Source organism: Enterobacter asburiae, from assembly GCA_011754535.1.
GTDB classification, from domain to species: domain Bacteria; phylum Pseudomonadota; class Gammaproteobacteria; order Enterobacterales; family Enterobacteriaceae; genus Enterobacter; species Enterobacter cloacae_N.
Window position 1 is genome coordinate 345,279 of record JAAQVN010000001.1, and the last position, 113,805, is coordinate 459,083.

Consider the following 113,805-nt stretch of genomic DNA (forward strand, 5'->3'; position numbering starts at 1 on the left):
TCGCGGGCTGACGATTTTCAGCCATACCATGCTGATTTTAGGGATTATCGTCATCCTCTTCCCGCTGTACGTGGCCTTTGTCGCCGCCACGCTGGACACCAAAGCGGTGTTCGACACGCCGATGACGCTGATCCCAGGTACACATCTTTTCGAGAACATGAAGACCATCTGGACCCAGGGCGTGGGCGCCAACAGCGCGCCGTTCTGGCTGATGATGCTCAATAGCTTCATCATGGCGTTTGGCATTACGGTCGGCAAAATTACGGTGTCGATGCTTTCGGCCTTCGCCATCGTCTGGTTTCGCTTTCCGCTGCGTAACCTCTTCTTCTGGATGATTTTCATCACCCTGATGCTGCCGGTGGAGGTGCGTATCTTCCCCACCGTGGAAGTGATCGCCAACCTGAAGATGCTCGACAGCTACGCGGGCTTAACCCTGCCGCTGATGGCCTCGGCGACCGCCACCTTCCTGTTCCGTCAGTTCTTTATGACCCTGCCGGACGAGCTGATTGAAGCAGCGCGGATCGACGGCGCGTCGCCGATGCGTTTCTTCCGCGACATCGTGCTGCCGCTGTCGAAAACCAACCTCGCGGCGCTGTTTGTGATCACCTTTATCTACGGCTGGAACCAGTACCTGTGGCCGCTGCTGATTATTCAGGACGTCAACCTTGGCACCGCCGTGGCGGGCATTAAGGGCATGATCGCCACCGGCGAAGGCACCACCCTTTGGAACCAGGTGATGGCGGCGATGCTGCTCACCCTTATCCCACCCGTAGTCATTGTTTTAGCCATGCAGCGTGCGTTTGTCCGTGGCCTGGTCGATAGCGAGAAATAAGATGGCAGGTTTAAAACTTCAGGCAGTAACCAAAAGCTGGGACGGCAAAACCCAGGTTATTCAGCCGTTAACGCTCGACGTGGCGGACGGGGAATTCATCGTCATGGTCGGCCCGTCCGGCTGTGGCAAATCCACGCTGCTACGCATGGTGGCGGGGCTGGAGCGCGTGACCTCCGGGGATATCTGGATTGACCGCCAGCGCGTCACCGAAATGGAGCCGAAAGACAGAGGCATTGCGATGGTGTTCCAGAACTACGCCCTCTATCCGCACATGAGCGTGGAAGAGAACATGGCCTGGGGGCTGAAAATCCGCGGCATGGGCAAAGGCCATATCGACGAGTGCGTGAAAGAGGCGGCGCGCATTCTGGAACTCGACGGCCTGCTCAAGCGTCGCCCGCGCGAGCTCTCCGGCGGCCAGCGCCAGCGCGTGGCGATGGGGCGCGCCATCGTGCGCGATCCGGCGGTATTCCTCTTTGACGAGCCGCTCTCCAACCTTGACGCCAAGCTGCGCGTGCAGATGCGTCTTGAGCTACAGCAGCTGCACCGTCGTCTGAAAACCACCTCCCTGTACGTGACCCACGATCAGGTCGAAGCCATGACGCTCGCCCAGCGCGTAATGGTGATGAACAAAGGCATCGCCGAGCAGATTGGCACCCCGGTGGAAGTGTACGAGAAACCGGCCACCCGCTTTGTGGCGAGCTTTATCGGCAGCCCGGCGATGAACCTGCTGGAAGGGCGTATCAGTAGCGCGGGCACGCATTTTGAGCTGGAAAGCGGGATGGCATTGCCGATCAACTGGTACTATCGTGGTTACGCCGGGCGTAAGATGACGCTCGGTATCCGCCCGGAGCATATTGCTTTAACCTCTCAGGCGGACGGCGGCGTGCCGCTGGTGATGGACACGCTGGAGATGTTGGGTGCAGATAACCTGGCGCACGGGCGCTGGGGGGATCAAAAAATGGTGGTGCGCCTGGCGCATCAGGAGCGCCCTAAAGCAGGCAGCACGCTGTGGCTGCACCTGCCGGAAAACCATCTGCACCTTTTTGACGGTGAAACAGGACAACGAGTATGAGCAACTGGCCTTATCCCCACGTCGTCGCCCACCGGGGCGGCGGTAAGCTGGCGCCGGAGAACACCCTGGCGGCGATTGATGTTGGCGCGCGTTACGGCCACACCATGATCGAGTTCGACGCCAAGCTGTCGAAAGACGGCGAAATTTTCTTGCTGCATGACGATAACCTCGAACGCACCAGCAACGGCTGGGGCGTGGCGGGCGAGCTGCCGTGGCGCGATCTGCTGAAGGTGGACGCCGGAAGCTGGTACAGCGGCGAATTCAAAGGCGAACCGCTGCCGCTGCTGGCGGAAGTGGCGGACCGCTGTCGCCAGCACGGTATGATGGCCAATATCGAAATCAAACCGACCACCGGCACCGGGCCGCTGACGGGCAAAGTGATTGCCCTTGCCGCGCGCGAGCTGTGGGAAGGAATGACCGCACCGCTGCTCTCCTCGTTTGAAATTGACGCGCTGGAAGCGGCACAGGCAGCCGTGCCGGAGCTGCCGCGCGGGCTGCTGCTTGACGAGTGGCGCGAGGACTGGCGCGAGCTGACGACGCGCTTAGCGTGTGTCTCTATTCATCTTAATCATAAGCTGCTGGATGAGGCGCGGGTGAAGATGCTGAAAGACGCGGGTCTGCATATTCTGGTCTACACCGTTAACAAACCCCAGCGTGCAGCCGAGCTGCTGCGCTGGGGCGTGGACAGCATCTGTACCGATGCAATCGACCTGATCGGCCCGGACTTTAGTTCTGCGGATTAAGCATACTGCCGTTCGACTGCGGCGGCAGCATATGCTGCTGTCCGCTGCCTGACGACGTCATCCCCCCTAACATCCCGCCGTTTTTATTCGGCAGCGGCTGCTCGCGCACTTGTCCCTGCTGCACGCGCTGGGTGTTGGCGTTCATCTGGTTTTGCAGGCTCTGCTGCTGCATCTGGGTCTGCGTTCTCAGCTGCTGATTCAGCATCCCTTTCTGCTGCTGTTGCTGGCTCATCATCTCGGTCTGCATACGCTGCTGGCTCGGGATAACATACCCCTGCTGGTTCGGGTTATTCATGGTGTTGAGCGGCTGTGCGAACGCGGCAAACGGGATCAGCGCCGTAAGAATCATCAAGCGTTTCATTGTCATTTCCTCCTCTTGAGGCCTCTCTTAAGTTTACCCTGATTTCACCATGACGATGATTTTTTAGGAGTTGTGAACCAGGCTTAAGCGGGGAATATGGATCCCTTCACCTGGAGAACAATAATGATGAAACCAACCTTCTTGCGCTGGGTCGCCATCGCCGCGCTGATGGCAGGCGGTACATTTAGCGTGGCGGCCAACCCGCCGGCGGCGCCTCCGGTCTCTTACGGCGTGGAGGAAGATGTTTTCCATCCCGTGCGGGCAACCCATGGCATGGTGGCATCGGTGGATGCGCTGGCAACCCGCGTGGGTGTCGATATTCTCAAACAGGGCGGTAACGCGGTGGATGCAGCGGTCGCCGTCGGCTATGCGCTGGCGGTGACGCACCCGCAGGCGGGGAACCTGGGCGGCGGCGGCTTTATGATGCTGCGCACCAAAGACGGGAAAACCACCGCCATCGACTTCCGCGAAATGGCGCCTTCTCAGGCGTCCCGCGATATGTTCCTCGACGACCAGGGTAACCCGGACAGCAAGAAATCTCTGACCTCGCACCTTGCCTCCGGCACGCCGGGCACCGTCGCGGGCTTTTCGCTGGCGCTGGAAAAATACGGTACGATGCCGCTGAACAAGGTGGTGCAGCCTGCCATCAAGCTGGCGCGGGAGGGCTTTGTGGTGAATGACGCCCTGGCGGACGATCTCAAGACCTACGGCAGCGAAGTTATTCCCAATCATGAAAACAGCAAGGCCATCTTCTGGAAAGACGGCGAGCCGTTGAAGAAGGGCGATAAGCTGATGCAGAAGAACCTCGCCAAAAGCCTGGAGCTGATTGCGGAGCACGGTCCGGACGCGTTCTATAAAGGGGCGATTGCCGATCAGATTGCACAAGAGATGCAGAAGAACGGCGGGCTCATCACCAAAGCGGATCTGGCGGAATACAGGGCGGTGGAGCGCGAGCCGATTAGCGGCACCTATCGCGGCTACGAGGTCTTCTCCATGCCGCCGCCGTCTTCCGGCGGGATCCACATCGTGCAGATCCTCAATATTCTTGAAAACTTCGATATGCACAAGTTCGGCTTCGGCAGCGCGGATGCCATGCAGGTGATGGCGGAAGCGGAAAAACGCGCCTACGCTGACCGCTCGGAATATCTCGGCGATCCGGACTTCGTGAAGGTGCCGTGGCAGGCACTGACCAACAAGGCGTATGCCAAATCCATTGCGGAACAGATCGACATCAACAAGGCCAAACCGTCGAGCGAGATCCGCCCCGGCAAGCTGGCGCCGTACGAAAGCAACCAGACGACGCACTTCTCGGTGGTGGATAAAGACGGTAATGCGGTGGCGGTGACGTACACGCTCAACACCACCTTCGGCACCGGGATTGTGGCGGGCAACAGCGGCATTCTGCTGAACAACGAGATGGATGACTTCTCCGCCAAGCCGGGCGTGCCGAACGTCTACGGGCTGGTCGGCGGCGATGCGAATGCGGTCGGGCCGAAGAAGCGTCCGCTGTCGTCCATGTCGCCCACAATCGTTGTGAAAGACGGGAAAACCTGGCTGGTAACCGGCAGTCCTGGCGGCAGCCGGATTATCACTACCGTGCTGCAGATGGTGGTGAACAGCATCGACTTTGGGATGAACGTTGCCGAAGCGACCAACGCCCCGCGTTTCCATCATCAGTGGCTGCCGGACGAGCTGCGCGTCGAGAAGGGCTTTAGCCCGGACACCATCAAGCTGCTGGAGCAGCGCGGACAGAAGGTGGCGGTGAAAGAGGCGATGGGCAGCACTCAGAGCATTATGGTCGGGCCGGATGGGGCGCTGTTCGGGGCGTCGGATCCGCGGTCGGTGGATGATTTGACGGCGGGGTATTGATATGTTGCCGGGTGGAGGCTTCGCCTTACCCGGCCTACGTGTTTCATTCCCTCTCCCTGTGGGAGAGGGTTAGGGTGAGGGCAACAAACTACTTCATCCGCGCCATATAATACGCATCCACATATTCACCGTTGCGCAGGGCATAGCGTTTGCCGGTGCCTTCAATTTCGAACCCGTGTTTTTTGTACACCGCAATCGCTGGTTCGTTATCGACAAACACCGTTAGCTCAATGCGGTCAACGCGCAGCCAGTTATCGCACATATCAATCATGGTGCGCATCAGCGCGCTGGCAACGCCCCGGTTTTGCCACTGTGCGCCCACACAAATCCCAAAATCAGCCACATGGCTGCGGCGCGGGCGTTGCGCGACGACGATGCACAGATGGCCGGCGACGTGACCGTCTATGCAGGCGACGAGCTGCTTAATGCCAGGCTGGTCGGATAGCCGCTCCTGCCACATTTGCTCAGAGGGATGAGGAACCTGTAGCGTGTTGTGGTACACCTCCGGCTGGGCGTGGATCTGACGAATGGCGTCATAATCTTTCGGTTCCGCGTGGCGTATCACTATCTCACTCATTCCTTGTTCCTCAGTCGGTTAAAAGTCCCCTCCAACATCAATGACTTTAAAATTTGAGTCAACCGCTATTTTTTGCAAAAAGTATTGGACAAGTGCGAATGAGAATGATTATTATTGCTTTGCATTCAGGAAGACCCCTACGGGAACCTGAAAGCACGACATTGCTCACATTGCTTCCAGTATTACTTTAGCCAGCTTCTCGCTGGCTTTTTTTTGCCCTTTTTCTCCCTCTCCCCGTGGGAGAGGGCTGGGGTGAGGGCAAAACATGCGCTATGGTAAAACCCAGTAACCTTCCAAAAGGACTGAGCTATGACACTACATTGCGCATTTATTGGATTTGGTAAAAGTACGACCCGCTACCACCTTCCGTATGTCCTCCACCGTAAAGATACCTGGCATGTGGCCCATATCTACCGTCGCAGCGCGAAGCCGGAAGAGCAATCTCCGCAGTATTCCCATATTCATTTCACCAGCGATCTGAACGAGGTATTGAATGACCCGCAGGTAAAGCTGGTGGTCGTCTGCACCTACGCCGACAGTCATTTTGAGTATGCGAAACGCGCGCTGGAAGCGGGCAAAAACGTGCTGGTGGAAAAGCCGTTCACCCCGACCATTGCCGAAGCGAAGGAACTGTTCGCGCTGGCGAAAAGCAAAGGGCTGACCGTGACGCCGTATCAGAACCGCCGCTTTGACAGCTGCTTCCTGACGGCGAAAAAAGCGATCGAAAGCGGCAGGCTGGGCGACATTGTGGAAATTGAAAGCCACTTCGATTACTACCGTCCGGTGGCGGAAACCCAGCCCGGCCTGCCGCAGGACGGCTCGTTCTATGGTCTGGGCGTGCACACCATGGACCAGATCATCTCCCTGTTTGGCCGCCCGGATCACGTCGCTTACGACATCCGCAGCCTGCGTAATAAAGCCAACCCGGACGACACCTTTGAAGCGCAGCTGTTCTACGGCGACCTGAAAGCCATCGTCAAAACCAGCCATCTGGTGAAAATCGACTACCCGAAATTTATCGTTCACGGTACCAAAGGTTCGTTTATCAAATACGGTATCGACCAGCAGGAGACCAGCCTGAAGGCCAATATCATGCCCGGTGAGCCTGGCTTTGCGGCGGACGATTCCGTGGGCGTGCTGGAGTATGTGAACGACGAGGGCGTGACGGTCAAAGAAACGCTGAAACCGGAAACCGGCGACTATGGCCGCGTCTACGATGCGCTGTTTGAGACCCTCAAAAACGGCACGGCGAATTACGTCAAGGAATCTGACGTTCTGACCAACCTGGAAATCCTTGAGCGGGCCTTCGAGCAGGCTTCTCCTGCCACGATAACCCTCGCAAAATAAGCAAAAACGGCTCCTCTGCACTTGTTCATAATTTTTGAACAGAGGAGTCAATTTTCACCCTCTATGATCCCCGGCCGTTTGCGTCCACACTTACTCCATCGAAACGAACTGAGGGTGAAAACAATGATCTACTTACGCAAAGCAAACGAACGTGGTCACGCAAATCATGGCTGGCTGGACTCATGGCATTCATTCTCGTTTGCCGACTACTACGACCCGAACTTCATGGGCTTCTCCGCACTGCGCGTGATTAACGACGACGTGATTGATGCAGGCCAGGGCTTCGGTACCCACCCGCACAAAGACATGGAAATTCTGACCTATGTGCTGGAAGGGGCCGTTGAGCACCAGGACAGCATGGGCAACAAAGAGCAGGTTCCGGCGGGCGAGTTCCAGATTATGAGCGCGGGTACCGGGGTGCGCCACTCCGAGTACAACCCGAACAAAACGGAAAAACTGCACCTGTATCAAATCTGGATCATTCCAGAAGAGACCGGCATCACGCCGCGCTACGAGCAGCGCCGCTTTGACGCGAAACAGGGCAAACAGCTGGTGCTGTCCCCGGACGCGCGTGAAGGTTCCCTGAAGGTGCATCAGGATATGGAGCTTTACCGCTGGGCGCTGGCAAAAGACGAACAGTCTGTGCACCAGATTGCCGCCAACCGCCGCGTCTGGATCCAGGTGGTGAAAGGTGAAGTGTCCATTAACGGCACCAAAGCCACCACCGCCGATGGTCTGGCCGTCTGGGATGAGCAGGCGCTCTCCGTACATGCCGACAGCGAAAGTGAAATCCTGCTGTTTGACCTGCCTCCGGTCTAAATAATTTCTCAACCTTCCCTTTAAACGGGGAAGGTTGAGCTTTGTCCGTGATAAACTGAGCAAATCTCTCACTTCAAGATTTCTCAGGACGATGAAAAAGAAACGCCCCGTACTTCAGGATGTCGCCGATCGCGTCGGTGTGACCAAAATGACGGTCAGCCGTTTTTTACGTAACCCGGAACAGGTTTCCGTGGCGTTGCGTGGCAAGATTGCCGCCGCCCTTGATGAACTGGGTTATATCCCCAACCGCGCACCCGATATTCTCTCCAATGCGACCAGCCGTGCGGTGGGCGTCCTGCTTCCTTCCTTAACCAACCAGGTTTTCGCTGAAGTTTTGCGCGGTATCGAAAGCGTCACCGATGCTTTTGGCTATCAGACCATGCTCGCCCACTACGGGTATAAGCCGGAACTGGAAGAGGAACGTCTTGAATCGATGCTTTCCTGGAACATTGACGGCCTGATTTTAACCGAACGTACCCATACTGCCCGCACGCTCAAAATGATTGAAGTGGCCGGTATCCCGGTGGTAGAGCTGATGGACAGCCAGTCTCCGTGCCTCGACATCGCCGTTGGGTTCGATAACTTCGAAGCGGCGCGCCAGATGACGGCGGCCATCATCGCCCGTGGGCATCGTCATATCGCCTATCTGGGTGCGCGTCTTGATGAACGTACTATCATCAAACAGAAGGGATACGAGCAGGCGATGCTCGACGCAAACTTAACCCCGTACAGCGTGATGGTGGAGCAGTCCTCATCTTACACCTCGGGTATTGAGCTGATGCGTCAGGCGCGACGCGAGTATCCGCAACTGGACGGTATTTTCTGTACCAACGATGACCTGGCGGTCGGCGCGGCGTTTGAGTGTCAGCGTCTGGGGCTGAAGATCCCTGATGATATGGCGATCGCCGGTTTCCACGGCCACGACATCGGCCAGGTGATGGAGCCGCGTCTGGCGAGCGTCCTGACCCCGCGTGAACGTATGGGCCGCATTGGCGCAGAACGCCTGCTGGCGCGCATTCGTGGCGAGACGGTTACCCCGAAAATGTTAGATTTAGGTTTCACCTTGTCACCGGGTGGATCTATTTGAACTGACAAATTTGAAGTAGCTCACACTTATTCACTTCGCGCACGTTTGGATATTGCTTCTCTTTTGCCCCGGCAGGACAATGTTACCGATAACTGTTACCCGTAACAATTGACTGAGGGACACCCTTTGAGCACGACTAATCACGATCACCACGTTTACGTCCTGATGGGCGTGTCCGGTAGCGGTAAATCTGCCGTGGCGAGCGAAGTGGCGCATCAACTTCAGGCTGCGTTTCTTGATGGTGACTTCCTCCATCCGCGCAGCAACATTATGAAAATGGCCTCCGGCGAGCCGCTGAACGATGACGACCGCAAACCGTGGTTGCAGGCCCTGAATGACGCCGCGTTCGCGATGCAGCGCACCAATAAAGTTTCCCTGATCGTCTGCTCCGCGCTGAAAAAAACCTACCGCGACCTGCTGCGCGACGGCAACCCGAACCTCTCTTTCATCTACCTGAAAGGGGATTTTGAGGTGATTGAAAGCCGTCTGAAGGCGCGTAAAGGCCACTTCTTTAAAACCCAGATGCTGGTGACGCAGTTCGAAGCGCTTCAGGAGCCGGGTGAAGATGAAAAAGACGTCTTAGTGGTTGATATCGATCAGTCACTGGAGGGTGTTGTAGCCAGCACCATCGAGGTCATTAACAAAAGGCAGTAAGTTTTGAGTACATTAACGCTAGTTTTGACAGCAGTGGGTTCGGTATTGCTGCTGCTGTTTTTAGTGATGAAGGCGCGTATGCACGCCTTCGTTGCTTTGATGGTGGTTTCTATTGGTGCAGGTCTCTTTTCCGGCATGCCGCTCGACAAGATCGCCGCGACGATGGAAAAAGGGATGGGCGGTACGCTGGGCTTCCTGGCGATTGTGGTCGCGCTGGGCGCGATGTTTGGCAAGATTCTGCACGAGACGGGCGCGGTCGACCAGATTGCCGTCAAGATGCTGAAATCGTTTGGTCACAGCCGCGCGCACTACGCGATTGGCCTGGCCGGTCTGATTTGCGCGCTGCCCCTGTTCTTTGAAGTGGCCGTTGTGCTGCTCATCAGCGTCGCGTTTTCTATGGCGCGCCATACCGGCACTAACCTCGTCAAGCTGGTCATTCCGCTGTTTGCGGGCGTGGCGGCAGCCGCAGCGTTTCTGCTGCCTGGGCCTGCGCCGATGCTGTTGGCGTCCCAGATGCACGCTGACTTTGGCTGGATGATCCTGATTGGCCTGTGCGCGGCAATCCCGGGGATGATTATTGCCGGCCCGCTGTGGGGTAACTTCATCAGCCGCTACGTTGAGCTACACATTCCTGATGACATCACCGAGCCGCACCTGGGCGAGGGCAAAATGCCGTCCTTCGGCTTCAGCCTGTCGCTGATCCTGCTCCCGCTGGTGCTGGTGGGCCTGAAAACCATCGCCGCGCGCTTTGTGCCGGTGGGCTCCAGCGCCTACGAATGGTTTGAGTTCATCGGTCATCCGTTTACGGCGATCCTGGTGGCCTGTCTGGTGGCGATTTACGGCCTGGCGATGCGCCAGGGGATGCCAAAAGACCGCGTGATGGAGATCTGCGGTGCCGCGCTGCAGCCTGCGGGGATTATCCTGCTGGTGATCGGTGCCGGTGGCGTGTTCAAGCAGGTGCTGGTCGATTCCGGCGTGGGCCCGGCTCTGGGTGAAGCGCTGACCGGGATGGGTCTGCCGATTGCGGTAACCTGCTTCGTGCTGGCTGCGGCGGTGCGTATCATCCAGGGTTCTGCAACCGTGGCCTGCTTAACCGCCGTAGGTCTGGTGATGCCGGTAATTGAACAGCTCAACTACTCGGGTGCGCAGATGGCCGCGCTGTCTATCTGTATCGCGGGTGGTTCGATTGTGGTCTCGCACGTTAACGACGCGGGCTTCTGGCTGTTCGGTAAGTTTACCGGCGCGACCGAAGCGCAAACCCTGAAAACCTGGACGCTGATGGAAACCATTCTCGGCACGACGGGTGCGATTGTCGGGATGATTGCCTTTACGCTGCTAAGCTGAATGCGGTGATTTAACCAGCAAAAAATAAGGCCCGGTAGCGTTAACGCTTACCGGGCCTTTTATTATGCAGAACGCCAGGCCGGGTCAGGTGAAACCACTACCCGGCTTTTTAACATCACTCGCCCTGCGTGGCGCTCTCAATCGTCAGGCGCACGTCCGAGGTAATCAGCTCAGCCAGCATCTGGTAAACCTTCAGCGTCTCTTCCGGCTCGGCATCGCCCGTATCGCTGATGAAGCCTTCGTCACGCAGCGTCAGCACCAGGGAGCTAAAGACCGCTTTGTCGAAGAATTCAGGGGCGTTAATGCCGTGCAGAACGGACAGACGCTGTGCCAGTGTCCGGCTCTCTTTCTCCAGCGTGCCGCGGTTGATCGACGGGTTCGCGCTCAGCAGCCAGAACGTAATGGCGTAGCGCTGGAGCGTTTCACGCGCACCGGCCGCCAGCAGTTGCAGGGTACGGGAGCGTGACGGATTGATGTGCAGTTCGTCGTTTGCAACGGTAATCAGCCCCTGACGGCGCAGCTCTTCCGTCAGTTTATCCAGCTCAACGGCCAGCTCTTCCTTACTCCAGCGCAGGAACAGCTCCGCTTTCAGCATCGGGTAGAGCGTCTCAACGTGGCGCAACAGCTCCTGGCGTGAGATGCGGCGATGCTGGGTGATAATGGCCGCCATGAGCGACGGCAGCATCAGCATATGAGCGATGTTGTTGCGGTAGTACGTCATCAGTACCGCCTGCTCGCGCGGCAGAATGATGATATCGCCGATCGTGTCTTTCTCGACTTCGAACTTGTTCATCTGCAGCGCGTGATCGATAAGCTCGCTGGCGGTAGCAGAAGGGGCCGTCGAATCAACCGAGTACGGCACGTTGCGCATCATGTCCAGGTAGCAGTCCAGCTGCTCCGTGAGCTGTTCACGAGTCAGGGAGCGCTGACGGGAAGCCAGCAGCGCCGTACAGCACAGGTTCATGGCATTGGCCGCACCGGCGTTGTTAATGCGCACCATCAGCTCGGACGCGATACCGTTCACCGTTGGCGTCAGCCAGGCCGGACGAACTGCTTCGATAGGATCGATAGACTCGCGCCACTCCGGAACATGATGGTTCAGATACGTCATCAGCGGCATCGGCTCGCCAAAGTTCACGTAGCCCTGACCCAGGTTGCGTAACTTGCTCAGGCCGCGCAGCATCTGCGGCAGGCTCTCTTTCTCTTTGGTCGCACCACGCAGCTCTTTGGCGTACGTGCCCACTTCCATCACGTGCTCATAGCCAATGTAAATTGGCACCAGCGTGATCGGACGGGTTCCTCCGCGCAGCATCGCCTGAATGGTCATCGAGAGCGTGCCGGTCTTCGGATCGAGCAGGCGACCGGTACGGGAACGACCGCCCTCCACGAAGTACTCCACTGAATAGCCGCGGCTGAACAGCTCGCCGAGATACTCGCGGAACACGGTGGAGTAGAGCTTGTTGCCCTTGAAGGTACGACGAATAAAGAACGCACCCAGACGGCGGAAAATCGGGCCTGCTGGCCAGAAGTTCAGGTTAATACCAGCGGCAATGTGCGGCGGTACCAGCCCCTGGTGATAGAGCACGTAGGAGAGAAGCAGATAGTCCATGTGGCTGCGGTGGCAGGGGACATAGACAATCTCATGGCCATCGTGCGCCAGCTGCCGCACACGTTCGGCGTTATGAACGTTGATGCCCTGATACAGGCGGTTCCAGGTAAAGCCGAGAATACGATCGGACAGGCGAATCATCTCGTAAGAGAAGTTCGCTGCGATCTCCTCCATCAGCGCAATGGCGTTCTGCTGGGCTTTCTCATGCGAAATTTTCTTGCTGCGCGCTTCGTCTTCAACGGCGCGGGCAATCGCTTTAGAGGCCAGCAGCTTGTTGAACAGGTCCTGACGCGCCGGGAGGCGTGGCCCTACAGCCGCCAGGCGCTGACGGGCGAAGTGCATACGCGCCACGCGCGCCAGTTTTTGCGCGATGATCTTGTCAGTGCCGTGCTCGTCCGCCATCCGGCGAAGGGAGACGGAAGGGGAGAATCGCACAAAGCTGTCGCGTCCCAGCCAGGAGACCGCGAAGAACTTCTGAATGCCGTTAAGCATGCGCAGCGGTGGGTTCTCTTCACCTTTTTCACGGCCCGGGCGGCGACCAAACATTACCGATACCGGCACCATCTGCACATCCAGGTCAGGATTGCTGCGGTGCAGGTCGAGATAGTCGTGGAACAGCTTGATGGACTCTTCTTTCGGCGTGTAATAGGTAAACACGCGCGGCCCGCCGTGGATGAACACGTAGCGCGGCAGCAAAGTGCCGTCAACTTCCAGCGGTTCAAGCGGGTCGGGTAAATCATGCGCCAGACACTGGGCGCGAAGCGTCAGCAGATCTGCCTTCGAGTTATAAGGCAAAACGTACATAATAGGGCGCGACGTATCGAGCCCCAGTTCCAGCGCGGGTTCTGCTGGGATAGACTTGCTTTTTACCAGGATGCTTAATGGTAAATTAAGTAATTTGTAGTAAATTCGTGGCCAGCCGGACATAAACGATGTAAAGCCTCTGGTTAATAATGCAATTGCGGCGCAAGGATAACAGAAAGCGCGCAAAATTTCTGTTGTTACCCGTCATACTTCAGGCGGCAGCGAAACGCGCTGCTGCTCCTGTTACTGACGCTCTTTTTTAAAAAAGGTTCTTTTAATGGCCAATAATACCACTGGGTTAACGCGTATCATCAAAGCCGCTGGCTATTCATGGAAAGGTTTCCGTGCCGCGTGGGTTAATGAAGCTGCTTTTCGCCAGGAAGGTGTCGCCGCTATCGTCGCGGTTATCATCGCCTGTTTCCTTGATGTAGATGCCATTACCCGCGTGCTTCTCATCGGTTCCGTACTTCTGGTGATGATAGTGGAAATTCTCAATAGCGCTATTGAGGCCGTTGTTGACCGGATCGGCTCAGATTTCCACGAGCTTTCTGGCCGCGCGAAAGATATGGGTTCTGCCGCTGTGCTGCTGGCAATTATCACTGCAGCTATTACCTGGGTCACGCTGCTTTGGTCACATTTCCGATGAGCCTCGAGGAATAATTAAGTCCCTGGTTTTTTGTGCAGTTTTTGGTTCCAAAATCGCCTTTGACTGTATATACTCACAGCATAACTGTATATACACCCAGGGGGCGGAATGAAAGCATTAACGACCAGGCAGCAAGAGGTGTTTGATCTCATTCGGGATCATATCGGCCAGACGGGTATGCCACCCACGCGTGCGGAAATCGCGCAGCGTCTGGGCTTCCGTTCTCCGAATGCTGCCGAGGAACACCTGAAAGCGCTGGCGCGTAAGGGTGTAATTGAGATTGTGTCAGGCGCGTCGCGTGGTATCCGCCTGCTGGTGGAAGAAGAGACGGGCATTCCTCTGATAGGCCGCGTTGCCGCAGGTGAACCGCTGCTGGCACAACAGCATATAGAAGGCCACTACCAGGTCGATCCTGGTATGTTCAAGCCGAGCGCTGATTTCCTGCTGCGCGTTAGCGGGATGTCGATGAAAGACATCGGCATTCTTGATGGCGACCTGCTGGCCGTTCACAAAACGCAGGATGTGCGGAACGGCCAGGTGGTGGTGGCGCGCATTGATGACGAAGTGACCGTTAAGCGCCTGAAAAAACAGGGTAACACCGTCCAGCTGTTGCCTGAAAACAACGAGTTCACCCCGATTGTGGTCGACCTCCGCGAACAGAGCTTCTCTATTGAAGGTCTGGCAGTAGGCGTGATTCGCAACGGCGAATGGCTGTAATCTCTTCCTGACAGGCTACGCTTTCGCTGTAGCCTGCTTCGTCTTCCATTCCCGGTATTTCCCATGTCACTGCTGACGGCTTCAGATAAGGCATTGTGGCGTCTTGCCCTGCCGATGATTTTCTCCAATATCACCGTGCCCTTGCTGGGTCTGGTCGACACGGCCGTTATTGGTCATCTCGATTCCCCTGTTTATCTTGGCGGCGTGGCTATTGGGGCGACGGCAACCAGCTTCCTGTTTATGCTGCTGCTCTTTTTACGTATGAGTACTACCGGGCTCACGGCACAGGCGTACGGTGCGAAAGACCCGTTACGTCTGGCGCGTGCGCTGGTGCAGCCGCTGATCCTGGCGCTGGGCGCGGGAATGTTGATTGTTTTACTGCGCACGCCCTTGATCGACCTTGCACTCCAGGTCGTTGGCGGCAGCGAGGCGGTACTGGAGCAGGCGCGTCGCTTCCTGGAAATTCGCTGGCTTAGCGCGCCCGCTTCGCTGGCAAACCTGGTTCTGCTGGGTTGGTTACTGGGCGTGCAATATGCCCGTGCGCCAGTGATTTTGCTGGTCGTGGGAAACCTTCTCAACATTGTGCTCGATCTCTGGCTGGTGATGGGCCTGCATATGGACGTACGCGGGGCGGCACTGGCGACGGCGATTGCAGAATACGGGACCTTTTTCATTGGATTGTGGATGGTCTGGCGCGTGCTGGCGATGCGCGGGATCTCCCTTGCGCTGCTCAAAACAGCATGGCGCGGCAATATCCGCAGGCTGCTGGCGCTCAACCGTGACATCATGCTGCGTTCGCTGCTGCTTCAGATCTGTTTCGGCGCTCTGACGGTCTTTGGGGCTCGACTGGGGCCAGAAATCGTTGCGGTGAATGCAGTCCTGATGACATTGCTGACGTTCACCGCCTACGCGCTGGACGGCTTCGCCTATGCCGTTGAGGCGCATTCCGGGCAGGCGTACGGCGCGCGGGAAAGTGGGCAGCTTCGGGATGTCTGGCGTGCGGCCTGCCGCCAGTCGGGCCTGGTCGCGCTGGCATTCGCACTGATTTACGCCTGTTTTGGCCGTGACATTATTGCATTACTCACTTCGTTACCGGCTTTACGCGAACTGGCGGACCGCTACATCGTCTGGCAGGTTATTTTGCCGGTAGTAGGCGTCTGGTGCTATCTGCTGGACGGCATGTTTATCGGCGCGACGCGCGGGGCGGAAATGCGCAACAGTATGGCGGTCGCGGCGGCGGGGTTTGGTCTGACGCTGCTGACGCTACCCTGGCTGGGTAATCACGGTTTGTGGCTGGCGCTTGCGGTCTTCCTCTCCCTGCGCGGCCTGTCGCTTGCCTTTATCTGGCACCGTCACTGGCAAAATAATACCTGGCTTCCCTCCCGCCATGATATATCGTGACGGTTAAAGATTCCGAATATGAAACCAACCGCCGAATCCTTAACTACAATAATTATCACGTCCAGCAGAAAAGAACGTAACGGACGTTACGACCCGACGCTTAACTAAGAGGACACGATGATGAATAAAGACGAAATCGGCGGCAACTGGAAGCAGTTCAAAGGTAAAGCGAAAGAACAGTGGGGTAAGCTGACCGATGACGATATGACCGTCATTGAAGGTAAACGCGATCAGCTTGTCGGTAAAATTCAGGAACGTTACGGCTACGCGAAAGATCAGGCGGAAAACGAAGTCAAAGACTGGGAAACCCGTAACGACTATCGTTGGTAACGCTGAATAACCCACACAGGCGGCTTCAGGCCGCCTTTTCTTTTGCCGTTAACGCGGCTTTTTCTTCACCAGAATTGAGTGGTCGTGCTGACACGCATCCTGATGCCGACAGGCTTCCACCTCTACGCATGCTGAACACAACCCGTGTGCTTCAATCACGTTATGACGCAGGGCAAAACCCATCCTTGCCGCCAGCGTGTGCATAATGTCCTCTACGCCCTCTGCGCCTTCTTCTTTTACCACGCCGCAGCGGTCGCAAATAAACATCGCCGATGTGTGGGTTGGCTGATCGAAAAGATGGCACAGCACATAGCTGTTTGTGGATTCGACCTTATGCACAAACCCTTGTTCCAGCAGGAAATCCAGCGCGCGATACACCGTAGGCGGTTTAGCCTGCGGCTCGCTTTCACGCAGCAGGTCGAGCAGATCGTAGGCGCTGATTGCCCCCTGTTGCAGGCTCATCAGGCGCAAGACTTCAAGGCGCTGCGGGGTCAGGCGCACATTGCGTTGCGCGCACAGCTTTTCGGCCTGCGCTAACAGCTCTTTTGTGGACTTATCCATTTAGCACCTCGGATGTTCTGGGATGTAAAACCCTCACTTTACCATGTTCTGGCAAAAACACCGATATCCGCCAGGCTGTGCTATACCTGACGCATCGCAAACCGGGAATGTAACCATGAAAAAACCAGACTGTATTACGCACTGGCGCGACGTAGAAGGGCCAGATGACGCCACCTACCCCGACAGTAACGAGCTTTTTTCCATCGGTGCACCGCTGGCTCGCAGCCTGGGCCTTAGGCGTATAGGCATCCATCATGAGCGTTTACCGCCAGGACGTCGGACGTCCTATCCCCATGCGGAAAGTGACGAAGAAGAGTTTATCTACGTGCTTGAGGGCTATCCCGAAGCCTGGATTAATGGCTATTTGTGGAAGCTTGAACCCGGTGACAGCGTGGGCTTTCCCGCCGGAACGGGCGTGTGCCACACCTTTATCAACAATACGGACGAAGAGGTTCGGTTACTGGTGGTGGGTGAGGCCAACAAGAAGCAAAACCGCATCTACTATCCGCTCAACCCGGTCTATGCCGCCACGCGAGAGGACCGCTGGGTAGATCATCCCCCTCAATTTTTTGGCCCACATGATGGAAAACCTGTGAAAAAATAATTTCCTCTTCTATAAATATTGAGGGCCGTCACAAATTACAACAGGCCGTAAGGGAATTTTACTTAGGGAGTGAATTAGCGGGTCTTTTTATCTTTATTCACAGCAATAGTTCGCGCCTGTTTGGGGGATAACAGACAGGGGTTATTTCATAACAGACTATAAGACGGGCATACTGTGAAAAAACATTTTAAATTTTCGGTGGTTAGCATCGCTGTCTCCTTGTTTATGGCAAATCAGGCGGGAGCAGCCAATACCTGGACAGAATCACGTAGCGACGCGATGGGGGGGACCGGCGTAGCTTCGGGCAGTTATGGCAGCGGGGCATTAATTAACCCCGCGCTGCTTGCAAAGGCAAAGCCGGACGATGATGTGACGGTCATTTTGCCGTCCGTTGGGGTGCAGGTGACGGATGAAGACAATCTTCAGGACGAAATTGATACCATCAACGACAAAATCAATCATTATAAAGATGTGGTTGATAACCTTACGCCAATTCAGGTCATCACCAATCCGCTAGGCTCGATTAATCAGTTCCAGGGCGCGGCCAAAGATCTGGCCGATGAGCTGGACTATCTCAAGGGTAAAACCGCACGCGCGACGGCAGGGGCAGGGCTTGCCGTGAGTATCCCTAACGATGTGCTTTCCGTGGCCTTTATGGCGAAAGGCTATGCCCATGGTCGGGTCAGTTCGTCTATCGATCAGCAGGATATTGATTATCTGCGCAGTATTCAAAGAAGCAATGTAGTGGCTGCCGGTGTTGCCCTGGACGCTGCGCTGAACGGCACGGATCAGATCACTAAAAACCTCAACTCAACGGCGTCCGGTCGGGCGGCGATTGTGTCTGACTATGGCGTTGCCGTTGCCCGCCAGTTTGACCTTGGCGGTGTTCCGGTTTCCGTGGGCGTGACGCCAAAACTGCAAAAAACCTGGATCTATAACTACACCACCTCAATCTACGATTACGACAGTAATAAGTGGAACGACAGCCGCTACCGTACAGACGATACCGGCTTTAACGTCGATGCCGGTATTGCCGCTGATTTTGGCGAACACTGGACGGTCGGCGTGAGCGGGCAAAACCTGATGTCGCGCGATATCGACACCAAAGATATCCGCATCCGCAACGGGCGTACGGGGGAAGTGGTGAGCTATAAAGACACCTACCAGATCCGTCCGCTGGTGACCGCGGGCGCCGCCTGGCACAACGATCTGGTGACCCTGACCGCCGATGGCGATCTGACCGAAACCAAAGGCTTCAAGAGCGAAGATACGTCGCAGTATGTTGGGGTCGGTGCTGAAGTGACTCCGCTGAGCTGGCTGGCAGTGCGCGCCGGTTATCGCGCGGACATGAAAGGTAACGACAGCAACGTCTTTACCGGCGGTGTTGGCTTCGCGCCGTTCAGTACCGTTCATGTTGACCTGATGGGCCTGTACGGTGAAGACGAAACCTGGGGCGCAGGGGCCCAGCTGAGTATGACGTTCTAAAGTCTACCGGAGGCGATGCGCCTCCGGCTTTTCTTTGTGCTATAGTAGCGCCCCTTTTCCACCAGATGCTTAAAACTTCGTCATGTTGTCAGAATACCAGACCGATTTCCCTGCACACCGTTTCTCTATTGCGCCGATGCTCGACTGGACGGACAGACACTGCCGCTATTTCCTGCGCCAGCTCTCCCACCATACGCTGCTGTACACGGAAATGGTGACCACGGGCGCAATCATTCACGGGAAGGGCGACTACCTGGCATACAGCGAAGAAGAGCATCCGGTAGCCCTGCAGCTGGGGGGCAGCGATCCGGCCGCGCTGGCGCAGTGCGCGAGGCTGGCGGAAGAACGCGGCTACGACGAGATCAACCTCAACGTTGGCTGTCCTTCCGACCGCGTGCAAAACGGCATGTTCGGCGCCTGTCTGATGGGCAATGCACAGCTGGTGGCGGACTGTATCAAGGCGATGCGTGATGTGGTCTCCATACCGGTAACGGTCAAAACCCGTATCGGAATTGATGACCAGGACAGCTACGAATTCCTGTGCGATTTCATCAACACGGTATCCGGGAAAGGCGAGTGCGGGATGTTTATCATTCACGCCCGTAAAGCCTGGCTCTCCGGCCTCAGCCCGAAAGAGAACCGTGAGATCCCGCCGCTGGATTATCCGCGCGTGTATCAACTGAAACGTGATTTCCCGCACCTCACGATGTCAATTAACGGCGGTATCAAGTCGCTGGAAGAGGCCAAAGCGCACCTTGAACATATGGATGGCGTGATGGTCGGGCGCGAGGCGTATCAGAATCCGGGCATTCTGGCGACGGTCGACCGCGAAATCTTTGGCATCGAAGGCGCGGACACCGATCCGGTTGCCGTCGTGCGTGCGATGTACCCTTACATTGAGCGCGAGTTGAGCAATGGCACTTATCTTGGCCATATCACTCGCCATATGCTTGGCCTGTTCCAGGGTATTCCGGGCGCGCGTCAGTGGCGTCGCTACCTGAGCGAGAATGCGCATAAAGCCGGTGCAGATATCGAGGTGCTGGAACATGCGCTGCGACTGGTGGCAGACAAGCGATAACTTTCGCTAAAAGTTCGTCAAATTCACCACGCCCTGCGAATTCTCGCGGGGCGTTTTGCTTTAAGAACAATGCATTAGCTTTGGCATGATTCTTGTAATGATTGCAGCAACATTCGGGAACTCGTGGGAGAGCACCATGCTGGAACTACTTTTTATCATTGGCTTTTTTGTCATGCTGTTAGCCACAGGCGTGTCGCTGCTCGGCATTCTGGCCGCGCTCGTTGTGGCGACAGTGGTAATGTTTATCGGCGGGTTATTTGCCCTGACGATCAAACTGCTGCCGTGGCTGCTGCTGGCTATCGCCGTGGTGTGGGTAATACGGGCGATTAAAGCGCCAAAATTGCCGACTTATCAGCGCAATAACCGCTTCCGTTACTAAGGTATTGAGGGGTTCGTCACATACTTGTAACTTTTCCGGCAGCATGGCTTAGAACAGAATAGGATTTACTTATCGAATCTGTCACTATGACTGCCGCTACAGAATTCATCGAGCTGTACCCTACATACAGCCGAACTAAAAAAAGAAAGGGCTTCCCACGGGAAGCCCAATTTCTTTTTAGGGGTCAGGGAATTAACAAACTTGAACCCTGCGTCGCCCGGCTTTCCAGCACCTCATGAGCACGCCGTGCATCGGTTAGCGGGTATTTCTGCGCATCTGCCACATCCACCTTAATCACGCCGCTGGCGATCAGCGAGAACAGCTCGTTGCTGGCTTCCTCCAGCTCTTCCCGGTTGGTGATGTAACCCTGCAAAGAAGGGCGCGTCACGTACAGAGACCCTTTCTGGTTCAGAATGCCCAGATTAACACCGGTTACAGCGCCTGAGGCGTTACCGAAGCTCACCATCAGCCCACGACGCTGAAGGCAGTCCAGCGACGCCTCCCAGGTATCTTTCCCCACCGAGTCATACACCACGCGTACTTTTTTGCCGCCAGTGATCTCTTTTAGCCGCTCGACGACGCTCTCTTCCCGGTAGTTGATCACCTGCCACGCGCCCGCGTCCAGCGCACGCTGCGCTTTTTGCGCACTGCCTGTGGTGCCGATGAGCTTCGCGCCTAAGGCTTTCGCCCACTGGCAGGCAATCAGCCCCACGCCACCGGCGGCAGCGTGGAACAGGAACTGCTCATCGGGCTTAATTTCGTAGGTTTTGCGCAGCAGGTAATAAACTGTCAGCCCTTTCAGGAATGAGGCGGCCGCCTGCTCAAAGGAGATGGCGTTCGGCAGCAGAGCGGCTTTGTCCGCCGGGACGTTGTGGACGGAGCTGTAAGCGCCCAGGGCAGACTGCGCATACACCACACGATCGCCTTCTTTGATATGCTTAACCGCACTGCCCACTTTGCTGACGATGCCGGCCGCTTCAGTGCCCAGGCCGCTCGGCATTGACGGAGGCGGGTAGAGGCCGCCGCGAATATAGGTATCGATGTAGTTAATGCCGATAGCTTTGTTTTCAACCTGGATTTCGTTCTCCCCAGGTGCCGCGGGGGTAAACTCCACCGCTTTCAGCACTTCAGGACCGCCGTGTTTCTGGAACTCAATGCGCGTTGCCATGCTCCCTCCGTAAGAAAAATATGGTAATCTTTCGACCCACTCTTTATCTCGGTAACTCCATTCACTATGGCAGGAAACAAACCCTTCAACAAACAGGCTGAACCTCGCGAGCGTGATTTCCAGGTCGCAGGGTTAAAAGTCCCGCCGCACTCGATTGAAGCGGAACAGTCGGTGTTGGGCGGTTTAATGCTGGATAACGAACGCTGGGACGACGTTGCCGAGCGCGTGGTGTCTGAAGATTTCTACACCCGTCCGCACCGCCACATCTTTACCGAAATGGCGCGCCTGCAGGAGTCCGGCAGCCCGATTGACCTGATCACGCTCGCGGAATCGCTTGAGCGTCAGGGGCAGCTGGACAGCGTCGGTGGGTTTGCCTACCTGGCAGAACTGTCAAAAAACACGCCAAGCGCGGCGAACATCAGCGCTTACGCCGATATCGTGCGCGAACGTGCCGTCGTTCGCGAGATGATCTCGGTGGCGAATGAGATTGCCGAGGCCGGGTTTGATCCGCAGGGCCGCACCAGCGAAGACCTGCTCGACCTTGCCGAGTCCCGCGTCTTCAAAATCGCCGAAAGCCGTGCGAACAAAGACGAAGGCCCAAAAAACATCGCCGATGTGCTCGACGCTACCGTGGCGCGTATTGAGCAGTTGTTCCAGCAGCCGCACGACGGTGTAACCGGGGTGAACACCGGTTATGACGATTTGAACAAGAAAACTGCCGGTTTGCAGCCGTCGGATTTGATCATCGTCGCGGCGCGTCCGTCGATGGGTAAAACAACTTTTGCGATGAACCTCGTCGAAAATGCGGCGATGTTGCAGGATAAGCCCGTACTGATTTTCAGCCTTGAGATGCCCTCCGAACAGATCATGATGCGTTCTCTGGCGTCGCTGTCGCGCGTGGATCAGACCCGCATTCGTACCGGCCAGCTCGACGATGAGGACTGGGCGCGTATCTCCGGCACCATGGGCATTCTGCTGGAAAAACGGAACATCTATATTGATGACTCCTCCGGCCTGACGCCGACTGAGGTCCGTTCCCGCGCGCGCCGTATCGCCCGTGAACACGGCGGCATCGGCCTTATCATGATCGACTACCTTCAGCTGATGCGCGTCCCGTCGCTCTCGGACAACCGTACGCTGGAGATTGCAGAGATCTCCCGCTCGCTCAAGGCGTTAGCCAAAGAGCTGCACGTGCCGGTAGTGGCGCTGTCGCAGCTGAACCGCTCTCTGGAACAACGTGCCGACAAGCGCCCGGTCAACTCCGACCTGCGTGAGTCCGGCTCCATCGAGCAGGATGCCGACTTAATCATGTTTATCTACCGTGATGAGGTTTATCACGAGAACAGCGACCTGAAGGGGATCGCCGAAATTATCATTGGTAAGCAACGTAACGGCCCGATCGGGACGGTGCGTCTGACCTTTAACGGACAGTGGTCGCGTTTCGACAACTATGCCGGTCCTCAATATGATGATGAGTAATTTCTAAGGAATTCAAATGCAAGCGGCAACTGTTGTGATTAACCGCCGCGCTCTGCGACACAACCTGCAACGTCTGCGTGAACTGGCGCCCGCCAGCAGGCTCGTTGCAGTCGTGAAAGCGAACGCTTACGGACACGGTCTTCTTGAGACCGCGCGAACGCTCCCCGATGCCGACGCCTTTGGCGTCGCCCGTCTTGAAGAAGCTCTCCGTCTGCGCGCAGGCGGTATTACTCAACCTATTCTGCTCCTTGAAGGCTTTTTTGAAGCCTCGGATCTGCCAACCATTGCCGACCAGCGTCTGCACACGGCGGTACACAACGAAGAGCAGCTGGCCGCGCTGGAAACTGCCACACTGAGCGAGCCGGTGACCGTCTGGATGAAGCTCGACACGGGCATGCACAGGCTGGGTGTGCGTCCGGAAAACGCAGAAGCGTTTTATCAGCGTCTGAGCCAGTGCAAAAACGTGCGCCAGCCGGTGAATATCGTCAGCCATTTTGCCCGTGCCGATGAGCCCGAGTGCGGGGCAACCGAGCAGCAGCTCGATATCTTTAACACCTTCTGCGAAGGCAAGCCGGGGATGCGCTCGATTGCGGCCTCCGGCGGGATCCTGCTATGGCCGCAGTCGCACTTCGACTGGGCGCGTCCGGGCATCATCCTTTATGGCGTTTCACCGCTGGAGAACAAACCCTGGGGGCCGGACTTAGGCTTTAAGCCGGTGATGTCGCTGGTTTCAAAGCTGATTGCCGTGCGTGAGCACAAAGCGGGAGAGCCGGTGGGTTACGGCGGCACCTGGACCAGCGAGCGCGACACGCGTCTCGGCGTGGTGGCGATGGGCTACGGCGACGGCTATCCGCGCGCTGCGCCAACGGGTACGCCGGTGCTGGTCAACGGTCGTGAAGTGAAGATTGTCGGCCGCGTGGCGATGGATATGATTTGCGTAGATCTGGGACCTGAAGCCCAGGATAAAGCGGGCGACGATGTGGTGATGTGGGGCGATGGTCTGCCCGTTGAACGCATTGCTGAAATTACGAAAGTGAGTGCTTACGAACTTATCACGCGCCTGACGTCGCGGGTGGCAATGAAATACATTGATTGAACCGCCAGTGGAGTGAGGGATTTAACCTCACTCCAACTTTATTAACATCCTCTCGACCTTCTCCCACTTCCGGTTTATTGTTGAAATTCCTGCCTCATCGAATTCCGGAGAACCATCGCGTGTTTCAGAAAGTTGACGCCTATGCCGGCGACCCTATCCTCTCCTTAATGGAGCGTTTCAAAGAAGATCCTCGCAGCGACAAAGTGAACCTCAGCATTGGCTTGTATTACAACGAGGATGGCATCATCCCGCAATTAAAAGCCGTTGCTGAAGCCGAAGCGCGCCTTAACGCTGTTACGCACGGTGCGTCTCTTTATCTGCCGATGGAAGGGCTTAACTCCTACCGCAACACCATCGCGCCTCTGCTGTTTGGGGCCGATCACGCGGTACTCGCGCAGAAACGCGTGGCGACCATCCAGACGCTGGGCGGCTCAGGGGCGCTGAAAGTGGGTGCAGATTTCCTTAAAAAGTACTTCCCGGATTCCGGCGTGTGGGTCAGCGACCCGACGTGGGAAAACCACGTTGCGATCTTCGAGGGGGCAGGCTTTAAGGTCGAGACCTATCCGTGGTTCGACAGCGAAACCAACGGCGTGCGCGTCGAAGCGTTGCTGGAAAAACTGAACACACTGCCGGAGCGCAGTATCGTATTGCTGCATCCATGCTGCCATAACCCGACCGGTGCGGACCTCACCAATGCTCAGTGGGATGCGGTGATAGAGGTGCTGAAGGCCCGCAATTTGATCCCGTTCCTCGATATCGCCTACCAGGGCTTTGGCGCGGGCATGGAAGAAGATGCTTACGCCATCCGCGCCGTTGCCAGCGCCGGGCTGCCAGCGCTGGTCAGCAACTCCTTCTCAAAAATCTTCTCACTTTACGGCGAGCGCGTTGGCGGTCTGTCCGTGGTGTGTGAAGACGCCGAAGCGGCGGGCCGCGTGCTGGGTCAACTGAAGGCGACGGTGCGCCGCATTTACTCCAGCCCGCCAAACTTTGGTGCGCAGGTGGTGGCGACGGTACTCGGTGACGAACAGCTGAAAGCGTCCTGGCTTGCCGAAGTGGAAGCGATGCGTAAGCGCATCCTGTCAATGCGTCAGGAGCTGGTTAACGTCCTGAAAGAGGCTGTACCGGGGCATAACTTTGATTATCTGCTCAAGCAGCGCGGGATGTTCAGCTACACCGGACTGAGCGCGGCGCAGGTCGATCGCCTGCGCGAAGAGTTCGGCGTCTACCTGATCGCCAGCGGCCGTATGTGCGTGGCGGGTTTGAATGCCAGCAACGTTCATCGCGTGGCGCAGGCGTTTGCTGCTGTAATGTAAGTACTTACCAACCCTCTCCCCGAGGGAGAGGGTTGGGGTGAGGGCATCAGGCCGCTCAAAAAGGTTGTCCGGCCTTTTGTGATCCTCTTCTTTTTATTCCGCTTCATAAGCAAAAACTCCTTTCCTTCACCTCCCGCTGGGGTTATGGTCGGATAGTTTTTTGACCATCCACTCAAAATAAAACGATAACAAACTGAATATTCAGGGGAAAACATGCGCAAGATCACACTGGCGCTCAGCGCCGCCTGCTTATTGTTCTCGCTTAATAGTGCTGTTGTGGCGCGAGCTTCTGCACCGACGCCGCTCTACACCGGCACCACCGCCGCCATGCTGGCCGAACAGGCACCCATTCACTGGGTTTCCGTGGCACAAATCGAAAACAGCCTGGTGGGCCGTCCGCCAATGGCCGTGGGCTTCGACATTGACGATACCGTTCTCTTCTCCAGCCCGGGGTTCTGGCGTGGCAAGAAAATGTATTCGCCCGACAGCGAAGCGTATCTGAAGAACCCGGAGTTCTGGGAAAAAATGAATAACGGTTGGGACGAGTACAGCATCCCGAAAGAGGTCGCCCGGGCGGTAATTGCTATGCACGTTAAGCGCGGCGACAGCATTTACTTCGTTACCGGTCGTAGCCAGACCAAAACCGAGACCGTCTCCAAAACCCTGCAGGACGATTTTCAGATCCCGGCAGCCAGTATGAACCCGGTCATTTTTGCGGGTGATAAAGAGGGACAAAACACCAAAACCCAGTGGCTGGAGCAGAAAAACATCAAAGTGTTCTACGGTGATTCGGATAACGACATTACCGCGGCGCAGGATGTGGGGGCCAGAGCGATCCGGGTGCTGCGTGCCTCTAACTCGACCTATCGACCGCTGCCAATGGCAGGCAAGTTTGGCGAAGAGGTGATTGTGAACTCCGAGTATTAGCACGCGCGCGGCGAGTTTGATTCTTTTTTGAACAAATCCGCCGCTGCGGGTTTTACCTTTCGCCTTCTTGCTGCACACTTAGAAAGATTCATCTTTCTTAACGGAGCAGCACATGTGGTATCAACAGACCCTGACCTTAAGCGCTAAACCCCGCGGGTTTCACCTTGTGACGGAGGAAGTCATCGGGCAAATCCGCGATCTGTCGCGCGTCAAAACGGGTTTACTGCATCTGCTGCTTCAGCACACATCGGCTTCTCTCACGCTTAATGAAAATTGCGATCCTACCGTCCGGTCAGATATGGAACACCATTTCCTGAAGACAGTTCCGGACAACGCCCCCTACGAGCACGATTATGAAGGCCAGGATGACATGCCTTCGCATATCAAATCTTCTCTGCTGGGCGTATCGCTGATGTTGCCGGTACACAACGGGCGGCTACTGCTGGGAACGTGGCAGGGGATCTGGCTGGGAGAACATCGCATTCACGGTGGTTCGCGTAAAATTATCGCAACGCTACAAGGGGAATAAAGATGACAATTTCGGAGCTACTTCAGTACTGCATGAGTAAACCTGGCGCAGAGCAGAGCGTTCATAGCGACTGGAAAGCCACGCAGATTAAAGTGGGAGACGTGCTATTTGCGATGGTGAAAGAGGTAGAGGGGCGCCCGGCGGCGTCGCTGAAAACCAGCCCGGAACTGGCAGATCTGTTACGTCAGCAGCATGATGATGTGCGGCCGAGCCAGCACCTCAATAAAGCGCACTGGAGCACCGTCTATCTGGACGGTTCGCTGCCTGGCTCGCAAATTTACTATCTGGTGGATGCGTCTTATAAGCAGGCGGTTGAGCTGCTGCCGGAAACGACCCGGCAGCAGCTCTCCGTCTGAGATTACAGCAACGGTTTAAGGAAGCGCGCGGTGTGCGAGGCTTCGCACTCTGCAACGGTCTCTGGCGTACCGGAGACGAGGATTTCACCGCCGCCGCTGCCGCCTTCCGGGCCAAGATCGACAATCCAGTCCGCGGTTTTAATCACGTCCAGGTTATGTTCGATAACCACAATCGTGTTGCCCTGATCGCGCAGCTGATGCAGAACCTCCAGCAGCTGCTGGATATCGGCAAAGTGCAGGCCAGTGGTCGGCTCGTCCAGAATGTACAACGTCTGGCCTGTACCGCGTTTGGAGAGCTCGCGCGCCAGCTTCACGCGCTGGGCTTCACCGCCTGACAGCGTGGTGGCGGACTGCCCCAGACGAATATAGGTCAACCCTACGTCCATCAGCGTCTGCAGCTTACGCGCCAGCGCAGGGACGGCGTCAAAGAACTCGCGCGCCTCCTCGATGGTCATGTCCAGCACTTCGTGGATGGTCTTGCCTTTGTACTTAATCTCCAGCGTTTCGCGGTTATAGCGCTTGCCTTTGCACTGGTCGCACGGCACGTAGATATCCGGCAGGAAGTGCATCTCAACCTTGATCACGCCGTCGCCCTGACACGCTTCACAGCGGCCGCCGCGCACGTTAAAGCTGAAACGTCCAGGGGTATAACCGCGCGAACGCGCTTCCGGTACGCCGGCGAAGAGTTCACGTACAGGCGTGAAGACGCCGGTATAGGTTGCCGGGTTGGAACGCGGCGTACGGCCAATCGGGCTCTGGTCGATGTCGATAACCTTGTCGAAATGTTCCAGTCCCTGAATGTCGCGATACGGCGCAGGTTCGGCGAGCGTCGCGCCGTTCAGCGCCGTCTGCGCAATCGGGAACAGCGTATCGTTGATCAGCGTCGATTTACCGGAACCGGACACGCCGGTAATGCAGGTAAACAGGCCAACTGGCAGCGTCAGGGTGACGTCCTTCAGGTTGTTGCCGCGCGCCCCGGTGAGCTTAAGCACTTTTTCCGGGTTCGCCGCGACGCGCTGTTTCGGCACTTCAATCTTGCGCTTGCCGCTCATGTACTGGCCGGTCAGCGACTCGGGCACCGCCATGATATCTTTCAGCGTCCCTTCTGCGACCACCTGGCCGCCGTGTACGCCCGCGCCAGGACCGATATCGATCACGTGGTCAGCCGCGCGGATCGCATCTTCGTCGTGCTCGACCACGATTACCGTGTTGCCGAGATTGCGCAGGTGGACCAGCGTCCCGAGCAGGCGTTCGTTGTCGCGCTGGTGCAGGCCGATAGATGGTTCATCCAGTACGTACATCACGCCCACTAAGCCCGCGCCAATCTGGCTCGCCAGACGGATACGCTGGGCTTCACCGCCGGAGAGCGTTTCTGCCGAGCGGGAAAGCGTCAGGTAGTTCAGGCCAACGTTCACCAGAAACTTCAGGCGATCGCCGATCTCTTTCAGCACTTTTTCGGCGATTTTTGCGCGCTGGCCGGAGAGCTTCAGGTTGTTGAAGAAGTCCATCGCGTGGCCGATGCTCATGTCTGAGATGGTCGGCAGCGCCGTATTTTCAACAAATACGTGGCGCGCTTCGCGACGCAGACGCGTGCCCTCGCAGGTGGCGCAGGAGCGGTTGCTGATGAACTTCGCCAGCTCTTCGCGCACCGCGCTGGATTCGGTCTCTTTGTAGCGGCGCTCCATATTGTGCAGCACCCCTTCGAACGGGTGACGACGCACGGAGGTGTCGCCACGGTCGTTCATATATTTGAACTCGATGTTCTCTTTGCCGGAACCGAACAGGATCACTTTGTGTACGTTCGGGCTCAGGCTTGCCCACGGGGCTTCAACGTCGAACTTGTAGTGCTCCGCCAGCGACTTCAGCATCTGGAAGTAGTAAAAGTTACGCTTGTCCCAGCCACGAATAGCGCCGCCCGCCAGGGATAGCTCCGGGTTCTGGATCACGCGGTCCGGATCAAAATACTGCTGTACGCCCAGGCCGTCACAGGTCGGGCACGCGCCCGCCGGGTTGTTGAACGAGAACAGGCGCGGTTCCAGCTCGCGCATGCTGTAGCCGCAAATCGGGCAGGCGAAGTTGGCGGAGAAGAGCAGCTCTTCCGCTTTCGGGTCGTCCATGTCGGAGACCACGGCCGTGCCGCCAGAGAGTTCCAGCGCCGTTTCGAAAGATTCCGCCAGACGCGTGGCGAGATCGTCACGCACCTTAAAGCGGTCAATCACCACCTCAATGGTGTGCTTCTTCTGCAACTCCAGCTTTGGCGGATCCGACAGGTCACACACCTCGCCGTCGATGCGGGCGCGGATATAGCCCTGGCTTGCCAGGTTTTCCAGCGTTTTAGTGTGTTCACCTTTTCGCTCTTTAATGATAGGCGCCAGCAGCATCAGGCGTTTGCCTTCCGGCTGCGACAGCACGTTGTCGACCATCTGGCTCACGGTCTGTGCCGCCAGCGGGACGTCGTGGTCCGGGCAGCGCGGCTCACCCACGCGGGCATACAGCAGACGCAGGTAGTCGTGAATTTCAGTGATGGTACCGACCGTTGAACGCGGGTTATGCGAGGTCGACTTCTGCTCAATGGAGATAGCAGGCGATAACCCTTCAATATGATCGACATCCGGTTTTTCCATCAGCGACAGGAACTGACGCGCGTACGCAGAGAGTGATTCAACGTAACGACGCTGTCCTTCGGCATACAAAGTGTCGAAGGCCAGTGAGGATTTGCCAGACCCCGAAAGCCCGGTCACGACGATGAGTTTGTCGCGAGGGATTATGAGGTTGATATTCTTGAGATTGTGGGTGCGGGCGCCCCGAACTTCGATCTTATCCATTCACCTTTCCCGGTTGGAACACGGATTGCCTGGTTTGTTTGAAGGACAAACGGCTGTCAGAAACGGCTAATTATGACACAATTTAACCTGTTTGAATATACAGTATTGGAATGCATTTTCTGATTCGCTGTGTAACAATGTCGAGTGGCGAGAGAACTCTGGAACGTGCTACGCAACTATCAAAGTGCAGCATGGAAATGGTACACTCGCGCGTTTACACTATTAAGAAACGTATTCAGGAGACACGAACATGGCCAGCAGAGGCGTAAACAAGGTGATTCTCGTCGGTAATCTGGGCCAGGACCCGGAAGTACGCTACATGCCGAGTGGTGGCGCAGTTGCCAACATTACGCTGGCTACTTCCGAATCCTGGCGTGATAAAGCGACCGGTGAAATGAAAGAGCAGACCGAATGGCACCGCGTTGTGCTGTTTGGCAAACTGGCAGAAGTAGCCGGTGAGTATCTGCGTAAAGGTTCTCAGGTCTATATAGAAGGCCAGTTGCGTACCCGCAAATGGACCGATCAGTCCGGCGCTGAGAAGTACACCACGGAAGTGGTGGTGAACGTTGGTGGCACCATGCAGATGCTGGGTGGCCGTCAGGGCGGCGGCGCACCAGCCGGTGGCGGCCAGCAGCAGGGCGGTTGGGGTCAGCCTCAGCAGCCACAGGGCGGCAACCAGTTCAGCGGCGGCGCGCAGTCTCGTCCGCAGCAGCAGTCTGCTCCTGCCCCGTCTAACGAACCGCCAATGGACTTCGACGACGACATCCCGTTCTGAACAACGGATGCTAAAACAAAAAACCCAGACATCGTCTGGGTTTTTTATTGCTGAAGGGATCAGGTAATGACCATCGGCCAGTCTGGTGGCGTGTGGCTCATCGCCTCAACCATCACTACTTTAATATTTTCCCAGACGGCGGCCATATCCAGCAGGGTGATGCCCAGCAGGCCCGTTGCGAACCAGCAAGCCGCGCCAAGCCCTAGTAGGGTACTGATGACGGCAAGACCCGCGTAGTCGGATTTACGAAACTGAATGTTCAGCGTGCTGGCTAAAAACATCAAAAACGCACTCAACAAGGGCCAGCGCAGGAGAACCATGCTGGTAGTAATGGTTGCCATAAAACCCATCCTCTACAAAACAGACGAACTGAATGAAACAGTGTTTCTCGTTACACAATATGTGTGAACTATATCACATTTGTTGATTTATTCGCCAGTGTCTGCGTAGCCAAAAAGGGGATTTTATTAGCCGGAAAAAGAGTGTGCGGTACGGGTCTGCCTTCGTACAAAGGGATGCGGACCCACAACGTGCGGGGTAATGCCCGCCGGGCAAGCGGGGAAGAGCATCTGGAGGCAAAGAGACGTCCAGCCGTGCCGTTTTTAGGAGAAGCATTATTTTCTGATAATATTGTGATGATGTCTGATTATTTATAAATCAACGAACAAAATACACCCGCATAAATAGGATAAAACGTCACGTTGGCGTTGTGCTTTTTTCATGCCGCCAGAAGTTTGGCTTAATCAGCGATCCTCTGTGGTGTTCTCTCAAAACCACCCATGCGTGGTGGATAATTATTTTCCTTAATTGAAACGGAACGAATACTTACAGTTTAGCTTACGGGAAAATATTATCGTCATAACGAAATTTAAGATTTTTAATACTAAAAGTCAGTTGCTAACTTCGCATGATTCATGCAACGTAATCACCTGTTTAACAAAGCATCCGGCCTTCATTACTACAGGCGTACAACATGCAGGGATATAGGGCGGGAAATGAATCGTAGCGCGCGGCGCAAAATACTCAGGGTGGTAGGAATCATCATGGTAGTTATGCTGCCGGTGATGCTTGCTCTATGGTTTGCCCAGCTGAGAGCCGAGTCGGAAACGAGCGCTCAGCTACGTACATTTGCTGAACTGGCTTTAGACAAAACTGAACTGGTAATTCAACAAGTTGACCTGGCCAGGGACGAGGCAGAAAAATATCAGGGTGAACATTGTACGCCGGAACATCGTCAATATATGTTGAACGTTGTTCGTGGCCGCCTGTTTGTCGCCGATTTAATTTATGCTGAAGGTCAGAATTTTCTTTGTTCGACCGTTTTTACACCGGATCAACCCTATGTCATTCCGGTTGCTAATTACACGCGTAAACCTGACGTTGCGATCTATTATTTTCGCGATACGCCATTTTATACTGGCTATAAAATGACATATATGCAGCGCGGAAATTATGTCGTGGTGGTCAATCCGCTTTCTTACAGTGAAGTGATGTCTACCGATCATTCCCTCGCATGGGGGGTATACGATACGGTAACCAATGCCTTCTTTTCCGTCAGTCAGAAAGCCAATGCGACTTTATTAAATTCGATGATTCAGGATAAGGAATCGGTATTTCAAAAAGATAACCGTTTCTATACCGTCGTGAAATCGCCAAAACGGCCTATTGCCGCTATCGTGTCGACGTCAGATAAACGTTTTTATGAAACGCTCTATCACCAGGCGACGTTGACGCTGCCGCTGGGAATGATCTGCAGCATTATTATTTTGCTGGTGTGGTCCCGCACCCATCGTGAGCTTAATTCGCCGGGGCGGCTACTGCACCGGGCGCTGAACAAACGTCAGCTTTGTCTGCACTATCAGCCGATTATTGATATCAAGAATAACCAGTGCGTGGGGGCAGAGGCGCTGTTGCGCTGGCCTGGTTTCAACGGGCAGGTGATGAGCCCGGCTGAATTTATTCCGCTGGCTGAAAAAGAGGGAATGAGCGAGCGAATTACGGATTATGTTGTTGAGGAGGTGTTCAGCGATCTGGGCAATTTCCTGGCGGCGCATCCGCATCTCTATATTTCGATTAACCTGTCGGCCACGGACTTCCACTCCTCGCGGCTGATCGCCATGATTTCTGACAAGGCCCGGCACTACGCCGTACGCGCCCAGCAAATTAAAATTGAAGTGACGGAACGCGGTTTTATCGATGTCCCAAAAACCACGCCGGTGATTCAGGCCTTCCGTCAGGCGGGCTATGAAGTGGCGATCGATGATTTCGGAACCGGTTACTCCAACCTGCACAACCTCTACTCGCTGAACGTCGATATTTTGAAAATCGACAAATCGTTTATCGACACCTTAACCACCAACAGTACCAGCCACCTGATCGCCGAGCATATTATCGAGATGGCGCAAAGCCTGCGGCTTAAAACCATTGCCGAAGGGGTTGAGACGGCTGAGCAGGTGAGCTGGTTGTTGAAGCGCGGCGTTCAGTTCTGTCAGGGATGGCACTTCGCGAAAGCGATGCCGCCCCAGGAATTTATGACCTGGCAGCAGCAACCTTTGCAATGACGGGATTAATTCAACTGGTGGCGGTAATCGCTTGGCGTACGGTCAAACTCGCGGCGAAACACGCGGGAAAAGGTTTGTTGCGACACATAGCCAAGATCCATCGCGATATCAAAAATCGGCCGCTGCGTTGAGCGTAACGCCTGCGCCGCCAGCAGCAGCCTGCGCTGACGAATGTACTCACCCAGCGTCTGGTGCATGACCGTGCGGAACATCCTCTGTAAATACCATTTCGAATAGCCCGACTTTTTAGCGACCACATCAATGTTCAACGGTTGGTCGATATGATCGTCAATCCATTCAATAAGTGTCTGAATAATCTGCTGATGCGACATAAGGTTGCCCCTCTGTAGATACAACTTTCTCGGTTGATTCGTCGTTTTCTCTGCGGGGGAGTATAATTCCTCAAGTTAACTTGAGGTAAAGAGGTTTTATGGAAAAGAGATTGCCGCGTATTAAAGCGCTTTTAACCCCCGGCGAAGTGGCAAAGCGAAGCGGCGTTGCGGTATCGGCGCTCCACTTCTATGAAAGCAAAGGGTTAATTAAAAGCATCCGTAACGGCGGAAACCAGCGCCGCTATACCCGCGACGTGCTCCGTTACGTGGCGATTATCAAAATTGCGCAACGCATCGGCATACCCCTGGCGACGATCGGTGAGGCATTTGGCGTGTTGCCGGAAGGGCATACGCTTAGCCCGAAAGAGTGGAAAGAACTTTCGTCCCAGTGGCGTGAAGAGCTGGACAGACGTATCCACACGCTGGTCGCGCTGCGTGACGAGCTGGACGGCTGCATCGGCTGCGGCTGCCTGTCCCGTAGCGACTGCCCGCTGCGTAACCCCGGCGACAGGCTGGGCGAGCAGGGGACGGGGGCACGGTTGCTGGAGGAGGATTGAGTCCGTGCGGCCTGTTTGCCGGGTGGCGGCTGCGCCTTACCCGGCCTACAAAACCGAGAACGTAGGCCGGGTAAGCGAAGCGCCACCCGGCAAAAAGCATCATAAAGAACTAAAGCGCCACAAAGGGCGCTTTAGTTTTTCCCGGTCTTTGTCTTTCTCTCTATCCCGCTGGTTCACGGGAGGGTTTCCCCCGACATCAGCACCCCTCGTGTCGAGCTGGTTGGGGAGGTTCCGGATTGTGCTGACACTTTAATTCTATGCAAGACCCGTTTTTTCGCCAGCCTCGCGAGTAGTTTTTAAGACGAAATTTTTTCGCGGTGTTGTTCGATTTTCTATAGTTAAAAAGTATGAATAACAGGAGAAAATCATGCTCACGGTACATCACCTGAACCAGTCGCGCTCGCACCGCGTGATCTGGGCGCTGGAAGAACTCGCCCTGCCTTATGAAATAGTTCACTACCAGCGCGAAAAGAACATGCTGGCACCCGAGTCCCTCAAAAAGGTGCATCCGTTGGGCAAATCCCCGGTCATTGAAGATAACGGGCTGATCCTTGCGGAGTCAGGCGCCATTCTGGAGTATCTGCAGGAAACCTATGATGCCGAATCGCGGCTGAAGCCTTTGGACCCCGCGCATAAGGTGCAATATCGCTTCTGGCTGCATTACGCGGAAGGGTCGCTGATGCCGCTGCTGTTAATGAAGCTGGTCTTCAGCAGCCTCGGCAAGCCGCCCGTGCCGTTTGGCATCCGAACTCTGGGCAAGGCGCTGGGGCAGGGGGTGCAGAAAGCATATCTCAACCCCCAGCTGGAAACCCATGCGCGCTTTATAGATTCACATCTTGCTAAAAACAGCTGGTTTGCCGGAGAAGCGTTCAGTATGGCCGACATTCAGATGAGCTTTCCACTCTTTGCCCTGCTGGCGCGCGGCGGCATTGATAATCTGCCGCATATTCAGGCATGGAAGCAAAAGGTGGAAAGCAGCCCTAGCTGGCAAAGAACTCTGCAACAAGGTGGCCCGTTATCTATCCCGGGCGAGGATTGAGATGTAAATAAATTGCGCATAGACGATAACGTTTGCGCATCCTCTGTCTATTTCTTCATCGTCATAAGTGAATTTTAGCGAAAATCGACAAAGTTCAGTTGAAAAGGGCGTGGATTAGGCTGGATAATCGTTTGCCTTAATTTGACCACCCGTTTTATAAGCGCGGAGCTAAACGTTTGCTTTTTTTGTGACGCCCTTTCGTCGCAAACGCAACACACGGATTTGACGTTTTAGCTGGCAGCGGTGTCTCCACCACGCTTATGGACGTTCTATAAAAACTCTCAGGGGATGTTTCTATGTCTACGCCATCTGCGCGTACCGGCGGTTCACTTGACGCCATGTTTAAAATTTCGGCTCGCGGCAGCACCGTGCGCCAGGAAGTTGTTGCCGGTCTGACAACGTTTCTGGCGATGGTTTACTCCGTTATCGTGGTACCGGGCATGCTGGGCAAAGCGGGCTTCCCGCCAGCGGCTGTCTTCGTCGCCACCTGCCTAGTGGCTGGCGTGGGTTCCATCGTCATGGGGCTGTGGGCGAACCTGCCACTGGCGATTGGTTGCGCCATCTCTCTGACCGCCTTTACCGCATTCAGCCTGGTGCTGGGCCAGCAGATCAGCGTACCGGTTGCCCTCGGCGCCGTATTCCTGATGGGCGTACTGTTTACCGTCATTTCCGCCACCGGCATCCGTAGCTGGATTTTGCGCAACCTGCCGCAGGGCGTGGCGCACGGCACCGGAATCGGTATCGGCCTGTTCCTGCTGCTGATCGCCGCCAACGGTGTTGGCCTGGTGATCAAGAACCCACTGGACGGCCTGCCGGTGGCGCTGGGTCATTTTGCGAGCTTCCCGGTCATTATGTCGCTGATCGGTCTGGCGGTGATTATCGGCCTGGAGAAACTGAAGGTACCGGGCGGCATCCTGCTGACCATTATCGGCATTTCCATCGTCGGCCTGATTTTCGATCCGACCGTCCACTTCTCCGGTATTTTCGCAATGCCGTCGCTGAGCGATGACAAAGGCAACTCCCTGATCGGCAGCCTGGATATCGTGGGCGCGCTGAACCCGGTGATCCTGCCAAGCGTGCTGGCGCTGGTGATGACCGCGGTATTTGACGCGACCGGTACCATTCGCGCGGTGGCCGGTCAGGCCAACCTGCTGGATAAAGACGGCCAGATTATCGATGGCGGCAAAGCGCTAACCACCGACTCCCTGAGCAGCGTCTTCTCTGGTCTGGTCGGCGCGGCGCCTGCGGCGGTGTACATCGAATCTGCGGCGGGTACGGCAGCAGGCGGTAAAACCGGCCTGACGGCGATCACCGTCGGCGTGCTGTTCCTGCTGATCCTGTTCCTCTCTCCGCTCTCTTACCTGGTCCCGGCCTACGCGACCGCGCCAGCGCTGATGTACGTCGGCCTGCTGATGCTGAGCAACGTGGCGAAAATCGACTTTGCGGACTTCGTGGATGCGATGTCCGGCCTGATTACCGCAGTGTTTATCGTCCTGACCTGTAACATCGTGACCGGCATCATGATCGGTTTCGCCTCACTGGTGATTGGCCGTCTGGTTTCCGGTGAATGGCGCAAGCTGAACATCGGCACCGTGGTGATCGCCGTTGCGCTGGTGGCGTTCTACGCGTGCGGCTGGGCAATCTGAGTTATCCATTGATGCGAAAACGGGTGGCTCAGGCCGCCCGTTTTTATTTTCAGGACTCATCCCGTTGCCTTTTGCGTTACTCTGGGGAAGATAGAATAAAAGGCACGACGCCTTCCGTAGTACATAAGTAACACAGCAAACAGGGAACGCATGGAAATCTTCTTCACAATACTCATCATGACCCTTGTGGTCTCGTTATCCGGGGTGGTTACACGCGTACTGCCCTTCCAGGTCCCCCTGCCTTTAATGCAAATAGCTATCGGTGCGCTGCTGGCGTGGCCGACGTTCGGTCTGCACGTGGAGTTCGATCCGGAACTGTTCCTCGTGCTGTTTATCCCGCCGCTGCTGTTTGCCGATGGCTGGAAAACCCCCACGCGCGAATTTCTTGAGCATGGACGAGAGATCCTCGGCCTGGCGCTGGCGCTGGTGGTGGTCACCGTCGTCGGGATTGGTTTCCTGATCTACTGGACCGTACCGGGTATCCCGTTAATTCCCGCCTTTGCGCTGGCCGCCGTGCTGTCGCCAACCGATGCCGTAGCGCTTTCCGGCATTGTGGGCGAAGGCCGCATTCCGAAGAAAATCATGGGCATTTTACAGGGGGAGGCGCTGATGAACGACGCCTCCGGCCTGGTCGCCCTGAAGTTTGCCGTGGCAGTTGCCATGGGAACGATGGTCTTTACCGTGGGTGGTGCGACCCTGGAATTCTTCAAGGTGGCGATTGGCGGTATCCTCGCAGGCTTTGTGGTGAGCTGGCTGTATGGCCGCTCGCTACGCTTCCTCAGCCGCTGGGGCGGCGATGAACCGGCTACGCAGATCGTGCTGCTGTTCCTGCTGCCGTTTGCCTCTTATCTAATTGCCGAACATATCGGCGTATCGGGCATTCTGGCGGCAGTGGCGGCGGGGATGACCATCACCCGCTCCGGCGTAATGCGCCGCGCGCCGCTGGCGATGCGCCTGCGCGCCAACAGCACCTGGGCAATGCTGGAATTTGTGTTCAACGGCATGGTATTCCTGCTGTTGGGCCTGCAGCTGCCGGGCATTATGGAGTCCTCGCTCATCGCAGCAGAGGCCGATCCGAACGTTGAAGTCTGGATGCTGTTTACCGATATCGTGCTGATCTACATGGCGCTGATGCTGGTGCGTTTCGGCTGGCTCTGGACGATGAAAAGATTCAGCGTGCGTTTCCTGACGAAAAAGCCGATGGAGTTCGGCTCCTGGACCACGCGCGAGCTGCTGATTGCCTCCTTCGCGGGCGTCCGCGGGGCGATTACCCTCGCTGGTGTGCTCTCTATTCCGCTGCTGCTGCCAACGGGGGACGTCTTCCCGGCGCGCTACGAGCTGGTGTTCCTGGCGGCGGGCGTGATCCTCTTCTCGCTGTTTGTCGGCGTGATTATGCTGCCGATTTTACTCCAGCACATTGATGCCGGTGACTCGACCCAACAGCACAAAGAGGAGCGGATTGCCCGCGCGGCCACGGCGGAAGTGGCGATTGTAGCCATTGAGAAGATGGAGGAGCGTCTGGCCGCCGACGCCGAAGAGAACATTGATAACCAGCTGCTGAAGGAAGTCAGCTCGCGGGTGATAGGTAACCTGCGCCGCCGCGCCGACGGGCGTAACGACGTGGAAAGCTCGCTGCAGGAGGAGAACCTGGAGCGTCGGTTCCGCCTGGCGGCGCTGCGCTCCGAGCGCGCCGAGCTGTATCACCTGCGCGCCACGCGCCAGATCAGCAACGAAACGCTGCAAAAATTGCTGCACGATCTGGACCTGCTGGAAGCGCTGTTGATAGAGAATCAGTAGCGCGCTTTGCCCCTCACCCCAACCCTCTCCCCATAGGGGAGAGGGAACCGATCGAGCCCCTCGCCCCTATGGGGAGAGGGGTTGGGGTGAGGGGACCCAAAACCCCTCACAGCACTGCAACCACGCCTGCGCGCTGTGCGACAAATACACCCCTTCACGCCAAATCATCCCTAACTGCCAGTGGAGATCGCTCTCCAGCGGGATCCAGCGCAGCGTGTTTTTATCCAGCCGCTCGCAGATCGGCTGCGGCAGAATGGCAATCCCCACGCCCGCCTGCACCATCGCCGCCAGGAAATCCCACTGGCCGCTGCGCACCGCAATGCGCGGTTTCACGTTATGGTGGTTAAACAGGGTCATCAGCTGGCGGCTTAAGGCGAAGTCTTCGTTGTAGATCAGCAGGGGATGCTCGCCAAGTAGCTCGGGCTTCACCGAGTCTATCGTCAGCCAGTCGCCGGAGCGGGGCACCAGCACGCACAGCGGGTGGCTAAAGAGCGGGAGCGTCGCCAGACCACTCTCCTCCTCCACGGGAAGTGCCGTCATCGCCACGTCCAGCTCGCCGTTGATCACCGCCTGCTGCACGGTCAGGCCGCCAAATTCAGAAATTTTAAGCTCAACGCCGGGGTAGCGCTGGCGGAACAGGCTAATCGGCCCGGCCATCATCATGCCGACCATTGGCGGAATGCCGAGACGTAACAGACCTTTAGTCAGGTGGTTGATGTCCGCAAGCTCGGCCTCAAGCTGGCGGAACTCCCCCAGGATCGCCAGCCCGCGCTCGAACACCACGCGTCCGGTATCGGTCAGCAGTAGCTTGCGCCCATCGCGGATCAGCAGGGTACAGTTCAGCTCATCTTCGAGGTTTTTCAGCATCTTGCTGATGGTCGGCTGGGTAACGAACAACTTCTCCGCTGCGCGGGTAAAACTTTGCTGGCGAACCACCTCGACAAAATAGCGCAGCGTTCTTATGTCCATGATTATTCCTCGAAACTATACCTTCGATGATTTTAATTCATTTCAGTCGATGACGTACGCTCACTATACTGGCGCCTCGTCTCATTTCTGAGGAAAACCCCCATGGCCGTGGCGTTAAGCCGTGTTACGCCTGCCGTTGTGCAACGACTCCAGGTACCGGTTCAGGTACTGCTCTACGCGGGACTGTTTGTTTTTGCGGAATATCTTGTTGACTGGCTGCACCTGCCTTTACCCGCCAACCTGGTGGGGATGGTGCTGATGCTGACGCTGATTCTTTCACGTGCGTTACCCCTTAGCTGGGTGCGGGCCGGCGCGCGCTGGCTGCTGGCGGAGATGCTGCTGTTCTTCGTTCCGGCCGTGGTAGCCGTGGTGAACTATGCGCAGCTGCTGATGGTCGACGGCTGGCGCATCTTCGCGGTTATCGCCCTGAGCACGCTGATGGTGTTGGGCGCTACCGCCTGGGTGGTGGATAACGTGTATCGGTTTGAAATCAGCAGGCAGAAGCATGACTAACTTTCAGATAAGCGTGCTGTGCCTGATTGCGACAGTCGTCATCTACTTTGCCAACAAGCGCCTGTACCGCCGCTTCCGCGCGCTGCCGCTGATGCCGCTGGTCTTCACGCCCATCCTGCTGGTGCTGATGCTGGTATTCGGCCATATCTCCTGGCAGAACTACATTGGTGAGTCCCACTGGCTGCTGTGGCTGCTCGGCCCGGCGACCATCGCCTTTGCCGTCCCTGTCTATGACAACCTGAAGATTATTAAACGCCACTGGATGTCGCTCAGCGCGGGCGTCATTACCGCGACGGTGGTGGCGGTGTGCAGCTCGGTCTGGCTGGCGCGGCTGTTTACCCTGCCTGATGAAATTCAGCGCAGCCTGGCCGTGCGATCGGTCACGACGCCGTTTGCGCTGGCAGCGGCTAAACCGCTCGGCGGGCAGCCGGATCTGGTGGCGCTGTTTGTGGTGGTCACGGGCGTCTTTGGTATGGCGGTGGGGGATGTGCTGTTCCTGCGGCTCTCTATCCGGGAAGGCATGGCGAAGGGGGCAGGATTTGGCGCGGCGTCGCACGGCGCGGGTACGGCGCGTTCGTATGAACTCGGTCAGCAGGAGGGGGTTGTCGCAAGCCTGGTGATGATGCTCTCGGGCGTGACGATGGTGCTGATTGCGCCGCTGGTGGCGTGGGTGATGTTTTGAACTCCCCGGCCAGAGCGGCCGGGGAGAAAGGCTTAGTGCGCGCGGCCCTGCTCAACGCCCAGGCCGGTCTGTGAGCGGATAAACTGGGCGCGGAATTTCTCACGCTCCAGGTTACCCTCCGGCGAGTTGTCGGTAGCCGAGAAGACCCAGATACCGATAAACGCCACGGCAATGGAGAACAGCGCCGGGTACTCGTACGGGAAGATAGCGCTTTCGTGACCGAGGATCTGCACCCAGATTGTCGGGCCCAGAATCATCAGGATCACCGCCGTCAGCAGACCCAGCCAGCCGCCAATCATCGCCCCACGGGTGGTCAGTTTTGACCAGTACATGGAGAGCAGGATGATCGGGAAGTTACAGCTTGCGGCAATCGAGAAGGCCAGCCCCACCATAAACGCGATATTCTGCTTCTCGAACAAAATCCCCAGCAGAATGGCGACCACGCCCAGCACCAGCACGGTGATCTTCGAGACCTTCAGCTCATCGCGCTCGCTCGCGCCTTTGCGGAAGACGTTGGCGTAGAGATCGTGCGATACCGCAGACGCGCCCGCCAGCGTCAGCCCTGCCACCACCGCAAGAATGGTGGCGAAGGCCACGGCGGAGATAAAGCCGAGGAACAGGTTGCCGCCCACCGCGTCGGCCAGATGCACCGCCGCCATGTTGTTACCGCCGATCAGCGCGCCCGCCGCGTCTTTAAACGCCGGGTTCGCCCCCACCAGCATGATTGCGCCGAAGCCGATGATAAAGGTCAGGATGTAGAAGTAACCCATAAAGCCGGTGGCGTAGAAGACGCTCTTGCGCGCTTCACGCGCATCGCTCACGGTAAAGAAGCGCATCAGGATATGCGGCAGGCCAGCGGTACCGAACATCAGCCCGAGACCGAGAGAGAGTGCGGAGATCGGGTCTTTCACCAGCCCGCCAGGGCTCATGATCGCTTCCCCTTTCGGGTGGACCGCCATCGCTTCGGTAAACAGATTATTGAAACTAAAGCCGACGTGCTTCATCACCATAAAGGCCATAAAGCTGGCGCCGAACAGCAGCAGCACGGCTTTGATGATCTGCACCCAGGTGGTTGCCAGCATGCCGCCGAACAGGACGTACATCACCATCAGGACGCCCACCAGCACCACTGCGACGTGGTAGTTCAGGCCGAACAGCAGCTCGATCAGCTTGCCTGCCCCCACCATCTGGGCAATCAGGTAAAGGGCCACGACCACCAGCGAGCCGCAGGCTGAGAGCATGCGGATAGGGCCCTGTTTCAGGCGGTATGAGGCCACGTCGGCAAAGGTATAGCGACCGAGGTTACGCAGGCGCTCGGCAATCAGGAACAGAATGATCGGCCAGCCGACGAGGAAGCCGAGGGAGTAGATCAACCCGTCATAGCCGGAGGTGTAGACCAGCGCGGAGATCCCAAGGAACGAGGCGGCAGACATAAAATCACCCGCAATCGCCAGCCCGTTCTGGAAGCCGGTAATGTTGCCGCCCGCGGTGTAGTAATCATTACGGGAGCGCACGCGTTTCGACGCCCAGTACGTAATGTACAGCGTCAGCACCACGAAAATCAGGAACATCACAATCGCCTGCCAGTTGGTTGGCTGGCGCTGTACTTCGCCGGTAATGGCATCCGCCGCGTGGGCAGCAAAGGGAAGTGTGGCGGCTAGCGCCGTCAGAACTCGCTTCATGATGCTTTTACCTCTTGCAGTACCGCTTTATTGAGACGATCGAATTCACCGTTGGCGCGCCAGACGTACACGCCCGTGAGCAAGAATGAAATCACAATCACTCCAATGCCAATCGGAATGCCGCGCGTGACGCTGGTACCCTCATGCAGCGGGGTGCCCAGCCAGTGCGGCGCAAAGGCGATCAGCATAATAAAGCCGACGTAGATAACCAGCATGATGATGGAAAGAATGAAGGCAAACCGTTGCCGCTTATCGACGAGCTCCCTGTAGTGCGCACTATTCTCTATCTGCTGACAAATATCGTTATTCATCACAGAGTTCTCCAAAGGTAAGGTTGGTTTGTTTTTATCCCCTCTCCCCTATGGGGAGAGGGTTAGGGTAGGAAGGTGCGGTCTGATGCCCTCACCCCGGCCCTCTCCCACGAGGAGAGGGAGAAAACACTAGGAAGGCATCGCGATGGCCTGCTTCTCTTCGAGCAGTTTTTCCACCACGCCAGGATCCGCGAGCGTTGAGGTATCACCGAGGTTGCTGGTGTCCCCTGCCGCGATTTTGCGCAAGATACGACGCATGATTTTGCCGGAACGGGTTTTCGGCAGCGAGTCGGTCCAGTGCAGCACGTCCGGCGTGGCCAGCGGGCCAATCTCTTTACGTACCCAGTTGCGCACCTCGGCGTACAGCTCCGGCGACGGCTCTTCACCGTGGTTCAGGGTGACATAGGCGTAAATCGCCTGGCCTTTGATGTTGTGAGGGATCCCGACAACCGCCGCTTCGGCAATCTTCGGATGCGATACCAGCGCCGATTCAATCTCCGCCGTGCCCAGACGGTGGCCGGAGACGTTCAGCACGTCGTCCACGCGTCCGGTGATCCAGTAATAGCCGTCTTCGTCGCGGCGCGCGCCGTCGCCGCTGAAGTACATGTTTTTAAAGGTCGAGAAGTAGGTCTGCTCGAAGCGCTCGTGGTCACCGAACAGGGTGCGCGCCTGGCCCGGCCAGGAATCGACGATCACCAGGTTGCCCTCGGTGGCCCCTTCCTGCGGATTACCTTCGTTATCCACCAGCGCAGGCTGCACGCCGAAGAACGGACGGGTTGCCGAGCCGGCCTTCAGCTGCGTCGCGCCCGGCATCGGGGTGATCATGAAGCCGCCGGTTTCGGTCTGCCACCAGGTGTCCATCACCGGGCACTTCTCGTTGCCAATCTTTTTCCAGTACCACTCCCAGGCTTCCGGGTTGATGGGCTCGCCCACGGAACCGAGGATGCGCAATGAAGAACGGTCGGTGCCCTCAATGGCTTTATCACCTTCCGCCATTAACGCGCGGATGGCCGTTGGCGCGGTGTAGAGAATGTTGACCTGGTGCTTATCGACCACCTGACACATGCGCGCCGGGGTCGGCCAGTTCGGTACGCCTTCAAACATCAGCGTGGTTGCGCCGCATGCCAGCGGGCCGTATAGCAGATAGCTGTGCCCGGTGACCCAACCCACGTCTGCGGTACACCAGTAGATGTCGCCCGGATGATAGTCGAAGACGTATTTGAAGGTGGTAGCCGCATAAACCAGATAGCCGCCGGTGGTGTGCAGCACGCCTTTCGGCTTACCGGTGGAGCCAGAGGTATAAAGAATGAACAGCGGATCTTCTGCGTTCATCTCTTCCGGCTGATGCTGGTCGCTCGCGTTTTCAATCAGGTCGCTCCACCACAGGTCACGCCCCTCGTTCCAGTCGATTTTGCCGCCGGTACGCTTAAGGACGATGACGTTGCTGACCGTTTTGACGTTCGGGTTTTTCAGCGCCTCATCGACGTTTTTCTTCAGCGGGATACCGCGGCCCGCACGCACGCCTTCGTCGGCGGTGATCACCAGCTTCGAGTTTGAGTCGACAATACGCCCGGCAACCGCCTCAGGGGAGAAGCCGCCGAAGATAACGGAGTGGATCGCGCCGATGCGCGCGCAGGCCAGCATGGCCACCGCCGCTTCCGGCACCATCGGCATGTAGATGGCGACCACGTCTCCCTTTTTGATACCTTTATCCAGCAGGACGTTGGCGAAGCGGCAGACGTCGCGGTGCAGTTCTTTATAGGTAATGTGTTTGCTCTGAGAGGCATCGTCGCCTTCCCAGATAATGGCGGTTTCATTCCCGCGTTCGGCAAGATGGCGGTCCAGGCAGTTCGCCGCCAGGTTCAGTGTGCCATCTTCATACCATTTAATGGAGACGTTGCCTGGCGCAAAGGAGGTGTTCTTCACCTTCTGGTAAGGTTTGATCCAGTCAAGGATGTGGCCCTGCTCGCCCCAGAAGGCGTCCGGGTTGGTAACAGATTGCTGATATTTCTCGTGGTACTGCTCCGGGCTGATCAGGCAACGGTCCGCAATGTTTGCGGGAATGTCGTGTTTATGTATTTGGCTCATGGCTTTTTTTCTCCTTGTAAGATGTTAATAATATGTCGCAAAAACGTTAATAGTAGGGGCTTTACAAGCTTTGTTTATTATTTGGGCGGCAGATCACGCATTGTCTGAAGAGTATGAAAAACGAGCGAATGAAACTTTGAAGGAAAATAATTTACGATAACTATTATTCACATTTTCGTTTAAAAAAGCGTTTTTATAACAAAAGGTTATTTATAAGAATTAGAATAAACTCCCGTCATCGTCGCTTTTGTGAGTGAAACGCGTCGTTCTTTAAGGCTTGCGCAACAGGTCGCGCAAATGATACTCATACGCCGCGTTAAAAAATCCCATAAACCAACGCAACACAATTCATACCCTTTCAGTATGTCTCCATATTCATGCAGTTTACGTGAATAAGGCGCTTCATTGAGGAAGTCAGTTTCTATGAAAAACGTTAAAGTCAGCCTGGCCTGGCAGATCTTAATCGCCCTTGTGCTGGGCATTCTGCTGGGCAGTTACCTCCACTATCACAGCGACAGCCGCGAATGGCTGATTGCGAACCTGCTCTCTCCGGCAGGCGATATTTTCATTCATCTGATTAAGATGATAGTGGTGCCGATTGTGATCTCGACGCTGGTGGTCGGTATCGCGGGCGTCGGTGATGCGAAGCAGTTAGGCCGTATCGGCGCGAAAACTATTCTCTATTTCGAAGTGATCACTACGGTTGCGATTATCCTCGGCATTACGCTGGCGAACGTGTTCCAGCCAGGCTCCGGGATCGATATGTCGCAGCTGGCGACGGTGGATATTTCGAAATACCAAAGCACCACTGCTGACGTGCAGAGCCATTCCCACGGTCTGATGGGGACTATCCTGTCGCTGGTGCCGACCAACATCATTGCTTCCATGGCGAAAGGCGAGATGCTGCCGATCATCTTCTTCTCGGTGCTGTTTGGCCTGGGGCTCTCCTCTCTGCCCGCAACGCACCGTGAACCGCTGGTCACCGTGTTCCGATCTGTCTCCGAAACCATGTTCAAAGTGACCCACATGGTGATGCGCTACGCGCCGGTCGGGGTGTTCGCGCTTATCGCAGTGACCGTGGCGAACTTCGGTTTTGCCTCCCTGTGGCCGCTGGCGAAGCTGGTGATCCTGGTGCACTTCGCGATCCTGTTCTTCGCGCTGGTGGTGCTGGGGATTGTGGCGCGCCTGTGCGGGTTGAGCATCTGGATCCTGATTCGTATCCTGAAGGATGAGCTGATTCTGGCGTACTCGACGGCAAGCTCTGAGAGCGTGCTGCCGCGCATTATTGAGAAGATGGAAGCCTACGGTGCTCCAGCGTCTATCACCAGCTTCGTGGTGCCGACCGGCTACTCCTTTAACCTGGATGGCTCAACGCTGTACCAGAGTATCGCCGCTATCTTTATTGCGCAGCTGTACGGCATTGACCTGTCGCTGTGGCAGGAGATCGTGCTGGTGCTGACCCTGATGGTGACGTCTAAAGGTATCGCAGGCGTGCCGGGCGTCTCCTTCGTGGTGCTGCTGGCTACGCTTGGCAGCGTCGGTATTCCGCTGGAGGGTCTGGCGTTTATCGCCGGTGTGGACCGTATTCTCGACATGGCGCGTACGGCGCTGAACGTGGTGGGGAATGCCCTGGCGGTGCTGGTTATCGCCAAGTGGGAACACAAATTCGACCGTAAAAAAGCGCTGGCGTATGAACGCGAGGTGCTGGGACGTTTTGATAAGACGGCCGATCAGTGATGTAAGGTATTCTACCCTCTCCCCTTTGGGGAGAGGATTAGGTGGAGGGGATTCTACTCCCCGCTCAACGCATCAAACTCTTCACACCCCGTATCAAACCCTTCCGTACAGCTCAGGTTTAACCAATAGAGTGCTTTCTGCTTATTGGGCGTAATAAAGCCTTTCTCACCTTGCTGGAACAGCATTCCTGCCCAGTATTCGGCGTAGCCCGTGCGTGACAGAGACGAGCTGCGCTTAAGCCATGACGCCGCCTGGACGTCGTCCTGCGCCACTTCTACGCCGTTGGCATAAATCAGCCCCAGCAGCAGTTGCGCATCGACCGCCGAGTCGTTGTCGATATCTTCGGTCGCTGTTTGCAGGAGCTTGATGGCCTGAGGATAGTCGGTTTTACCCGCCTGCGTGTTGACCAGCACGCGCGCCAGCATGATCGCGCCGCGTTTGCTGCCCGCGATGTTGGCCTGCTGTGCCAGGGCTTTGGCCTGGGCGTAATCGCCCTGCGTGAAGAGGATTTGTGACAACAGCGCCATGGCATCAACATCGCCGCCTTTTGCGGCTTTCTCTGCCCACAGCGCTGCCTGCTTTCTGTCACCGGAGCTGAAGTAGGTATCGGCGAGATAATACTGGGCGCGGGCATCGCCGGCTTCCGCCTGCTTCTGATACTGGCTGCCTATCTCGTCCGCGCGGGCGAACGAAGTTAAAAATAACAACAACAGAAAAATGGCTTTCATGGATTCTTATCATCTGGGTACACGCCGCGCAGTATAATCGCGGTAGCAAAAGAAAAAAATGGGTGCATTAAGACCTCAGCATCCTACAAGCCGGGCGGAACCGTGGTTCCGCCCGAAGAGGTTAGCCTGCGTTGCAGGCTAATTTTGCCGCCACCTCCTGATGTTCACCCTTTATTGAAAACTCGCAGAGCTTACCACGAGTAATAAAGGTAAAAATCACTATCGTCAGGCAAACAATAAAGACGATGCCTAACGCAGTTTTTAATGGCGTCATGCCTTTTACTCCTTGTCAAAAAAAGAATAAGAGGCTACTCTCAACCTGTTGGTAGTTGAGGGAGTAGCCTCGGGTAAATGAAAATTTCCCGGGGCTTCCTACTTTCTGTCCCTCAACAATGCTCAAGACAGAAAGTCTTAAGCACCCGCCGCACATCTTATCCCTCTGAATTAAAATGCAAAGATGTAATTCTTTTCAGCGCGAATTACATTATTTTTGCGAGCCGCTTTCCAGAATAATAATTGATATTTTTAATGTGCTAAGCGGAAATAAAAAGGGAGTGAATATATCACTCCCTTTATTCAACGATTAAATAACGGCTTCAGCCCATTGCGCTTTCACGCAGCCGCGCTTTCAGCTTGTTATATTCGTCGATCACATACTGTTCCGCCGCGCGTTGATCCGCAATCGGCTCCACGTTGACGGCGCAGTATTTATACTCCGGCGTTTTGGTTATCGGGCTTAGGTTCTCCGTCACCAGCTCGTTACAGGCACCAATCCACCACTGGTAGGTCATATAGACCGCCCCCTTGTTTGGACGGTCGCTGACCTGCGCGCGGGTGATGATGCGGCCTTTGCGCGAGTTCACCCACACCAGCGCTTCATCCTCAATGCCGAGGCGCTCCGCGTCGGCGGTGTTGATCTGCGCGTAGCCCGGCTCATCCGCCAGCGCCGCCAGCGCGGCGCAGTTGCCGGTCATCGAGCGACAGGAGTAGTGACCCACTTCACGCACGGTGGAGAGCACCATCGGAAACTCCTCGGTAAGCTTATCGATCGGCGCGACCCAGTCGCAGGTGAAGAACTGCGCCAGCCCGTTCGGGGTGTCGAACTTCTCTTTAAAGAGGTACGACGTCCCCTGGTCAGCTTCGGACTCATCGCGGCACGGCCACTGGATATACCCCAGCTCACCCATTTTTTCATAGGTGGCGCCGTAGAAGTCCGGACACAGACTGCGCAACTCATCCCAGATTTCCTGAGTGTTGTTGTAGTGCATCGGGTAGCCCATGCGGGTGGCGATTTCGCTGATGATCTGCCAGTCGGTTTTCAGATCCCACTTCGGCTCGACCGCCTTAAAGAAGCGCTGGAAGCCGCGATCCGCCGCCGTGTAGACGCCTTCATGCTCGCCCCAGGAGGTCGACGGTAAAATGACATCCGCCGCCGCTGCAGTTTTGGTCATGAAGATATCCTGGACAATCACCAGCTCCAGATCCTCAAACCCTTTGCGCACCGCAGAGAGCTCGGCGTCGGTCTGGAGCGGATCTTCACCCATGATGTAGGCCGCACGCACTTCGCCGTGCGCCGCGCGGTGCGGCAGCTCGCTGATGCGATAGCCGGTATGTTCCGGCAGGCTCTCGACGCCCCAGGCTTTTGCGAATTTCTCGCGGTTTTCCGGGAACTTGACGTACTGGTAGCCCGGATAAGTATCCGGCAGCGCCCCCATGTCGCACGCGCCCTGGACGTTATTCTGGCCGCGCACCGGGTTCACGCCCACATGCGCCTTGCCCAGGTTTCCCGTCAGCATCGCGAGGCTTGTCAGGGAACGCACGGTTTCCACGCCCTGGTAGAACTGGGTCACGCCCATGCCCCAGAGAATGGCGGCGGTTTTCGCCCCGGCATACATCCGCGCCGCCTGGCGGATCTCCTGCGCACTGACGCCGGTTATTGCCTCTACCGACTCCGGCGTGTAGCCTTCGACGATTTTCCGATACTCTTCAAAGCCTTCCGTACGGCTCGCGACAAACGCCTGGTCGTAAAGATTCTCCTCAATAATGACGTGCCCCATTGCGTTCAACAGCGCGATGTTCGAGCCGTTTTTCAACGCGATGTGCATATCCGCAATGCGCGCGGTTTCGATTTTGCGCGGATCGCAGACGATGATTTTCGCCCCGTTCTGTTTAGCGCGAATAACGTGATTCGCGACGATAGGGTGAGAATCCGCCGGGTTGTAGCCAAAGATGAATACGAGATCGGTATTATCTATCTCGTTGATGGCATTACTCATTGCGCCGTTACCGACCGACTGGTGCAGACCTGCAACCGATGGGCCGTGTCAGACGCGAGCGCAGCAGTCGACGTTATTGGTTCCAATAACGGCGCGTGCGAATTTTTGCATCACATAGTTGGTTTCATTCCCGGTCCCGCGTGAGGAGCCGGTCGTCTGAATCGCATCCGGGCCATACTTAGCCTTGATGGCGCCGAGGCGCGTGGCGACATAATCCAGCGCCTCATTCCAGGAGACGGCTTCCAGCTTGCCGCCGCGCTCGCGGCGGATCATAGGGGTTTTCAGGCGCGGGGTGAGGATTTGGGTATCGTTAATAAAATCCCAGCCGTAATACCCTTTCAGGCACAGCGTGCCCTGGTTGGTTTTCCCCTGCGCGGCCTCCGCCCGGACGATTTTGCCGTTATCGACCACCAGGTGGATCTTGCAACCTGAGGCACAATAAGGGCAAACCGTGACGACTTTTTTCATCAGTCTGCTCCAGTTAATCAAATCTTTCGCACCCACTAATGCAGCATCTATGCCATGTTTTTGATGTGGTTACTCCTGGGCTTTATGGGCGCTTTTCTGGTGAAAACCCTGACGAAAGGCCGACAATCGTCAAAATTGACGTGTCGAATGGGCAGCGGATGTGACATGGGTTGAATTTCCGTCATGGAAAAAACCATTTCACTGGAGCCGGCGGCAGAATGGTTCAGACTTAACATAATCCCCTGATGGAAGCATATGATGAAACCGGCGATTCTGGTGGTTGATGACGATATGGCGGTCTGCGAACTGCTGCAGGACGTGCTGAGTGAGCACGTCTTTACGGTGCTTGTCTGTCATAACGGCCAGGACGCGCTGAGACGGGTGCAGCAGGAGCAGGATATCGCCCTTGTTCTGCTGGACATGATGCTGCCGGATATCAATGGCCTGCAGGTTTTGCAGCAGCTGCAAAAGCAGCACCCGGCGCTACCAGTAATCATGTTAACCGGGCTGGGCAGTGAATCAGACGTGGTGGTAGGGCTGGAGATGGGGGCCGACGATTATATTGGTAAGCCGTTTAATCCGCGGGTGGTGGTGGCCCGGGTTAAAGCCGTGCTGCGCCGTACCGGGGCGCTGGCGGCAGAAGCGCCGATGCCACGCGTGGCGGGGATAACCTTTAACGACTGGACGCTGGATACCACCCGCTGTGAGCTGATTGATCCGCAGCGTAACGTCGTGCCCTTGACCCAGGGGGAATATGGCCTGCTGCTGGCGCTCACGCAGAATGCCCGTCGGGTACTTAGCCGCGAGCAACTCCTTGAGCTCACCCACAGCGAAAGTACCGAGGTGTTCGACCGCACAATTGACGTGTTGATCATGCGCCTGCGCCGGAAAATTGAAGCTAACCCGCATCAGCCTGCGCTGATTAAAACCATACGCGGGCTGGGCTACGTTTTTGCCGCCGATGTGTCGCATAGCCAGAAAGCGGCCTAAGTATTCTCTTTAATAAACAGTTGCAGTTCGGCCAGCGTTTTCGCGCCGTCAATCGCATTGGCCGCCAGCAGGCTGGCCCGCGCGCAGGCGTGCGCCAGATGAATACTCTCCGTTAGCGTCAGCGATTCATGACAGCCGTATAAAAAGCCCGCGCAAAACGCGTCGCCCGCGCCGACGCTGCCGATAATCTCGTTCTGCTCCAGCTTCCACGACGGAACCCATTGGCCCGCTTCTCCCGGTGTTTCACCCCATGCCCCTTCCGGGCAGTGGATTACCACCCGCTGACGAACGCCTGCCGCCAGCAGCTGCGCCGCGGCATCGGCGATATGGGCGATGTTCAGCGCATCGTCGGCGTCGCGCATCTCCAGCCCGCTAAATTCGCCGGCTTCCAGCTCGTTAATCACCAGGTAATCGAGATGGCGCAGGGCAGGGAGTACCAGCGGCTGATAGCGCGGGTCGCCCTTGCGGGAGACCAGATCGAGCGAGGTTTCATACCCTTGCTCGCGCATTTGCGCCAGCAGCCGCGCGCTGCGGGTGCCAAATTCGTCATCCGGCATATCCAGGCTGTCGAGCAGCAGCAGGTAGCCGACATGGAAGATCTTCATCGATCCGTCGAGACGATCGAAAGCGGGGAGATCCAGCAGGCGGTTGGCGCCCGGCGAGTGGAAAAAGGTGCGCTGCCCGCTGGGGTCGGTCATCACCTGCGACATGGAGGTCGGTGCGAAGGTGGTGCGCTGCACGCGCTGGCGGTTAACGTGATACTGATCGAGCATCGCCAGAATGTAATCCCCGTCACCATCTTCCCCAATCAGCCCCACAGCCTGCAGCGGCAGGCTAACGTGCATTTTCGCCAGCGTCAGCAGAACGTTCAGCGGCGCGCCTCCGGTGGAACGTTCGCTGTGGGTGATTTCCGCCAGCCAGCCGCGCTCCGGCCACTGCACGATCTGGTGGACATGATCCACCAGCATATTGCCAGCGGCGATGATGCCTTTGCGTTCCATTATGCCTGCCTCGCGCTGCCGAAGATGCGCATCTGTTCGGCGACCGTATCGGTAATGGCCTCTTCTATCCCCAGCAGCAGCTCGGCAAACTCATCGTACAGTGGCTGGCGGTTTGCCATGCGCTGATCAACGGCATCCAGCGCGGCCTGCGACATGCCGGTATAAAAATTAATTTTATGAATGCCCAGCTCGATGGCGCGGCGGAAGTCGGCATCGCTAATGCCGGAGCCGCCGTGTAAAACCAGCGGCAGACCCGTCTGCTGGCGAATGGCGTCCAGGCGGGGGAAATCGAGCTTCGGCTCGCCTTTGTATTTGCCGTGCGCGTTGCCGATGGCAACCGCCAGCGCGTCGATGCCGGTCTTATCGACAAATTCCCGCGCCAACTGAGGGTCGGTAAAGAACGCTTCATCCGCATGCCCGTAAAGCGCGCCGCCTTCATCACCGCCTACCGCGCCCAGCTCTGCCTCCACCGAGACGCCCACCGCGTGGCACATCTTCACTACCTCCCGCGTCTGGCGAATGTTTTCCTCGTAGCTCAGCGTCGAGCCGTCGAACATCACCGAGCTAAACCCTAAGCGCAGGGCGCGCACCACCGCCTCAAAATGCAGACCGTGGTCGAGGTTGAGCACCACGGGAATATCGTGACGGGCGGCTTCGAACTTCACCGCTTCGACAAGCGAATCCAGCGACACGTACTTAAAATGCACTTCGGCGATGTTGATGATAAACGGCGAGCGTTCCTGCTTCGCGGCGGCAAACAGCGCGCGCAGGAAGTGGGAGTCAAGCACGTTAAACGCGCCCAGCGCATAGCGATGCGCTCTGGCGTGCTCCAGACCTTCGGCAAGAGAAATCAATGGCATCATTCACCCCTTATATCCGAAACAGGTTGTACTCGTTGCACAGCACCAGCAGCGCCGGTTCGTCTTCTTCGATGTTGTTATAGCGGGCAACGGGCTGCAAAAAGTGGTTGTCGTGCTCGTCGTCGTTTACCGATGACACCTCCCCGACCAGCACGTCGCCGAAGCCGCGTTCGCCCCAGAAACTGTGATACAGCCCTGGCGTAAGACAGATGCTTTCCCCAGGCGTGAGGCGCAGCTGGCTGCCGGGCGCGTGGGTCTGACGGCAGCCGTCGACGGTGACCGTCACGTCCGTGTTTTCGGTCTCTTCATGCGCTCCCGCATTCCACAATTCAACAATCAGATTCCCGCCGCCCCGGTTGATGATGTCTTCCCGCTTGCGCCAGTGGAAATGCATCGGCGTCACCTGGCCATCGCGCACGTGCATAATTTTTTCGGCATAGTTTTTTTCATAAGGCACGCCGTTGGGCGAGCCGTTGCGCAGGGTGAACAGCGTTAACCCCTGTGCGGCAAAATTGTTACCGCCGAACGCCGTCACGTCCCAGCCGAGCTTGAGGTCAAACACTTCCTGCCATGCGGCCTGCTCAAGCTGCTGCCATTTTGTGGGCGGAAAGCTGGCAAAAGGCGGGAGATGCACGTCGTGCATGGAAAAGAACTGTCGCGTGTGGCCGAGAATTTCATTGATGTCGGAGCGTTTCATGGGGACTCCCGGAGTTATGTGCAAAACCTTACCCCTCACCCTAGCCCTCTCCCCATAGGTGAGAGGGAACTTGAACACCCTCTCCCCTATGGGGAGAGGGCAGGGTGAGGGGGTTACTTAACCGTCCACCCTTTATAGGTCCCGACGTTCTTTTTATCGATCATCGTCACCGGGATCAGCACGGGCGCTTTCGGCGCAGGTTTGCCCTGTAGAATGTCATAGCCGATCTCCACCGCTTTTGCCGCCATCACCTGCGGATCCTGCGCCGGGGTCGCCACAAACAGGGAGTTTTCACGCTTCAGCGCCTCTTCACCGTCCGGCGAACCGTCCACACCGACGATAAAGAACTCGTTGCGCTGGGCCTGTTTCGCCGCCAGATCGGCACCGATCGCGGTCGGATCGTTAATCGCGAATACGCCGTCGATCTTCGGATTCGCCGCCAGCAGGGAGGTCATGACTTCCAGACCGCCTTCACGGCTGCCCTTGGCGTTTTGGTTATCTGAGAGTACCTTGATATCCGGATGTTTTTTGAATTCCGTCTGGCAGCCTTCCACGCGGTTTTGCACCGCAGAGACCGGTGGTCCGTTGATGATCACCACGTTGCCTTTGCCTTTCAGGCGGTCGGTAATGTACTTACAGGCCATTTCCCCCGCCTGGGTGTTATCGGAGGTGATGGTTGCATCGGCCCCTTCCGCCGCCACGTCCACCGCGACGACCACGATCCCCGCCTCTTTAGCGCGCTTCACCGCCGGGCCGATCCCTTTGGAATCCGCAGCGTTGAGGATGATCATGTCCACCTTCGCAGCGATGAAGTTATCGATCTGCGAAACCTGCTGGCCCAGGTCGTAACCGCTGGAAACCAGCGTCACCTTGACGTTATCCCCCGCCAGCTTGCGCGCTTCCAGCTCGGCACCTTTGGTGATCTGCACGAAGAACGGGTTAGCCAGGTCGCCCACCGTCACGCCGATGGACTTCAGATCTTTTGCCTGCGCAAACGGCGTTGCGGCAAGCAGCGCGCCAGCACAGAGCGCGGTCACTAAGGGTTTCAAACGCATCTTGTCTTCCTCGCTTGTAGGGTATTGTTGTTATGCACTTTGATGGTGTCGGGTACGGTATTTGTCGATCAGCACCGCTATGATGATCACCGCCCCTTTGATCACCAGCTGCCAGAAGTAGGAGACGCCCATCAGCGTCATGCCGTTGTTGAGGGTGGCGATGATCAGCGCACCCACCAGCGTGCCGGTGATCGTGCCGATCCCGCCGACGAAGCTTGTACCGCCGAGGATCACCGCCGCAATCGCATCCAGCTCGTACCCCGTGCCGAGGTTGCCGTTGGCGCTGTAGAGGCGCGAGGCGCTCATGACGCCGCCAAGCCCGGAGAGCAGGCCGCTCATGCCGTAGACAAACAGCAGAACCAGCCAGACCTTAATGCCCGTTAAGCGCGCCGCCTGCATGTTGCCGCCCACCGCGTAGATGTGAACGCCGAGCGTGGTGCGGCGCAGGATGAACCAGCACACCGCAATCACCGCCAGGGCGATCACCACCAGCCACGGAATGGGGCCGAGGTAGTTATTGCCGATCCACTCGAAGCTGATGTTTGAGTTGATCACCGTCGTGCCATCGGCCAGCAGGTACGCCGCACCGCGCAGCGCCGTGTAGGTGCCGAGCGTGACGATAAACGGCGGCAGCCCGGCAAAGGCTACCAGCGCGCCGTTGAATAATCCCAGCACCATGCCGAGCATCAGCGCCGCTGGAATAGAGAGCATCGCAAATTCAGGGATTAGCGAGACCACCATCGCCGCCACCGCCGTGGTGCCCAGAATCGAACCTACGGAGAGGTCGATCCCGCCGGTCAGGATGATGAAGGTCATCCCGGCCGCCAGCACGATGTTGATGGATGCCTGGCGGGTGATATTGAGCAGGTTACTCTCGGTGAAGAAGTTCGGGGCAATAAAGCCAAATACCGCCACAATCAGGATCAGAATCGGTAAAATTCCGATCGTTTGCATCAGATCGCTCATCAGCATTTTTTTAGCGGAGGCGGATTTCGCCACCTGCTGCGGATGGGTAGGAGTTGTCATAATTACACCGCCTGATGATGTGTGTCGTTCACGCCGGTTGCCAGCGTCATGATGTTTTCCTGAGAGATATCGTGCCCGTGAAGCTCACCCGCGATGCTGCCTTCCCGCATCACGTAGACCCGGTCGCTCATGCCTACCACTTCCGGCAGCTCGCTGGAGATCATCAGAATCGCCACCCCCTTGCGCGCCATCTGGTTCATGATGCGGTAGATTTCGCTTTTTGCGCCGACGTCCACGCCGCGCGTCGGCTCGTCCAGAATCAGAATGCGCGGGCCAATCGCCACCCAGCGGGAGATAAGAAGCTTTTGCTGGTTGCCGCCCGAAAGCCCGCCCGCGCGTACCTGAGAATGCGGCACGCGGATGTTGAGCAGGGCGATGGCATCGTCGGAAATGGACTGGGCTTTTTTGCGGTTCAACATGCCAAAGGTGGCGTCGCGCTCAAGCGTCGCCATGGTGATGTTCTCCTGCGCCGCCAGCTCCAGAAACAGCCCCTGCTCCTTGCGGTTCTCGGTGAGAAAACCGATGCCGTTTTCGATGGCCGCGCGCGGGGAGTGGATCACCACCGGCTCGCCGTCGACCTCAATCATGCCGCCGGTGGCTTTGCGCACGCCAAAGATAAGCTGCGCCAGCTCGGAGCGTCCGGCCCCAACCAGCCCCGCCAGCCCGACGATTTCGCCGGAACGCACCTGCAGGCTGCACGGCTGTACTTTTTTACCGTCGGTGAGGTGGTGCACGTTAAGGCGCGGGCTGCCGAGGGGGATATCTCGCTCCTTGTTGAACAGGTCGCTTAGCGGGCGGCCCACCATCATTTTCACCAGCTCGGAGGCGTTAAGCCTGTCGCGCGTGAGGCTCCCGACGTACTGCCCGTCACGCAGAACGCTCACGCGGTCAGAGAGTTCATACACTTCCGCCATGCGGTGGCTGATATAGATAATCGCCATACCCTCGTCGCGCAGGCGCAAAATCAGTTCGAACAGGCGGTGGGTTTCGCGGGAGGAGAGGGCGGCGGTGGGTTCGTCCATCACCAGAATGCGGCTGTTGCGGTGCAGCGCGCGGGCGATTTCCACCTGCTGCTGCTCGGCGATGGTCAGCTTCATCACCAGGTCGGTGGCGCTGAACTGCGCGCCGAGACGGTCAATCACCGCCTGCGCCTGGGCGGCCATCTCCTTGCGCTGGACCAGCCCGCCGCGCGACAGCTCGCTGCCGAGGAAAATATTTTCGGCCACGGTAAGATTGGGCGCGAGCTGCATCTCCTGGTAAATCAGGGTGATGCCTGCGGCCAGCGCATCTTTCGGCCCTTTAATGTGAAACGGCTGGCCGTCGATCAGGATCTCGCCGCTGGTGGCGGTATAGGCTCCCGCGAGGATCTTCATCAGCGTGCTTTTTCCCGCGCCGTTTTCCCCCATCAGCGCGTGGATCTCACCGGGGAAGACCGTCAAATCCACACCCTTGAGCGCGTGGAAATTGCCAAAGGTTTTGGCAATTTGGCGCATCTCTAAAACCGGGGTTCTGCTCATGGCGGACCTCCTGTGAATGTCGATATCTGCACTTCATCACAGGCGCGTAAATGCAAAATGTCAGAAGCCGTTCATATTTGTCATAGTTATGAATAGCGAATGTGGATCACATTTACGGAGTCAACATGTCTTCACGCCCCCCGTTCTTCGCCAGCGCCCGAGGCCGCCTGCTGATTTTCAATCTGCTGGTGGTCGCCGTTACGCTGATGGTGAGCGGCGTAGCGGTGCTCGGTTTCCGTCACGCCAGCCAGATCCAGGAACAGGTGCAGCAGCAAACGCTGGACGACATGACCGGCAGCATGAATCTCGCCCGCGACACGGCCAACGTCGCAACGGCGGCGGTGCGGCTCTCGCAGGTGGTGGGGGCGCTGGAGTACAAAGGCGAAGCCGAGCGCCTGAAGCAGATGCAAACGGCGCTGCGCCGCTCGCTGGAGCAGCTTGCCGATGCCCCGCTGGCGCAGCAGGAGCCGGCGCTGGTGGCGCGGATTATTCAACGAAGCAATGAATTACAGCAGAGCGTGACGGAGATGTTGGAGCGTGGACAGCGACGCCATCTGGAGCGTAACGCGCTGCTGAGTTCGCTGTATCAAAGCCAGAGCTACCTGCGTCATCTGCAGGACATCAACCGCCGCTATGGCAGCAACGTACCGGATGCGCAGCAGCTGATGGAGATGGACCGGCTGATCGCTGCCGCCATCGACACCCCTTCGCCGCGCGCGACCGTTCAGCAACTGGACGCCGTGGCCGCAGCGCTGCCCCGGAGCGCCGCACAGCCGGTGGTGAAGGGGGTTCTGCCTGATTTTAATGCCGAGTTAGGTAAGCTCGCCCCGCTGTCGAAGCAGCTGGAAGAGAGCGATCTGTCCATCAGCTGGTATATGTTCCACATCAAGGCGCTGGTGGCGATCCTCAATAGCGATATCAATCAGTACGTTGAGCAGGTGGCGCAGGCCTCCCGACTTCGCACGGCCCAGAGCCATCACGAGCTGCAATCCATCAGCGTGTTTATCAGCATCTTCGCCGTGCTGGCGCTGATCATTACCGGGTGCGCCTGCTGGTATATCTACCGCAATCTGGGCTCTAACCTGACGGCTATCTCCAGAGCGATGTCGCGCCTTGCGCACGGCGAGCAGGATGTTTCGGTGCCCGCGCTGCAGCGGCGCGATGAGCTGGGCGAACTGGCGCGCGCGTTTAACGTTTTTGCCCGCAATACCGCTTCGCTTGAGCACACCACGCGCCTGCTGAAAGAGAAAACCACGCAGATGGAAATTGACCGCGTCGAGCGTCAGGGGCTGGAAGAGGCGCTGCTGCACAGCCAGAAAATGAAGGCCGTCGGACAGCTGACCGGCGGGTTGGCGCATGATTTTAATAACCTGCTGGCGGTGATCATCGGCAGCCTTGAGCTTACCGACCCTGAATCAAACGACGCGCCGCGCATCTCCCGGGCGCTCAAGGCGGCCGAGCGTGGTGCCTTACTGACGCAGCGCCTGCTGGCGTTTTCCCGCAAGCAATCCCTGACGCCGCATGCGGTTGAGATGCTGCCGCTGCTGGAGAACCTCCGGGAACTGATGCGCCACTCCCTGCCTGCCACCCTGACCCTGGAAATTGAAGCGCAAACCCCGGCATGGCCCGCGTGGATAGACGTCAGCCAGTTGGAAAACGCTATTATCAACCTGGTGATGAACGCGCGCGATGCGATGGAAGGACAAAGCGGGGTGATAAAAATCCGCACCTGGAATCAGCGCGTCACCCGCAGCGACGGGCGCAGGCAGGATATGGTGGCGCTGGAAGTGATTGACCGCGGCAGCGGCATGTCGCAGGAGGTGAAATCCCGGGTCTTTGAACCGTTTTTCACCACCAAGCAGACCGGAAGCGGGAGCGGGTTAGGCCTGTCGATGGTCTACGGCTTTGTGCGCCAGTCCGGGGGCCGGGTTGAGATCGAAAGCGCGCCGGGGCAGGGCACCACCGTGCGGCTGCACCTCCCGCGCTCGACGCTGCCCGCCGTTTCGGAGGATGAAGCGCTGGCTGCCACAACGTCCGTGGATAACGAGCGGCTTGTACTGGTGCTGGAAGATGAGGCGGACGTTCGTCAGACCCTGTGCGAACAGCTGCATCAGCTTGGTTACCTGACGCTCGAAGCGGACAACGGCGAGCAGGCCCTGAGCATGCTGGCGGCGTCGCCGGATATTGGCATGTTTATCAGCGATCTGATGTTGCCCGGAGGCCTGAGCGGGGCTGAGGTGATTAACCAGGTGCGCAGCCATTATCCGCAGCTTCCGGTGCTGCTGATCAGCGGGCAGGATTTGCGCCCGGCGCACAACCCGCAGCTGCCGGACGTGCAGTTATTGCGTAAGCCATTTACGCGGGCGCAGCTGACGCAGGCGCTGCGGAAAGTCTGTTTATAAGCATTGATGTTTCGGAATTCATCAAGAGCGTGAGTAAACCGGGGGATGCTAACCTGCGCAAAATTTGGCAGATTGGGATATAAAGGGAACTATGCCGGTACTTACCAGAGGGGACTCACAAATGATTGTGATGCCTACAACTTACAGCCCAAAGACCGTAGCAAGGTCTTTCAAGCTCGTTGATGAATTCGAACTCTCCGGGCGAGTGTTACATGTCATTTTTGATAGCCAGACGCCAAGAGCTGCGATTATTGAAGCGGATGTCGAAACCTTCGATGGTGTACCTCGGCATCGGGTTGTAGCTGCCCTGGATTTACAACGTAAAACGCATTTGGGTGAAGGTATCATTGCTGTCGAGCGTTGTTGGGAAGATACCAATGTTATTCAGGTAGAAGGTATATGCGTTGATCCCGCCGAGCGTGACAAGGGACTGGCAACTCGTCTGTATGAAGCCTTGGTATTACAGTGTGGCGTGACGCTTATTAGCGACTTTGAACAATATGAGGGTGGGAAGATGCTCTGGCAGAAAATTGCCCGCGAGTCTGACCAAATCGCTGTATTTGTTCTCGATACCGAGCAGGGAGCATTTTGGCCGTATGATGGTAGCAAGGTTATCTATGACGGGGGGTGTATACCCGAAGATCGTATCTGGAGTCATTCGCCGGATCAAAAATGTTATGGCATTGTACTGGTTGCAGAAAATAAACAGCGTGCGAATCAGCTGATGGAAGGCCCTGGACACAACTGAATTTGAGATTCCTCCGCTACCCCGGAACAATGCCGTTGATTACCGTAAGGCCAGTTCCCCTGCGAGTCTGGCCTTATGAAACGTTACTCTACCGCTCTGTTATTTGGTCTGCTGTCACTCACCAGCCAACTGGCCCATGCCGATGTGATTGATGATGCCATTGGCAACATTCAGCAGGCGATCAACGATGCCTATAACCCCAGCAGCAGCCGTAATGACGATGACGACGATCGTTACGACCGCAACCGTCAAATCGACAGCCGACAGTACGACGACCGTCGTCGGCAGCTTGAAGACCGACGCCGCCGCTTAGACGAGCGTCAGCGCCAGCTGGATGACGACAGACGTCGGTTAGAAGAAGATGAGCGTCGGTTAGAAGACGATTACGATCGAGGCTAAGTGCGGCCTGTTGCCATCACCCCAGCCCTCTCCCACGGGAGAGGGAGAAAACCTAATCGAGTACCAAAACCATTCCGTCATATCCCGCTTCAATGCCGTCCGGCAGCGGATTATCCATCATCCACACGTCAAATTGATGGCTGATGTGGGTCAGGATCACCTGCGGGCAGCCAATCACCTCGTTCAGCGCAACCACGGTGTTTAAGTCGCAATGGTTGCGTGGGGTCTCGTCACGCGGTTCATGACTGCAGTCGATGATTATCGCCTGTGGCTGATTGTTGAGCAGAAACGTCACCGTTTTATCCGGCAGCCCGGCGGTATCAGAAAGCCACGCCACGCGGCTGTGGGCGGATTCCAGCAGATACCCGAAGGTCAGTTTTGAATGGTTGAGCGGCAGCGGCGTGACCCGCAGCCCCTGCAGCTCAAACATCACGAACGGCTCAACCGTGTGGCTGAAATCCAGAATTCCGGGATGTTTAAACAGGTCGTCGCACCCTGCGTCGTCCGGCGGGCCGTAGACCGGGATGGTTGCGCCCACGCCCCAGCGCAGGGGGAACAGCCCCTGGACGTGATCCATATGATAGTGCGTGAGCAAAAACTGCTGAAAGCTGCCCGCCGGCCAGTCGTCCATCAGGTGCGGAATGCCCGCATCCAGCAGGGTGACCGCATCGTTGAATTTGACCACCGCGCTGCAGGGGCGACGGCGATAGTTGTCCTGCAGGCGCGCCCGTCGACACGCCGCGCAGTCGCAGCCAAAGACCGGCACGAGCTGTGCGCTTCCGGTTCCCGTTAACGTGATGGTCAGACTCATAACGCACCTCTACAGCGGTTTGGTGAATCGAAAATGGCTCTGCGTATATCCTTCACGAACGTAAAAACGGTGCGCGTCAGTGCGCTTCACGCTGGTGGAGAGCTCGGTCAGCTCCGCGCCGGCCTGCCGTGCCACCTCTTCCGCCCAGGCCAGCAGCTGGCTGCCCACCTTTAGCCCGCGCGCCTGCGGCATTACCACCAGCTCCTGGATCTCGCCGATCCAGCGCGCGTGATGGAGGTGAAACTGCATGTGCAGGCCGATCATGCCGACGACATGTCCGTCCAGCTCGGCAAGCTGGTAGCGCATGTTGTGATCCTGAAGGTTGGCAAGAAATCCGGCGTGGAACGCCTGATGGTCGAACTCTGCCTGCTTCAGTTCGCAGATCAGGGCATAGACAATCTGCGCATCGTCGGCGGTGGCGGGGCGAAGCTGGCAGTCAGGCATGCTGTTTCTCCTTCTGGCGGATAAGCGATAAAAAGGTCTCGACTGACTGTAGCAAACTTCCGTCGTTATTGAGGATGTGACAGCCCGACGGAGTGTAGCGCGCCGCACGTTCCAGCCGCTGGTCGATCTCACGCGCATTTTCCCGTCCCCGGCTTTGCAGCCGGCTGCGCAGGATATCCGGGGAAACCTGCAGGCAGACCGGCAGCAGCGCCGCTTCGTACCGGGCTTTTGCCTGCGGCAGATGCGCGCGCGAGCCGTTGACCAGCACGTCGAATCCCGCGTGCAGCCAGAGGTCAATCTCAATGCCCACGCCGTAATAAAAGCCGTTGGCGTGCCAGCTCAGCGCCAGCAGATTTTGCCCGGCGCGGGTAAAAAACTCCTGCTCGCTCAGGGCGATATGGTTCTCGCTTCCGGCGTTGGCGGCGCGGGTAATGTAGCGGTGCGCCACCAGCAGCTGTGAATGTTCCCCCTGCCGCAGCGCCGAGAGCAGGCTGTCTTTCCCGGAGCCGGACGGCCCCATTAACCAGATGAGTCTTCCCATCAGAACACCCTTTTTCCCTGACGCCAGACGTGGTCGATATGAACGTGCTCGCCCCTGCGGTGGGCGAGCACCAGATCTGCCCGTTTGCCTTCGGCAATCTCACCGCGATCCTGAAGATTGAGCGCGGTGGCCGGGTTTTTGGTCACCAGGCGAATTGCCTGCGGCAGTGTAAAGCGGTTGCCCTCGTCGTCCGCCACCCGGAATGCCGCATCCAGCAGGCTGGCGGGGTAGTAGTCAGACGAGAGAATGTCCAGCAGGCCGAGGGAGGCGAGTTTGCTTGCCGCCACGTTGCCGGAGTGCGATCCGCCGCGCACGATGTTCGGCGCGCCCATCAGCACGTTCATGCCGTGCTGGCGCGACGCCTCAGCTGCTTCGAACGTGGTGGGAAATTCGGCTATTACGCTGCCAAGCTGGTGGGATTCGCGCACGTGATCGCGCGTGGCGTCGTCATGGCTCGCCAGCGCGATATTCCGGTCCCGGCACATCGCGGCAATCTTAAGACGGTTGGGCTGCGACCACTGGGCCGCAAGCTGAAGCTGCTCTTCTTCGTAGCGCGCCATCTCCGCGTCGTTGAGCGAGTATTTGCCCTGATAGTATTCACGATACTTTTCAATGTTGGCGAACTGGCGCTGCCCCGGCGAGTGGTCCATCAGGGAGACCAGCGAGACCGGCTCGCGGCCCACCAGTTTTTCAAACAGCGGTAGCGTGGTGTGGTGCGGCAGCTCGCAGCGCAGATGCAGACGGTGCTCGGCGCGGTTGAGGCCGCGCTTTTGCGTCTCCTCCACGGCGTTGATCATCTTCTCCAGATTCTCCAGGCGATCGCCGCCGTCGCGCACGTCGCCGATTGCCACCGCGTCCAGCACCGTGGTGATGCCGCTGGCGACCATCAGCGCGTCGTGGCTGCTCATCGCCGAATGGGCGGGCCAGTCCACCTTCGGGCGCGGGGTGAAGAATTTATCCAGATTATCGGTATGTAGCTCAATCAGCCCCGGCAGCAGCCAGCCGCCGTCGCCGTCCATCGCTTCAGGGGCACGGCTCTGGGTTTCGGCAAACGTGCGGATGACGCCTTCATGGATTTCAACCGAACCCTTAACGACCTCATTTTCCAGCACCAGCCTGACGTTATTGATAATCATGCGTTTGTCCCCATCGGGTGCAGTCTGTCTGCCACGCGGGTGCGTACGGCGTCGTCGTGGAAGATCCCGACGATCGCCGCGCCCCGCGCTTTGGCCTGTTCGATCAGCGCTATCACCGCTGCGCTGTTTTTAGCGTCGAGCGAGGCGGTGGGTTCATCCAGCAGTAAGATCGGATAGTCGACGATAAACCCGCGCGCGATATTCACGCGCTGCTGCTCGCCGCCGGAAAAGGTCGACGGGGCGAGGTGCCACAGGCGCTCCGGCACGTTGAGGCGCGTCAGCAGGCTCGCGGCCCTGGCGGCACAGGTTTCACGCGGCACGCCGAGATCCAGCAGCGGCTGCATCACCACGTCCAGGGAAGAGATCCGCGGGATCACCCGCAGGAACTGGCTGACCCAGCCGATCGTCGAGCGGCGCACTTCCAGCACCTTGCGCGCCGGGGCCTGAACCAGATCGACCCATTCATCATTGTGGCGAATGCGGATGTGTCCTTCGTCCGGTAAATAGTTGGCGTACAGGGAGCGCAGCAGGGTGGATTTACCGCTGCCGGAGTGGCCGTGCAGCACCACGCATTCGCCGCTGCTGACCTCTAGCGAGGCATTTTGCAGCACCGGCAGGCGCACGCCGTTTTGCTGGTGGAGCACAAAGGTCTTACTTACGTTTTGTACGTGGATCATGTTGGCCTCTTAATTCTGTAATACCGAGGACACCAGCAGCTGGGTGTACGGATGGTGTGGATCGTCCAGCACCCGGTCGGTCAGCCCACTTTCCACCACCAGGCCCTGCTTCATCACCAGCAGACGGTCCGCCAGCAGGCGCGCAACGCCTAAATCGTGGGTGACAATCACCACCGCAAGGTTCAGCTCCACCACCAGACCGCGCAGCAGGTCGAGCAGGCGCGCCTGCACGGAGACGTCCAGCCCGCCGGTGGGTTCATCCATAAACACCAGCTTCGGATGGGTGACCAGGTTGCGGGCAATCTGCAGACGCTGCTGCATCCCACCGGAGAAGGTCGTCGGCAGGTCGTCGATGCGCGAGGCGGGGATTTCCACCTCCTCCAGCCAGTGCCGGGCGGTGGCGCGGATGTTGCCGTAGTGGCGCGCGCCGGTGGCCATCAGGCGTTCGCCGATATTGCCCCCGGCAGAGACCTGACGGCGCAGGCCGTCCATCGGGTGCTGATGCACCACGCCCCACTCGGTGCGCAGCAGGCGGCGGCGCTCGGCCTCGCTTATGCCGTAGAGGGAGCGTCCCTGATACAGGATCTCGCCGTGTTGCGGCGCCAGGCGCGCGGAGATGGACTTCAGCAGGGTCGTTTTGCCGGAGCCGGACTCGCCGACGATCCCCAGCACTTCGCCCGGCCACAGCTCAAACGACACGTCGCTGAAGCCTTTGCCCGGCGCATATAGATGGGTGAGGTTATTAACCGAAAGCAGCGGTTTCATTGGCCGTTCGCCTCGCTCTGTTGGCGGCAGTAATCGGTGTCGGAGCAGACAAACATTCGTTTGCCCGTGTCGTCCAGCACCACTTCGTCGAGATAGCTGTGTCTGGAGCCGCAGATGGCGCACGGCTCGTCCCACTCCTGCACCGTAAACGGGTGATCGTCGAAATCCAGGCTTTCGACACGTGTATACGGCGGTACGGCGTAGATGCGTTTTTCACGTCCGGCACCAAAGAGCTGCAGGGCGGGCATCATGTCCATCTTCGGGTTGTCGAATTTCGGGATCGGTGACGGGTCCATCACGTAGCGCCCGTTGACCTTCACCGGGTAGGCGTAAGTGGTGGCGATATGGCCGAAGCGGGCGATATCCTCATACAGTTTGACCTGCATTACCCCGTACTCTTCCAGCGCGTGCATGGTGCGGGTCTCGGTTTCGCGCGGCTCGATAAAGCGCAGCGGTTCCGGGATCGGCACCTGGAAAATCAGAATCTGATCTTCCGTCAGCGGAGTTTCCGGGATGCGGTGACGGGTCTGGATCAGCGTCGCGTCTTCGGTTTTTTCGGTGGTGTTGACGCCCGTTACGCGCTTAAAGAAGTTGCGGATCGACACCGCGTTGGTGGTGTCGTCCGCGCCCTGGTCGATGACCTTCAGCACGTCCGCTTCACCGATCACGCTGGCGGTCAGCTGGATGCCGCCCGTGCCCCAGCCGTAGGGCATCGGCATTTCGCGGCCGCCGAACGGCACCTGATAGCCCGGAATAGCCACCGCTTTTAAAATAGCGCGGCGGATCATGCGTTTGGTTTGCTCGTCCAGATAGGCAAAGTTGTAGCCGCTTAAGTTAGCCATTGGCGCGCTCCCGTTGCAGGCGTTTCAGCAGTTCCAGTTCGGCCTGGAAATCGACGTAGTGCGGCAGCTTGAGGTGCGAGACAAAGCCAGCGGCCTCGACGTTATCCGCGTGGGCCAGCACGAACTCTTCGTCCTGCGCCGGGCCGGCGATGTGCTCGCCGTACTCCGGTGCCTGCAGGGCGCGGTCAACCAGCGCCATCGCCATCGCCTTGCGCTCGCCGAGGCCAAACACCAGCCCGTAGCCGCGGGTAAAGTGCGGATCTTCATTCTCTGGCGCGACGAAACCGTTCACCATTTCACACTCGGTCATTAGCAGTTCGCCGACGTTCACTGCAAAACCCAGCTCTTCCGGTACGATTTCAACGTCGATATAGCCGCTGCGGATCTCCGCCGCAAACGGGTGGTTGCGCCCGTAGCCGCGCTGGGTGGAGTAGGCCAGCGCCAGCAGATAGCCTTCGTCGCCTCGCATCAGCTGCTGCAGGCGGGACGAGCGCGAGCACGGGTAAACCGGTGGCGTGCGGGTAATGTCATCCGGCGCGGCTCCCGTGTCCTCTTCCGCCTTCGCCAGCCCCTGGTTTGCCAGCAGGCTAAAGACGTGCGGAGACGGTTCCTGTTCGGCGTCTGAAGTGCTAAGCGTTGGGGCTTCGCCGTTCGCCAGCAGGGTGAAGTCCAGCAGGCGATGGGTGTAATCGTAGGTAGGGCCAAGCAGCTGGCCGCCGGGGATGTCTTTATAAACGGCAGAAATGCGGCGCTCCAGGCGCATCTCCGCCGTGTCTACCGGCTCGCTCACCGCCAGTTTGGCAAGGGTAGTGCGGTAGGCGCGCAGCAGGAAGATGGCTTCCACGTTATCGCCGCTGGCCTGCTTAAGGGCCAGCGCCGCCAGCTCGCGGTCGGCAATGCCGCCCTCGGTCATCACCCGGTCAACCGCGAGGTTAAGCTGCTGTTCAATCTGGGCGACGCTCAGCTCGGGAAGCCGTTCATCGCCTCGTCGTCTGTGTTCTTGCAAGGCATGGGCGGCGGCGATGGCCTTTTCGCCCCCTTTGACGGCTACGTACATCAGCACACCTCCACGTGGGTGGTTCGCGGGATCGCCAGCAGGCGTTCGCCGCAGGTCAGGATCAGGTCAATGCCCAGCGGGAACGGGTGCGGGCGCTCGGTCAGCTCGTGAATGATGCACTCCGGCAGCTGCGGCGCGACCATGCGCTCGTCGGCGATGCCTGCGCCCGTCAGGCGCAGCATGCGGCCGCCGCTCAGGCTGGAGACCTGCAGGATCAGCGTGGCGCTGGTCTCCGGGGCGACGGCGCTGCCTTCGCTCAGGGCGTTGAGCTGTTCATGGCTGATTTGCTCATCGGCCACGGCAAAAACCGCCTGCTGGGGCTGATCGACCAGCGGGGCGCTGGTGTGAAAACGCAGGTTCTGGCTGGCGATATCGTTCGACAGGGCACCTGACAGCCATACCGGGGTATCGTTGTCCGCCAGCGTCAGCAGCACGCTGGTGGAGGCGAGGTTCAGCGGCAGCCAGCCCTGGGAGAGCTGGTGCAGGGAGACAATCACGCCCGGCTCGCTCATGGCCTTCAGCAGGCGACGAAAACTTTGTTGGGCATCCTGGACGGCCAGGGTAAAAGCAGGTTGAAGCGTCATGCGTTATCTCCGCGAACGAGCGTAAAGAAGTCGACCCGGCTGGTGTTCACTTCGGCCTGACGGGCGGCAACCCGTGCGGCGCGGTCGGCTTCCAGCGGGGCAATAAGGGTTTCCATTAACGTTTGGAAATGCGGGGGTTCCTGCAAAAGGGCGTCGATTACCGCGCAGCGCTCGGCGTGCGCCTTATCGCGACCCAGCACATAGCTGTAGCCCAGCGTACCGCTGTTCAGGCGGATCGCCGCGCGGGTGAGGGTGGCGTCGCCTGCAAAAAAGCGCTGGCCGGTGCCGCCCATCCGCGCCTGGATTTGTACCAGGCCGATTTCCGGCGCGCGGATCGTGTCGTAGTCAGGCGCCAGGCCCAGCGCGTTCATGCGCTCGCGCAGGGCGGCAGGCTGGCAATGGGCCAGCACGCGCATCCAGCGCTGTCGGGTGGAGGTATCGACGTGCATTCAGTGCTCCATGGTGAATTCAATCATGTCGGCGCGGGTCAGGCTGACGGAGTATTCCGTCGCGTTGATCTCGCCGTCACGGTGGTTGAGGGTGCGTACGCAGAGCAGCGGGGCCATGTTGGGAATTTCGAGCACCTTGCTCTCTTTTGCCTGCGCGCGGCGGGCGCTTATGCGCGTCTGGGTGCGCTTGAGGGCGATGCCTGTGGCATCCTGAAGAAAGTCGTGCAGGGAACCGCTGGTAAAGTTTTGCAGTACGGGCCAGAGGGCCAGATCCGCGAAGTAGTGGTCAATCTGGCATACCGCCACGCCGTTGACCCGGCGCAGCGTGCGCAGGTGAATGACGTTGTCACCCTCCTGAATCCCCAGCGCGTCCGCCACGTGGCTGGAGGCCGGGCGCAATACCGAGAGCAGCTTTTCGCTGGTCGGGTGGCTGCCCTGATCCAGCAGGTTCTGGCTAAAGCGCGCCTGGGCGTTAAGCGGGTAGTCGAACGGGCGCATCAGCACCAGCACGCCCACGCCCTGGCGGCGCTGCACCCAGCCGCGCTCGACCAGTTGGTCAATGGCGCGGCGCAGGGTATGGCGATTGACCTCGTAGCGGTCGGCAAGCTGCTGCTCGGCGGGCAGGTAGTCCCCGCAGCGGTAGTGCGTGCGCAGCTCCACTTCGAGCTTTGCCGCAATCTCCTGCCAGCGGGTGGGGTAACTGGTCGGATGTCTGGATAAGTGCATACAAATCAAAGCCTCGCTTCTCAGATGAAGTGCTTACGCAAACGTTGAGAGAGGAAATCCAGCAGGCTGACGGTGACGATGATGAGCACCATCAGGGCGCAGGTTTGCTGGAACTGGAAACCGCGAATCGCTTCCCACAGGGTGACGCCAACCCCGCCTGCGCCCACCATACCCACGACGGTGGCGGAGCGGACGTTGGACTCAAAGCGGTACAGAGAGTAAGAGATCAGCAGCGGCATCACCTGAGGCAGCACGCCATAGAGGATCTCTTCGATTTTGTTGGCGCCGGTTGCGCGGATGCCTTCCACCGGGCCGGGCTCGATGGCTTCGACCGCTTCGGACAGTAGTTTGGAAAGTACGCCGGTGGTGTGGATGAACAGCGCCATGACGCCCGCGAACGGACCCAGGCCAACGGCCACCACGAACAGCATCGCAAAGACCATTTCATTGATGGCGCGGCAGGCGTCCATCAGGCGGCGCATCGGCTGGTAGACCCACCACGGCACGATGTTTTCAGCGCTCATCAGGCCAAACGGAATGGAGAGAATGACGGCAAGGGCAGTACCCCAGACGGCGATTTGCAGAGTGACCGCCATTTCGCTGAGGTAGTCCTGCCACTGGCTGAAGTCCGGCGGGAAGAAGTCGGCGGCGAAGGTGGCCATGTTGCCGGAATCTTTGAAGAGCAGCAGCGGATCCATTTCTGCGCCCTTCCAGGAGATAACCAGCACCGCCAGCAGAATGGCCCAGCTGATGAGCGAGAACCAGCTGCGCTTTGGCGGCGGGAGGGTGATGGTTTGCATGTTGACTCCTTTGGGTTTAGTCCCCTCTCCCTTGAGGGAGAGGGTTAGGGTGAGGGGGGAATGTGCGCGCTGATGCCCTCACCCCGGCCCTCTCCCACAGGGAGAGGGAGAAAAGCACTACTGCACCGCTTTATTCACGCTGGTCATCGCGCCGATCGCGGCGGTGAGGCGGTCGAGGTCTTCCAGTTGAGCCTGGATTTCAGACACTTTGCTGGTCTTCTCCTCGTCCTTCAGCCCTTTGTTGTCCTTCACGGCCTGCATCTGCTTAAACAGAGCCAGCTGGCGAATCGGGACCAGCTGCAGATCGCTGGACGCACGGAACGGCGCCCAGCCCAGACGTTCCAGAACCGCTTTCTCTTCCGGCGTTTTGCCGTAGTTCATAAAGAAGTCGTAGACCTTGTCCTTGGTGCTTTCGGAGAGATTTTTGCGCCAGACGATCGGGTCGCCAGGGATCAGCGGCGATTTCCAGATGACCTTCAGCTCTTTCAGCTTGTCCGGCGCGGAGGTCTTCAGCTTGTCGAGGTTTTCTGTGTTGTTGGTGGCAACGTCCACCTGCTTGTTCGCCACGGCCAGCGCGTTGGTTTCGTGCCCGGCGTTCACCGTGCGTTTGAAGTCGCTGGTGGAGATGTTGTTTTTCGCGAAGACGTAGTAGCCGGGAACGAGGAAGCCGGAGGTGGAGTTCGGATCGCCGTTACCAAAAGTCAGCTCTTTGCGTTTGGCGATCATGTCGTTGAGGGTGTTGATCGGGCTGTCTTTGTTGACGATCAGTACGCTCCAGTAGCCAGGGGAGCCATCTGCCGCAACGGTCTGGGCAAAGACCTGGCCGTTGGCGCGGTCCACCGCTTCCATCGCCGAGAGGTTACCGTACCAGGCAATGTCCACTTTGTTGAAGCGCATTCCCTGGATGATGCCCGCGTAGTCCGGGGCGAAAAAGGCGTTTACTTTGATCCCCAGCCTGGTTTCCATATCTTTCAGGAACGGTTCCCACTGAGGCTTCAGGTTCTGCTGTGATTCCGTCGAAATAATGCCGAAATTCAGCGCTTTTTCCTGCTCTTCCGCATACGCCGGGCTTAACAGGGTGCTGATGCTGAACATGCTGGTAAAGGCCAGCGCGGCAACGGCTTTATAGTTCATTTCCATTCCTCGTTATGGGGACGTTATGCAGCATGCGCGTGCTCTTCGACGCGGTTTACGCTGCGGTAGAGATGATCAAAACGTTCGTTATCAAACTGATGGCTCGCGCCATCAAAGAAGACATGCCCCTGCCGCAGGGCGACAATGCGCTCGCAGTAGCGCAGGGCGTAATCCACCTGATGCAGCGTGACCACCACGGTAATGCCGTCGTTCTGGTTGATGTCGCGCAGGGTTTCCATCACGATGCGCGCCGATTCCGGGTCCAGCGAGGCGATAGGCTCGTCGGCCAGAATGATTTGCGCTTTCTGCATCAGCGCGCGGGCGATGGCGACGCGCTGCTGTTGTCCACCGGAGAGGGTGGAGACGCGCTGGTGGGCGAAGTGCGCCATGCCGACGCGGGTCAGCGCCTGTAAGGCTTCCTGCTTCTGGGATGGGGAGAACCAGCGCAGGCAGGTGCGCCAGAACGGGGTGCTGCCGAGGGCGCCAATCAGCACGTTCTCCAGCACCGTAAGACGGTTCACCAGGTTGAACTGCTGGAAGATGTAGCCCGTCCGGGCGCGGCTTTTTCGAATATCGCTCGCCAGACGCCCTGCGCGCTGCACGGTGTTGCCCAGCAGCTCGACGTGGCTTTCCGGCGTTTTATCGCAGGTAATGAGGCCGCTTAAGTGGCGTAAAAGGGTGGATTTTCCCGAACCAGACGGCCCGAGAAGCGCCACCATGTCGCCCTGCTGGACGGTCAGATCAACGGCATGCAGCGCCTTGTTGTGATTGAAGGTTTTGCTCAGTTTCTCGACGCGGATAACAGTTTGCATGTGCTGGGCCTCACGATAAATGTGGCCTCATGCTGGCGCATCAATATGACATTTGGGTTAAGTGCAGGTTGCGGGAGTTTGAAGAGTTGAGGGGAGTTTGATGACAGGCGGAGGCAGACCGCCCACCGCCCGAAAATTAGTGCTGTTGCTTAACAACGTTAATCATCCACGGCACGCCGTATTTGTCGGTGACCTTACCGAAGCCGTGCGCCCAGAAGGTTTCCTGCCAGGCCATTTCGATATTGCCGCCATCGGCGAGGTTGTCGAACCAGCGCTTGCCTTCCGACACATCCTGCGTGTCGAGCACCAGCGTGAAGCCCGCGTACTGTGCGCTGCTGCCCGGCGGCAGCCCGTCGCTCATCATGATATCGCTGCCCGCAATGCGGACATTGGAGTGAGCGATAGCCGAATCCGGAAACTGCATGCCGGACGGACAGCCTTCTTCGCTGTTATCGCTTTTTGGCATTTCGCCGAAGGTTATTTTATAGAGGAGTTCTGCGCCGACGGCCTGCTGATAGAAGACGGTAGCCTCTGCACAGTTGCCGGCGAAAGAGATGTAGGGACTTAACGGCATAATCTTTACCTCACGTAAGAAAAGCCCGTTAAGTGTAGTTCCCGAAAGCCCGGTAAGCGAAGCGCCACCGGGCGGGTAAATCAGTTCTTTTTCACGAACTCAGATTTCAGTTTCATTGGACCGAAGCCGTCAATTTTGCAGTCGATATTATGATCGCCTTCAACCAGACGGATATTCTTCACTTTGGTACCAATCTTCAGCATGGAAGAGCTGCCTTTCACCTTCAGATCTTTGACCACGGTTACGCTGTCGCCATCCGCCAGCAGATTGCCGTTCGCATCTTTGACGACCAGCGCATCAGCATCCTGCGCTGGCTCGGCATCATTCCATTCGTGTGCGCATTCCGGGCAGATGAACATGCCATTATCTTCATAGGTGTATTCAGAATTGCATTTTGGACAGTGTGGGAGTTGCATATCGGTATCCTCAAAAGTGTTAACGCGCTGGAAAGTGCCAGCTTAATGACGGCAGAGTGCCGAAAAAGGCGGCAAGTATAGCGCAAATCCACACGTTTGTCGGTGATATTGTGAATTTAAAAAACGCAGAAAATGTATTGTGAGTGACACTTACTGTCAGTCAGCTAAGCGATGCTAACGTCATTAACACGGTGGAAAGAGAAGTCGCTAAATATATCGAATATTTTATTACGGCAAATTGCTACGCACCTTCATTTCAGATAAGGTGAAGCAACACATTGTTATTTATCTTCGAACTTTGCTGCCATACATTTCTTATGGCGGCGGCCTATCCCTCTCTTTTTAGGTGGGTAAATAATGATGATATATCTTGGAGCTTCTTAAAATGGGTCAGGCTTTTTATCTTTTGGCTTCCGGGCCTTGAGGAGAGCTTTACACGCCATGCAGGGATAGCCATTTATTTCTGATTATCTTCAATCAGTTATATTCCGGTGAACATGTTTTCCACACGTGATCATATAAGCCTGAACATTATAATTAAAACAAGTGGCTTAATAAAAGTAATAAATTTGCGTTAAGGAAAGGCTTTTATCATGCACACACAGACCATTTTTGAATTAAGCCAGGAAGCTGAACGTTTGTTACAGCTCGCCCTGCAAAATCTCGATACCCTGAGGTCAATGCCGACAGCGATGCTGGAGAACACGACGGCGGCTATTACGGGAGAAAAGAACAACGTTCTGCCTTTGCATTTTAGTGCGCGGGGCGTTGAAGCACAGCAGGCAACTCTGAATAATGAATTACGCAAAATAACACGTCTGGAAATGGTTCTGGCTATCGTTGGCACGATGAAAGCGGGGAAATCGACCACCATTAATGCCATTATAGGTACCGAAGTGTTGCCGAACCGCAACCGCCCAATGACGGCGCTTCCTACGCTGATCCGTCATACGCCAGGCCAGAAGGAGCCGGTGCTCCACTTCTCACATGCCTCTCCTATTGATGATTTGATCCACCTGCTGCAGAAAAAGCTCTGCGATTACGATCGCGGCAAGCTGGCTTTGCATCTGGAAATTGATAAGGACATGAATACGCTGCTTGAACGCATTGAGAGAGGCGAGGCCTTTGAAAAGCATCATCTGGGCGCGCAGCCAATATTTCATTGCCTGAAAAGTCTCAATGACCTGGTGAGACTCTCCCAGGCGCTGGGCGTGGCGTTTCCGTTTTCCGAATACGCGGCCATCGAACATATTCCGGTGATTGAAGTGGAGTTCGTGCATCTTGCGGGTCTGGATGCCCACCTCGGGCAGTTGACGCTGCTCGATACCCCCGGCCCCAATGAGGCTGGACAACCGCATCTGCAAAAAATGCTTAGCGAACAGCTCGCCCGCGCGTCGGCGGTGCTGGCGGTGATGGATTATACCCAGCTTAAATCTATTTCTGATGAAGAGGTCCGTCAGGCTATTTCGGTGGCGGGGAAATCAGTGCCTCTTTATGCGCTGGTGAATAAATTCGACCAGAAGGATCGCAATAGCGACGATGAAGAGCAGGTCAGGGCTATGATCTCTGGCACCTTAATGAAAGGCAATATTTCGCCTGGCCAGATCTACCCTGTTTCATCTATGTGGGCGTATCTGGCAAACCGCGCGCGCTACGAAATGAATAGCCACGGACGCCTGCCGGATCATCAGGAGCAGCCCTGGGTGCAGGATTTTGCCGAAGCTGCCCTCGGACGCCGCTGGCGTACGGCGGACCTGGACGATATTGACCATATCCGTCACGCAGCCGATTTGCTGTGGGAAGATTCGCTGTTTGAACAACCGATACGCAAACTGATTTACGCCGCCTATGCCAATGCCTCGTTATTCGCGCTGCGTTCGGCGTCGCATAAGTTGCTCAACTACGCGCAGAATGCCCGGGAGTATCTCGACTTCCGCTATCAGGGGCTGACGGTGGCCTTTGAGGCGCTGGAAATGAACATCGCGCGTCTTGAAGAAGATATGGCGCTGCTGCAAACGCGTCAGCGCGCGGTGAGCGATGAGGTGAAACATGAAGTTGAGCAGGCGCTGAACGCTACCGCGGACTTTATGGGGGCCCAGAAAACGGCGCTTCATCAGTCGATTGATCAGGTTTTCAGCACTCACAATATTCTTGATTTGGCAGGCATTGACCGGCTGAATCACCGCAGTGACGAACCGCAAGAGCTGAAACAGCTGGTTCTGGATGATGAAGGGCAGGCGCAGATCGCGCTGAGTAAAATTCGCTCCTCCTGTGAACTGATCATGCTGGATGCGCAGACGAAAATCTGCAGGGAGCTGGCGTTACGCTTCGATCAGCTGGAATCTACGCTGGCGCGTTCGCTGAATGAAGCTATGCGCCCCATTGAAACGCGTATTAAAGAGCATCTGAGCCATGCCGGCTTCCGGGCGCGGATCAGCTTCCCGGCTTTTCAGGCTAACCAGCTTAATTTCAATACGCGGTCCCTGTTTAACGATGCTATTGCGGAGGATAACCGCCCGGCAGGTCAGCCTTCCGCCGGGAGCAGTATGCGTGAAACCGTTTCGCGGTGGCTGAATAATCCTGGCTGGGGCTGGGATGATTATGTGGTCACGCGCACGCGCTATGTTATCGACATTGCGCAGCTGCATGACAAATTTAAGCAACATATTGATCAGTTTTGTGAACAAATACGTAAAGCTTTGTCCGCTCAGGTCGATGTCTCTGTTACGGCCGGAATGGCGACATTCTTTGCAGAATTTTCGTTATGCCTGACCGGCTTACAGGAAAGCTTGCGTGATAGCCTCGCAGTGCGTCAACAAAATGAGCATTCGACCCGAGCGCTCAGCCAGCTGTTGAAGCAAAGCATTACGACTGCGGCGTGGATTCAGGAAGATACCCGACTGTTACGCGATGATATTCAAACACTATTCGCGGCAGAGCAACCATGACAACACAGCTACTGGACGGTCCCGGGCGGACGCTGGAGTGTATTCATCCCAAGTTTATGGTCGATCTTGTGCAGGGCGTGGACGCGGCGCGATATCCCCATCTGGGGCCGCAGCAGCTGCAGTTTCGTGAGCGTTTGACTCAGGAAATCATGACGCACACTCGGCTACGGCCCTGGGCGATGGCGGGAATGCTTAATGAGAACGCGGCCCTGCGCCTGGGGCTGGCGGAAAAACTTGCCGGCATGCTGGATCCGGGCCATCTCGCGCTGACGCTGATGGCCGATAAACTGATTGCGCTGCGCCAGCAGGCCCACTTGCGCGCTCAGCCATCCCCCGGCCTGCTTGAGCAGTACGCGCAGCTCTCCTCTCATTTTACCCAACGTGCTGCCTATAAAGAAAAGGCGCTGACCCAGCGTGGACTGACGGTACAGGCGGGCGAGCACAGTGAACAAATTTTCACCCGCTGGCGAGCCGGCCACTATGATGGCTGGTCTTTGGCCGGGCGCTGCTTCATCGTCCTCGAAGAGCTGCGCTGGGGAGCATTTGGCGATGCATGCCGTCTGGCGAACGACGATGTGTCGGCAATGCTCAAGGATAATTTACGCAGCATGGCTGCCAACTACCTGGCTCAGGGCATCAATGCGTCTCCCACGACGCGCCATTTTTATCATCAGTGGCTGACTACGCCCGCTTCGGCGGGTTTAATCGATCATAAAGACATGCTGGGCTGGCTCGGCGACTGGTGTCAGGCGGATGCACACCCGGTGAGCTGGTCAGTAACGCAAAGCTGGCAGACCGTCGCGCTGGGTATGCCGAGGCTGTGTTCGGCAAAACGGCTGGTGGATGCGATGGTGGAGGAGATTTTTGGTTGACCCCCCCTCACCCTGGCCCTCTCCCCATAGGGGAGAGGGGATAGACGGGTGCGGTGTGTTAATGATGAAGTTCTACAGTTTCCTGTTCTAATTCCTGCTTGGGTGCATTTCCGTAGCGTTTTGCGTACAGCGCTGTGATGATGGGCACCAGGATCGCGGTGACAATCACGCTTGCGGCAACCAGTGCCGTCGCGGAAGTGGCCACCGGTTCGAAAGCCGGGTTAATCTGGGCGATAATTACCGGGTTTGCGACGGCAGCGCCTGCGGCTGAAGAGGCGGCAACGCCCGCCGTGCCGTTTCCTCCCCCGATCACGCGGTCGGCAATAATCAGCGGAATACCGGTGATGATGATAACCGCGACACCCAGCACAATCCCCAGCAGTCCCGTATCAAGGATCACGTTCAGGTTGATGGTGTTGCCCAGCGCAAAGCCAAAGAACGGGATCAGCACTGGCGTAGCTTTGCTGAAGAAATCACGCAGATCGTGATCCAGATTACCCAGGGCAAAACCGATCAGAAACGGCAGGATCGCGCCGACAAAGTGGTGCGGCTCAAAAGAAGCCAGGCCAGCGGACCCCAGGATCAGCATCGTCATGAGCGGGCCGGATTCCAGAGACATCAAAACAAATGCGCCGGACTCCTCTTTCGTTCCGTACTGGTTCATCAGGCTGGCATACAGCCCGCCGTTGGTCATATCCATCGCCGAGACAATCGCCAGGACGGATAGCCCGGCGAAGAAACCGGTCTGAATTCCATTTTCCGGAATGAACATCGCGCATATCATTGCGACAACCCAGGCGACCGCTATTTTGGTTATCACCAGCGTTCCGGATTTGCGTAATACGGTACCCGTAGCGCGTAAATTAATGGATGCGCCGATACAAAAGAACCAGACGGCCAGGATGGGAACGGTACCCGTAATCATCCCTTTTGTGAAACCACCAAAATAAGCCCCGGTATCAGGTGCTAATGTATTCAGAATGGCGCCGAGTACCAGCGGCACCAGCATCATACCACCCGGTATACGTTCTATCGTGGCTTTAATCTTCATATACAACCCTCATAATTTTCACCACTCGTGGCGAGCGGTAGGTGTAAATAAAAAATCAATAAATTCAACTTGATGAGGGGTTTTTTGATGGTTTGTATTTGATAACCCCGCAACCAAAATGCAGTAAGTGCTCTTCTTTTCTCTTACCAGAAAGCACCTGGTGCTATGTTTCGGGAATTATCATGCGATCACTGGAATAATGATTCAATGAAAATAAAACGTTGTTTTAGTTATCTGTATCACATATTGAATGTAAACTTTACGACGCGTTCTGTCAGGTGAGGTTTTATGTAAATCTCTTGTAAAAATGTGCCTATATTCCGGGATAAAAAGAAAACGGATCATGCTGAAAATCATTATCATGGGAAGGGTTGAGGAAGGTCTTATTTTCGGAAGTTGACAAATGCTGTCTTCACTTTACGCAGCATAAATATATGTGTGAAGTTGATCACAAATATAAACGCTGGTAGGGTAAAAAGGTCATTAACTGCCCAGACAGGCGTCAACAGGTTCGGTTGTATCGACGGAAAACGTCAATGTAAGTAAACCTGCTACGCTTGAATAAGGCGATTCGCATGGAGCGGATCCCATGGTTCGCAGCACGCTAACTGGACTGTGAAACAGACAGGGCCGAGTCAACGAGGATAGCTATGCTAAGAAGGAAAAAGGTTAAACCCATCACACTGCGCGACGTCACCATTATTGATGACGCAAAACTGCGTAAAGCCATTACCGCAGCCTCGCTTGGTAATGCGATGGAATGGTTCGATTTTGGTGTCTATGGCTTTGTCGCCTACGCGTTAGGTAAAGTGTTCTTCCCCGGGGCTGACCCCAGCCTGCAGATGATTGCCGCACTGGGTACGTTCTCTGTTCCCTTCCTCATTCGCCCGCTGGGCGGTCTGTTCTTCGGTATGCTCGGTGACAAATACGGTCGCCAGAAAATACTTGCTATCACCATTGTCATTATGTCGATCAGTACGTTCTGTATCGGCCTGATTCCGTCCTACGCCACGATCGGCATCTGGGCACCTATCCTGCTGTTGCTTTGTAAGATGGCGCAGGGCTTCTCCGTCGGGGGCGAGTATACCGGTGCGTCGATCTTCGTCGCGGAGTATTCCCCTGACCGTAAGCGCGGCTTCATGGGCAGCTGGCTGGACTTTGGTTCGATTGCCGGATTTGTGATGGGCGCGGGCGTCGTGGTTCTGATTTCAACCGTGGTCGGTGAGGAGAACTTCCTCGACTGGGGCTGGCGTATCCCGTTCTTTATCGCGCTTCCGCTGGGTATTATCGGTCTTTACCTGCGTCACGCGCTGGAAGAGACGCCTGCCTTCCAGCAGCACGTTGAGAAACTGGAGCAAGGTGACCGCGAAGGCCTGCAGGATGGTCCGAAAGTCTCCTTTAAAGAGATTGCGACGAAGCACTGGCGCAGCCTGCTGACCTGTATTGGTCTGGTGATTTCCACCAACGTCACTTATTACATGCTGCTGACCTACATGCCGAGCTATTTGTCGCATAACCTGCACTACTCGGAAGATCACGGCGTGCTGATCATTATCGCCATCATGGTGGGTATGCTGTTCGTGCAGCCAATTATGGGTCTGCTGAGCGACCGCTTTGGCCGTCGACCGTTTATCATCCTGGGGAGTGTGGCGTTGTTTGCGCTGGCGATCCCGGCCTTTATTCTGATCAACAGTAACGTGCTGGGTTTGATTTTCGCGGGTCTGCTGATGCTGGCGGTGATACTGAACTGCTTTATCGGGGTGATGGCATCTACGTTACCTGCGATGTTCCCGACGCACATTCGTTATAGCGCGCTGGCGGCAGCGTTCAACATCTCTGTTCTGATTGCTGGCCTGACGCCTACGCTTGCTGCCTCTCTGGTGGAAAGCACGCAGAATCTGATGATGCCAGCCTATTACCTGATGGTTATCGCGGTAGTCGGTCTGGCGACCGGCCTGACCATGAAGGAGACGGCAAACCGTCCTCTGAAAGGGGCGACGCCTGCGGCATCCGATATTCAGGAAGCGAAAGAGATCCTGCGCGAGCATTACGACAACGTTGAGCAAAAGATTGAGGATATCGACGCAGAGATTGAAGAGCTGCAGAAGAAACGCTCCCGTCTTGTTGATCAACATCCTCGGATTAACGAGTAATAAAGAAAACCCGCCAACGGCGGGTTTTCTTTTATTAGCATCCGGCGGCGATGTAGTCGCCGTTGGCGCTGATGGGGATGACCGTCAGGAAAAGAATGGCCGCGAACAGGATCAGGACGACCCCTCCGGCAATTTTAACTGCCGGCACCAGCCATCTTAACGAGCTATTTCCTCCGAACCATGCCACCGTGCGTTCACGGGCATAACGAACCGCCAGTGATAGCCCCATAATAGAGAGTGCCGTTCCTAAAGACATGGTCATAACGGCCGCCATCCCCCAGGTGACAATGCCCAGCGCGTTCGAAAACATCAGAATCATGATCGCACCGCTGCAAGGGCGTGCGCCAATCGCCAGAATGACGCCCAGACGCGTTTTCCAGTCACCTTGTGTCAGATCTGCGCCCACGCCATGATGGCCACAGCCACAGCGTTCATTATGCTGATGGAGCGGATTAATGGCGGAGACCGTCATTCTGCGCGAACGCAGGCTCTTCAGCGTCTGGTAAATGATGAAAGCACCAAACGCGCCAATCAGCACGGCGCTTATCTTCTCAACGTACCAGCGGCTGGTACTGATATCGCCTGACGCGAGGTTAAACCCCACCGCCAGAATAAAGACGAACAGAATCGCGCTAACGCCCTGCATCAGGCTGCCAATGAAGGGGACCACGCGGGCGGCCAGCTCGCTCTCCTTATTGGTGGTCAGATAGGTCGTCATTATGAATTTTCCATGCCCCGGCCCGATGGCGTGAAGGACGCCATAGAGGAAAGCGCCCGTTAAGAGCCATAATCCGCCGCTGTACTGGTGGTTGTTAAGCTGCAGCAGATACATCACCAGATAACGGTGCAGGGTAATTTGCGTGGCAAGACACCACTGGATAAAGGCGTTCCAGTGCGTATGCAGGGTAAATCCCGCGAAGAGGATTGCCAGCAATATTAACCCGGCTCCAGGAAGGTGCCAGTCGCGGCGCAGGCGTTGTGTATTCATGAAGGGGGCTCTGCGGAGAAGAATATTTGCCGCTAGTATAGATGATCTTCCCTTTCAGTTCGCAGGATCGCACCGGGATCCTGATGTAATTGTGGATAAGTCTGTGTGTAAAAAGGTATAAGGCGGGGTTTTGCTGTGGAATGCAGCAGTCAGTCATTTTTCTGTTATTTAACGGTTGCGGCCTGCGGAGAACTCCCTATAATGCGCCTCCATCGACACGGCGGATGTGAATCACTTCACACAACAAGCGGTTCGGTTGAAGAGAAAAAATCCTGAAATAACGGGTTGACTCTGAAAGAGGAAAGCGTAATATACGCCACCTCGCAACGGTGAGCTGAAAGCCGCGTTGCAACTGCTCTTTAACAATTTATCAGACAATCTGTGTGGGCACTCAAAGTGACATGGATTCTTAACGTCGCAAGACGAAAAATGAATACCAAGTCTCTGAGTGAACATACGTAATTCATTACGAAGTTTAATTCACGAGCATCAAACTTAAATTGAAGAGTTTGATCATGGCTCAGATTGAACGCTGGCGGCAGGCCTAACACATGCAAGTCGAACGGTAGCACAGAGAGCTTGCTCTCGGGTGACGAGTGGCGGACGGGTGAGTAATGTCTGGGAAACTGCCTGATGGAGGGGGATAACTACTGGAAACGGTAGCTAATACCGCATAACGTCGCAAGACCAAAGAGGGGGACCTTCGGGCCTCTTGCCATCAGATGTGCCCAGATGGGATTAGCTAGTAGGTGGGGTAACGGCTCACCTAGGCGACGATCCCTAGCTGGTCTGAGAGGATGACCAGCCACACTGGAACTGAGACACGGTCCAGACTCCTACGGGAGGCAGCAGTGGGGAATATTGCACAATGGGCGCAAGCCTGATGCAGCCATGCCGCGTGTATGAAGAAGGCCTTCGGGTTGTAAAGTACTTTCAGCGGGGAGGAAGGCGATAAGGTTAATAACCTTGTCGATTGACGTTACCCGCAGAAGAAGCACCGGCTAACTCCGTGCCAGCAGCCGCGGTAATACGGAGGGTGCAAGCGTTAATCGGAATTACTGGGCGTAAAGCGCACGCAGGCGGTCTGTCAAGTCGGATGTGAAATCCCCGGGCTCAACCTGGGAACTGCATTCGAAACTGGCAGGCTAGAGTCTTGTAGAGGGGGGTAGAATTCCAGGTGTAGCGGTGAAATGCGTAGAGATCTGGAGGAATACCGGTGGCGAAGGCGGCCCCCTGGACAAAGACTGACGCTCAGGTGCGAAAGCGTGGGGAGCAAACAGGATTAGATACCCTGGTAGTCCACGCCGTAAACGATGTCGACTTGGAGGTTGTGCCCTTGAGGCGTGGCTTCCGGAGCTAACGCGTTAAGTCGACCGCCTGGGGAGTACGGCCGCAAGGTTAAAACTCAAATGAATTGACGGGGGCCCGCACAAGCGGTGGAGCATGTGGTTTAATTCGATGCAACGCGAAGAACCTTACCTACTCTTGACATCCAGAGAACTTAGCAGAGATGCTTTGGTGCCTTCGGGAACTCTGAGACAGGTGCTGCATGGCTGTCGTCAGCTCGTGTTGTGAAATGTTGGGTTAAGTCCCGCAACGAGCGCAACCCTTATCCTTTGTTGCCAGCGGTCCGGCCGGGAACTCAAAGGAGACTGCCAGTGATAAACTGGAGGAAGGTGGGGATGACGTCAAGTCATCATGGCCCTTACGAGTAGGGCTACACACGTGCTACAATGGCGCATACAAAGAGAAGCGACCTCGCGAGAGCAAGCGGACCTCATAAAGTGCGTCGTAGTCCGGATTGGAGTCTGCAACTCGACTCCATGAAGTCGGAATCGCTAGTAATCGTGGATCAGAATGCCACGGTGAATACGTTCCCGGGCCTTGTACACACCGCCCGTCACACCATGGGAGTGGGTTGCAAAAGAAGTAGGTAGCTTAACCTTCGGGAGGGCGCTTACCACTTTGTGATTCATGACTGGGGTGAAGTCGTAACAAGGTAACCGTAGGGGAACCTGCGGTTGGATCACCTCCTTACCTTAAAGAACCTGCCTTTGCAGTGCTCACACAGATTGTCTGATGAAAAGTAAGCAGCAAGGCGTCTTGCGATTGAGACTTCAGTGTCCCCTTCGTCTAGAGGCCCAGGACACCGCCCTTTCACGGCGGTAACAGGGGTTCGAATCCCCTAGGGGACGCCACTTGCTGGTTCGTGAGTGAAAGTCACCTGCCGTCATATCTCAAAACTGACTTACGAGTCATGTTTGAGATATTTGCTCTTTAAAAATCTGGATCAAGCTGAAAATTGAAACGACACACAGTTAATGTGTGTCCGAGTCTCTCAAATTTTCGCAATTTGATGATGAATCGAAAGAAACATCTTCGGGTTGTGAGGTTAAGCGACTAAGCGTACACGGTGGATGCCCTGGCAGTCAGAGGCGATGAAGGACGTGCTAATCTGCGAAAAGCGCCGGCGAGGTGATATGAACCTTTGACCCGGCGATGTCCGAATGGGGAAACCCAGTGTGATTCGTCACACTATCGTTAACTGAATACATAGGTTAACGAGGCGAACCGGGGGAACTGAAACATCTAAGTACCCCGAGGAAAAGAAATCAACCGAGATTCCCCCAGTAGCGGCGAGCGAACGGGGAGCAGCCCGGAGTCTGAATCAGCTTGTGTGTTAGTGGAAGCGTCTGGAAAGTCGCAGGGTACAGGGTGATACTCCCGTACACGAAAATGCACAGGCTGTGAACTCGAAGAGTAGGGCGGGACACGTGGTATCCTGTCTGAATATGGGGGGACCATCCTCCAAGGCTAAATACTCCTGACTGACCGATAGTGAACCAGTACCGTGAGGGAAAGGCGAAAAGAACCCCGGCGAGGGGAGTGAAAAAGAACCTGAAACCGTGTACGTACAAGCAGTGGGAGCACCTTCGTGGTGTGACTGCGTACCTTTTGTATAATGGGTCAGCGACTTATATTCTGTAGCAAGGTTAACCGTATAGGGGAGCCGAAGGGAAACCGAGTCTTAACTGGGCGTTAAGTTGCAGGGTATAGACCCGAAACCCGGTGATCTAGCCATGGGCAGGTTGAAGGTTGGGTAACACTAACTGGAGGACCGAACCGACTAATGTTGAAAAATTAGCGGATGACCTGTGGCTGGGGGTGAAAGGCCAATCAAACCGGGAGATAGCTGGTTCTCCCCGAAAGCTATTTAGGTAGCGCCTCGTGAACTCATCTTCGGGGGTAGAGCACTGTTTCGGCTAGGGGGCCATCCCGGCTTACCAACCCGATGCAAACTACGAATACCGAAGAATGTTATCACGGGAGACACACGGCGGGTGCTAACGTCCGTCGTGAAGAGGGAAACAACCCAGACCGCCAGCTAAGGTCCCAAAGTCATGGTTAAGTGGGAAACGATGTGGGAAGGCACAGACAGCCAGGATGTTGGCTTAGAAGCAGCCATCATTTAAAGAAAGCGTAATAGCTCACTGGTCGAGTCGGCCTGCGCGGAAGATGTAACGGGGCTAAACCATGCACCGAAGCTGCGGCAGCGACACTATGTGTTGTTGGGTAGGGGAGCGTTCTGTAAGCCGTCGAAGGTGGCCTGTGAGGGCTGCTGGAGGTATCAGAAGTGCGAATGCTGACATAAGTAACGATAAAGCGGGTGAAAAGCCCGCTCGCCGGAAGACCAAGGGTTCCTGTCCAACGTTAATCGGGGCAGGGTGAGTCGACCCCTAAGGCGAGGCCGAAAGGCGTAGTCGATGGGAAACAGGTTAATATTCCTGTACTTGGTGTTACTGCGAAGGGGGGACGGAGAAGGCTATGTCAGCCGGGCGACGGTTGTCCCGGTTTAAGCGTGTAGGTGTGTGTTCCAGGCAAATCCGGTTCACTTTAACACTGAGGCGTGATGACGAGGCACTACGGTGCTGAAGTGATAAATGCCCTGCTTCCAGGAAAAGCCTCTAAGCATCAGGTAACACGAAATCGTACCCCAAACCGACACAGGTGGTCAGGTAGAGAATACCAAGGCGCTTGAGAGAACTCGGGTGAAGGAACTAGGCAAAATGGTGCCGTAACTTCGGGAGAAGGCACGCTGATATGTAGGTGAAGCCCCTGCGGGTGGAGCTGAAATCAGTCGAAGATACCAGCTGGCTGCAACTGTTTATTAAAAACACAGCACTGTGCAAACACGAAAGTGGACGTATACGGTGTGACGCCTGCCCGGTGCCGGAAGGTTAATTGATGGGGTTAGCGGCAACGCGAAGCTCTTGATCGAAGCCCCGGTAAACGGCGGCCGTAACTATAACGGTCCTAAGGTAGCGAAATTCCTTGTCGGGTAAGTTCCGACCTGCACGAATGGCGTAATGATGGCCAGGCTGTCTCCACCCGAGACTCAGTGAAATTGAACTCGCTGTGAAGATGCAGTGTACCCGCGGCAAGACGGAAAGACCCCGTGAACCTTTACTATAGCTTGACACTGAACACTGGTCCTTGATGTGTAGGATAGGTGGGAGGCTTTGAAGCGTGGACGCCAGTCTGCGTGGAGCCGTCCTTGAAATACCACCCTTTAATGGCTGGTGTTCTAACGTGGACCCGTAATCCGGGTTGCGGACAGTGTCTGGTGGGTAGTTTGACTGGGGCGGTCTCCTCCCAAAGAGTAACGGAGGAGCACGAAGGTTAGCTAATCCTGGTCGGACATCAGGAGGTTAGTGCAATGGCATAAGCTAGCTTGACTGCGAGAGTGACGGCTCGAGCAGGTGCGAAAGCAGGTCATAGTGATCCGGTGGTTCTGAATGGAAGGGCCATCGCTCAACGGATAAAAGGTACTCCGGGGATAACAGGCTGATACCGCCCAAGAGTTCATATCGACGGCGGTGTTTGGCACCTCGATGTCGGCTCATCACATCCTGGGGCTGAAGTAGGTCCCAAGGGTATGGCTGTTCGCCATTTAAAGTGGTACGCGAGCTGGGTTTAGAACGTCGTGAGACAGTTCGGTCCCTATCTGCCGTGGGCGCTGGAGAATTGAGGGGGGCTGCTCCTAGTACGAGAGGACCGGAGTGGACGCATCACTGGTGTTCGGGTTGTCATGCCAATGGCACTGCCCGGTAGCTAAATGCGGAAGAGATAAGTGCTGAAAGCATCTAAGCACGAAACTTGCCCCGAGATGAGTTCTCCCTGAGACTTTAAGTCTCCTGAAGGAACGTTGAAGACGACGACGTTGATAGGTCGGGTGTGTAAGCGCAGCGATGCGTTGAGCTAACCGATACTAATGAACCGTGAGGCTTAACCTTACAACGCCGAAGGTGTTTTGGCGGAAGAGACAGAAGATTTTCAGCCTTGATACAGATTAACAGAATTTGCCTGGCGGCTTTAGCGCGGTGGTCCCACCTGACCCCATGCCGAACTCAGAAGTGAAACGCCGTAGCGCCGATGGTAGTGTGGGGTCTCCCCATGTGAGAGTAGGGAACTGCCAGGCATCAATCAAGAAGAACCCCGTACCGTAAGGTGCGGGGTTTTTTGCTTTGTGCGTAGAAAAAACCAGTAGCGCTGCGGGCTTAGTAGGCCGGATAAGGCAAAGCCGCCATCCGGCAACGCAGACCGCACGATCCCACGGCAAAGAGAAGCAAGAATATAAAGAAGGGATTTATAAACGCAGAAAAGCAAAAACCCAGCCATAGGCTGGGTTCTTTAAATAGTGGTGCCCGGACTCGGAATCGAACCAAGGACACGGGGATTTTCAATCCCCTGCTCTACCGACTGAGCTATCCGGGCAACGGAGCGCATTAAACCGCAATCGCGCCTTATCGTCAACATTATTTCAGGAAAAGCTGTTCAACTGCTTAAGTTTGCGGCAATCTGTTCGTTTTCGCCGTGAAAATGCACAAAACTTCCAGACAATACCAGCCTGTGAGGCAATGCTGATAACAACAGGAGGGCAGTATGGCAAAAGACTGGCTTGAGCTCCGTCAGCATGCGGATACCGGTATTGAAACGATTAAAGCGCACTTCGAAGGCCATGCCTTCGATCCCCACTGGCACGATAGCTATCTGGTGGGGATTACCCTTTCAGGCACCCAGCAGTTCCACTGTCGTCGCGAACGTCACCGCAGCCATCCGGGTGATGCGTTCTTACTGGAGCCGGGTGAAATTCACGACGGCGACGCGCCTGTGGAAGGGGGCTTTACCTATCTGACCTTCTATCTTGACGAGCAATGGCTGACGCGCACCCTCCGGGGATTATATGAAGCCACGCCGGACCGCTACTCGCTTCACTTTGCTCAAACGCTAACGCGAGAACCTCAGCTGGTCCGTTCTATCGGCGAGACGTTTAACGCGCTGCATAGCGATGAGATGAAAATTGTGCAGCAAAGCACAATGGATAAGCTGCTCTCTCAGATCACCTCCCATTGCCACTGGCGTAAGAAACTCCCGTCGCAGCTACAGAGCGCTGCCGTGGCGCACCGCGCACGTGACTATCTTTATGCGCATATCGGCGAGAACGTGGGGCTGTCAGACCTTGCGCGCGAGACGGGCACGGATCGCTTTACGCTGACGCGCTGTTTTAAGCGTGAGTTCAACCTGGCGCCGCACGCCTGGCTTATTCAGCTGCGTCTGGCAAAGGCGCGACAGCTGCTGGCGCACGGCGAGCAGCCTGTTAATGTCGCTACAGCGCTCGGCTTTGCAGACCAGAGCCATCTGGGACGCTGGTTCCAGCGCGCATACCGCATTTCCCCCGCCCACTACCGCCGGTTGTGCACAAACCTTCCAGACGTTTCCAGAAAATAACGGCACAGTGATGGCTCTAAGAAAAAAGGAGCCCCCTGTGAGCCTGATGCCTTATCTGCTGTTTGCCTTTGTCGCGTCGATAACGCCCGGTCCGACGAATATTCTTGTTCTCACCAACAGCCAGCACTTTGGCGTGAAAAATACCGTCCCTGCCATTTTGGGGGGATGTATTACGGCGAGTCTGATTGTGCTGGTATCGGGTGCCGGCGCCGGGGAGGTGTTGCGCCAGTTTCCTCTGATACGCCAGGCAATGAGCTGGGCAGGCGTACTGTGGCTCACCTGGATGAGCTGGCAGCTGTATCGCGCACCTGCGGCGAATATTGCTGAGAAGGCGCCTCATCGTTTCACGGCGCAAGCCGCAGCGCTGCTGCAGCTGGTGAATCCGAAAACGTGGATGATGGCGCTGGCGGTAGTGAGTCTTTTTGCCCCCGTGAGCATTCACCCGTTAAGAGATATTGCGCTGATGGCGCTATGGTTCTTACTGATTTCTGTGATGTGTTTGATGTGCTGGGCGTGGCTGGGGAAGGCGGTAAGCCGGGTGTTTCGCACCACCGTGGCGATGGTGCGGTTTCAGCGCCTGATGGCGCTATGTCTTCTCATCTCTGCCTGGGCGGGCATGCTGGTCTAGGTCAACGCCCCACCCATACGACACTGGGCAAAGCGCAGAATGTCTTCCGCCAGACGGTGCGCCGTATCCACATCTGCCTGGCTACGGTTCACCAGCATGCGGCTCAAACAGCCCTCCAGTACGAGCTCCATCTGCTTAGCGACCATTGCCGGGTCATCCACTTCAAGCGTTGTCAGCAGTTCATGGGTGAAGTCATGCGCCGCACGTTTTTGCTGATCCGCCAGCTGGTGTATTGGATGGCCAGGATCGGGGTAAAACGTACAGGCAGCAATAAACAGGCAGCCCGGATAACGATTGTTGCTGACGCATTCTGTCAGGGCGGTGTAGCGTGCCAGCAGCTTTTGCTCAGCCGTCAGCTCTTCATTTAACATTAGCTGCCTGCGCCAGATATCCACCTGCTGGCTAAGATAGCGTAGGGCATCATAAAGCAGCGCCTCTTTATCCGGCCAGAAGCGCTTTAGCTCATCCAGAGGGTAATCGATACGGTCGGCTACCATCTCAAGCGTGGTGCTGGCGATCCCTTGAATCTCAAGTAGTTGCAGGGCTTGTCCCAGTACGTCTTCGCGTTGCACGGTTGTCTCCTCCGCTATTCCCAACGGTATGTCCCGTCTAAAGTGTTGTTTACGGTTGGCGATTGCGCAAATGCGCGCTGAATGCCGTTGCATCCATAAACCCGGTTACACGCTGTTCTGGCTGCTCTTCCCCTTGTTCATTAAAGAACAGAATGGTCGGCAGCCCGAGCACGGTAAGGTGTTTAAGCAGGGCCTTATCCTGCGCATTGTTGGCCGTGACGTTTGCCTGGAACAACACCGTATCTTTCAGGGCGTTTTGCACCTGAGGATCGCTAAAGGTGTATTTTTCAAACTCTTTGCAGGCGACACACCAGTCGGCATAGAGATCGAGCATCACCGGTTTGCCTTTTGCCTGCGCCAGCGCGCTGTTGAGCTCATCGACGTTCTTAACGTGTATAAAGTTTAAATGTGCCTGCGTCTGGCCCACCGGCGAGCCGAACGCCCAGTCCTGAAGCGGACGCACACTCACCAACGCGGCGGCGAGCAGGAGAATTTGCACCAGACGCATCCACGCTTTTTTGGCCCCCAGGCTGACGATAAACGCCCATGAGAAGAACGCCACGCCGAGCATGGCCCACAGGCGCAGACCCCACGTGTCACCAATAATACGCTCCAGCAGGAACACCGGGAGCGCCAGAATGACAAAGCCAAACGCGGTTTTCACCGTCTCCATCCACGGGCCGCTCTTCGGCAGCAGGCGGTTGCCAAATACCGTCACCAGAATCAGCGGCAGGCCCATACCGAGCGCATAGAGATACAGCGTACCGCCGCCGAGCCACATGTTTCCGCTCTGGGCAATGTACAGCAGGATAGCGCTGAGCGGCGCGGTGGTGCAGGGGGAGCAAATCAACCCGGCGATGGCACCCATTGCGAATACGCCGCCCGCGGAGCCACCCTGCTGGCGATTGCTCATCAGCGTTAAGCGGGTTTGCAGCGAAGAGGGCAGCTGCAGCGTGAACAGGCCAAACATCGACAGCGCCAGCAGGATAAATACGACGGACAGGCCGATAAGCACGTAAGGGTGCTGGAGCGCCGCCTGGAACTGTAGCCCGGCCGCGGCGACCACGAGCCCGAGCACCGTGTAGGTGAGAGCCATACCCTGCACGTAGATAAACGCCAGCAGCAGGGCGCGGGCGGTAGAAAGACGCTGTTTGCCGCCCAGCACAATCCCGGAGATAAGCGGATACATCGGCAGCACACACGGGGTAAAGGCAATGCCGATGCCAATCAGTAAGGCCCAAAGCGCTGAGAAAGGAAGGTCGGAAGCAGCTTCGCCTTCACCCCTCATCCTGGCCCTCTCCCCTGAGGGGAGAGGGGAGGCAGCCGATTTAACTTCACTAAGCGGAACGACCTTCGTTTCTGGTGGGTAGCAGAAGCCCGCATCGGCACAGCCCTGATACGTCACCGTCAGCGTGGCGTCTTTATCTGCCTGGTTCACCGTAACGGGCACGCTCAGGCGCTGGCGATAGATTTCACTTTTACCGTAGAACTCGTCCTCGTGCCACTCGCCAGCGGGCATCTGCAACGCGCCGACGCTAGCCTTTGCAGGCGTGATGCTGACCTGCTTGCGGTAGAGATAGTAGCCCTCTTTCACCTGCCAGGTCAGATTGAGATCGTGCTGGTTCTGCTGAAAATCGAAAACAAACGCCTGGTCGGCAGGAATAAAGTTTGAACGGCCGGGTGCGTCAAACAACCCGGCAAATACTGACGTGCTGCACAGCAGCAGGATCAGCGTAAAGAAGCGTTGAGCCATGAGAGATAGTAGTTATCGCCGTGGACCACTGGCAGCACCAGCAGCTCCGGGGTTTGGTAAGGATGATGAGACTTGAGGCAGTCAAGGAGCGCCTGCTGATTCGCCAGATTGGTTTTAAGTAACATCTGGACTTCATACTCCTGCTCCAGCTTGCCTTCCCAGTAATAGAGGGAGGTCGCGCCGGGCAGCAGCGTTACGCAGGCTGCCAGTTTTTCGGCCAGCACTTTGGCGGCGAGATCCTGGGCAGAGGCTTCATCAGGGGCGGTACACAGTACAACAACAGCATCAGGCGTGTTCACAAGTCGACCTCCTCATCACGAAAGTCTTCACTATATCACGCAAGGCGATTGGTCATTAATGAAACGGGCCGCATAGCGGCCCGATTTTAACTATTTTTACAACGGCTAACCGTTTACAGCACAATGCCGCCGATGATAAAGCCGAGGACGACGCAAAGCGTAATCGCCACCACACCCGGGATCAGGAACGCGTGGTTAAACACGTACTTACCGATGCGGGTTGAGCCGGTATCGTCCATCTCAACCGCCGCCAGCAGGGTTGGGTAGGTTGGCAGAACGAACAGCGCAGAAACGGCGGCAAAAGAGGCAATCGCCGTCAGCGGTGTGACGCCTAACATCAGTGCAGCAGGCATCAACGCTTTGGTGGTGGCGGCCTGGGAGTAAAGCAGCGTCGCGGCAAAGAACAGTACCACTGCCAGCAGCCACGGGTAGTTGTGCAGCAGGTCACCCGCCACGGTCTGGATATCGCTAATATGCGCTTTCACGAAGGTGTCACCGAGCCACGCCACGCCCAGTACGCACACGCAGGCGCTCATGCCGGATTTGAAGGTACTGGCGTTCAGCACTTCGCTGGTGTCGATTTTACAGGTGATGCTAATCAGCGTCGCAATGGTCAGCATGAACACCACAATCGCTTCGTTACGTGGCAGCACCGGGTTCTGAATCAGCCCCACAGTGTCGCTGATGGCGGTCGCGTAGAACATCACGGCGACAATACCGATCAGGAACAGCAGCACGGAGCGTTTCGCGTGCGGCTTCAGTTCGAAGACCTGGCTACCGCGCAGGCTCACTTCACCTTTTGCCAGACGCTCCTGGTAAACCGGATCGTCTTTCAGCTCGGCGCCGAGGAAGTTACACAGCACGGCGGTAATCATCACCGCAATCAGCGTAACCGGAATACAGATCGCCAGCAGCGTCAGGTAGCTCACGCCCATTGGCTCAAGGATACCCGCGAAGAAGACTACGGCGGCAGAGATTGGCGATGCGGTAATGGCAATCTGAGACGCCACTACAGCAATAGAGAGCGGACGAGACGGGCGAATACCCTGCTCTTTTGCCACTTCAGTAATCACCGGCAGCGTGGAAAATGCCGTGTGGCCGGTTCCCGCGAGAATGGTCATAAACCAGGTCACCAGCGGGGCGAGGAAGGTTATATATTTCGGATGGCGGCGCAGCATGCGTTCCGCCAGGCTCACCAGGTAGTCCATACCGCCTGCGACCTGCATGGCCGCAATAGCAGCAATAACCGCCATGATGATTTCAATAACGTCAAAAGGGATTGCGCCGGGTTTAATCTGAAAGATAAGGGTAAGCACGAGCACCCCGAGGCCGCCGGCAAAACCAATGCCGATACCCCCGAGCCGCGCGCCCAAATAAATCGCCAACAGGACGATGACGAGTTCTGCTCCAAACATAAAGACCTGCCTTGCTTATTAACAAGTTGATATTGAATTGTTGTATTTAGGTAACGCCTAAAAAGAAAAAAGGCACGTCACTTGTGACGTGCCTTTCGGAAGCCTAGCCTGAACTGTTACTGTTCGCTTTCATCGGTATATCGTTTCGCTTTATATGCCGGGTGCATCAGGTTCTGGGCCGAGAAGATATCGTCCAGCTCAGCTTCGGTCAACAGCCCGCGCTCCAGCACGACTTCACGAACGCTCTTACCGGTTTCGGCACAAATCTTACCAACGATGTCGCCGTTGTGGTGGCCGATGAACGGGTTGAGGTAAGTGACGATCCCGATGGAGTTGTAAACATAACCTTCACAGACTTCTTTATTCGCCGTGATGCCGTTAATGCATTTTTCCAGCAGGTTGTAGCAGGCGTTGGTCAGGATGTGAATAGATTCAAACATCGCCTGGCCAATTACCGGCTCCATCACGTTCAGCTGCAGCTGACCCGCTTCAGAGGCCATGGTCACGGTTGTATCGTTACCGATGACTTTGAAGCACACCTGGTTCACCACTTCTGGCACAACCGGGTTCACCTTGGCTGGCATGATGGACGAACCGGCCTGCAGTTCTGGCAGGTTGATTTCGTTCAGGCCAGCGCGCGGACCGGAAGAGAGCAGGCGCAGGTCATTACAGATTTTGGACAGTTTCACCGCCAAACGTTTCAGGGCGCTGTGTACCATCACGTAGGCACCGCAGTCGGAGGTGGCTTCAATCAGGTCTTCCGCAGGCACAACCGGCAGGTTAGACACTTCCGCCAGCTTCTGAACCGCCAGCTGCTGATAGCCATCCGGGGTGTTCAGACGCGTACCGATGGCGGTTGCGCCCAGGTTCACTTCCAGCAGCAGCTCGGAGGTGCGCAGCAGGTTTTTAGTTTCTTCGTTCAGCAGCACGTTAAACGCGTGGAACTCCTGGCCCAGCGTCATTGGCACCGCGTCCTGCAGCTGGGTGCGACCCATTTTCAGGATGTCCTGGAACTCAACCGCTTTACGCTGGAAGCCATCACCCAGTTGGTTGATAGCATCTACCAGTTTCACTACAGAGGCATACACCGCGATACGGAAGCCGGTAGGGTAGGCATCGTTGGTGGACTGGCATTTGTTAACGTGGTCGTTCGGGTTCAGGTACTGGTATTCACCTTTCTGGTGACCCATCAGCTCCAGGCCAATGTTTGCCAGTACTTCGTTCGTATTCATGTTGACGGAGGTACCCGCGCCGCCCTGATAGACGTCAACCGGGAACTGGTCCATACATTTGCCGTTGTTCAGCACTTCATCGCAGGCAGCGATAATCGCATTTGCCGCGCTTTTAGGAATGGTTTGCAGCTCTTTGTTCGCTAGCGCTGCGGCTTTCTTCACCATCACCATGCCACGGACAAACTCAGGGATGTCGCTGATTTTGCTGTTGCTGATGTAGAAGTTTTCAATCGCTCTCAGAGTGTGAACACCATAGTAGGCATCCGCTGGAACTTCCCTGGTACCCAACAAGTCTTCTTCGATACGAATGTTGTTTAACATGTGAACCTTCTTTTCAAGCTGCCGATGGATTGTACTAAACACACAGTATTTATGTGGTTTTGAATATTTTCTGGCCGACGATTATTCCCTCAATCAGCCAGATGTTCGAGATCATATGCTGATGATAGCGAATTGCCGTAAGCTGGATCACTTATTATCGAGCCGATTCCATGATAATTATTAATCTGTGAAATGGGTCACCGCTTTAATATTTCCAAAAAAAATATCCGTGCAAACCGATTGAATTTTCGCTAACCGTCACCATCTCATACAAACGCGCGTCGCGAACACATTAAGACAGGGGCCCGACGGCACCTGCCCAACAGGAGATGCCAGTGCGCTGGATACCGTTTATTGCCTTCTTTCTCTATGTTTACATTGAGATTTCAATTTTTATCCAGGTTGCCCACGTGCTGGGCGTCCTGCTGACGCTGATTCTGGTGATTTTCACCTCGGTGATTGGTATGTCACTGGTGCGTAATCAGGGTTTCAAAAATTTCCTGATAATGCAGCAGAAGATGGCCGCAGGCGAAAGCCCGGCAGAAGAGATGATCAAAAGCGTGTCGCTGATTATTGCGGGCCTGCTGCTGATCCTGCCGGGGTTCTTCACCGACTTCCTCGGCCTGCTATTGCTGTTGCCGCCGGTTCAGAAGCACCTGACCATGAAGCTGCTGCCGCATCTGCGCTTTAGCCGCATGCCGGGCGGCGGGTTCAGCACAGGGCCAGGCGATACTTTCGAAGGGGAGTATCAGCGTAAGGATGACCAGCGCGATCGTTTAGATCATAAAGACGATCGTTGATTTTTTTGGCCCGGTGACGCGTCGCTTACCGGGCCTGCAGATTTTACCGCTTCGGTAAAAACGCCCACAGCCCCGCCAGCATGACGATGGCGTACACACTCTTCCATCCCACCATCGCCAGCAGCAGGAGGCAAAGCACACCCCCGAAAACCGCCAGTGCCTTATAGCGCCCTTTAAGCAGACGACAACCCGCCAGCATGCACAGCAGGTAGATCATGATGAAAATGCCGTTGGCGTAGACGATCAGCGCATCAAGGTTGATGTCGAGAATATAAATGCACAGCGAGCTCAGCACACAGCAGCCCAACACGGCATTCAGCGCATTAACCGGGAGTCGACGTTTAGACAAACGTGCAAGACGGCTCTCCGGTTTGTAGAGTGCCTGCGACCACACCAGACGGGCGAAGCTCTGGATATAAATATTGAGGCTGGCGAAGCAGGCGAGATAGCCAATCACGCAGGCCACCCATAGCGCCTTCACACCGAACAGTTCAACCACGATACCCGGTAGCGATGCGGCAGCGGCTTTATCTTCGCCGAACGCGTTGAAGTGCAGCACCAGCACGGTACAGGCCCAATATACGGTGCCCGCCAGCAGCAGGCCAATCATCAGGGCGCGGGGAAAATCACGCTCGGGCTGTTTAAACTCGGAGGCCAGGTGCGCGAACGCTTCAAGACCAACGAAACACCAGAACATGACGGATAACGCAGCGAAAAGCTGAGAATGGTCGATATCGTTTATCGCAGGGAAAGGGATATCCGCCACGGTAATGTCACCCGCAAACCAGATGGCGACGATCAGCGCGACGATCAACACGGCAACCAGCGTTTGCAGATTCGCGCTTGAACTGGCCCCGCGCGAGCCCACCCACCAGACAATCGCCAGCGTTCCCAGTTCAGCCAGCAGCAGCTGTTCGTCGTGCCAGCCAAACAGCGCCTGCCCAAAGCCGGTGGCGATATGCAGGGCTGCCGGAAGGCCAACGGGTATGACCGACAAGAACAGCCAGCCGGTCACGCGCTCCATACGCGGACCAAACGCCATGCCGACAAAATGCGCCACGCCGCCCGCGCTGGGGAAATGTCGTCCAAGGATGGCAAACACAATCGCCACCGGGAACACCAGCAGGATCAGCACCGGCCATGCCCAAAGGCTATTATTTCCGGCGACCAGCGCCGCCAGTGCCGGTACAGCAAACACGCCCGTCCCTAACAAGGAGGTTGAAAGCAGGCCAACGCCCTGCGCCAGCCCCAGCTCCTGCCTGAGTCCACTCATTTACCCTGTCCTGCCGCCATCAAAAGAGAGTGGATGGTAACACTTTCGCAAATTTTTTTTCGATTCCCCCTTGAAGGGGTAAAAAGCTATCCCCATCTCTCAGGGCACTAGTCGGAAAACCGCATGCGGGCCGGCGTCATCCATAACTGATAATGACTTTCTCAAAGGAGAGCTATCAATGAGTATTCGTCCGTTACATGATCGTGTGATCGTCAAACGTAAAGAAGTTGAAACCAAGTCTGCTGGCGGCATCGTTCTGACCGGTTCTGCAGCAGCCAAATCAACGCGTGGCGAAATCATCGCTGTCGGTAAGGGCCGCATCCTGGAAAACGGAACTGTGCAGCCGCTGGACGTTAAAGTTGGTGACATCGTAATTTTCAACGATGGCTACGGCGTGAAATCCGAGAAGATCGACAATGAAGAAGTGTTGATCATGTCCGAGAGCGACATTCTGGCAATTGTTGAAGCGTAATTTACGCACGAGAATTTGAGGAAATAAGAACATGGCAGCTAAAGACGTAAAATTCGGTAACGACGCTCGTGTAAAAATGCTCCGCGGCGTAAACGTACTGGCAGATGCAGTTAAAGTGACCCTGGGCCCGAAAGGCCGTAACGTAGTGCTGGATAAATCCTTCGGCGCGCCAACCATCACTAAAGATGGTGTTTCTGTAGCACGTGAAATCGAGCTGGAAGACAAGTTCGAAAACATGGGCGCGCAGATGGTAAAAGAAGTTGCCTCCAAAGCGAACGACGCTGCGGGTGACGGTACCACCACCGCGACCGTTCTGGCGCAGGCAATCATCACCGAAGGTCTGAAAGCCGTTGCTGCGGGCATGAACCCAATGGATCTGAAACGTGGTATCGACAAAGCTGTCGCATCCGCTGTTGAAGAACTGAAAGCGCTGTCCGTACCTTGCTCTGACTCTAAAGCCATTGCACAGGTTGGTACCATCTCCGCTAACTCCGACGAAACCGTAGGTAAATTGATCGCTGAAGCGATGGATAAAGTCGGTAAAGAAGGCGTGATCACCGTAGAAGACGGTACCGGTCTGGAAGACGAACTGGACGTGGTTGAAGGTATGCAGTTCGACCGCGGTTACCTGTCCCCATACTTCATCAACAAGCCGGAAACTGGCGCTGTTGAGCTGGAAAGCCCGTTCATCCTGCTGGCTGACAAGAAAATCTCCAACATCCGCGAAATGCTGCCAGTGCTGGAAGCCGTTGCGAAAGCAGGCAAGCCGCTGGTTATCATCGCTGAAGATGTTGAAGGCGAAGCGCTGGCGACTCTGGTGGTTAACACCATGCGCGGCATCGTGAAGGTGGCTGCGGTTAAAGCACCTGGCTTCGGCGATCGCCGTAAAGCGATGCTGCAGGATATCGCTACCCTGACCGGCGGTACCGTGATCTCTGAAGAGATCGGTATGGAGCTGGAAAAAGCGACCCTGGAAGACCTGGGCCAGGCAAAACGCGTTGTGATCAACAAAGACACCACCACCATTATCGACGGTGTGGGTGAAGAAGCTGCTATTCAGGGCCGTGTTGGTCAGATCCGTAAGCAGATCGAAGAAGCCACTTCCGATTACGACCGTGAAAAACTGCAGGAGCGCGTAGCGAAACTGGCTGGCGGCGTTGCGGTAATCAAAGTCGGTGCGGCGACCGAAGTTGAAATGAAAGAGAAGAAAGCACGCGTTGACGATGCCCTGCACGCGACCCGTGCTGCGGTAGAAGAAGGCGTAGTTGCTGGTGGTGGTGTCGCGCTGGTGCGTGTAGCTGCTAAACTGGCTGGCCTGACCGCACAGAACGAAGATCAGAACGTGGGTATCAAAGTTGCGCTGCGCGCAATGGAAGCCCCTCTGCGTCAGATCGTGTCCAACGCCGGTGAAGAACCGTCTGTGGTTGCAAACAACGTGAAAGCGGGCGAAGGTAACTACGGTTACAACGCTGCAACTGAAGAATACGGCAACATGATCGACTTCGGTATCCTGGACCCAACTAAAGTGACCCGTTCTGCTCTGCAGTACGCGGCATCTGTAGCTGGCCTGATGATCACTACCGAGTGCATGGTGACCGACCTGCCAAAAGGCGACGCGCCTGACTTAGGTGCTGCTGGTATGGGCGGCATGGGTGGAATGGGCGGCATGATGTAATCATGTTGTTCTGAACCTCTCAGAACGAACCCCGGGCAGAAATGCCCGGGGTTTTTTATTGCCGCTACTCAAATGTTCCTTTCACGCACGCTACGCCTTCGCGCACCATCTGGCGGCCTTTCGCCCAGACCTCGCGGATCTTCAGGTCATCCGTCAGCACCAGGAAATCGGCATCGCATCCTGGCGCGATCCGCCCCTTATGCTCCAGCCCGAGAAACTCCGCCACGTTACGCGTAAACGGCAGAAGCGCCTCCTCCAGCGGCAGGTGATACCGGCTGACCAGCTGCTGTAGGGTGTCGGGCAGGGACTCGAAGCCCGCTACGCCAATGCCCACCAGATTGCCGTTTGCATCAAAAATCGGCTGGCTGCCGTTACCGTCCGAGCTGAGCGTAAGCCGGTTAAACGGCACCTGCGCTTCACGGGCCGTCACGATGGCGGTGGCGGCATCAAGGGGCTCTCGGATGCTGGTGGTAATGTCGATATAACCCCCTTCGCGGGCATAGTTCAGCGCGGCGAGGAACAGCGTCTGGTCGCGGTTAACGTGGGTTGGCAGCAGCTTCGTGCGGGGAACGTCGGCGTTATCGAGGATGTTATACAGCGGCTCCAGCAGCTTCGGGCTGTTGCCGAGGTGAAACACGGATATGCCCGCTTTGGCACCCAGCAGCCCGCCTACGCGCGACTGGGCGGCCATATTCGCGAGCTGGTCATCCGTCGGTGCGGAGGAGCGATGGTCGGAAATCGCGCATTTCACGCCGATGATTTTATCAATCAGCGCCACATCCTTTTCGACACTGCCGGTAATCGTCGGAGAAGGCAGCCCGTACGCGCCTGTCAGCATCCACGCGCTGATCCCTTCATGCTCAAGCGCCCGCGTTTTTGCCAGCAGAGATTCGGGATGGCGGGTTACGCCGTCGGTACCCAGCAGTCCAACAACGGAGGTGATGCCCGCCGCCACAAGCGCGGATAACCGCACCTCCGGCGTCCGGGTGTGCGGGCCAGCTTCACCGCCGCCGCCGATCAGGTGCACGTGCTGATCGATAAAGCCCGGGCAAACCACCGCCCCGGCGAGATCGCTTTCAGGACAGTTAAGCTGTGTTGTTGCGCGATCCGTTTTTTCAATCGCGACGATTTTCCCCCCGGCGATCAGCAGATCGCAACGTCCCCGATCCTCCGGCGCGTAAAGGTGCACATTGCGGAAAAGATGGGGTTCCAGCACTGAAAAATCCATTTTTATCTCCTCAGAAGAGTAGCTGCATTACCCACATTGAGAGTAGGGCGTTAATGACGCAGACAGTAATGATGTGCGGGTAATATTTGGGGTTCACCCCTGCGGTACCCAGGCAGCGGCCCGTGTTTTGTACCGGATTGCCCATCAGATAGATGGCGGGAAGCAGGACGGTGGCATCGTGGCCGTTGAGCGTGCCGGCAGCCACCAGGCTGGCGCAGACCCCCACGCCGCCGCCCATACTCATCACTGAGGCCAGAAGGACCGTTGCCGCCGCGCCCGGAAGCCCCCACAGCGCCATGACCGGCTCGCAAATATTGCCAACAATATCCAGCAGGCCGGTCACCTTGAGCGCCTGAATGATGACAAACGCCATAACCACGTTAGGCAGCAGGCTGGTGGTGGCGATGGTAAAGCCTCGGCGGGCGCCATCAATAAACATGTCCATGATATTTTTACGCGGCTGGGCGATCATTTTTTTCCTCCTGAATACAACGATCTTCCATGTGGGCGATCCACAGGCGCAGGAAGTTCGCGCCAACAAATTTAAACACCAGTATGACGGCAAGCGGCGTAATCACCGGGACGGTAATGAAGGTAAAAAGTGCGGCACCGGAAGAAAAATAGTTGGTAATGATGGCGCTACCGCTGGTCTGGAAGGTGGCGAAAATGGCGCGCTCGCGATCGGTAATTGCCCCTTCGTCGGTCAACTCTTTGGTCATCCCTGCTGCGGCATCGGTATTTTGCAGGTTGGCTATGAGGGCCAGAGAGCAGATGCCCGGTACGCCAAGCAGCGGGCGCAAAATGGGCGTCATTAGCTGTTGTGCGGCACGCAGCCCGCCCAGCCCCTCGGTGACGGCAATGATCCCGAGCGACAAAATGACCGAAGGCGCCAGTTCAAGGGCAAATAAGAAACCGTCTTTCGCCCCCGTACCGCCCTCGCCGCGAAATGTTAGTGCGCCGTTCACCGGACCAAAGCTGCCGTTTAAGACAGTAAAATCCAGCACGCGCCACCATTCGGTACTTTTGGCGAAAAAGCCTGAGAAAAATACGATGGTGAGCACAAACGCCAGATAGCCCACCCATGTTACCTTTTCCTCTCCTGAGGATGATGCACTCATGAAACCCCCTGTTTTAATCGCGTACAAAAGTTGTACGTCGCAACACTAAAAACGATCGGGGGCTAAAACACGATATCCCAAAGGGCATTATCAGAATTCATTTATGGTATCGGAGGAATAGCGTACGGAATCTGGCTCGCAGAAATGCGCGGGGATTTTTCTTTTAGTCATCTTTTAGGTATAAGATTTACACACGGACAATTACTGTCCAGCTTATTGAAAACGAGGAATAACATGCGCGTAAAAGTCTGTGCAGGGATCGTAGGAGCAGCATTGCTGCTGGCGGGTTGTAGCTCCAGCAATGAACTGTCGGCAGCGGGCCAGGGCGTTCGCTTTGTGGAAGATAAGCCAGGCAGCGAATGCCAGCTGTTAGGTACGGCCACCGGTGAACAAAGTAACTGGATGTCGGGTCAGCACGGTGAAGAAGGCGGCTCTATGCGCGGCGCGGCGAATGCCCTGCGTAACCAGGCTGCAGCTATGGGGGGGAACGTGATTTACGGCGTGAGCAGCCCGACGCAAGGAATGCTTTCCAGCTTCGTGCCGACGGCCAGCCAGATGAGCGGCCAGGTTTATAAGTGCCCGAACTGAGTTTACTTGCTGATGGCGCTGCGCCCCACCTCGTAGGGCAGGTAAGCGTAGCGCCACCTGCCTTTTAGCGCTGCCGCAGTTGCAAATCCAGCGGCGTCTTACTCGGCTCTCCGCCAATCTCGCGTGCCAGTTTCGGCACCATGTACCCTGAAACCAGCGTTAACAGCTCGCGCATAATCTGTCGGGCTTCCTCATCCGTCACCATGAAGTGTGCCGCACCCTGCACGCGATCCAGTACGTGCAGGTAATAGGGCATCACGCCTGCGTCAAACAAGGCGTTGCTGAGATCGGCCAGTGCGCGGGCATTATCGTTCACGCCGCGCAGGAGGACGCTTTGGTTGAGCAGAGTGACGCCCGCCTTACGCAGACGCGCCATCGCCGCGCGAAATTCATCGTCGATTTCGTTCGCGTGGTTGATATGGTTTACCAGCAGCACCTGCAGACGGGACTGCTCCAGGCGCGCAACCAGGCCGTCAGTGATACGTGCCGGAATGACAATCGGTAAACGGCTGTGAATGCGCAGACGTTTGATGTGCGGGATGGCTTCAAGCTGCGTCAAAAGCCAGTCCAGCTCATGATCTTTTGCCATCAGCGGGTCACCGCCGGAAAAAATAATCTCATCCAGCTCTGGATGGGCGGCGATATAGTCCAGCGCAACCTGCCAGTTACGCTTATTTCCCTGGTTTTCGGCGTACGGGAAGTGCCGACGGAAGCAATAACGACAATTAACCGCGCAGCCGCCTTTTACCAGCAGCAGGGCGCGATTGAGATATTTGTGCAGTAAACCCGGCACCACGCTGTTCTGCTCTTCCAGCGGATCGGTGCTGTATCCCGGCGCTGTAATAAACTCATCCTGTGACGTAAGCGTTTGTTTTAATAAAGGATCGTCTGGATTGCCTTTTTCCATGCGCGCAACAAACGCGCGGGGAACGCGCAGGGCGAAAAGTCGCTTTGCCTCGCGGCCTGCAAGCAACTCCGGGTGCTGATCGAGGTCTAAAAGACGCAGCAATTCATCAGGACTAGTGATTACATCGGCAAGTTGCGATAACCAATCTTCTCTGGATGGGGTGTTTAGGGTTACAATATGCGCCATTTTGTGGCTTAGCTACCAGTTAACAAATTTAGAGGGCCTTATGGCAACGTACTATAGCAACGATTTTCGTGCTGGTCTTAAAATCATGATGGACGGCGAACCGTACGCGGTTGAAGCCAGCGAATTCGTTAAACCAGGTAAAGGCCAGGCATTCGCACGCGTTAAGCTGCGCCGCCTGCTGACCGGTACCCGTGTTGAGAAAACCTTCAAATCTACTGACTCCGCTGAAGGCGCTGATGTTGTCGATATGAACCTGACTTACCTGTACAACGACGGTGAGTTCTGGCACTTCATGAACAACGAAACGTTCGAGCAGCTGTCTGCTGACGCGAAAGCAATTGGCGATAACGCGAAGTGGTTGCTGGATCAGGCTGAGTGCATCGTGACCCTGTGGAACGGCCAGCCTATCGCTGTTACCCCACCAAACTTTGTTGAGCTGGAAATCGTTGAAACCGATCCAGGTCTGAAAGGTGATACCGCGGGTACTGGCGGCAAGCCAGCAACGCTCTCCACTGGCGCTGTGGTGAAAGTGCCACTGTTCGTTCAGATCGGTGAAGTGATCAAAGTGGATACTCGCTCCGGCGAATACGTATCCCGCGTGAAGTAATTTACGTCATGATTCGAGGCGCAGCGCCCGCTGCGCCTGATTTTTGCAGGCAGGGATGATGAAACGTACCGTTAAAATTCTGCTTCTGTTAGCGCTCTCCAGCGTACTGCTTTCCGGCTGTAACACCGCGCGTGGCATGGGGGAAGATATCCAGGACCTTGGACATATCATTTCCCACGCAGCCAGCTAGGCTCGTCTAATTTTCCTAAAAATGCTTCCTTTTCCGTCAACCGACGGGATCTTGTCTATTCTTAAGTTGCTATACACAAAACAACTTTGGCTATAAAAGGAAGATATTATGGTTAAGAAGACAATTGCAGCGATCTTTTCAGTCCTGGTACTTTCTTCAGTGTTAACGGCCTGTAATACCACGCGCGGCGTCGGTCAGGATATTTCTGAAGGCGGTAGCGCGATCTCTGGTGCGGCAACGAAAGCTCAGCAGTAATGAACACACGGTACGGGACCGAATGGGTTTCGTACCGTCAGCTTTCTGACTCCTGCAAGGATAAAAAGGGTGAAAAGCGCGTATCCATATGCAGTTTCATGCGGATATTTCGTTTATAGGTATAAACCGTTTTGCCATTGATACTCAGGTGAGCAGCAATTTTTTGATTGCTCGCGCCGTCCATCCACAATGTCAGCACTTTCTCTTCCTGTCGGGTTAGCAAGGGAGCGGCCACAGTAGGTCTGTGCGTGCTTGCGCCCGAGATTAACGCGTCATTAATAACCGCCGCGAGTTCCTCAAGACGGGCATTTTTCATCAGCGAAGACCAGACCGGGAAGTTCTCCAGCCAGGCCGTCATGTCCCTGTCCTCTCCTGATTGCAGCATAATAAAGGGTAACTTTTCGCTGGCGTTCAGCAAGGACGAGAATTGCTGAAAATGGTGAATATCCTGGCGGAAACCATGCAGGTCAGCGATAACCAGCGCGGGTTTCCATTGCAGAATGTGTTCTCTGGCAAGGAAGAGATTGTTCAGCCCGGTCACAACGTAGTGCCCCGGGAACAAACCGGAATGATTGAGCCATGCTTCGAACCCGGTACGGGTGAAGTGACAACGGTCAATCAAAAGAATTTTGAACATATTTTATTCGCAATCGGCTAGTGGTTTGGCTTCCTGCCATCAGAAAGCACATCATCATAGAGAAGTCCGATGAGTAATAAATGCCTGAACTCCGCGCCTTACTGCGGCTATTTCTGGGCTTAACGCGATCAGCAGAAATTGATTGAAAAAAAATCGCACACTAACCAAAATATGGGGTGTTATCTGCCTTGCGGGACGACCCGTAAGCGCTTCCTTCATCGGGGACGGCCCCAACTTTTTTAAGTTAAGGAGCCTGATATGTCCTGGATTATTCTTTTGATTGCTGGCCTGCTCGAAGTGGTGTGGGCGATTGGCCTCAAGTACACGCACGGATTTACCCGCCTGACGCCCAGCGTCATTACCGTTACTGCGATGATCGTGAGTATTGTTCTGCTCTCGTGGGCGATGCGTTCCCTGCCGGTGGGAACGGCCTACGCCGTCTGGACGGGGATCGGTGCCGTAGGCGCGGCGATTACCGGCATTTTGCTGCTGGGTGAGTCAGCGAGCCTGGCGCGCATTGCCAGCCTCGCTCTGATTGTGGCCGGTATCATTGGACTGAAGCTCAGCACCCATTAATGGGGCTGTTTTACCCAGATGAGTTTCGATACATCAAACCCCTGCCGGGTCGCGACGTCCAGCATCTGCTGTTTCATTTCTGACGAAATAGTTGGTGTGCGGGAAAGTATCCACAGATAGTCGCGATCCGGCCCGCAGACCAGCGCGTGACGGTACTCTCTGTCGAGCGCTATTACGTTATAGCCGCCATAAAACGGGCCGAAGAAAGAGACTTTGAGCGCGGCCCGTCGCGGGTCGCCAGTGAAGTAGGCTTTCCCAACCGACTGCTGCCACATCTCTCGATCGGGATTATAACCCCGGTTGATCACCTGAATACCGCCATCATCCATCAGGCTGTAATGTGCCGTGACCTTCTCCAGGCCTTGCTCAAACCGGTGATCGAGGCGTGCGATTTCGTACCATGTTCCAAGGAAGCGTTGTGCATCAAAAGGCGTGACGACGGTGACGCCAGGCGGTGGGGTAGGGGAACTGCAGGCAACAACTAAAAACGCGGCCGTCACCGCGGCGATAACAGGCAGAATGCGCATAGGAGTTTCCTTACTGTTTTTTGTTAAGTGTAGATGACAGCAGGAAAAAAGCGGAGCAATGTGCGGGATGTTTCGCCGGGTAAGCGTTAGCGCTACCCGGCAATGTTTTACTGCATCGCGTCAAGAATACGGTATGCCGCCTCAACTCGCGCCGGGTTCGGATAGCTTTTATTTGCCAGCATCACAATGCCGAGCTGCTTTTCAGGAATAAATGCCACGTAGCTGCCAAACCCGCCGGTTGAGCCGGTTTTATGCACCCATGAGGCTTTTACCGGAGGCGCCGGAGGATTCACTTCTCTCGCGGGCAACGGTGCCAGAGCAACCTTGTTATCGCTGCCTCCGACAACGGTTTTTACATCGACCGGCCAGTTGAGCATCTCCCAGCCCAGCCCCTGATACATAGCACCCACGCGCCAGTAGCGGGACTGCGCCAGCGTAATGCCTTGCTTCAGGGACGTATCCTGCAGCGCGTCAGGGGCCATGTTGGCCATCACCCAGCTTGCCATATCCTGCACGTTGGTTTTCACGCCATACGCCTCTGCGTCCAGCATGCCCGGTGAAACGTGGACCGCTTTACCGTCACGATATCCCCAGGCGTAATGCGCCTCCTCCGCTTTCGGAACATTAATCCAGGTATGGTCGAGCTTGAGCGGCTTAAAGACCCGCGTCGTCATGGCCTGCTCATAGCTCATGCCGGAAGGTTTGATCGCCAGCGCGCCAAACAAACCGATGCTGGCATTGGCATAAAGACGCGTGGTGCCCGGTTTCCACTGCGGCTGCCAGTTTTGATAGAAGCGCAGCAGGGAGGCGTTATCCGTGACCTCATCCGGTACCTGTAACGGCAGGCCTCCTGCTGTATAGGTTGCTAGATCCAGCATGCGAATTCCCTGCCACTGCTTGCCTGTCAGTTCAGGCCAATATTTGGTTACCGGATCGCCCAGCGATATTTCGCCGCGGGCAATGGCATCGCCTCCCAGCACGCCGGTGAAGGTTTTACTTATAGAGCCCAGCTCGAACAGGGTTTGCGGGGTGACGGGCTTGTTCGCCGCGATGTCGGCTTTTCCGAAGGTAAAGTAGCGTGGCTGGCCCTGATAAATCACGGCCACCGCCATGCCTGGAATGGCCTGCGCTTTCATCAGCGGCGTAACGGTACGTTCCACCACGTCAGCCAGCTGTTTTTCTGACATCGGGGCAGCTAATACCGAGCAGGAGGTGCTGAGCAGCAGGGCGCAGCAAAGGGATTTTGTCATCATCATTTATCTTCCGTAATAGCAGGTCAAGGGAGTGTCCGGGCCCGACAGACCGCTGTAGTCTGTTGGATTTGACTATGGCTGACAAACGGTTAAATTTAGCATGAGCTGTTAATTTTTCTAACGGATGGAACGATGACCCGCAGCTATCTCCCGCTTAATTCGCTTCGCGCCTTCGAAGCGGCCGCCCGGCACCTCAGTTTTACGCATGCCGCGATAGAGCTGAATGTCACCCATTCAGCCATCAGCCAGCATGTTAAGGCGCTGGAACAGCATCTGAATTGTCAGCTGTTTGTCCGCGTTTCGCGCGGCCTGATGCTGACCACGGAGGGGGAAAATCTGCTGCCGGTGCTGAATGATTCATTCGATCGTATCGCCGGAATGCTGGATCGCTTTGCCAGCCAGCGCGCCCAGGAGAAGCTAAAAATCGGCGTGGTTGGGACTTTTGCTACGGGTGTTTTATTCTCTCAGCTCGCAGACTTTCGCCGCTGTTATCCGCATATCGATCTCCATCTTTCCACCCATAACAACCGCGTCGATCCGGCGGCTGAAGGGCTTGATTATACGATCCGCTACGGCGGTGGAGCGTGGCACGGCACCGAGGCGCACTTCCTATGCCCCGCACCGCTGGCGCCGCTTTGCTCGCCCGAAATCGCCGCCGTGCTCCACTCTCCGACCGACATCCTGAAGTTTACCCTGCTGCGCTCTTACCGACGCGACGAATGGTCGGCATGGATGCAGGCGGCAGGCGAGCATCCTCCCTCGCCAACGCACCGGGTGATGGTATTTGATTCGTCTGTCACCATGCTGGAAGCCGCGCAGGCAGGTATGGGCATTGCCATTGCGCCTGTCGATATGTTTACCCATTTGCTGAACAGCGAGCGTATTGTGCAGCCGTTTACAACGCAAATTGATCTGGGCAGTTACTGGCTAACGAGACTGCAGTCGCGGGCTGAAACGTCCGCAATGCGTGAATTTGCCCAGTGGCTGGTGGGAAAGATGAAGAAATAAAAGGCCCGCCGGATGGCGGGCCAGAAGCGTCAGATAGTGACAACCGCAATCAGTGTCACCACGGTCAGGATGGTTGCCAGCCCGTAGAATACCCATTTACCGCTCGGCACATGGATTTTCAGGTCATGCATCGCATGGTGAATACGGTGCAGACCGCACCACAATGGCAGGACGATCATCAGGAAGATGAACACGCGGCCAATAAAGCTGCCCGCAAACGCCAGCACGCGCTCGTAGCTCAGCGCATCGCCCGGGAACAGCCCCAGCGGCAGCATAATGCCGACCAGCAGGATGATAACCGGGGCGATGATGGCACTCCACATGCCGCCTGCGCCAAACAGGCCCCAGAAGACCGGCTCGTCTGAACGTTTTGGATTTGGATTGATCACAGTAGTCTCCTTACCAGAACAGTGCGACAAACAGAATGACCACAGTGACCAGGATCGTCACTGCCCACAGCCCTTTAATGACTGGCTCCGGCCCCATTTTTTCGTCTTTTATGATGATATTCGCCGCTTTTGGCGCCAGTTCAAACCAGGTTTTGGTATGAAGCAGCGCCGCCGCGAGCGCGATCAGGTTCAGAACTACGATAATTGGGTTTTGCAGGAACCCCACAAAGCTGGCCCAGGTTTCCGGCCCGTGTTTGAGGGCGAAAACGCCGTACATCAGCTCAAGGCTGAACCAGACCGCCGGTACCGCCGTGCCTTCACGCAGCATATAGAAGCGATAAAACGGCAGGTTTTTCCACCAGGTGGACGGCACTGGCCGCACGTAGGCTTTGCGTTTAGTCGTCATTATGCACTCCTTAGCGTGGTTTCAGGGTAGCGATAAGAAAGTCTTTCGAGCTTTCCACTTTACCCTGTTGAATGGCGGCGGCCGGGTCGACGTGCTTTGGACAGACTTCGGAGCAGTAGCCCACAAAGGTACAGGTCCAGACGCCGTTCTGGCCGTTAAGCTGCGCCATACGTTCTTTTTTACCGTGGTCGCGGCTGTCTTCGTTATAGCGGTGCGCCAGGGTAATGGCGGCCGGGCCGATGAACTCCGGGTTCAGGCCAAACTGTGGACAGGCGGCGTAGCACAGGCCGCAGTTGATGCAGCCAGAGAACTGATGGTATTTCGCCATCTGCGCCGGCGTCTGGGTGTTCGGACCCTGGTCCGGCGTGCGTGGGTTGCCGATGATGTACGGCTTAATCGCTTCCAGACTTTCGATAAAGTGGGTCATATCGACCACCAGATCACGCTCGATCGGGAAGTTGCCCAGCGCTTCAACCTTGATGCCCTTAGTGTAATCGCGCAGGAAGGTTTTACACGCCAGCTTCGGTACCTTGTTGACCATCATGCCGCAGGAGCCACAGATCGCCATGCGGCAGGACCAGCGGTAGCTCAGGTCCGGCGCCAGGTTGTCTTTGATATAGCCGAGCGCATCCAGCAGGGAGGTTTGCTCGTCATAGGGCACTTCATAGAAAGCGCTGTGGGGGGCGGTATCCACTTCCGGGTTGTAGCGCACCACTTCAACTTTCAGTTTTTGCATCTCAGCCATTCGCCTTCTCCTTCTTCTCGGCGGCTTCTGCTTCTGCGCCGTACACGCGTTTAGCCGGTGGCAGCGTGGTGATTTTCACGTCGCTGTAATCCAGACGCGTGGTGCCATCCGCATCGCGCCAGGCGAGAGTGTGTTTCAGGAAATTGACGTCGTCACGTTCGGTACAGCCTTCGTCCAGACGCTGGTGTGCGCCGCGAGACTCTTTACGCGCCAGCGCAGAGTGCGCCATACATTCTGCGACGTTCAGGCCGTGGCCCAGCTCAATGGTATAGAGCAGGTCGGTATTGAAGACGCTGGAGGTGTCGGTGATGCGCACGCGCTTGAAGCGCTCCTGCAGTTCCGCCAGCTTGTCGACGGTTTTCTGCATCAGTTCCGGCGTACGGTAGATACCGCAGCCTTCTTCCATCGACAGGCCCATCTCGTCGCGGATCTTCGACCAGTTCTCGTTACCTTCCTGGTTCACCAGATCCTTCAGGCGTTTTTCAACGTCTGTGACCTGCGCATCCAGCGCCGCGCCGTTTGCTTCGCCTGCGGTCGCCGCACGCTCCATCGCACGCTCGCCCGCCATGCGGCCAAAGACGACCAGCTCTGCCAGCGAGTTAGAGCCCAGGCGGTTGGCGCCGTGCAGGCCGACGGAGGAACACTCGCCTACGGCGAACAGCCCTTTAATGCGGGTTTCACACTGTTGGTCGGTTTCAATCCCGCCCATGGTGTAGTGCGCGGTTGGGCGTACCGGAATCGGCTCTTTCACCGGATCGACGCCGACGTAAGCTTTCGCCAGTTCGCAGATGAACGGCAGACGCTCCAGCAGTTTCTTCTCGCCCAGGTGACGCAGATCGAGATAGACCACGTCGCCGCGCGGCGTGGAGATGGTGTTGCCCTTGCGCCACTCGTGCCAGAAGGCCTGAGAGACTTTGTCGCGCGGGCCGAGTTCCATGTATTTGTTCTTCGGCTCGCCGAGAGGGGTTTCCGGGCCCATGCCGTAATCCTGCAGATAGCGGTAGCCGTTTTTGTTGACCAGGATACCGCCTTCGCCGCGGCAGCCTTCCGTCATCAGAATGCCCGAGCCTGGCAGACCGGTTGGGTGATACTGTACAAACTCCATATCGCGCAGCGGCACGCCGTGGCTCAGCGCCATGCCCATGCCGTCACCGGTGACGATGCCGCCGTTGGTGTTGTAGCGATAGACGCGTCCCGCACCGCCCGTTGCCATCACCACCGCATTGGCACGGATCTGGACGAGGGTGCCTTCCATCATGTTCATCGCCACCAGGCCACGTGCATGACCGTCGTCGACCAGAATGTCGAGGACGAAATGTTCATCAAAGCGCTGGATTTGTGGGAACTGAAGAGAGGTCTGGAACAGGGTGTGCAGCATGTGGAAGCCGGTCTTATCAGCGGCGAACCAGGTACGTTCGATTTTCATCCCCCCGAAGCGACGAACGTTGACGCTGCCGTCCGGACGGCGGCTCCACGGACATCCCCACTGTTCAAGCTGGGTCATTTCAGTTGGACAATGGTGTACGAAGTAGTCAACGACATCCTGTTCGCAAAGCCAGTCGCCCCCTGCAACCGTGTCGTGGAAATGGTATTCGAAGCTGTCATGATCCTGCGCAACGGCGGCGGACCCTCCTTCTGCTGCCACCGTGTGGCTGCGCATTGGATAGACTTTTGAAATCAATGCGATTTTAGCGTCAGGATTAGCTTGTGCTGCAGCAATCGCAGCACGTAATCCAGCCCCGCCAGCGCCTATTACGGCAAGATCGGCTTGAAAAGTTTGCACGACATTCCTCCAGATTTTTGTTATTTCGCAACGCGACAAACTAAAGGTAGTTCACCCGTCCACGCGGACGATTGCGAAAGCGTTTCCACTGCTCCTTTATGGGTAAAAGAGTATAACCGTGTAGACGTCAGGGAAATTTGACGTGTTCGATTTTTTTGCTGTTCTGTGCGGTGATTTATCATCGTGATTGATGAATTGCGTCACGAAATAATCCACTTAAATGAAATGCGCTTTTTTACTGCGCAAAATTTGTCTCTGTCCCTGCTAACGAGTAGACTTCGTGCCCTTGTCTGAAATCGGAGAAAAACTCATGAGCGAAACGGCCACCTGGCAGCCGAGCGCATCCATCCCAAATCTGTTAAAACGCGCCGCAATTATGACGGAGATCCGCCGTTTCTTTGCCGACCGCGGCGTCCTGGAGGTGGAAACCCCGTGCATGAGTCAGGCAACGGTAACGGATATTCATCTGGTCCCGTTTGAAACCCGTTTTGTTGGCCCTGGCCACTCTCAGGGCATGAATCTGTATCTGATGACCAGCCCGGAATATCACATGAAGCGCCTGCTGGCGGCGGGGTGCGGTCCGGTGTATCAGCTGTGCCGCAGTTTCCGTAATGAAGAGATGGGGCGTCACCACAACCCGGAATTCACCATGCTGGAGTGGTACCGCCCGCATTATGATATGTACCGCCTGATGAACGAGGTGGACGATCTGCTGCAGCAGGTGCTGGACTGTTCAGAAGCCGAAACGCTCTCCTATCAGCAGGCCTTCCAGCGCCATCTGGAAATCGATCCGCTGTCGGCGGACAAAGCTCAGCTGCGTGAAGTGGCGGCAAAACTGGATCTGAGCAACGTGGCGGATACCGAGGAGGATCGCGACACGCTGCTGCAGCTGCTGTTCACCTTCGGCGTGGAACCGCAGATTGGTAAAGAACGTCCGACGTTTGTCTATCACTTCCCCGCAAGCCAGGCGTCTCTGGCGCAGATCAGCACCGAAGATCACCGCGTGGCAGAGCGTTTTGAGGTCTATTACAAAGGCATCGAGCTGGCGAACGGCTTCCACGAGCTGACCGACGCGCGCGAACAGCAGCAGCGTTTCGAGCAGGATAACCGCAAGCGCGCCGCGCGCGGTCTGCCGCAGCAGCCGATTGATACTAACCTGCTGGAAGCCTTAAAGGCGGGCCTGCCGGATTGCTCCGGCGTGGCGCTGGGGGTTGACCGTCTGGTCATGCTGGCGCTGGACGCCGAGCAGCTTGGCGATGTGATTGCCTTTACGGTCGATCGCGCCTGAAAAAATGCCGGGTGGCGCAGCGCTTACCCGGCATACATTACCTGTGGCAATATTCCTTTCCATTTCCGCACGGCAACATTAAAAACTGCCATTTTCTCTGTACACAGGTCTTTTTCTTAAATTGCCTCGTATAGCCACAATATTAGTCTGGTCATCTGCTACCATCCGCGCAGTTTAATTCCTCTTCGGATGGTTATATGTCCCACTCACTCAAAAAGATGACCCTCACCGGGCTCATCCTGATGATTTTTACGTCAGTCTTTGGCTTTGCCAATAGCCCGTCGGCTTTCTATCTGATGGGCTACAGCGCGACGCCGTTTTATATCGTTTCTGCTCTGTTCTTCTTTATCCCGTTTGCGCTGATGATGGCGGAGATGGGCTCGGCTTACCGGACAGAAGAGGGCGGTATCTATTCATGGATGAACAACAGCATCGGCCCGCGTTACGCGTTTATCGGCACGTTTATGTGGTTCTCCTCCTACGTCGTCTGGATGGTCAGCACGGCGGCCAAAGTCTGGGTGCCGTTCTCAACGTTTCTTTTCGGGACGGATAAAACGCAGATATGGTCTCTGGCGGGGCTGAGCTCCACGCAGGTGGTCGGTATTCTGGCGGTGTGCTGGATGGTGGTGGTCACGCTGGTGGCGTCAAAAGGCATCAACAAAATTGCCCGTATCACCGCCGTTGGCGGTATTTCCGTGATGTGCCTGAACCTGGTGCTGCTGCTGGCGAGTATCGCCATTCTGTACCTGAACGGCGGGCACTTCGCGCAGGAGGTGAACTTCGTATCATCGCCTAATCCGGGCTATCAGTCCGGGCTGGCCATGCTCTCCTTCGTGGTGTTTGCCATTTTTGCCTACGGCGGTATTGAAGCGGTAGGCGGGCTGGTCGATAAGACCGAGAACCCGGAAAAGAATTTCGCCAAAGGGATTATTTTTGCCGCCATCGTCATCTCCATCGGCTACTCGCTGGCGATTTTCCTCTGGGGCGTCAGTACCAGTTGGCAGCAGGTGTTGAGTAACGACACCACTAACCTCGGGAACATCACCTACGTGCTGATGAAAAGCCTGGGGATGACGTTGGGTAACGCCATGCACCTGACGCCGGAAGCATCGGTCACCATGGGGATCTGGTTTGCGCGCATTACCGGCCTGTCGATGTTCCTTGCCTATACCGGCGCGTTCTTTACGCTGATCTACTCGCCGCTGAAAGCGATCATTCAGGGCACGCCAAAAGCGCTGTGGCCGGCACGCATGACGCAGCTGAATACCGCAGGCATGCCTGCCAACGCCATGTGGATGCAGTGTCTGCTGGTGTGCGTGTTCATTCTGCTGGTGTCATTTGGCGGTGATACCGCGTCTGCGTTCTATAACAAGCTGACCCTGATGGCGAACGTGTCGATGACGCTGCCGTACCTGTTCCTCACCCTGGCGTTCCCGTTCTTTAAGGCGAAGCGGGACCTTGAGCGTCCGTTTGTGATCTTCAAAACCCGCGCGGCAACGCTGCTGGCAACTACGGTGGTGGTGCTGGTCGTGGCATTTGCCAACATCTTTACCGTTATTCAGCCCGTGGTTGAGGCAAACGACTGGAACAGCTCGCTGTGGATGGTCGGTGGGCCGATCTTCTTCTCGCTGCTGGCGATGGGAATTTATGAGAATTACCGTCGGCGTTCAATGGCGTACGTCGCGGAAGTGGCGTAGCGGTAAAATGCCCCTCCCGAAAGGGAGGGGAGAAAGATTACAAGCTGCCCGCCGGGCGCGATCTTGCCGCCGACGTGAGCGTTTTACCCATCTTGCGTCCGTCCATACTTTCCAGACGCATCTGGAACGGTGGGAACGGCATATCAATACCGTGCTCGCGGAAGCCCGCCAGAATCAGCTGGTGGATCTCATGGCGCAGCGGCATACGGTGCCCCATTTCGGCAGCGTAAATACGCAGTTCGAAAATCTGGATCCCCTGCTGTAAATCGACCAGGAACACTTCCGGTACGGGATTATCGAGCACCAGCGTGCAGCGTTCGGCGGCGGTGTAGAGGATCTGCGTGACCTCTTCGCTGTTGGCATCCGACGGCGCCGGTACCGTCAGCACCACGCGCGTAACGGAGTCCGACAGCGACCAGTTGATAAACTGCTCGGTAATAAACGCCTTGTTCGGCACGATGATCTCTTTACGGTCCCAGTCGCTGATCGTGGTGGCACGGGTGTTGATCTTCGTTACGCTCCCGGTCAGATCGCGGATCG

Annotated in this window: 110 protein-coding genes, 2 tRNA genes and 3 rRNA genes (2 of these 115 running past the window's edge); 57 read left to right on the plus strand and 58 right to left on the minus strand. The window is 56.5% G+C overall.

What is annotated here, in order from left to right; all coding sequences use genetic code 11:
• The 3 genes in view from ugpE to ugpQ are tightly spaced (at most 1 nt apart) and all read left to right on the plus strand, a layout consistent with a single transcriptional unit that may run on beyond the window.
• Positions 1-832 carry the 3' portion of a sn-glycerol-3-phosphate ABC transporter permease UgpE gene (gene ugpE / locus HBM95_01540; GenBank protein NIH41631.1) on the plus strand. Its footprint begins 14 nt before the window's first position, so only the last 832 of its 846 coding nucleotides appear in the window; its start codon lies beyond the left edge, outside the window; its stop codon occupies positions 830-832.
• A gap of 1 nt (position 833) precedes the next feature.
• Positions 834-1,904: a sn-glycerol-3-phosphate import ATP-binding protein UgpC gene (locus tag HBM95_01545; protein ID NIH41632.1), complete on the plus strand. Its 1,071-nt coding sequence runs from the start codon at positions 834-836 to the stop codon at positions 1,902-1,904.
• The gene (gene ugpQ, locus HBM95_01550; protein NIH41633.1) at positions 1,901-2,647 is read left to right on the plus strand and encodes a glycerophosphodiester phosphodiesterase; all 747 of its coding nucleotides are present in this window, start codon (positions 1,901-1,903) and stop codon (positions 2,645-2,647) included. The genes HBM95_01545 and ugpQ overlap by 4 nt, the downstream gene beginning before the upstream one ends.
• Here the strand turns inward: ugpQ and HBM95_01555 are convergent.
• Positions 2,631-3,008: a DUF2756 family protein gene (locus tag HBM95_01555; GenBank protein NIH41634.1), complete on the minus strand. Its 378-nt coding sequence runs from the start codon at positions 3,006-3,008 to the stop codon at positions 2,631-2,633. The genes ugpQ and HBM95_01555 overlap by 17 nt on opposite strands.
• Positions 3,009-3,134: 126 nt before the next feature.
• Here HBM95_01555 and ggt point away from each other — a divergent pair, with 126 nt between their 5' ends.
• The gene (gene ggt / locus HBM95_01560; protein ID NIH41635.1) at positions 3,135-4,877 is read left to right on the plus strand and encodes a gamma-glutamyltransferase; all 1,743 of its coding nucleotides are present in this window, start codon (positions 3,135-3,137) and stop codon (positions 4,875-4,877) included.
• A gap of 88 nt (positions 4,878-4,965) precedes the next feature.
• On the opposite strand, the gene yhhY is transcribed toward ggt, so the two are convergent.
• On the minus strand, positions 4,966-5,454 hold the full coding sequence (yhhY, locus tag HBM95_01565) for an N-acetyltransferase (GenBank protein ID NIH41636.1): 489 nt from the start codon (positions 5,452-5,454) through the stop codon (positions 4,966-4,968).
• Positions 5,455-5,763: 309 nt separating this feature from the next.
• Here yhhY and HBM95_01570 point away from each other — a divergent pair, with 309 nt between their 5' ends.
• The 5 genes from HBM95_01570 (at position 5,764) to gntU (ending at position 10,705) form a co-directional block, all read left to right on the plus strand.
• Entirely contained in the window at positions 5,764-6,801 is a 1,038-nt protein-coding gene (locus HBM95_01570; GenBank protein NIH41637.1) for an oxidoreductase, read from the plus strand.
• A 123-nt stretch (positions 6,802-6,924) separates the two neighbouring features.
• Positions 6,925-7,620: a pirin family protein gene (locus HBM95_01575; GenBank protein ID NIH41638.1), complete on the plus strand. Its 696-nt coding sequence runs from the start codon at positions 6,925-6,927 to the stop codon at positions 7,618-7,620.
• Between the two features lie 91 nt (positions 7,621-7,711).
• Positions 7,712-8,707, plus strand: coding sequence for a gluconate operon transcriptional repressor GntR (gene gntR / locus HBM95_01580; GenBank protein NIH41639.1), 996 nt, complete (start codon positions 7,712-7,714; stop codon positions 8,705-8,707).
• A gap of 126 nt (positions 8,708-8,833) precedes the next feature.
• Complete coding sequence (gntK, locus tag HBM95_01585) at positions 8,834-9,361, plus strand: gluconokinase (GenBank protein ID NIH41640.1); 528 nt, start codon at positions 8,834-8,836, stop codon at positions 9,359-9,361.
• A 3-nt stretch (positions 9,362-9,364) separates the two neighbouring features.
• The gene (gene gntU, locus HBM95_01590; protein NIH41641.1) at positions 9,365-10,705 is read left to right on the plus strand and encodes a gluconate transporter; all 1,341 of its coding nucleotides are present in this window, start codon (positions 9,365-9,367) and stop codon (positions 10,703-10,705) included.
• 115 nt (positions 10,706-10,820) lie between these two features.
• Here gntU and plsB read toward each other — a convergent pair whose 3' ends face one another.
• Positions 10,821-13,241 carry a glycerol-3-phosphate 1-O-acyltransferase PlsB gene (gene plsB / locus HBM95_01595; protein ID NIH41642.1) on the minus strand — a complete coding sequence of 807 codons (2,421 nt, stop codon included), beginning with the start codon at positions 13,239-13,241 and terminating at the stop codon, positions 10,821-10,823.
• A gap of 154 nt (positions 13,242-13,395) precedes the next feature.
• Here plsB and HBM95_01600 point away from each other — a divergent pair, with 154 nt between their 5' ends.
• The 4 genes from HBM95_01600 (at position 13,396) to HBM95_01615 (ending at position 16,212) form a co-directional block, all read left to right on the plus strand.
• Entirely contained in the window at positions 13,396-13,764 is a 369-nt protein-coding gene (locus HBM95_01600; protein NIH41643.1) for a diacylglycerol kinase, read from the plus strand.
• Positions 13,765-13,872: 108 nt separating this feature from the next.
• A complete protein-coding gene (lexA, locus tag HBM95_01605) occupies positions 13,873-14,481 on the plus strand; it encodes a repressor LexA (protein NIH41644.1) in 609 nt (202 codons plus the stop codon).
• A gap of 63 nt (positions 14,482-14,544) precedes the next feature.
• Entirely contained in the window at positions 14,545-15,882 is a 1,338-nt protein-coding gene (dinF, locus tag HBM95_01610; protein NIH41645.1) for an MATE family efflux transporter DinF, read from the plus strand.
• Between the two features lie 120 nt (positions 15,883-16,002).
• A complete protein-coding gene (locus tag HBM95_01615) occupies positions 16,003-16,212 on the plus strand; it encodes a CsbD family protein (protein NIH41646.1) in 210 nt (69 codons plus the stop codon).
• Positions 16,213-16,260: 48 nt separating this feature from the next.
• On the opposite strand, the gene zur is transcribed toward HBM95_01615, so the two are convergent.
• Entirely contained in the window at positions 16,261-16,773 is a 513-nt protein-coding gene (gene zur / locus HBM95_01620; GenBank protein ID NIH41647.1) for a zinc uptake transcriptional repressor Zur, read from the minus strand.
• Between the two features lie 115 nt (positions 16,774-16,888).
• On the opposite strand from zur, the gene HBM95_01625 reads away from it, so the two are divergent.
• The 4 genes from HBM95_01625 (at position 16,889) to pspG (ending at position 20,319) form a co-directional block, all read left to right on the plus strand.
• Positions 16,889-17,377 (plus strand): cupin domain-containing protein, encoded by a 489-nt coding sequence (locus HBM95_01625; protein ID NIH41648.1) that lies wholly within the window; start codon positions 16,889-16,891, stop codon positions 17,375-17,377.
• Positions 17,378-17,551: 174 nt separating this feature from the next.
• Positions 17,552-18,862: a conjugal transfer protein TraF gene (locus HBM95_01630; GenBank protein NIH41649.1), complete on the plus strand. Its 1,311-nt coding sequence runs from the start codon at positions 17,552-17,554 to the stop codon at positions 18,860-18,862.
• Between the two features lie 82 nt (positions 18,863-18,944).
• Positions 18,945-19,940 carry a tRNA dihydrouridine(20/20a) synthase DusA gene (gene dusA / locus HBM95_01635; protein NIH41650.1) on the plus strand — a complete coding sequence of 332 codons (996 nt, stop codon included), beginning with the start codon at positions 18,945-18,947 and terminating at the stop codon, positions 19,938-19,940.
• 136 nt (positions 19,941-20,076) lie between these two features.
• On the plus strand, positions 20,077-20,319 hold the full coding sequence (gene pspG / locus HBM95_01640; protein ID NIH41651.1) for an envelope stress response protein PspG: 243 nt from the start codon (positions 20,077-20,079) through the stop codon (positions 20,317-20,319).
• Positions 20,320-20,503: 184 nt separating this feature from the next.
• Here pspG and HBM95_01645 read toward each other — a convergent pair whose 3' ends face one another.
• Positions 20,504-21,487 (minus strand): quinone oxidoreductase, encoded by a 984-nt coding sequence (locus tag HBM95_01645; GenBank protein ID NIH41652.1) that lies wholly within the window; start codon positions 21,485-21,487, stop codon positions 20,504-20,506.
• A 66-nt stretch (positions 21,488-21,553) separates the two neighbouring features.
• Between HBM95_01645 and dnaB the strand changes: the two genes are divergently transcribed.
• The 6 genes from dnaB to HBM95_01675 all read left to right on the plus strand — a co-directional run bounded on the left by dnaB (position 21,554) and on the right by HBM95_01675 (position 27,187).
• Positions 21,554-22,966, plus strand: coding sequence for a replicative DNA helicase (gene dnaB, locus HBM95_01650; GenBank protein ID NIH41653.1), 1,413 nt, complete (start codon positions 21,554-21,556; stop codon positions 22,964-22,966).
• Between the two features lie 16 nt (positions 22,967-22,982).
• Positions 22,983-24,062, plus strand: coding sequence for an alanine racemase (gene alr, locus HBM95_01655; protein NIH41654.1), 1,080 nt, complete (start codon positions 22,983-22,985; stop codon positions 24,060-24,062).
• A gap of 119 nt (positions 24,063-24,181) precedes the next feature.
• Entirely contained in the window at positions 24,182-25,375 is a 1,194-nt protein-coding gene (gene tyrB / locus HBM95_01660; GenBank protein ID NIH41655.1) for an aromatic amino acid transaminase, read from the plus strand.
• 213 nt (positions 25,376-25,588) lie between these two features.
• Positions 25,589-26,302 (plus strand): acid phosphatase AphA, encoded by a 714-nt coding sequence (gene aphA / locus HBM95_01665; GenBank protein NIH41656.1) that lies wholly within the window; start codon positions 25,589-25,591, stop codon positions 26,300-26,302.
• A gap of 112 nt (positions 26,303-26,414) precedes the next feature.
• Positions 26,415-26,831, plus strand: a complete 417-nt coding sequence (locus HBM95_01670; GenBank protein NIH41657.1) for a YjbQ family protein — start codon at positions 26,415-26,417, stop codon at positions 26,829-26,831.
• A 2-nt stretch (positions 26,832-26,833) separates the two neighbouring features.
• Complete coding sequence (locus HBM95_01675) at positions 26,834-27,187, plus strand: MmcQ/YjbR family DNA-binding protein (GenBank protein ID NIH41658.1); 354 nt, start codon at positions 26,834-26,836, stop codon at positions 27,185-27,187.
• 2 nt (positions 27,188-27,189) lie between these two features.
• Here HBM95_01675 and uvrA read toward each other — a convergent pair whose 3' ends face one another.
• On the minus strand, positions 27,190-30,012 hold the full coding sequence (gene uvrA / locus HBM95_01680) for an excinuclease ABC subunit UvrA (GenBank protein ID NIH41659.1): 2,823 nt from the start codon (positions 30,010-30,012) through the stop codon (positions 27,190-27,192).
• 250 nt (positions 30,013-30,262) lie between these two features.
• On the opposite strand from uvrA, the gene ssb1 reads away from it, so the two are divergent.
• Entirely contained in the window at positions 30,263-30,787 is a 525-nt protein-coding gene (gene ssb1 / locus HBM95_01685; protein NIH41660.1) for a single-stranded DNA-binding protein SSB1, read from the plus strand.
• A gap of 59 nt (positions 30,788-30,846) precedes the next feature.
• On the opposite strand, the gene HBM95_01690 is transcribed toward ssb1, so the two are convergent.
• Positions 30,847-31,128 carry a hypothetical protein gene (locus HBM95_01690; GenBank protein ID NIH41661.1) on the minus strand — a complete coding sequence of 94 codons (282 nt, stop codon included), beginning with the start codon at positions 31,126-31,128 and terminating at the stop codon, positions 30,847-30,849.
• 63 nt (positions 31,129-31,191) lie between these two features.
• Between HBM95_01690 and HBM95_01695 the strand changes: the two genes are divergently transcribed.
• Complete coding sequence (locus HBM95_01695; GenBank protein NIH41662.1) at positions 31,192-31,443, plus strand: hypothetical protein; 252 nt, start codon at positions 31,192-31,194, stop codon at positions 31,441-31,443.
• Positions 31,444-31,782: 339 nt separating this feature from the next.
• Complete coding sequence (locus tag HBM95_01700) at positions 31,783-33,348, plus strand: EAL domain-containing protein (GenBank protein ID NIH41663.1); 1,566 nt, start codon at positions 31,783-31,785, stop codon at positions 33,346-33,348.
• A gap of 5 nt (positions 33,349-33,353) precedes the next feature.
• Here the strand turns inward: HBM95_01700 and soxS are convergent, their stop codons facing one another.
• The gene (gene soxS, locus HBM95_01705) at positions 33,354-33,680 is read right to left on the minus strand and encodes a superoxide response transcriptional regulator SoxS (GenBank protein ID NIH41664.1); all 327 of its coding nucleotides are present in this window, start codon (positions 33,678-33,680) and stop codon (positions 33,354-33,356) included.
• Between the two features lie 98 nt (positions 33,681-33,778).
• On the opposite strand from soxS, the gene soxR reads away from it, so the two are divergent.
• The 4 genes from soxR (at position 33,779) to HBM95_01725 (ending at position 38,719) form a co-directional block, all read left to right on the plus strand.
• Positions 33,779-34,237, plus strand: coding sequence for a redox-sensitive transcriptional activator SoxR (gene soxR / locus HBM95_01710; protein ID NIH41665.1), 459 nt, complete (start codon positions 33,779-33,781; stop codon positions 34,235-34,237).
• Between the two features lie 367 nt (positions 34,238-34,604).
• Positions 34,605-35,276 carry a glutathione S-transferase gene (locus HBM95_01715; GenBank protein ID NIH41666.1) on the plus strand — a complete coding sequence of 224 codons (672 nt, stop codon included), beginning with the start codon at positions 34,605-34,607 and terminating at the stop codon, positions 35,274-35,276.
• Positions 35,277-35,572: 296 nt separating this feature from the next.
• Complete coding sequence (ghxP, locus tag HBM95_01720) at positions 35,573-36,922, plus strand: guanine/hypoxanthine transporter GhxP (GenBank protein NIH41667.1); 1,350 nt, start codon at positions 35,573-35,575, stop codon at positions 36,920-36,922.
• Between the two features lie 150 nt (positions 36,923-37,072).
• Entirely contained in the window at positions 37,073-38,719 is a 1,647-nt protein-coding gene (locus HBM95_01725; GenBank protein NIH41668.1) for a Na+/H+ antiporter, read from the plus strand.
• Positions 38,720-38,785: 66 nt separating this feature from the next.
• Here the strand turns inward: HBM95_01725 and HBM95_01730 are convergent, their stop codons facing one another.
• Entirely contained in the window at positions 38,786-39,688 is a 903-nt protein-coding gene (locus HBM95_01730; GenBank protein ID NIH41669.1) for a LysR family transcriptional regulator, read from the minus strand.
• Positions 39,689-39,790: 102 nt separating this feature from the next.
• Between HBM95_01730 and HBM95_01735 the strand changes: the two genes are divergently transcribed.
• Both HBM95_01735 and HBM95_01740 read left to right on the plus strand, forming a co-directional pair.
• Positions 39,791-40,201, plus strand: coding sequence for a CidA/LrgA family protein (locus tag HBM95_01735; GenBank protein ID NIH41670.1), 411 nt, complete (start codon positions 39,791-39,793; stop codon positions 40,199-40,201).
• Positions 40,194-40,883, plus strand: a complete 690-nt coding sequence (locus tag HBM95_01740) for an LrgB family protein (protein ID NIH41671.1) — start codon at positions 40,194-40,196, stop codon at positions 40,881-40,883. The genes HBM95_01735 and HBM95_01740 overlap by 8 nt, the downstream gene beginning before the upstream one ends.
• 32 nt (positions 40,884-40,915) lie before the next feature.
• Here the strand turns inward: HBM95_01740 and actP are convergent, their stop codons facing one another.
• From actP to acs, 3 genes are all read right to left on the minus strand, one after another.
• Entirely contained in the window at positions 40,916-42,565 is a 1,650-nt protein-coding gene (gene actP / locus HBM95_01745; GenBank protein ID NIH41672.1) for a cation/acetate symporter ActP, read from the minus strand.
• On the minus strand, positions 42,562-42,876 hold the full coding sequence (locus tag HBM95_01750; protein ID NIH41673.1) for a DUF485 domain-containing protein: 315 nt from the start codon (positions 42,874-42,876) through the stop codon (positions 42,562-42,564). Before HBM95_01750 ends, actP begins: the two co-directional genes overlap by 4 nt.
• A 129-nt stretch (positions 42,877-43,005) precedes the next feature.
• Positions 43,006-44,964 (minus strand): acetate--CoA ligase, encoded by a 1,959-nt coding sequence (gene acs / locus HBM95_01755; GenBank protein ID NIH41674.1) that lies wholly within the window; start codon positions 44,962-44,964, stop codon positions 43,006-43,008.
• A gap of 423 nt (positions 44,965-45,387) precedes the next feature.
• Here acs and gltP point away from each other — a divergent pair, with 423 nt between their 5' ends.
• Positions 45,388-46,701: a glutamate/aspartate:proton symporter GltP gene (gene gltP, locus HBM95_01760; protein NIH41675.1), complete on the plus strand. Its 1,314-nt coding sequence runs from the start codon at positions 45,388-45,390 to the stop codon at positions 46,699-46,701.
• Between the two features lie 53 nt (positions 46,702-46,754).
• Here the strand turns inward: gltP and HBM95_01765 are convergent, their stop codons facing one another.
• From HBM95_01765 to fdhF, 3 genes are all read right to left on the minus strand, one after another.
• Entirely contained in the window at positions 46,755-47,429 is a 675-nt protein-coding gene (locus HBM95_01765; protein NIH41676.1) for a sel1 repeat family protein, read from the minus strand.
• A 121-nt stretch (positions 47,430-47,550) separates the two neighbouring features.
• Positions 47,551-47,703 (minus strand): Hok/Gef family protein, encoded by a 153-nt coding sequence (locus HBM95_01770; protein ID NIH41677.1) that lies wholly within the window; start codon positions 47,701-47,703, stop codon positions 47,551-47,553.
• Positions 47,704-48,025: 322 nt separating this feature from the next.
• Positions 48,026-50,173: a formate dehydrogenase subunit alpha gene (gene fdhF / locus HBM95_01775; GenBank protein ID NIH41678.1), complete on the minus strand. Its 2,148-nt coding sequence runs from the start codon at positions 50,171-50,173 to the stop codon at positions 48,026-48,028.
• Between the two features lie 258 nt (positions 50,174-50,431).
• Here fdhF and HBM95_01780 point away from each other — a divergent pair, with 258 nt between their 5' ends.
• On the plus strand, positions 50,432-51,163 hold the full coding sequence (locus tag HBM95_01780; protein ID NIH41679.1) for a response regulator transcription factor: 732 nt from the start codon (positions 50,432-50,434) through the stop codon (positions 51,161-51,163).
• Here the strand turns inward: HBM95_01780 and HBM95_01785 are convergent.
• From HBM95_01785 to HBM95_01810, 6 genes are all read right to left on the minus strand, one after another.
• Positions 51,160-52,167, minus strand: a complete 1,008-nt coding sequence (locus HBM95_01785) for a carbohydrate kinase family protein (GenBank protein NIH41680.1) — start codon at positions 52,165-52,167, stop codon at positions 51,160-51,162. The two genes, HBM95_01780 and HBM95_01785, sit on opposite strands and share 4 nt — an antisense overlap.
• Complete coding sequence (locus tag HBM95_01790; protein NIH41681.1) at positions 52,164-53,024, minus strand: ketose 1,6-bisphosphate aldolase; 861 nt, start codon at positions 53,022-53,024, stop codon at positions 52,164-52,166. Before HBM95_01790 ends, HBM95_01785 begins: the two co-directional genes overlap by 4 nt.
• A 10-nt stretch (positions 53,025-53,034) precedes the next feature.
• A complete protein-coding gene (locus HBM95_01795; protein ID NIH41682.1) occupies positions 53,035-53,721 on the minus strand; it encodes a D-lyxose/D-mannose family sugar isomerase in 687 nt (228 codons plus the stop codon).
• Between the two features lie 113 nt (positions 53,722-53,834).
• The gene (locus tag HBM95_01800; GenBank protein NIH41683.1) at positions 53,835-54,776 is read right to left on the minus strand and encodes an ABC transporter substrate-binding protein; all 942 of its coding nucleotides are present in this window, start codon (positions 54,774-54,776) and stop codon (positions 53,835-53,837) included.
• 30 nt (positions 54,777-54,806) lie between these two features.
• Complete coding sequence (locus HBM95_01805) at positions 54,807-55,802, minus strand: ribose ABC transporter permease (GenBank protein NIH41684.1); 996 nt, start codon at positions 55,800-55,802, stop codon at positions 54,807-54,809.
• Between the two features lie 2 nt (positions 55,803-55,804).
• On the minus strand, positions 55,805-57,319 hold the full coding sequence (locus tag HBM95_01810) for a sugar ABC transporter ATP-binding protein (protein ID NIH41685.1): 1,515 nt from the start codon (positions 57,317-57,319) through the stop codon (positions 55,805-55,807).
• A 125-nt stretch (positions 57,320-57,444) separates the two neighbouring features.
• Between HBM95_01810 and HBM95_01815 the strand changes: the two genes are divergently transcribed.
• The 3 genes from HBM95_01815 to HBM95_01825 all read left to right on the plus strand — a co-directional run bounded on the left by HBM95_01815 (position 57,445) and on the right by HBM95_01825 (position 60,868).
• A complete protein-coding gene (locus HBM95_01815) occupies positions 57,445-59,721 on the plus strand; it encodes a response regulator (protein ID NIH41686.1) in 2,277 nt (758 codons plus the stop codon).
• A 121-nt stretch (positions 59,722-59,842) separates the two neighbouring features.
• Positions 59,843-60,469 (plus strand): GNAT family N-acetyltransferase, encoded by a 627-nt coding sequence (locus HBM95_01820; GenBank protein ID NIH41687.1) that lies wholly within the window; start codon positions 59,843-59,845, stop codon positions 60,467-60,469.
• A 75-nt stretch (positions 60,470-60,544) separates the two neighbouring features.
• Positions 60,545-60,868 carry a hypothetical protein gene (locus HBM95_01825; GenBank protein NIH41688.1) on the plus strand — a complete coding sequence of 108 codons (324 nt, stop codon included), beginning with the start codon at positions 60,545-60,547 and terminating at the stop codon, positions 60,866-60,868.
• 52 nt (positions 60,869-60,920) lie between these two features.
• Here the strand turns inward: HBM95_01825 and phnP are convergent, their stop codons facing one another.
• The 16 genes from phnP to HBM95_01905 all read right to left on the minus strand — a co-directional run bounded on the left by phnP (position 60,921) and on the right by HBM95_01905 (position 72,636).
• Complete coding sequence (gene phnP / locus HBM95_01830; protein ID NIH41689.1) at positions 60,921-61,679, minus strand: phosphonate metabolism protein PhnP; 759 nt, start codon at positions 61,677-61,679, stop codon at positions 60,921-60,923.
• A 9-nt stretch (positions 61,680-61,688) separates the two neighbouring features.
• A complete protein-coding gene (gene phnO, locus HBM95_01835) occupies positions 61,689-62,123 on the minus strand; it encodes an aminoalkylphosphonate N-acetyltransferase (protein NIH41690.1) in 435 nt (144 codons plus the stop codon).
• Complete coding sequence (phnN, locus tag HBM95_01840) at positions 62,116-62,667, minus strand: ribose 1,5-bisphosphokinase (protein ID NIH41691.1); 552 nt, start codon at positions 62,665-62,667, stop codon at positions 62,116-62,118. The genes phnO and phnN overlap by 8 nt, the downstream gene beginning before the upstream one ends.
• Positions 62,664-63,800, minus strand: a complete 1,137-nt coding sequence (gene phnM / locus HBM95_01845; protein ID NIH41692.1) for an alpha-D-ribose 1-methylphosphonate 5-triphosphate diphosphatase — start codon at positions 63,798-63,800, stop codon at positions 62,664-62,666. The genes phnN and phnM overlap by 4 nt, the downstream gene beginning before the upstream one ends.
• Positions 63,797-64,477, minus strand: coding sequence for a phosphonate C-P lyase system protein PhnL (gene phnL, locus HBM95_01850; GenBank protein ID NIH41693.1), 681 nt, complete (start codon positions 64,475-64,477; stop codon positions 63,797-63,799). Before phnL ends, phnM begins: the two co-directional genes overlap by 4 nt.
• 9 nt (positions 64,478-64,486) lie before the next feature.
• The gene (phnK, locus tag HBM95_01855; protein NIH41694.1) at positions 64,487-65,242 is read right to left on the minus strand and encodes a phosphonate C-P lyase system protein PhnK; all 756 of its coding nucleotides are present in this window, start codon (positions 65,240-65,242) and stop codon (positions 64,487-64,489) included.
• Positions 65,239-66,084 carry an alpha-D-ribose 1-methylphosphonate 5-phosphate C-P-lyase PhnJ gene (gene phnJ, locus HBM95_01860; protein NIH41695.1) on the minus strand — a complete coding sequence of 282 codons (846 nt, stop codon included), beginning with the start codon at positions 66,082-66,084 and terminating at the stop codon, positions 65,239-65,241. The genes phnK and phnJ overlap by 4 nt, the downstream gene beginning before the upstream one ends.
• Entirely contained in the window at positions 66,077-67,141 is a 1,065-nt protein-coding gene (locus HBM95_01865; protein ID NIH41696.1) for a carbon-phosphorus lyase complex subunit PhnI, read from the minus strand. Before HBM95_01865 ends, phnJ begins: the two co-directional genes overlap by 8 nt.
• Positions 67,141-67,725 (minus strand): phosphonate C-P lyase system protein PhnH, encoded by a 585-nt coding sequence (phnH, locus tag HBM95_01870; protein ID NIH41697.1) that lies wholly within the window; start codon positions 67,723-67,725, stop codon positions 67,141-67,143. Before phnH ends, HBM95_01865 begins: the two co-directional genes overlap by 1 nt.
• Positions 67,722-68,174, minus strand: coding sequence for a phosphonate C-P lyase system protein PhnG (gene phnG / locus HBM95_01875; protein NIH41698.1), 453 nt, complete (start codon positions 68,172-68,174; stop codon positions 67,722-67,724). Before phnG ends, phnH begins: the two co-directional genes overlap by 4 nt.
• Positions 68,175-68,900, minus strand: coding sequence for a phosphonate metabolism transcriptional regulator PhnF (phnF, locus tag HBM95_01880; GenBank protein NIH41699.1), 726 nt, complete (start codon positions 68,898-68,900; stop codon positions 68,175-68,177).
• Positions 68,901-68,920: 20 nt separating this feature from the next.
• A complete protein-coding gene (gene phnE, locus HBM95_01885; protein NIH41700.1) occupies positions 68,921-69,700 on the minus strand; it encodes a phosphonate ABC transporter, permease protein PhnE in 780 nt (259 codons plus the stop codon).
• A gap of 117 nt (positions 69,701-69,817) precedes the next feature.
• Positions 69,818-70,834 carry a phosphonate ABC transporter substrate-binding protein gene (gene phnD / locus HBM95_01890; GenBank protein NIH41701.1) on the minus strand — a complete coding sequence of 339 codons (1,017 nt, stop codon included), beginning with the start codon at positions 70,832-70,834 and terminating at the stop codon, positions 69,818-69,820.
• Positions 70,835-70,857: 23 nt separating this feature from the next.
• Positions 70,858-71,646 carry a phosphonate ABC transporter ATP-binding protein gene (gene phnC, locus HBM95_01895; protein ID NIH41702.1) on the minus strand — a complete coding sequence of 263 codons (789 nt, stop codon included), beginning with the start codon at positions 71,644-71,646 and terminating at the stop codon, positions 70,858-70,860.
• Between the two features lie 136 nt (positions 71,647-71,782).
• Positions 71,783-72,220, minus strand: coding sequence for a VOC family metalloprotein YjdN (gene yjdN, locus HBM95_01900; protein ID NIH41703.1), 438 nt, complete (start codon positions 72,218-72,220; stop codon positions 71,783-71,785).
• An 80-nt stretch (positions 72,221-72,300) separates the two neighbouring features.
• Positions 72,301-72,636 carry a phnA family protein gene (locus HBM95_01905; protein ID NIH41704.1) on the minus strand — a complete coding sequence of 112 codons (336 nt, stop codon included), beginning with the start codon at positions 72,634-72,636 and terminating at the stop codon, positions 72,301-72,303.
• 593 nt (positions 72,637-73,229) lie between these two features.
• Between HBM95_01905 and crfC the strand changes: the two genes are divergently transcribed.
• Positions 73,230-75,584: a clamp-binding protein CrfC gene (gene crfC, locus HBM95_01910; GenBank protein NIH41705.1), complete on the plus strand. Its 2,355-nt coding sequence runs from the start codon at positions 73,230-73,232 to the stop codon at positions 75,582-75,584.
• On the plus strand, positions 75,581-76,456 hold the full coding sequence (locus HBM95_01915; protein ID NIH41706.1) for a hypothetical protein: 876 nt from the start codon (positions 75,581-75,583) through the stop codon (positions 76,454-76,456). Before crfC ends, HBM95_01915 begins: the two co-directional genes overlap by 4 nt.
• A 58-nt stretch (positions 76,457-76,514) precedes the next feature.
• On the opposite strand, the gene kdgT is transcribed toward HBM95_01915, so the two are convergent.
• A complete protein-coding gene (gene kdgT / locus HBM95_01920) occupies positions 76,515-77,507 on the minus strand; it encodes a 2-keto-3-deoxygluconate transporter (GenBank protein ID NIH41707.1) in 993 nt (330 codons plus the stop codon).
• Between the two features lie 650 nt (positions 77,508-78,157).
• Between kdgT and proP the strand changes: the two genes are divergently transcribed.
• Entirely contained in the window at positions 78,158-79,660 is a 1,503-nt protein-coding gene (gene proP / locus HBM95_01925) for a glycine betaine/L-proline transporter ProP (protein ID NIH41708.1), read from the plus strand.
• A gap of 34 nt (positions 79,661-79,694) precedes the next feature.
• On the opposite strand, the gene HBM95_01930 is transcribed toward proP, so the two are convergent.
• Positions 79,695-80,648, minus strand: coding sequence for a nickel/cobalt transporter (locus HBM95_01930; GenBank protein NIH41709.1), 954 nt, complete (start codon positions 80,646-80,648; stop codon positions 79,695-79,697).
• A 497-nt stretch (positions 80,649-81,145) separates the two neighbouring features.
• Here HBM95_01930 and HBM95_01935 point away from each other — a divergent pair.
• The 4 genes from HBM95_01935 to rrf all read left to right on the plus strand — a co-directional run bounded on the left by HBM95_01935 (position 81,146) and on the right by rrf (position 86,127).
• A 16S ribosomal RNA gene (locus tag HBM95_01935) occupies positions 81,146-82,695 on the plus strand.
• A 75-nt stretch (positions 82,696-82,770) separates the two neighbouring features.
• Positions 82,771-82,846, plus strand: a tRNA-Glu gene (locus HBM95_01940).
• A 183-nt stretch (positions 82,847-83,029) separates the two neighbouring features.
• A 23S ribosomal RNA gene (locus HBM95_01945) occupies positions 83,030-85,960 on the plus strand.
• A gap of 51 nt (positions 85,961-86,011) precedes the next feature.
• A 5S ribosomal RNA gene (gene rrf / locus HBM95_01950) occupies positions 86,012-86,127 on the plus strand.
• The 16S, 23S and 5S rRNA genes sit together here with 1 tRNA gene alongside, the layout of an rRNA operon.
• 220 nt (positions 86,128-86,347) lie before the next feature.
• Here the strand turns inward: rrf and HBM95_01955 are convergent.
• Positions 86,348-86,423, minus strand: a tRNA-Phe gene (locus HBM95_01955).
• Between the two features lie 168 nt (positions 86,424-86,591).
• On the opposite strand from HBM95_01955, the gene HBM95_01960 reads away from it, so the two are divergent.
• Together HBM95_01960 and HBM95_01965 are read left to right on the plus strand one after the other, a co-directional pair.
• A complete protein-coding gene (locus HBM95_01960; GenBank protein NIH41710.1) occupies positions 86,592-87,437 on the plus strand; it encodes an AraC family transcriptional regulator in 846 nt (281 codons plus the stop codon).
• Between the two features lie 37 nt (positions 87,438-87,474).
• Positions 87,475-88,065 (plus strand): LysE family translocator, encoded by a 591-nt coding sequence (locus HBM95_01965; protein ID NIH41711.1) that lies wholly within the window; start codon positions 87,475-87,477, stop codon positions 88,063-88,065.
• Here the strand turns inward: HBM95_01965 and HBM95_01970 are convergent.
• From HBM95_01970 to aspA, 5 genes are all read right to left on the minus strand, one after another.
• Positions 88,062-88,637: a transcriptional regulator gene (locus HBM95_01970; protein ID NIH41712.1), complete on the minus strand. Its 576-nt coding sequence runs from the start codon at positions 88,635-88,637 to the stop codon at positions 88,062-88,064. The two genes, HBM95_01965 and HBM95_01970, sit on opposite strands and share 4 nt — an antisense overlap.
• 49 nt (positions 88,638-88,686) lie before the next feature.
• Positions 88,687-90,390, minus strand: a complete 1,704-nt coding sequence (locus HBM95_01975; protein ID NIH41713.1) for a protein-disulfide reductase DsbD — start codon at positions 90,388-90,390, stop codon at positions 88,687-88,689.
• Entirely contained in the window at positions 90,366-90,689 is a 324-nt protein-coding gene (gene cutA, locus HBM95_01980) for a divalent cation tolerance protein CutA (GenBank protein NIH41714.1), read from the minus strand. Before cutA ends, HBM95_01975 begins: the two co-directional genes overlap by 25 nt.
• A gap of 113 nt (positions 90,690-90,802) precedes the next feature.
• The gene (locus HBM95_01985) at positions 90,803-92,104 is read right to left on the minus strand and encodes an anaerobic C4-dicarboxylate transporter (GenBank protein NIH41715.1); all 1,302 of its coding nucleotides are present in this window, start codon (positions 92,102-92,104) and stop codon (positions 90,803-90,805) included.
• A 116-nt stretch (positions 92,105-92,220) separates the two neighbouring features.
• Complete coding sequence (aspA, locus tag HBM95_01990) at positions 92,221-93,657, minus strand: aspartate ammonia-lyase (GenBank protein ID NIH41716.1); 1,437 nt, start codon at positions 93,655-93,657, stop codon at positions 92,221-92,223.
• A 329-nt stretch (positions 93,658-93,986) separates the two neighbouring features.
• Between aspA and fxsA the strand changes: the two genes are divergently transcribed.
• Positions 93,987-94,457 carry a membrane protein FxsA gene (gene fxsA, locus HBM95_01995; protein NIH41717.1) on the plus strand — a complete coding sequence of 157 codons (471 nt, stop codon included), beginning with the start codon at positions 93,987-93,989 and terminating at the stop codon, positions 94,455-94,457.
• Positions 94,458-94,500: 43 nt separating this feature from the next.
• Here the strand turns inward: fxsA and yjeH are convergent, their stop codons facing one another.
• On the minus strand, positions 94,501-95,730 hold the full coding sequence (gene yjeH, locus HBM95_02000; GenBank protein ID NIH41718.1) for an L-methionine/branched-chain amino acid transporter: 1,230 nt from the start codon (positions 95,728-95,730) through the stop codon (positions 94,501-94,503).
• A gap of 178 nt (positions 95,731-95,908) precedes the next feature.
• Between yjeH and HBM95_02005 the strand changes: the two genes are divergently transcribed.
• Together HBM95_02005 and groL are read left to right on the plus strand one after the other, a co-directional pair.
• On the plus strand, positions 95,909-96,202 hold the full coding sequence (locus HBM95_02005) for a co-chaperone GroES (GenBank protein NIH41719.1): 294 nt from the start codon (positions 95,909-95,911) through the stop codon (positions 96,200-96,202).
• 31 nt (positions 96,203-96,233) lie between these two features.
• Positions 96,234-97,877 (plus strand): chaperonin GroEL, encoded by a 1,644-nt coding sequence (gene groL, locus HBM95_02010; protein ID NIH41720.1) that lies wholly within the window; start codon positions 96,234-96,236, stop codon positions 97,875-97,877.
• A gap of 64 nt (positions 97,878-97,941) precedes the next feature.
• Here the strand turns inward: groL and HBM95_02015 are convergent, their stop codons facing one another.
• Genes HBM95_02015 through HBM95_02025 form a run of 3 tightly spaced genes read right to left on the minus strand, consistent with a single transcriptional unit; the run spans position 97,942 to position 100,223 of the window.
• Positions 97,942-99,105 (minus strand): beta-aspartyl-peptidase, encoded by a 1,164-nt coding sequence (locus HBM95_02015; GenBank protein ID NIH41721.1) that lies wholly within the window; start codon positions 99,103-99,105, stop codon positions 97,942-97,944.
• A gap of 10 nt (positions 99,106-99,115) precedes the next feature.
• Positions 99,116-99,577, minus strand: a complete 462-nt coding sequence (locus HBM95_02020; GenBank protein NIH41722.1) for a hypothetical protein — start codon at positions 99,575-99,577, stop codon at positions 99,116-99,118.
• A complete protein-coding gene (locus HBM95_02025; GenBank protein NIH41723.1) occupies positions 99,558-100,223 on the minus strand; it encodes a hypothetical protein in 666 nt (221 codons plus the stop codon). Before HBM95_02025 ends, HBM95_02020 begins: the two co-directional genes overlap by 20 nt.
• 234 nt (positions 100,224-100,457) lie before the next feature.
• Here HBM95_02025 and HBM95_02030 point away from each other — a divergent pair, with 234 nt between their 5' ends.
• A complete protein-coding gene (locus HBM95_02030) occupies positions 100,458-100,811 on the plus strand; it encodes a DUF4156 domain-containing protein (GenBank protein ID NIH41724.1) in 354 nt (117 codons plus the stop codon).
• 64 nt (positions 100,812-100,875) lie between these two features.
• On the opposite strand, the gene epmB is transcribed toward HBM95_02030, so the two are convergent.
• The gene (gene epmB, locus HBM95_02035) at positions 100,876-101,904 is read right to left on the minus strand and encodes an EF-P beta-lysylation protein EpmB (GenBank protein ID NIH41725.1); all 1,029 of its coding nucleotides are present in this window, start codon (positions 101,902-101,904) and stop codon (positions 100,876-100,878) included.
• 40 nt (positions 101,905-101,944) lie between these two features.
• On the opposite strand from epmB, the gene efp reads away from it, so the two are divergent.
• The 3 genes from efp to ecnB all read left to right on the plus strand — a co-directional run bounded on the left by efp (position 101,945) and on the right by ecnB (position 102,956).
• A complete protein-coding gene (efp, locus tag HBM95_02040; protein ID NIH41726.1) occupies positions 101,945-102,511 on the plus strand; it encodes an elongation factor P in 567 nt (188 codons plus the stop codon).
• 58 nt (positions 102,512-102,569) lie between these two features.
• Positions 102,570-102,701 carry an entericidin A/B family lipoprotein gene (locus tag HBM95_02045; GenBank protein ID NIH41727.1) on the plus strand — a complete coding sequence of 44 codons (132 nt, stop codon included), beginning with the start codon at positions 102,570-102,572 and terminating at the stop codon, positions 102,699-102,701.
• Positions 102,702-102,809: 108 nt separating this feature from the next.
• Complete coding sequence (gene ecnB, locus HBM95_02050) at positions 102,810-102,956, plus strand: lipoprotein toxin entericidin B (protein NIH41728.1); 147 nt, start codon at positions 102,810-102,812, stop codon at positions 102,954-102,956.
• A 37-nt stretch (positions 102,957-102,993) separates the two neighbouring features.
• On the opposite strand, the gene HBM95_02055 is transcribed toward ecnB, so the two are convergent.
• Positions 102,994-103,593, minus strand: coding sequence for a response regulator transcription factor (locus HBM95_02055; protein NIH41729.1), 600 nt, complete (start codon positions 103,591-103,593; stop codon positions 102,994-102,996).
• Positions 103,594-103,851: 258 nt separating this feature from the next.
• Here HBM95_02055 and sugE point away from each other — a divergent pair, with 258 nt between their 5' ends.
• Positions 103,852-104,169, plus strand: coding sequence for a quaternary ammonium compound efflux SMR transporter SugE (gene sugE, locus HBM95_02060; GenBank protein ID NIH41730.1), 318 nt, complete (start codon positions 103,852-103,854; stop codon positions 104,167-104,169).
• Here sugE and HBM95_02065 read toward each other — a convergent pair.
• Together HBM95_02065 and blaACT are read right to left on the minus strand one after the other, a co-directional pair.
• Entirely contained in the window at positions 104,166-104,696 is a 531-nt protein-coding gene (locus HBM95_02065) for a lipocalin family protein (GenBank protein ID NIH41731.1), read from the minus strand. The genes sugE and HBM95_02065 overlap by 4 nt on opposite strands.
• Before the next feature lie 107 nt (positions 104,697-104,803).
• Positions 104,804-105,949 (minus strand): ACT family cephalosporin-hydrolyzing class C beta-lactamase, encoded by a 1,146-nt coding sequence (gene blaACT, locus HBM95_02070; GenBank protein ID NIH41732.1) that lies wholly within the window; start codon positions 105,947-105,949, stop codon positions 104,804-104,806.
• A 132-nt stretch (positions 105,950-106,081) separates the two neighbouring features.
• Here blaACT and HBM95_02075 point away from each other — a divergent pair, with 132 nt between their 5' ends.
• Positions 106,082-106,957, plus strand: a complete 876-nt coding sequence (locus tag HBM95_02075) for a LysR family transcriptional regulator (GenBank protein NIH41733.1) — start codon at positions 106,082-106,084, stop codon at positions 106,955-106,957.
• Positions 106,958-106,986: 29 nt separating this feature from the next.
• Here HBM95_02075 and frdD read toward each other — a convergent pair whose 3' ends face one another.
• The 4 genes from frdD to frdA are packed head-to-tail and all read right to left on the minus strand — an operon-like array spanning position 106,987 to position 110,280.
• Positions 106,987-107,346 (minus strand): fumarate reductase subunit FrdD, encoded by a 360-nt coding sequence (frdD, locus tag HBM95_02080; GenBank protein ID NIH41734.1) that lies wholly within the window; start codon positions 107,344-107,346, stop codon positions 106,987-106,989.
• A gap of 10 nt (positions 107,347-107,356) precedes the next feature.
• A complete protein-coding gene (frdC, locus tag HBM95_02085) occupies positions 107,357-107,752 on the minus strand; it encodes a fumarate reductase subunit FrdC (protein ID NIH41735.1) in 396 nt (131 codons plus the stop codon).
• A 10-nt stretch (positions 107,753-107,762) separates the two neighbouring features.
• Entirely contained in the window at positions 107,763-108,497 is a 735-nt protein-coding gene (locus HBM95_02090) for a succinate dehydrogenase/fumarate reductase iron-sulfur subunit (protein NIH41736.1), read from the minus strand.
• Positions 108,490-110,280 (minus strand): fumarate reductase (quinol) flavoprotein subunit, encoded by a 1,791-nt coding sequence (frdA, locus tag HBM95_02095; protein NIH41737.1) that lies wholly within the window; start codon positions 110,278-110,280, stop codon positions 108,490-108,492. The genes HBM95_02090 and frdA overlap by 8 nt, the downstream gene beginning before the upstream one ends.
• A 310-nt stretch (positions 110,281-110,590) precedes the next feature.
• Here frdA and epmA point away from each other — a divergent pair, with 310 nt between their 5' ends.
• Both epmA and yjeM read left to right on the plus strand, forming a co-directional pair.
• Positions 110,591-111,568 carry an elongation factor P--(R)-beta-lysine ligase gene (gene epmA / locus HBM95_02100; GenBank protein NIH41738.1) on the plus strand — a complete coding sequence of 326 codons (978 nt, stop codon included), beginning with the start codon at positions 110,591-110,593 and terminating at the stop codon, positions 111,566-111,568.
• 197 nt (positions 111,569-111,765) lie between these two features.
• Complete coding sequence (yjeM, locus tag HBM95_02105) at positions 111,766-113,265, plus strand: glutamate/gamma-aminobutyrate family transporter YjeM (protein NIH41739.1); 1,500 nt, start codon at positions 111,766-111,768, stop codon at positions 113,263-113,265.
• Positions 113,266-113,302: 37 nt separating this feature from the next.
• Here yjeM and mscM read toward each other — a convergent pair whose 3' ends face one another.
• On the minus strand, positions 113,303-113,805 hold the 3' end of the coding sequence (mscM, locus tag HBM95_02110; protein ID NIH41740.1) for a miniconductance mechanosensitive channel MscM. 2,821 nt of this gene lie beyond the right edge of the window; 503 of the gene's 3,324 nt are visible here — the last part of the coding sequence; its start codon lies off the right edge, out of view; it ends in the stop codon at positions 113,303-113,305.

What these genes read in the sequence shown, in the direction of transcription:
- HBM95_01545 (NIH41632.1), top strand. Translation starts at nt 834, where the DNA reads ATGGCAGGTTTAAAACTTCAGGCAGTAACCAAAAGCTGGGACGGCAAA.
- ugpQ (NIH41633.1), top strand. Translation starts at nt 1,901, where the DNA reads ATGAGCAACTGGCCTTATCCCCACGTCGTCGCCCACCGGGGCGGCGGT.
- HBM95_01555 (NIH41634.1), bottom strand. Translation starts at nt 3,008, where the DNA reads ATGAAACGCTTGATGATTCTTACGGCGCTGATCCCGTTTGCCGCGTTC.
- ggt (NIH41635.1), top strand. Translation starts at nt 3,135, where the DNA reads ATGAAACCAACCTTCTTGCGCTGGGTCGCCATCGCCGCGCTGATGGCA.
- yhhY (NIH41636.1), bottom strand. Translation starts at nt 5,454, where the DNA reads ATGAGTGAGATAGTGATACGCCACGCGGAACCGAAAGATTATGACGCC.
- HBM95_01570 (NIH41637.1), top strand. Translation starts at nt 5,764, where the DNA reads ATGACACTACATTGCGCATTTATTGGATTTGGTAAAAGTACGACCCGC.
- HBM95_01575 (NIH41638.1), top strand. Translation starts at nt 6,925, where the DNA reads ATGATCTACTTACGCAAAGCAAACGAACGTGGTCACGCAAATCATGGC.
- gntR (NIH41639.1), top strand. Translation starts at nt 7,712, where the DNA reads ATGAAAAAGAAACGCCCCGTACTTCAGGATGTCGCCGATCGCGTCGGT.
- plsB (NIH41642.1), bottom strand. Translation starts at nt 13,241, where the DNA reads ATGTCCGGCTGGCCACGAATTTACTACAAATTACTTAATTTACCATTA.
- HBM95_01600 (NIH41643.1), top strand. Translation starts at nt 13,396, where the DNA reads ATGGCCAATAATACCACTGGGTTAACGCGTATCATCAAAGCCGCTGGC.
- lexA (NIH41644.1), top strand. Translation starts at nt 13,873, where the DNA reads ATGAAAGCATTAACGACCAGGCAGCAAGAGGTGTTTGATCTCATTCGG.
- dinF (NIH41645.1), top strand. Translation starts at nt 14,545, where the DNA reads ATGTCACTGCTGACGGCTTCAGATAAGGCATTGTGGCGTCTTGCCCTG.
- HBM95_01615 (NIH41646.1), top strand. Translation starts at nt 16,003, where the DNA reads ATGAATAAAGACGAAATCGGCGGCAACTGGAAGCAGTTCAAAGGTAAA.
- zur (NIH41647.1), bottom strand. Translation starts at nt 16,773, where the DNA reads ATGGATAAGTCCACAAAAGAGCTGTTAGCGCAGGCCGAAAAGCTGTGC.
- HBM95_01625 (NIH41648.1), top strand. Translation starts at nt 16,889, where the DNA reads ATGAAAAAACCAGACTGTATTACGCACTGGCGCGACGTAGAAGGGCCA.
- dusA (NIH41650.1), top strand. Translation starts at nt 18,945, where the DNA reads ATGTTGTCAGAATACCAGACCGATTTCCCTGCACACCGTTTCTCTATT.
- pspG (NIH41651.1), top strand. Translation starts at nt 20,077, where the DNA reads ATGCTGGAACTACTTTTTATCATTGGCTTTTTTGTCATGCTGTTAGCC.
- HBM95_01645 (NIH41652.1), bottom strand. Translation starts at nt 21,487, where the DNA reads ATGGCAACGCGCATTGAGTTCCAGAAACACGGCGGTCCTGAAGTGCTG.
- dnaB (NIH41653.1), top strand. Translation starts at nt 21,554, where the DNA reads ATGGCAGGAAACAAACCCTTCAACAAACAGGCTGAACCTCGCGAGCGT.
- alr (NIH41654.1), top strand. Translation starts at nt 22,983, where the DNA reads ATGCAAGCGGCAACTGTTGTGATTAACCGCCGCGCTCTGCGACACAAC.
- aphA (NIH41656.1), top strand. Translation starts at nt 25,589, where the DNA reads ATGCGCAAGATCACACTGGCGCTCAGCGCCGCCTGCTTATTGTTCTCG.
- HBM95_01670 (NIH41657.1), top strand. Translation starts at nt 26,415, where the DNA reads ATGTGGTATCAACAGACCCTGACCTTAAGCGCTAAACCCCGCGGGTTT.
- HBM95_01675 (NIH41658.1), top strand. Translation starts at nt 26,834, where the DNA reads ATGACAATTTCGGAGCTACTTCAGTACTGCATGAGTAAACCTGGCGCA.
- uvrA (NIH41659.1), bottom strand. Translation starts at nt 30,012, where the DNA reads ATGGATAAGATCGAAGTTCGGGGCGCCCGCACCCACAATCTCAAGAAT.
- ssb1 (NIH41660.1), top strand. Translation starts at nt 30,263, where the DNA reads ATGGCCAGCAGAGGCGTAAACAAGGTGATTCTCGTCGGTAATCTGGGC.
- HBM95_01690 (NIH41661.1), bottom strand. Translation starts at nt 31,128, where the DNA reads ATGGCAACCATTACTACCAGCATGGTTCTCCTGCGCTGGCCCTTGTTG.
- HBM95_01700 (NIH41663.1), top strand. Translation starts at nt 31,783, where the DNA reads ATGAATCGTAGCGCGCGGCGCAAAATACTCAGGGTGGTAGGAATCATC.
- soxS (NIH41664.1), bottom strand. Translation starts at nt 33,680, where the DNA reads ATGTCGCATCAGCAGATTATTCAGACACTTATTGAATGGATTGACGAT.
- soxR (NIH41665.1), top strand. Translation starts at nt 33,779, where the DNA reads ATGGAAAAGAGATTGCCGCGTATTAAAGCGCTTTTAACCCCCGGCGAA.
- HBM95_01715 (NIH41666.1), top strand. Translation starts at nt 34,605, where the DNA reads ATGCTCACGGTACATCACCTGAACCAGTCGCGCTCGCACCGCGTGATC.
- ghxP (NIH41667.1), top strand. Translation starts at nt 35,573, where the DNA reads ATGTCTACGCCATCTGCGCGTACCGGCGGTTCACTTGACGCCATGTTT.
- HBM95_01725 (NIH41668.1), top strand. Translation starts at nt 37,073, where the DNA reads ATGGAAATCTTCTTCACAATACTCATCATGACCCTTGTGGTCTCGTTA.
- HBM95_01730 (NIH41669.1), bottom strand. Translation starts at nt 39,688, where the DNA reads ATGGACATAAGAACGCTGCGCTATTTTGTCGAGGTGGTTCGCCAGCAA.
- HBM95_01735 (NIH41670.1), top strand. Translation starts at nt 39,791, where the DNA reads ATGGCCGTGGCGTTAAGCCGTGTTACGCCTGCCGTTGTGCAACGACTC.
- HBM95_01740 (NIH41671.1), top strand. Translation starts at nt 40,194, where the DNA reads ATGACTAACTTTCAGATAAGCGTGCTGTGCCTGATTGCGACAGTCGTC.
- actP (NIH41672.1), bottom strand. Translation starts at nt 42,565, where the DNA reads ATGAAGCGAGTTCTGACGGCGCTAGCCGCCACACTTCCCTTTGCTGCC.
- HBM95_01750 (NIH41673.1), bottom strand. Translation starts at nt 42,876, where the DNA reads ATGAATAACGATATTTGTCAGCAGATAGAGAATAGTGCGCACTACAGG.
- acs (NIH41674.1), bottom strand. Translation starts at nt 44,964, where the DNA reads ATGAGCCAAATACATAAACACGACATTCCCGCAAACATTGCGGACCGT.
- gltP (NIH41675.1), top strand. Translation starts at nt 45,388, where the DNA reads ATGAAAAACGTTAAAGTCAGCCTGGCCTGGCAGATCTTAATCGCCCTT.
- HBM95_01765 (NIH41676.1), bottom strand. Translation starts at nt 47,429, where the DNA reads ATGAAAGCCATTTTTCTGTTGTTGTTATTTTTAACTTCGTTCGCCCGC.
- HBM95_01770 (NIH41677.1), bottom strand. Translation starts at nt 47,703, where the DNA reads ATGACGCCATTAAAAACTGCGTTAGGCATCGTCTTTATTGTTTGCCTG.
- HBM95_01780 (NIH41679.1), top strand. Translation starts at nt 50,432, where the DNA reads ATGAAACCGGCGATTCTGGTGGTTGATGACGATATGGCGGTCTGCGAA.
- HBM95_01790 (NIH41681.1), bottom strand. Translation starts at nt 53,024, where the DNA reads ATGCCATTGATTTCTCTTGCCGAAGGTCTGGAGCACGCCAGAGCGCAT.
- HBM95_01795 (NIH41682.1), bottom strand. Translation starts at nt 53,721, where the DNA reads ATGAAACGCTCCGACATCAATGAAATTCTCGGCCACACGCGACAGTTC.
- HBM95_01800 (NIH41683.1), bottom strand. Translation starts at nt 54,776, where the DNA reads ATGCGTTTGAAACCCTTAGTGACCGCGCTCTGTGCTGGCGCGCTGCTT.
- HBM95_01805 (NIH41684.1), bottom strand. Translation starts at nt 55,802, where the DNA reads ATGACAACTCCTACCCATCCGCAGCAGGTGGCGAAATCCGCCTCCGCT.
- HBM95_01810 (NIH41685.1), bottom strand. Translation starts at nt 57,319, where the DNA reads ATGAGCAGAACCCCGGTTTTAGAGATGCGCCAAATTGCCAAAACCTTT.
- HBM95_01815 (NIH41686.1), top strand. Translation starts at nt 57,445, where the DNA reads ATGTCTTCACGCCCCCCGTTCTTCGCCAGCGCCCGAGGCCGCCTGCTG.
- HBM95_01820 (NIH41687.1), top strand. Translation starts at nt 59,843, where the DNA reads ATGATTGTGATGCCTACAACTTACAGCCCAAAGACCGTAGCAAGGTCT.
- HBM95_01825 (NIH41688.1), top strand. Translation starts at nt 60,545, where the DNA reads ATGAAACGTTACTCTACCGCTCTGTTATTTGGTCTGCTGTCACTCACC.
- phnP (NIH41689.1), bottom strand. Translation starts at nt 61,679, where the DNA reads ATGAGTCTGACCATCACGTTAACGGGAACCGGAAGCGCACAGCTCGTG.
- phnO (NIH41690.1), bottom strand. Translation starts at nt 62,123, where the DNA reads ATGCCTGACTGCCAGCTTCGCCCCGCCACCGCCGACGATGCGCAGATT.
- phnM (NIH41692.1), bottom strand. Translation starts at nt 63,800, where the DNA reads ATGATTATCAATAACGTCAGGCTGGTGCTGGAAAATGAGGTCGTTAAG.
- phnL (NIH41693.1), bottom strand. Translation starts at nt 64,477, where the DNA reads ATGATCCACGTACAAAACGTAAGTAAGACCTTTGTGCTCCACCAGCAA.
- phnK (NIH41694.1), bottom strand. Translation starts at nt 65,242, where the DNA reads ATGAAACCGCTGCTTTCGGTTAATAACCTCACCCATCTATATGCGCCG.
- phnJ (NIH41695.1), bottom strand. Translation starts at nt 66,084, where the DNA reads ATGGCTAACTTAAGCGGCTACAACTTTGCCTATCTGGACGAGCAAACC.
- HBM95_01865 (NIH41696.1), bottom strand. Translation starts at nt 67,141, where the DNA reads ATGTACGTAGCCGTCAAAGGGGGCGAAAAGGCCATCGCCGCCGCCCAT.
- phnH (NIH41697.1), bottom strand. Translation starts at nt 67,725, where the DNA reads ATGACGCTTCAACCTGCTTTTACCCTGGCCGTCCAGGATGCCCAACAA.
- phnG (NIH41698.1), bottom strand. Translation starts at nt 68,174, where the DNA reads ATGCACGTCGATACCTCCACCCGACAGCGCTGGATGCGCGTGCTGGCC.
- phnF (NIH41699.1), bottom strand. Translation starts at nt 68,900, where the DNA reads ATGCACTTATCCAGACATCCGACCAGTTACCCCACCCGCTGGCAGGAG.
- phnE (NIH41700.1), bottom strand. Translation starts at nt 69,700, where the DNA reads ATGCAAACCATCACCCTCCCGCCGCCAAAGCGCAGCTGGTTCTCGCTC.
- phnD (NIH41701.1), bottom strand. Translation starts at nt 70,834, where the DNA reads ATGAACTATAAAGCCGTTGCCGCGCTGGCCTTTACCAGCATGTTCAGC.
- phnC (NIH41702.1), bottom strand. Translation starts at nt 71,646, where the DNA reads ATGCAAACTGTTATCCGCGTCGAGAAACTGAGCAAAACCTTCAATCAC.
- yjdN (NIH41703.1), bottom strand. Translation starts at nt 72,220, where the DNA reads ATGCCGTTAAGTCCCTACATCTCTTTCGCCGGCAACTGTGCAGAGGCT.
- HBM95_01905 (NIH41704.1), bottom strand. Translation starts at nt 72,636, where the DNA reads ATGCAACTCCCACACTGTCCAAAATGCAATTCTGAATACACCTATGAA.
- crfC (NIH41705.1), top strand. Translation starts at nt 73,230, where the DNA reads ATGCACACACAGACCATTTTTGAATTAAGCCAGGAAGCTGAACGTTTG.
- HBM95_01915 (NIH41706.1), top strand. Translation starts at nt 75,581, where the DNA reads ATGACAACACAGCTACTGGACGGTCCCGGGCGGACGCTGGAGTGTATT.
- kdgT (NIH41707.1), bottom strand. Translation starts at nt 77,507, where the DNA reads ATGAAGATTAAAGCCACGATAGAACGTATACCGGGTGGTATGATGCTG.
- proP (NIH41708.1), top strand. Translation starts at nt 78,158, where the DNA reads ATGCTAAGAAGGAAAAAGGTTAAACCCATCACACTGCGCGACGTCACC.
- HBM95_01930 (NIH41709.1), bottom strand. Translation starts at nt 80,648, where the DNA reads ATGAATACACAACGCCTGCGCCGCGACTGGCACCTTCCTGGAGCCGGG.
- HBM95_01960 (NIH41710.1), top strand. Translation starts at nt 86,592, where the DNA reads ATGGCAAAAGACTGGCTTGAGCTCCGTCAGCATGCGGATACCGGTATT.
- HBM95_01975 (NIH41713.1), bottom strand. Translation starts at nt 90,390, where the DNA reads ATGGCTCAACGCTTCTTTACGCTGATCCTGCTGCTGTGCAGCACGTCA.
- HBM95_01985 (NIH41715.1), bottom strand. Translation starts at nt 92,104, where the DNA reads ATGTTTGGAGCAGAACTCGTCATCGTCCTGTTGGCGATTTATTTGGGC.
- aspA (NIH41716.1), bottom strand. Translation starts at nt 93,657, where the DNA reads ATGTTAAACAACATTCGTATCGAAGAAGACTTGTTGGGTACCAGGGAA.
- fxsA (NIH41717.1), top strand. Translation starts at nt 93,987, where the DNA reads ATGCCAGTGCGCTGGATACCGTTTATTGCCTTCTTTCTCTATGTTTAC.
- yjeH (NIH41718.1), bottom strand. Translation starts at nt 95,730, where the DNA reads ATGAGTGGACTCAGGCAGGAGCTGGGGCTGGCGCAGGGCGTTGGCCTG.
- HBM95_02005 (NIH41719.1), top strand. Translation starts at nt 95,909, where the DNA reads ATGAGTATTCGTCCGTTACATGATCGTGTGATCGTCAAACGTAAAGAA.
- groL (NIH41720.1), top strand. Translation starts at nt 96,234, where the DNA reads ATGGCAGCTAAAGACGTAAAATTCGGTAACGACGCTCGTGTAAAAATG.
- HBM95_02015 (NIH41721.1), bottom strand. Translation starts at nt 99,105, where the DNA reads ATGGATTTTTCAGTGCTGGAACCCCATCTTTTCCGCAATGTGCACCTT.
- HBM95_02020 (NIH41722.1), bottom strand. Translation starts at nt 99,577, where the DNA reads ATGATCGCCCAGCCGCGTAAAAATATCATGGACATGTTTATTGATGGC.
- HBM95_02025 (NIH41723.1), bottom strand. Translation starts at nt 100,223, where the DNA reads ATGAGTGCATCATCCTCAGGAGAGGAAAAGGTAACATGGGTGGGCTAT.
- HBM95_02030 (NIH41724.1), top strand. Translation starts at nt 100,458, where the DNA reads ATGCGCGTAAAAGTCTGTGCAGGGATCGTAGGAGCAGCATTGCTGCTG.
- epmB (NIH41725.1), bottom strand. Translation starts at nt 101,904, where the DNA reads ATGGCGCATATTGTAACCCTAAACACCCCATCCAGAGAAGATTGGTTA.
- efp (NIH41726.1), top strand. Translation starts at nt 101,945, where the DNA reads ATGGCAACGTACTATAGCAACGATTTTCGTGCTGGTCTTAAAATCATG.
- HBM95_02045 (NIH41727.1), top strand. Translation starts at nt 102,570, where the DNA reads ATGAAACGTACCGTTAAAATTCTGCTTCTGTTAGCGCTCTCCAGCGTA.
- ecnB (NIH41728.1), top strand. Translation starts at nt 102,810, where the DNA reads ATGGTTAAGAAGACAATTGCAGCGATCTTTTCAGTCCTGGTACTTTCT.
- HBM95_02055 (NIH41729.1), bottom strand. Translation starts at nt 103,593, where the DNA reads ATGTTCAAAATTCTTTTGATTGACCGTTGTCACTTCACCCGTACCGGG.
- sugE (NIH41730.1), top strand. Translation starts at nt 103,852, where the DNA reads ATGTCCTGGATTATTCTTTTGATTGCTGGCCTGCTCGAAGTGGTGTGG.
- HBM95_02065 (NIH41731.1), bottom strand. Translation starts at nt 104,696, where the DNA reads ATGCGCATTCTGCCTGTTATCGCCGCGGTGACGGCCGCGTTTTTAGTT.
- blaACT (NIH41732.1), bottom strand. Translation starts at nt 105,949, where the DNA reads ATGATGACAAAATCCCTTTGCTGCGCCCTGCTGCTCAGCACCTCCTGC.
- HBM95_02075 (NIH41733.1), top strand. Translation starts at nt 106,082, where the DNA reads ATGACCCGCAGCTATCTCCCGCTTAATTCGCTTCGCGCCTTCGAAGCG.
- frdC (NIH41735.1), bottom strand. Translation starts at nt 107,752, where the DNA reads ATGACGACTAAACGCAAAGCCTACGTGCGGCCAGTGCCGTCCACCTGG.
- HBM95_02090 (NIH41736.1), bottom strand. Translation starts at nt 108,497, where the DNA reads ATGGCTGAGATGCAAAAACTGAAAGTTGAAGTGGTGCGCTACAACCCG.
- epmA (NIH41738.1), top strand. Translation starts at nt 110,591, where the DNA reads ATGAGCGAAACGGCCACCTGGCAGCCGAGCGCATCCATCCCAAATCTG.
- yjeM (NIH41739.1), top strand. Translation starts at nt 111,766, where the DNA reads ATGTCCCACTCACTCAAAAAGATGACCCTCACCGGGCTCATCCTGATG.